General features: G+C 54.1%; 108 protein-coding genes, 3 tRNA genes and 4 pseudogenes (1 of these 115 cut by a window edge). 53 read left to right on the forward strand and 62 right to left on the reverse strand.

Translation table 11 applies throughout. The features are described from left to right. Positions 1–119: pseudogene (locus tag C8R21_RS16585) on the forward strand (methane monooxygenase/ammonia monooxygenase subunit C); the annotation flags it as partial. A 328-nt stretch (positions 120–447) separates the two neighbouring features. Here C8R21_RS16585 and C8R21_RS04550 read toward each other — a convergent pair. From C8R21_RS04550 to C8R21_RS04570, 5 genes are all read right to left on the reverse strand, one after another. After that, positions 448–2,775, reverse strand: a complete 2,328-nt coding sequence (locus tag C8R21_RS04550; protein ID WP_107761648.1) for a DNA translocase FtsK — start codon at positions 2,773–2,775, stop codon at positions 448–450. A gap of 294 nt (positions 2,776–3,069) precedes the next feature. Further along, positions 3,070–4,419: a glycolate oxidase subunit GlcF gene (gene glcF / locus C8R21_RS04555; RefSeq protein ID WP_107761649.1), complete on the reverse strand. Its 1,350-nt coding sequence runs from the start codon at positions 4,417–4,419 to the stop codon at positions 3,070–3,072. Further along, positions 4,420–5,514, reverse strand: coding sequence for a glycolate oxidase subunit GlcE (gene glcE, locus C8R21_RS04560; RefSeq protein ID WP_107761650.1), 1,095 nt, complete (start codon positions 5,512–5,514; stop codon positions 4,420–4,422). Between the two features lie 47 nt (positions 5,515–5,561). Beyond that, positions 5,562–7,019 (reverse strand): FAD-linked oxidase C-terminal domain-containing protein, encoded by a 1,458-nt coding sequence (locus C8R21_RS04565; RefSeq protein ID WP_107761651.1) that lies wholly within the window; start codon positions 7,017–7,019, stop codon positions 5,562–5,564. Between the two features lie 32 nt (positions 7,020–7,051). Beyond that, a complete protein-coding gene (locus C8R21_RS04570; RefSeq protein WP_107761652.1) occupies positions 7,052–7,981 on the reverse strand; it encodes a 2-hydroxy-3-oxopropionate reductase in 930 nt (309 codons plus the stop codon). Positions 7,982–8,119: 138 nt separating this feature from the next. Between C8R21_RS04570 and C8R21_RS04575 the strand changes: the two genes are divergently transcribed. Together C8R21_RS04575 and C8R21_RS04580 are read left to right on the forward strand one after the other, a co-directional pair. Next, positions 8,120–8,320, forward strand: coding sequence for a hypothetical protein (locus C8R21_RS04575; RefSeq protein WP_107761653.1), 201 nt, complete (start codon positions 8,120–8,122; stop codon positions 8,318–8,320). Between the two features lie 81 nt (positions 8,321–8,401). Beyond that, positions 8,402–9,556, forward strand: a complete 1,155-nt coding sequence (locus C8R21_RS04580) for an NAD(P)/FAD-dependent oxidoreductase (RefSeq protein ID WP_107761654.1) — start codon at positions 8,402–8,404, stop codon at positions 9,554–9,556. Positions 9,557–9,570: 14 nt separating this feature from the next. Here the strand turns inward: C8R21_RS04580 and C8R21_RS16635 are convergent, their stop codons facing one another. Both C8R21_RS16635 and C8R21_RS04590 read right to left on the reverse strand, forming a co-directional pair. Continuing rightward, entirely contained in the window at positions 9,571–10,038 is a 468-nt protein-coding gene (locus tag C8R21_RS16635; protein ID WP_107761655.1) for a glycosyltransferase, read from the reverse strand. Between the two features lie 308 nt (positions 10,039–10,346). Continuing rightward, complete coding sequence (locus C8R21_RS04590) at positions 10,347–10,661, reverse strand: hypothetical protein (protein ID WP_107761656.1); 315 nt, start codon at positions 10,659–10,661, stop codon at positions 10,347–10,349. 136 nt (positions 10,662–10,797) lie between these two features. On the opposite strand from C8R21_RS04590, the gene C8R21_RS04595 reads away from it, so the two are divergent. Next, on the forward strand, positions 10,798–11,004 hold the full coding sequence (locus tag C8R21_RS04595; protein WP_074975983.1) for a YqaE/Pmp3 family membrane protein: 207 nt from the start codon (positions 10,798–10,800) through the stop codon (positions 11,002–11,004). A 92-nt stretch (positions 11,005–11,096) separates the two neighbouring features. Here C8R21_RS04595 and C8R21_RS04600 read toward each other — a convergent pair. Then, positions 11,097–11,325 (reverse strand): annotated as a pseudogene (locus tag C8R21_RS04600) (transposase); the annotation flags it as partial. Positions 11,326–11,579: 254 nt separating this feature from the next. On the opposite strand from C8R21_RS04600, the gene C8R21_RS04605 reads away from it, so the two are divergent. After that, entirely contained in the window at positions 11,580–14,762 is a 3,183-nt protein-coding gene (locus tag C8R21_RS04605) for an efflux RND transporter permease subunit (RefSeq protein WP_107761658.1), read from the forward strand. Positions 14,763–14,817: 55 nt separating this feature from the next. Continuing rightward, on the forward strand, positions 14,818–15,915 hold the full coding sequence (locus tag C8R21_RS04610; protein ID WP_258192254.1) for an efflux RND transporter periplasmic adaptor subunit: 1,098 nt from the start codon (positions 14,818–14,820) through the stop codon (positions 15,913–15,915). A gap of 52 nt (positions 15,916–15,967) precedes the next feature. On the opposite strand, the gene C8R21_RS04615 is transcribed toward C8R21_RS04610, so the two are convergent. Both C8R21_RS04615 and C8R21_RS04620 read right to left on the reverse strand, forming a co-directional pair. Beyond that, a complete protein-coding gene (locus C8R21_RS04615; RefSeq protein WP_258192255.1) occupies positions 15,968–16,576 on the reverse strand; it encodes a thermonuclease family protein in 609 nt (202 codons plus the stop codon). Between the two features lie 117 nt (positions 16,577–16,693). Then, complete coding sequence (locus C8R21_RS04620) at positions 16,694–17,116, reverse strand: surface-adhesin E family protein (protein WP_112893035.1); 423 nt, start codon at positions 17,114–17,116, stop codon at positions 16,694–16,696. A 48-nt stretch (positions 17,117–17,164) separates the two neighbouring features. Here C8R21_RS04620 and C8R21_RS16370 point away from each other — a divergent pair. Continuing rightward, positions 17,165–17,497 (forward strand): annotated as a pseudogene (locus tag C8R21_RS16370) (IS481 family transposase); the annotation flags it as partial. Positions 17,498–17,542: 45 nt separating this feature from the next. Here the strand turns inward: C8R21_RS16370 and C8R21_RS04630 are convergent. Together C8R21_RS04630 and C8R21_RS04635 are read right to left on the reverse strand one after the other, a co-directional pair. Beyond that, positions 17,543–18,190 carry a hypothetical protein gene (locus tag C8R21_RS04630; protein ID WP_107761661.1) on the reverse strand — a complete coding sequence of 216 codons (648 nt, stop codon included), beginning with the start codon at positions 18,188–18,190 and terminating at the stop codon, positions 17,543–17,545. 108 nt (positions 18,191–18,298) lie between these two features. Beyond that, entirely contained in the window at positions 18,299–18,733 is a 435-nt protein-coding gene (locus tag C8R21_RS04635) for a hypothetical protein (RefSeq protein WP_107761662.1), read from the reverse strand. Between the two features lie 321 nt (positions 18,734–19,054). Between C8R21_RS04635 and C8R21_RS04640 the strand changes: the two genes are divergently transcribed. The 3 genes from C8R21_RS04640 to C8R21_RS04650 all read left to right on the forward strand — a co-directional run bounded on the left by C8R21_RS04640 (position 19,055) and on the right by C8R21_RS04650 (position 22,852). Further along, positions 19,055–19,516, forward strand: a complete 462-nt coding sequence (locus C8R21_RS04640; RefSeq protein ID WP_258192256.1) for a hypothetical protein — start codon at positions 19,055–19,057, stop codon at positions 19,514–19,516. Positions 19,517–19,694: 178 nt separating this feature from the next. Beyond that, positions 19,695–20,408: a protein-L-isoaspartate(D-aspartate) O-methyltransferase gene (locus C8R21_RS04645; RefSeq protein WP_107761664.1), complete on the forward strand. Its 714-nt coding sequence runs from the start codon at positions 19,695–19,697 to the stop codon at positions 20,406–20,408. Positions 20,409–20,413: 5 nt separating this feature from the next. Then, on the forward strand, positions 20,414–22,852 hold the full coding sequence (locus C8R21_RS04650; protein WP_107761665.1) for a spermine/spermidine synthase domain-containing protein: 2,439 nt from the start codon (positions 20,414–20,416) through the stop codon (positions 22,850–22,852). A gap of 166 nt (positions 22,853–23,018) precedes the next feature. On the opposite strand, the gene C8R21_RS04655 is transcribed toward C8R21_RS04650, so the two are convergent. Further along, on the reverse strand, positions 23,019–24,467 hold the full coding sequence (locus C8R21_RS04655) for an exonuclease domain-containing protein (protein WP_107761666.1): 1,449 nt from the start codon (positions 24,465–24,467) through the stop codon (positions 23,019–23,021). Positions 24,468–24,719: 252 nt separating this feature from the next. On the opposite strand from C8R21_RS04655, the gene C8R21_RS04660 reads away from it, so the two are divergent. From C8R21_RS04660 to C8R21_RS04675, 4 genes are all read left to right on the forward strand, one after another. After that, the gene (locus C8R21_RS04660) at positions 24,720–25,202 is read left to right on the forward strand and encodes a DUF2127 domain-containing protein (protein ID WP_107761667.1); all 483 of its coding nucleotides are present in this window, start codon (positions 24,720–24,722) and stop codon (positions 25,200–25,202) included. Positions 25,203–25,711: 509 nt separating this feature from the next. Next, complete coding sequence (locus tag C8R21_RS04665) at positions 25,712–26,131, forward strand: hypothetical protein (RefSeq protein WP_107761668.1); 420 nt, start codon at positions 25,712–25,714, stop codon at positions 26,129–26,131. Positions 26,132–26,186: 55 nt separating this feature from the next. Next, entirely contained in the window at positions 26,187–26,828 is a 642-nt protein-coding gene (locus tag C8R21_RS15820; protein WP_181258848.1) for a hypothetical protein, read from the forward strand. 238 nt (positions 26,829–27,066) lie between these two features. Continuing rightward, positions 27,067–27,393 (forward strand): hypothetical protein, encoded by a 327-nt coding sequence (locus C8R21_RS04675; RefSeq protein WP_181258849.1) that lies wholly within the window; start codon positions 27,067–27,069, stop codon positions 27,391–27,393. A gap of 64 nt (positions 27,394–27,457) precedes the next feature. Here the strand turns inward: C8R21_RS04675 and C8R21_RS04680 are convergent, their stop codons facing one another. Further along, positions 27,458–27,661, reverse strand: coding sequence for a cold-shock protein (locus tag C8R21_RS04680; RefSeq protein WP_107761670.1), 204 nt, complete (start codon positions 27,659–27,661; stop codon positions 27,458–27,460). A 701-nt stretch (positions 27,662–28,362) separates the two neighbouring features. Here C8R21_RS04680 and C8R21_RS04685 point away from each other — a divergent pair. Further along, positions 28,363–28,623 carry a hypothetical protein gene (locus C8R21_RS04685; RefSeq protein ID WP_074709349.1) on the forward strand — a complete coding sequence of 87 codons (261 nt, stop codon included), beginning with the start codon at positions 28,363–28,365 and terminating at the stop codon, positions 28,621–28,623. Between the two features lie 372 nt (positions 28,624–28,995). Here the strand turns inward: C8R21_RS04685 and C8R21_RS04690 are convergent, their stop codons facing one another. Together C8R21_RS04690 and C8R21_RS15825 are read right to left on the reverse strand one after the other, a co-directional pair. After that, a complete protein-coding gene (locus C8R21_RS04690) occupies positions 28,996–29,247 on the reverse strand; it encodes an HU family DNA-binding protein (RefSeq protein WP_107761671.1) in 252 nt (83 codons plus the stop codon). 48 nt (positions 29,248–29,295) lie between these two features. After that, positions 29,296–29,433 carry a hypothetical protein gene (locus C8R21_RS15825; RefSeq protein WP_181258860.1) on the reverse strand — a complete coding sequence of 46 codons (138 nt, stop codon included), beginning with the start codon at positions 29,431–29,433 and terminating at the stop codon, positions 29,296–29,298. A 521-nt stretch (positions 29,434–29,954) separates the two neighbouring features. On the opposite strand from C8R21_RS15825, the gene C8R21_RS04695 reads away from it, so the two are divergent. From C8R21_RS04695 to C8R21_RS04710, 4 genes and pseudogenes are all read left to right on the forward strand, one after another. Next, entirely contained in the window at positions 29,955–32,003 is a 2,049-nt protein-coding gene (locus tag C8R21_RS04695; protein ID WP_258192257.1) for a TonB-dependent siderophore receptor, read from the forward strand. 84 nt (positions 32,004–32,087) lie between these two features. Then, positions 32,088–33,200, forward strand: a complete 1,113-nt coding sequence (locus C8R21_RS04700; RefSeq protein ID WP_107761673.1) for a PepSY-associated TM helix domain-containing protein — start codon at positions 32,088–32,090, stop codon at positions 33,198–33,200. A 54-nt stretch (positions 33,201–33,254) separates the two neighbouring features. Then, positions 33,255–33,365 (forward strand): annotated as a pseudogene (locus C8R21_RS04705) (transposase); the annotation flags it as partial. 298 nt (positions 33,366–33,663) lie between these two features. Beyond that, positions 33,664–33,849 (forward strand): CsbD family protein, encoded by a 186-nt coding sequence (locus C8R21_RS04710; RefSeq protein ID WP_107761674.1) that lies wholly within the window; start codon positions 33,664–33,666, stop codon positions 33,847–33,849. Positions 33,850–34,339: 490 nt separating this feature from the next. On the opposite strand, the gene C8R21_RS04715 is transcribed toward C8R21_RS04710, so the two are convergent. Further along, positions 34,340–34,415: transfer RNA gene (locus C8R21_RS04715), tRNA-Lys, on the reverse strand. 7 nt (positions 34,416–34,422) lie between these two features. On the opposite strand from C8R21_RS04715, the gene C8R21_RS04720 reads away from it, so the two are divergent. Beyond that, a complete protein-coding gene (locus C8R21_RS04720) occupies positions 34,423–34,671 on the forward strand; it encodes a hypothetical protein (RefSeq protein WP_107761675.1) in 249 nt (82 codons plus the stop codon). On the opposite strand, the gene C8R21_RS04725 is transcribed toward C8R21_RS04720, so the two are convergent. After that, positions 34,656–35,411 (reverse strand): Mut7-C RNAse domain-containing protein, encoded by a 756-nt coding sequence (locus C8R21_RS04725; RefSeq protein ID WP_074975276.1) that lies wholly within the window; start codon positions 35,409–35,411, stop codon positions 34,656–34,658. The two genes, C8R21_RS04720 and C8R21_RS04725, sit on opposite strands and share 16 nt — an antisense overlap. Next, positions 35,383–35,550, reverse strand: a complete 168-nt coding sequence (locus C8R21_RS15830) for a hypothetical protein (RefSeq protein WP_181258850.1) — start codon at positions 35,548–35,550, stop codon at positions 35,383–35,385. Before C8R21_RS15830 ends, C8R21_RS04725 begins: the two co-directional genes overlap by 29 nt. 26 nt (positions 35,551–35,576) lie before the next feature. Here C8R21_RS15830 and C8R21_RS04730 point away from each other — a divergent pair, with 26 nt between their 5' ends. From C8R21_RS04730 to C8R21_RS04740, 3 genes are all read left to right on the forward strand, one after another. Then, positions 35,577–36,434 carry a GNAT family N-acetyltransferase gene (locus C8R21_RS04730; protein ID WP_107761676.1) on the forward strand — a complete coding sequence of 286 codons (858 nt, stop codon included), beginning with the start codon at positions 35,577–35,579 and terminating at the stop codon, positions 36,432–36,434. 95 nt (positions 36,435–36,529) lie between these two features. After that, entirely contained in the window at positions 36,530–36,973 is a 444-nt protein-coding gene (locus C8R21_RS04735; RefSeq protein WP_107761677.1) for a nucleoside deaminase, read from the forward strand. 376 nt (positions 36,974–37,349) lie between these two features. Further along, a complete protein-coding gene (locus tag C8R21_RS04740) occupies positions 37,350–39,365 on the forward strand; it encodes an AAA family ATPase (RefSeq protein ID WP_219906607.1) in 2,016 nt (671 codons plus the stop codon). Positions 39,366–39,442: 77 nt separating this feature from the next. Here C8R21_RS04740 and C8R21_RS04745 read toward each other — a convergent pair whose 3' ends face one another. The 11 genes from C8R21_RS04745 to C8R21_RS04795 all read right to left on the reverse strand — a co-directional run bounded on the left by C8R21_RS04745 (position 39,443) and on the right by C8R21_RS04795 (position 48,209). Continuing rightward, complete coding sequence (locus C8R21_RS04745) at positions 39,443–40,789, reverse strand: N,N-dimethylformamidase beta subunit family domain-containing protein (RefSeq protein WP_107761679.1); 1,347 nt, start codon at positions 40,787–40,789, stop codon at positions 39,443–39,445. A gap of 26 nt (positions 40,790–40,815) precedes the next feature. Then, positions 40,816–42,507, reverse strand: a complete 1,692-nt coding sequence (locus C8R21_RS04750) for a carbamoyltransferase family protein (RefSeq protein WP_107761680.1) — start codon at positions 42,505–42,507, stop codon at positions 40,816–40,818. Between the two features lie 484 nt (positions 42,508–42,991). Next, a complete protein-coding gene (locus tag C8R21_RS04755; protein ID WP_107761681.1) occupies positions 42,992–44,191 on the reverse strand; it encodes a cupin-like domain-containing protein in 1,200 nt (399 codons plus the stop codon). Positions 44,192–44,378: 187 nt separating this feature from the next. Continuing rightward, complete coding sequence (locus C8R21_RS04760; RefSeq protein WP_107761682.1) at positions 44,379–44,720, reverse strand: type II toxin-antitoxin system RelE/ParE family toxin; 342 nt, start codon at positions 44,718–44,720, stop codon at positions 44,379–44,381. Then, positions 44,720–44,995 (reverse strand): type II toxin-antitoxin system Phd/YefM family antitoxin, encoded by a 276-nt coding sequence (locus C8R21_RS04765; protein WP_107761683.1) that lies wholly within the window; start codon positions 44,993–44,995, stop codon positions 44,720–44,722. Before C8R21_RS04765 ends, C8R21_RS04760 begins: the two co-directional genes overlap by 1 nt. A gap of 460 nt (positions 44,996–45,455) precedes the next feature. Continuing rightward, positions 45,456–45,641 (reverse strand): hypothetical protein, encoded by a 186-nt coding sequence (locus tag C8R21_RS04770; RefSeq protein WP_107761684.1) that lies wholly within the window; start codon positions 45,639–45,641, stop codon positions 45,456–45,458. Beyond that, entirely contained in the window at positions 45,638–45,892 is a 255-nt protein-coding gene (locus C8R21_RS04775) for a hypothetical protein (RefSeq protein ID WP_107761685.1), read from the reverse strand. Before C8R21_RS04775 ends, C8R21_RS04770 begins: the two co-directional genes overlap by 4 nt. Before the next feature lie 220 nt (positions 45,893–46,112). After that, positions 46,113–46,631: a hypothetical protein gene (locus C8R21_RS04780; RefSeq protein ID WP_181258851.1), complete on the reverse strand. Its 519-nt coding sequence runs from the start codon at positions 46,629–46,631 to the stop codon at positions 46,113–46,115. Positions 46,632–46,634: 3 nt separating this feature from the next. Continuing rightward, the gene (locus C8R21_RS15835) at positions 46,635–46,778 is read right to left on the reverse strand and encodes a hypothetical protein (protein WP_181258852.1); all 144 of its coding nucleotides are present in this window, start codon (positions 46,776–46,778) and stop codon (positions 46,635–46,637) included. Positions 46,779–47,084: 306 nt separating this feature from the next. Continuing rightward, positions 47,085–47,318, reverse strand: a complete 234-nt coding sequence (locus C8R21_RS04790; protein WP_107761687.1) for a helix-turn-helix transcriptional regulator — start codon at positions 47,316–47,318, stop codon at positions 47,085–47,087. Positions 47,319–47,579: 261 nt separating this feature from the next. Next, on the reverse strand, positions 47,580–48,209 hold the full coding sequence (locus C8R21_RS04795) for a hypothetical protein (RefSeq protein ID WP_146162441.1): 630 nt from the start codon (positions 48,207–48,209) through the stop codon (positions 47,580–47,582). Positions 48,210–48,430: 221 nt separating this feature from the next. Between C8R21_RS04795 and C8R21_RS04800 the strand changes: the two genes are divergently transcribed. Next, positions 48,431–50,560 (forward strand): N-6 DNA methylase, encoded by a 2,130-nt coding sequence (locus tag C8R21_RS04800; protein ID WP_219906608.1) that lies wholly within the window; start codon positions 48,431–48,433, stop codon positions 50,558–50,560. Between the two features lie 23 nt (positions 50,561–50,583). Then, positions 50,584–52,026, forward strand: coding sequence for a restriction endonuclease subunit S (locus C8R21_RS04805; protein WP_107761689.1), 1,443 nt, complete (start codon positions 50,584–50,586; stop codon positions 52,024–52,026). 15 nt (positions 52,027–52,041) lie between these two features. On the opposite strand, the gene C8R21_RS04810 is transcribed toward C8R21_RS04805, so the two are convergent. The 12 genes from C8R21_RS04810 to C8R21_RS04865 form a co-directional block, all read right to left on the reverse strand. Continuing rightward, the gene (locus C8R21_RS04810; RefSeq protein WP_107761690.1) at positions 52,042–53,253 is read right to left on the reverse strand and encodes a tyrosine-type recombinase/integrase; all 1,212 of its coding nucleotides are present in this window, start codon (positions 53,251–53,253) and stop codon (positions 52,042–52,044) included. A gap of 187 nt (positions 53,254–53,440) precedes the next feature. After that, positions 53,441–53,516 (reverse strand) — tRNA-Ala (locus tag C8R21_RS04815). A 95-nt stretch (positions 53,517–53,611) separates the two neighbouring features. After that, positions 53,612–54,511, reverse strand: a complete 900-nt coding sequence (gene hemF / locus C8R21_RS04820; RefSeq protein WP_107761691.1) for an oxygen-dependent coproporphyrinogen oxidase — start codon at positions 54,509–54,511, stop codon at positions 53,612–53,614. A gap of 57 nt (positions 54,512–54,568) precedes the next feature. Then, positions 54,569–55,879, reverse strand: coding sequence for a phosphoribosylamine--glycine ligase (purD, locus tag C8R21_RS04825; protein WP_107761692.1), 1,311 nt, complete (start codon positions 55,877–55,879; stop codon positions 54,569–54,571). A 205-nt stretch (positions 55,880–56,084) separates the two neighbouring features. Continuing rightward, positions 56,085–57,659, reverse strand: coding sequence for a bifunctional phosphoribosylaminoimidazolecarboxamide formyltransferase/IMP cyclohydrolase (gene purH / locus C8R21_RS04830; RefSeq protein WP_107761693.1), 1,575 nt, complete (start codon positions 57,657–57,659; stop codon positions 56,085–56,087). Between the two features lie 111 nt (positions 57,660–57,770). After that, the gene (locus tag C8R21_RS04835; protein ID WP_074975286.1) at positions 57,771–58,013 is read right to left on the reverse strand and encodes a helix-turn-helix domain-containing protein; all 243 of its coding nucleotides are present in this window, start codon (positions 58,011–58,013) and stop codon (positions 57,771–57,773) included. After that, on the reverse strand, positions 58,010–59,023 hold the full coding sequence (dusB, locus tag C8R21_RS04840; protein ID WP_074975287.1) for a tRNA dihydrouridine synthase DusB: 1,014 nt from the start codon (positions 59,021–59,023) through the stop codon (positions 58,010–58,012). The genes C8R21_RS04835 and dusB overlap by 4 nt, the downstream gene beginning before the upstream one ends. A 320-nt stretch (positions 59,024–59,343) precedes the next feature. Continuing rightward, complete coding sequence (locus C8R21_RS04845; protein WP_107761694.1) at positions 59,344–60,651, reverse strand: FAD-dependent monooxygenase; 1,308 nt, start codon at positions 60,649–60,651, stop codon at positions 59,344–59,346. A gap of 71 nt (positions 60,652–60,722) precedes the next feature. Then, a complete protein-coding gene (locus C8R21_RS04850; protein ID WP_107761695.1) occupies positions 60,723–61,067 on the reverse strand; it encodes a hypothetical protein in 345 nt (114 codons plus the stop codon). Continuing rightward, positions 61,067–62,389, reverse strand: coding sequence for a Xaa-Pro aminopeptidase (gene pepP, locus C8R21_RS04855; RefSeq protein ID WP_107761696.1), 1,323 nt, complete (start codon positions 62,387–62,389; stop codon positions 61,067–61,069). The genes C8R21_RS04850 and pepP overlap by 1 nt, the downstream gene beginning before the upstream one ends. Positions 62,390–62,520: 131 nt before the next feature. Next, positions 62,521–63,228 (reverse strand): N-acetylmuramate alpha-1-phosphate uridylyltransferase MurU, encoded by a 708-nt coding sequence (murU, locus tag C8R21_RS04860; RefSeq protein ID WP_107761697.1) that lies wholly within the window; start codon positions 63,226–63,228, stop codon positions 62,521–62,523. Positions 63,229–63,253: 25 nt separating this feature from the next. Then, a complete protein-coding gene (locus C8R21_RS04865; RefSeq protein WP_107761698.1) occupies positions 63,254–64,282 on the reverse strand; it encodes an aminoglycoside phosphotransferase family protein in 1,029 nt (342 codons plus the stop codon). A gap of 96 nt (positions 64,283–64,378) precedes the next feature. Here C8R21_RS04865 and C8R21_RS04870 point away from each other — a divergent pair, with 96 nt between their 5' ends. Both C8R21_RS04870 and C8R21_RS04875 read left to right on the forward strand, forming a co-directional pair. Further along, entirely contained in the window at positions 64,379–64,681 is a 303-nt protein-coding gene (locus C8R21_RS04870) for an accessory factor UbiK family protein (protein WP_074975292.1), read from the forward strand. Positions 64,682–64,789: 108 nt separating this feature from the next. After that, the gene (locus tag C8R21_RS04875) at positions 64,790–66,322 is read left to right on the forward strand and encodes a YifB family Mg chelatase-like AAA ATPase (RefSeq protein WP_107761699.1); all 1,533 of its coding nucleotides are present in this window, start codon (positions 64,790–64,792) and stop codon (positions 66,320–66,322) included. A gap of 130 nt (positions 66,323–66,452) precedes the next feature. Here the strand turns inward: C8R21_RS04875 and C8R21_RS04880 are convergent, their stop codons facing one another. From C8R21_RS04880 to C8R21_RS04890, 3 genes are all read right to left on the reverse strand, one after another. Continuing rightward, positions 66,453–67,694: a DUF445 domain-containing protein gene (locus tag C8R21_RS04880; protein WP_146162442.1), complete on the reverse strand. Its 1,242-nt coding sequence runs from the start codon at positions 67,692–67,694 to the stop codon at positions 66,453–66,455. Between the two features lie 224 nt (positions 67,695–67,918). Beyond that, the gene (locus C8R21_RS04885; protein ID WP_258192263.1) at positions 67,919–69,391 is read right to left on the reverse strand and encodes an SEL1-like repeat protein; all 1,473 of its coding nucleotides are present in this window, start codon (positions 69,389–69,391) and stop codon (positions 67,919–67,921) included. A gap of 309 nt (positions 69,392–69,700) precedes the next feature. Beyond that, positions 69,701–70,084, reverse strand: coding sequence for a hypothetical protein (locus C8R21_RS04890; protein ID WP_107761702.1), 384 nt, complete (start codon positions 70,082–70,084; stop codon positions 69,701–69,703). A 162-nt stretch (positions 70,085–70,246) separates the two neighbouring features. Between C8R21_RS04890 and C8R21_RS04895 the strand changes: the two genes are divergently transcribed. Beyond that, positions 70,247–71,035: a polyamine aminopropyltransferase gene (locus C8R21_RS04895; RefSeq protein ID WP_107761703.1), complete on the forward strand. Its 789-nt coding sequence runs from the start codon at positions 70,247–70,249 to the stop codon at positions 71,033–71,035. Positions 71,036–71,257: 222 nt separating this feature from the next. After that, complete coding sequence (locus C8R21_RS04900) at positions 71,258–71,446, forward strand: DUF3460 family protein (RefSeq protein ID WP_074975297.1); 189 nt, start codon at positions 71,258–71,260, stop codon at positions 71,444–71,446. A 93-nt stretch (positions 71,447–71,539) separates the two neighbouring features. On the opposite strand, the gene C8R21_RS04905 is transcribed toward C8R21_RS04900, so the two are convergent. From C8R21_RS04905 to miaA, 7 genes are all read right to left on the reverse strand, one after another. Beyond that, complete coding sequence (locus C8R21_RS04905; protein ID WP_107761704.1) at positions 71,540–72,742, reverse strand: acetyl-CoA C-acyltransferase; 1,203 nt, start codon at positions 72,740–72,742, stop codon at positions 71,540–71,542. A 163-nt stretch (positions 72,743–72,905) separates the two neighbouring features. Next, the gene (locus C8R21_RS04910) at positions 72,906–75,458 is read right to left on the reverse strand and encodes a 3-hydroxyacyl-CoA dehydrogenase/enoyl-CoA hydratase family protein (protein WP_107761705.1); all 2,553 of its coding nucleotides are present in this window, start codon (positions 75,456–75,458) and stop codon (positions 72,906–72,908) included. Positions 75,459–75,485: 27 nt separating this feature from the next. Continuing rightward, positions 75,486–75,905, reverse strand: a complete 420-nt coding sequence (locus C8R21_RS04915) for an acyl-CoA thioesterase (RefSeq protein ID WP_107761706.1) — start codon at positions 75,903–75,905, stop codon at positions 75,486–75,488. Between the two features lie 98 nt (positions 75,906–76,003). Further along, complete coding sequence (locus C8R21_RS04920; protein WP_107761707.1) at positions 76,004–78,007, reverse strand: AMP-dependent synthetase/ligase; 2,004 nt, start codon at positions 78,005–78,007, stop codon at positions 76,004–76,006. Positions 78,008–78,014: 7 nt separating this feature from the next. Further along, a complete protein-coding gene (locus tag C8R21_RS04925; protein WP_107761708.1) occupies positions 78,015–80,351 on the reverse strand; it encodes an acyl-CoA dehydrogenase in 2,337 nt (778 codons plus the stop codon). A 65-nt stretch (positions 80,352–80,416) separates the two neighbouring features. Then, positions 80,417–80,779, reverse strand: a complete 363-nt coding sequence (locus C8R21_RS04930) for a BON domain-containing protein (RefSeq protein WP_074975302.1) — start codon at positions 80,777–80,779, stop codon at positions 80,417–80,419. Between the two features lie 59 nt (positions 80,780–80,838). After that, positions 80,839–81,762, reverse strand: coding sequence for a tRNA (adenosine(37)-N6)-dimethylallyltransferase MiaA (miaA, locus tag C8R21_RS04935; protein WP_219906609.1), 924 nt, complete (start codon positions 81,760–81,762; stop codon positions 80,839–80,841). A gap of 319 nt (positions 81,763–82,081) precedes the next feature. Here miaA and C8R21_RS04940 point away from each other — a divergent pair, with 319 nt between their 5' ends. From C8R21_RS04940 to C8R21_RS04995, 12 genes are all read left to right on the forward strand, one after another. Next, positions 82,082–83,236 (forward strand): 3-deoxy-7-phosphoheptulonate synthase, encoded by a 1,155-nt coding sequence (locus C8R21_RS04940; RefSeq protein WP_107761709.1) that lies wholly within the window; start codon positions 82,082–82,084, stop codon positions 83,234–83,236. Between the two features lie 128 nt (positions 83,237–83,364). Continuing rightward, positions 83,365–84,381: a cobalamin-binding protein gene (locus C8R21_RS04945; protein ID WP_107761710.1), complete on the forward strand. Its 1,017-nt coding sequence runs from the start codon at positions 83,365–83,367 to the stop codon at positions 84,379–84,381. A 270-nt stretch (positions 84,382–84,651) separates the two neighbouring features. Then, positions 84,652–85,596 carry a 4-hydroxy-3-methylbut-2-enyl diphosphate reductase gene (gene ispH, locus C8R21_RS04950; protein WP_074975364.1) on the forward strand — a complete coding sequence of 315 codons (945 nt, stop codon included), beginning with the start codon at positions 84,652–84,654 and terminating at the stop codon, positions 85,594–85,596. A gap of 224 nt (positions 85,597–85,820) precedes the next feature. Beyond that, positions 85,821–86,345, forward strand: a complete 525-nt coding sequence (locus tag C8R21_RS04955; protein WP_074975304.1) for a KdsC family phosphatase — start codon at positions 85,821–85,823, stop codon at positions 86,343–86,345. Then, positions 86,342–86,914, forward strand: a complete 573-nt coding sequence (lptC, locus tag C8R21_RS04960) for an LPS export ABC transporter periplasmic protein LptC (protein WP_107761711.1) — start codon at positions 86,342–86,344, stop codon at positions 86,912–86,914. Before C8R21_RS04955 ends, lptC begins: the two co-directional genes overlap by 4 nt. 19 nt (positions 86,915–86,933) lie before the next feature. Beyond that, positions 86,934–87,470: a lipopolysaccharide transport periplasmic protein LptA gene (gene lptA / locus C8R21_RS04965; RefSeq protein ID WP_074975306.1), complete on the forward strand. Its 537-nt coding sequence runs from the start codon at positions 86,934–86,936 to the stop codon at positions 87,468–87,470. Between the two features lie 12 nt (positions 87,471–87,482). Next, positions 87,483–88,289 carry an LPS export ABC transporter ATP-binding protein gene (gene lptB / locus C8R21_RS04970; protein ID WP_258192258.1) on the forward strand — a complete coding sequence of 269 codons (807 nt, stop codon included), beginning with the start codon at positions 87,483–87,485 and terminating at the stop codon, positions 88,287–88,289. Positions 88,290–88,339: 50 nt separating this feature from the next. Beyond that, positions 88,340–89,806, forward strand: coding sequence for an RNA polymerase factor sigma-54 (locus C8R21_RS04975; protein WP_107761712.1), 1,467 nt, complete (start codon positions 88,340–88,342; stop codon positions 89,804–89,806). A gap of 28 nt (positions 89,807–89,834) precedes the next feature. Next, complete coding sequence (hpf, locus tag C8R21_RS04980) at positions 89,835–90,170, forward strand: ribosome hibernation-promoting factor, HPF/YfiA family (protein WP_107761713.1); 336 nt, start codon at positions 89,835–89,837, stop codon at positions 90,168–90,170. Between the two features lie 147 nt (positions 90,171–90,317). Continuing rightward, the gene (gene hprK / locus C8R21_RS04985) at positions 90,318–91,262 is read left to right on the forward strand and encodes an HPr(Ser) kinase/phosphatase (RefSeq protein WP_107761750.1); all 945 of its coding nucleotides are present in this window, start codon (positions 90,318–90,320) and stop codon (positions 91,260–91,262) included. Between the two features lie 86 nt (positions 91,263–91,348). Then, positions 91,349–92,188: an RNase adapter RapZ gene (gene rapZ, locus C8R21_RS04990; protein ID WP_074975309.1), complete on the forward strand. Its 840-nt coding sequence runs from the start codon at positions 91,349–91,351 to the stop codon at positions 92,186–92,188. Positions 92,189–92,293: 105 nt separating this feature from the next. After that, the gene (locus tag C8R21_RS04995; protein WP_258192259.1) at positions 92,294–92,908 is read left to right on the forward strand and encodes a flavin prenyltransferase UbiX; all 615 of its coding nucleotides are present in this window, start codon (positions 92,294–92,296) and stop codon (positions 92,906–92,908) included. 30 nt (positions 92,909–92,938) lie between these two features. Here C8R21_RS04995 and C8R21_RS05000 read toward each other — a convergent pair whose 3' ends face one another. The 4 genes from C8R21_RS05000 to C8R21_RS05015 all read right to left on the reverse strand — a co-directional run bounded on the left by C8R21_RS05000 (position 92,939) and on the right by C8R21_RS05015 (position 96,379). After that, positions 92,939–93,592 carry a 5-formyltetrahydrofolate cyclo-ligase gene (locus tag C8R21_RS05000; protein ID WP_107761751.1) on the reverse strand — a complete coding sequence of 218 codons (654 nt, stop codon included), beginning with the start codon at positions 93,590–93,592 and terminating at the stop codon, positions 92,939–92,941. A gap of 25 nt (positions 93,593–93,617) precedes the next feature. Then, positions 93,618–94,769: an A/G-specific adenine glycosylase gene (mutY, locus tag C8R21_RS05005; RefSeq protein WP_107761715.1), complete on the reverse strand. Its 1,152-nt coding sequence runs from the start codon at positions 94,767–94,769 to the stop codon at positions 93,618–93,620. Then, positions 94,769–96,292 (reverse strand): AsmA family protein, encoded by a 1,524-nt coding sequence (locus C8R21_RS05010; protein ID WP_107761716.1) that lies wholly within the window; start codon positions 96,290–96,292, stop codon positions 94,769–94,771. The genes mutY and C8R21_RS05010 overlap by 1 nt, the downstream gene beginning before the upstream one ends. Positions 96,293–96,305: 13 nt before the next feature. Then, positions 96,306–96,379 (reverse strand) — tRNA-Gly (locus C8R21_RS05015). A 349-nt stretch (positions 96,380–96,728) separates the two neighbouring features. On the opposite strand from C8R21_RS05015, the gene thiS reads away from it, so the two are divergent. The 3 genes from thiS to trmB are packed head-to-tail and all read left to right on the forward strand — an operon-like array spanning position 96,729 to position 98,510. Next, positions 96,729–96,971, forward strand: a complete 243-nt coding sequence (gene thiS / locus C8R21_RS05020; protein WP_107761717.1) for a sulfur carrier protein ThiS — start codon at positions 96,729–96,731, stop codon at positions 96,969–96,971. A gap of 4 nt (positions 96,972–96,975) precedes the next feature. Next, a complete protein-coding gene (locus C8R21_RS05025; protein WP_107761718.1) occupies positions 96,976–97,770 on the forward strand; it encodes a thiazole synthase in 795 nt (264 codons plus the stop codon). A 50-nt stretch (positions 97,771–97,820) separates the two neighbouring features. Then, a complete protein-coding gene (trmB, locus tag C8R21_RS05030) occupies positions 97,821–98,510 on the forward strand; it encodes a tRNA (guanosine(46)-N7)-methyltransferase TrmB (protein WP_107761719.1) in 690 nt (229 codons plus the stop codon). A gap of 6 nt (positions 98,511–98,516) precedes the next feature. On the opposite strand, the gene hemW is transcribed toward trmB, so the two are convergent. The 3 genes from hemW to rph form a co-directional block, all read right to left on the reverse strand. Continuing rightward, on the reverse strand, positions 98,517–99,743 hold the full coding sequence (hemW, locus tag C8R21_RS05035; RefSeq protein WP_107761720.1) for a radical SAM family heme chaperone HemW: 1,227 nt from the start codon (positions 99,741–99,743) through the stop codon (positions 98,517–98,519). Positions 99,744–99,857: 114 nt separating this feature from the next. Continuing rightward, positions 99,858–100,451, reverse strand: coding sequence for an RdgB/HAM1 family non-canonical purine NTP pyrophosphatase (gene rdgB, locus C8R21_RS05040; protein WP_107761721.1), 594 nt, complete (start codon positions 100,449–100,451; stop codon positions 99,858–99,860). Positions 100,452–100,457: 6 nt separating this feature from the next. Continuing rightward, positions 100,458–101,174, reverse strand: coding sequence for a ribonuclease PH (rph, locus tag C8R21_RS05045; RefSeq protein WP_107761722.1), 717 nt, complete (start codon positions 101,172–101,174; stop codon positions 100,458–100,460). Positions 101,175–101,384: 210 nt separating this feature from the next. On the opposite strand from rph, the gene C8R21_RS05050 reads away from it, so the two are divergent. The 5 genes from C8R21_RS05050 to C8R21_RS05070 all read left to right on the forward strand — a co-directional run bounded on the left by C8R21_RS05050 (position 101,385) and on the right by C8R21_RS05070 (position 106,332). Then, positions 101,385–102,239 (forward strand): YicC/YloC family endoribonuclease, encoded by an 855-nt coding sequence (locus tag C8R21_RS05050; RefSeq protein ID WP_181258854.1) that lies wholly within the window; start codon positions 101,385–101,387, stop codon positions 102,237–102,239. Between the two features lie 155 nt (positions 102,240–102,394). Continuing rightward, positions 102,395–102,835, forward strand: a complete 441-nt coding sequence (gene trxC, locus C8R21_RS05055) for a thioredoxin TrxC (protein WP_107761724.1) — start codon at positions 102,395–102,397, stop codon at positions 102,833–102,835. Between the two features lie 180 nt (positions 102,836–103,015). After that, positions 103,016–103,648 carry a guanylate kinase gene (gene gmk, locus C8R21_RS05060; protein ID WP_074975322.1) on the forward strand — a complete coding sequence of 211 codons (633 nt, stop codon included), beginning with the start codon at positions 103,016–103,018 and terminating at the stop codon, positions 103,646–103,648. A 195-nt stretch (positions 103,649–103,843) separates the two neighbouring features. Next, entirely contained in the window at positions 103,844–104,050 is a 207-nt protein-coding gene (gene rpoZ / locus C8R21_RS05065) for a DNA-directed RNA polymerase subunit omega (RefSeq protein ID WP_074709157.1), read from the forward strand. Between the two features lie 119 nt (positions 104,051–104,169). Beyond that, positions 104,170–106,332, forward strand: coding sequence for a RelA/SpoT family protein (locus tag C8R21_RS05070; RefSeq protein ID WP_371265884.1), 2,163 nt, complete (start codon positions 104,170–104,172; stop codon positions 106,330–106,332). Positions 106,333–106,453: 121 nt separating this feature from the next. On the opposite strand, the gene metH is transcribed toward C8R21_RS05070, so the two are convergent. Beyond that, complete coding sequence (gene metH / locus C8R21_RS05075) at positions 106,454–110,185, reverse strand: methionine synthase (protein WP_107761752.1); 3,732 nt, start codon at positions 110,183–110,185, stop codon at positions 106,454–106,456. Between the two features lie 470 nt (positions 110,186–110,655). Here metH and C8R21_RS05080 point away from each other — a divergent pair, with 470 nt between their 5' ends. Next, a complete protein-coding gene (locus C8R21_RS05080; RefSeq protein ID WP_107761725.1) occupies positions 110,656–110,976 on the forward strand; it encodes a helix-turn-helix domain-containing protein in 321 nt (106 codons plus the stop codon). Then, positions 110,976–111,659, forward strand: coding sequence for a thermonuclease family protein (locus C8R21_RS05085; protein WP_107761726.1), 684 nt, complete (start codon positions 110,976–110,978; stop codon positions 111,657–111,659). The genes C8R21_RS05080 and C8R21_RS05085 overlap by 1 nt, the downstream gene beginning before the upstream one ends. A 112-nt stretch (positions 111,660–111,771) precedes the next feature. On the opposite strand, the gene C8R21_RS05090 is transcribed toward C8R21_RS05085, so the two are convergent. Beyond that, complete coding sequence (locus C8R21_RS05090) at positions 111,772–112,218, reverse strand: hypothetical protein (RefSeq protein WP_107761727.1); 447 nt, start codon at positions 112,216–112,218, stop codon at positions 111,772–111,774. Between the two features lie 606 nt (positions 112,219–112,824). On the opposite strand from C8R21_RS05090, the gene C8R21_RS15605 reads away from it, so the two are divergent. Beyond that, the gene (locus C8R21_RS15605) at positions 112,825–113,097 is read left to right on the forward strand and encodes a hypothetical protein (RefSeq protein ID WP_146162443.1); all 273 of its coding nucleotides are present in this window, start codon (positions 112,825–112,827) and stop codon (positions 113,095–113,097) included. 44 nt (positions 113,098–113,141) lie between these two features. Here the strand turns inward: C8R21_RS15605 and C8R21_RS15840 are convergent, their stop codons facing one another. Continuing rightward, positions 113,142–113,300, reverse strand: coding sequence for a hypothetical protein (locus tag C8R21_RS15840; protein ID WP_181258855.1), 159 nt, complete (start codon positions 113,298–113,300; stop codon positions 113,142–113,144). A gap of 783 nt (positions 113,301–114,083) precedes the next feature. On the opposite strand from C8R21_RS15840, the gene C8R21_RS05095 reads away from it, so the two are divergent. Further along, positions 114,084–114,472, forward strand: the beginning of a protein-coding gene (locus tag C8R21_RS05095; RefSeq protein ID WP_107761728.1) for a DNA topoisomerase IB. Its footprint extends 697 nt past the window's final position; 389 of the gene's 1,086 nt are visible here — the first part of the coding sequence; the start codon lies at positions 114,084–114,086; the stop codon falls past the right edge of the window.

The raw sequence follows: 114,472 nt of genomic DNA on the forward strand, positions 1-114,472 counted from the left end.
CAGGCGGGATTGCAGCACAGATCATCACCCGCTACTCCAACCTGACGGACGTGGTCTGGAACGGCCAGAGCAAAGTCATCCTCAACAACCGCATCATGCCGTACGACAAGAAGTTCTAGGATTGACTCCTGCCCTTGATCGCTCAAGATGAGCTCGGAGGTTAAGATTGAGGCCGATACACTGAAAGGCTGAAATAACCGAAACCCACCGCCCGCTTCCCGAATCAGGGAGAGCGGGCGGTATCATTTGAGCATCCAGCGCACTTTACTGCCTGACGGTGTAACGGCGGACAAAGCCCGCCCTACTTCTTGTTACGCCTCCTGGTTTTGTCCCGCGCTCGGTCCAGCAAGCTCAGCTTTAGCCGAGATGTAGAGCTGTAGGATGGGGGAGCGCAGCGCAACCCATCAATAACGATAGGTTACAAACGCCGTCTTCGACAGCACCCTTCTATTCGGTGCGCGCGGGAACCAGGACCTCCCGGTTGCCGTTGCTTTGCATGGCCGAGACGAGGCCTGCCCGCTCCATTTCTTCAATCAACCGCGCAGCGCGGTTGTAACCAATGCGCAGGTGCCGCTGCACCAGGGAGATGGAAGCGCGTCGAGATCTGAGCACGATGGCGACAGCTTCATCATAAAGCGGGTCACTCTCGGCACCTTCCTGCCCCGCCACCCCATTTTCGCCCCCTCCGCCTTCCTCATCCGATGCGTCAAGCACCCCGTCCACGTACCGCGGCTCACCGTGCTCCTTGAGATATTCCACGACCCGATGCACTTCCTGATCGGCGACGAAAGCGCCGTGAACCCGCTGTGGATACCCGCTTCCAGGAGGCAGATAAAGCATGTCGCCCTGCCCCAGCAGCGCTTCCGCTCCCATCTGGTCCAGGATTGTGCGTGAGTCCACCTTGCTCGATACCTGAAAAGCTACGCGTGTCGGAATATTGGCTTTGATAAGTCCGGTGATCACATCCACGGAAGGCCGCTGAGTGGCGAGAAGCAGATGAACCCCTGCCGCACGCGCCTTCTGTGCAAGCCGGGCAATCAACTCCTCGACTTTCTTGCCCACGACCATCATCAGATCCGCCAGCTCGTCTATCACCACGACAATTACCGGCATCTCCTCCAGCGGTTCCCGTGCTTCCGGAGTGAGGCTCAGCGGATTGAGGATGGGTTTCTCATTCTTGATCGCCTCACGAATTTTCTGGTTATAGCCTTCCAGGTTGCGGACACCAAGCGCGGACATCAGCTTGTAGCGGCGTTCCATTTCAGCGACGCCCCAGCGCAGGGCGCTTGCTGCCTGACGCATGTCGGTAACCACCGGAGCCAGCAGGTGTGGGATGCCTTCATATACCGACAATTCAAGCATCTTCGGGTCCACCAATATCAGCCGTACCTGCTCCGGGGTGGATTTATAGAGGAGGCTCAGTATCATGGCATTGATGGCGACCGACTTACCCGATCCCGTCGTTCCCGCGACAAGTACATGCGGCATTTTCGCCAGGTCTGCCACTATCGGATGTCCACCGATATCCTTGCCAAGGGCAATGGTCAGGGGCGATCCCATATCGGCATAAGCCTGTGAACTGAGAATTTCAGACAAGCGCACGACCTGCCGCTTGGGATTGGGAATTTCCAGACCCATCCAAGTCTTCCCTGGAATGGTCTCGACGACACGAATGCTTACCACTGATAAAGATCGCGCCAGGTCTTTGACCAGATTGAGAATCTGGTTACCTTTCACGCCGACGGCAGGCTCGATCTCATAGCGCGTAATGACAGGACCGGGATATGCCGCCACTACCTTGACCTCTACTCCGAAATCCATCAGTTTCCGCTCGATCAGGCGAGAAGTGAATTCCAGTGTTTCCGTCGACAGAGTTTCCACTTCTTTCTTTGGCGGCTCATCGAGCAGGCGTAATGGCGGCAAAGTGGAATCAGGCAGATCAGGAAAAAGCGGAGTCTGCTTTTGCCTGATCACCTTGCGCGGTTTGGGGAGTGCTGCGACCGGTTGTTCAATGTGTAAAGGCGGGTGTTCCTGCAAGCGCTTTTTTTCCACTTCCACCAGCTCTTCTCGCCTAATGGCGGAAACGGCTCCTACATGACGTTCCCGCCTGCTCCGCCAGCCACGGCCGATAAACAGGAAGACGCTTTCTATACTGCGCCAGATAAACAGGAAAAAACCTTCTATCGAGGCGCCTATCTGCTCTACCAGGCGCAGCCAGGATAGCCCCGTAAATAAACTGAAACCAATTGCAATCAATATCAGGAGTGCCAGCGTTGCGCCAGTAAAGCCCAGTGTCTGGGATAGACTCTTACTGAGCAGGAAACCCAGCACACCTCCCGGCATCTGCGGTAAAACCACCTTGAGGGAGTAGAAACGCAGGGCTTCCATTCCGCTGCTCGCCACGAGTAACAGCAGAAAGCCGACCATCGAAACAAACCACGGGCGGCGGTCGAATATGCTCCCATCGATGCGGCGATACATCCACCATACCAGGAAAAGTAAAAACAGCACTGACCACCAGGCGGAAACACCCAGCAAGTACAGCATCAGGTCGGACAGCCAGGCCCCTACCATGCCGCCGGGATTCTGCGCGGGCCCATCGCCACTGTGCGACCACCCAGGGTCGGCGCGCTCATATCCATAAAATATCAGCACCAGATAGAGTGCAACACCCAGCAGGGCAAGACTCGCCGACTCCCGCAGGAGCCGAGCGACTCTGGGCGGCAAAGGGTCGGGACTGATTTTTTTTGCCATTGGCTTGTTGACGAAGCTCATGGATATAGCAGCAGGAACAGTAACAACATGGATTATATAAGAGTTGGATGGGGGGTTAAAAATAAAACCACTACAGCGGAATAAGCAGCAGGAGGGCTTCCACCTTGCTTCTTATTCCATTGGAATAAATCTTCCTTCCTCCTTCCTTGAGGCCGTTCACTTCGCCAGACATGTCCGAGCCGTTCGAAAAGCTTAGGACATGCTTGCCGCAGGGCTGGTCTGCCCCCCCTCTATCCTTCGAAGCTCAGGGTGAACGGGAATGAGGGATGAAGAGAAGAAGGAGCATTGAAAATGCTAATCTTCAATCGTGCCAGGTTGAGCAACTTCAAGCTTCTCGTCCAGTATCTCGATCCAGTGCTCGACCGGCAGCGCGGCGCCGCTGCGTATATGCATGAGGCAACCTATGTTGGCAGTGGCGATCCGGTCCGGATGGCCGGATTCGAGCGCCGTTACTTTGTTTTTCAGCAACTGCTGCGATAACTCCGGTTGCAGGATCGAGTAGGTCCCTGCGGAGCCACAGCAAAGATGCGCATCCGGCACATAGGTCAAATCAAAGCCGACGGCAGTCAGAATCTTCTCCGCGACACCCCGGATACGCATTCCATGCTGTAAAGTGCAGGGAGAATGGAAAGCAAGCTTCTGCTTCGAGTTTTCCATCCCGGCAGCCGATTTACTGAGAAGAGAAACGAGCGCTGGCATCTCCGCTTCCACGATCTCGCTGATGTCCCTGGTCAACTCTGAAATGCGCGCTGCTTTTTCCGCGTATGCGGGATCATGCCGCAACAGATGACCGTATTCCTTCACTGTCACGCCGCAGCCGCTCGCAGTCATGACAATTGCTTCGATGCCCCTTGTTTCCTCGTTTGCTCCTCCTGTTGCCCGCTCCTTTGTTCCCGGCTTCGCTCCCGGCCCTTTTTCCGTTTCGGGTGCGACATAGGGCCACCATGCATCCACATTGCGGCGCATGTAATCCAGCCCTTCCTGTTGGGCATTGAGATGGTAAGACACCGCGCCACAGCACCCCGCATCCGGAGCGCTGATGAGTGATATGCCGAGCTTATCCAGCACGCGCATGGCAGCAGCATTGATATTGGGTGCCAGCCCCGGTTGAACGCAGCCCTGGAGCACCAGCATCCTGCGCTCATACCGGGCAGCGCGAAGCGACCGGCTTTCTTTCACGAGTGCAGCAGGGATCGAATCCTTCAGACCCTCTGGCAGCAACGGACGGGCAGCCCGGCCTATCTTCAACAAAGATGCAAACAGGCCCGGGTTCGGCAACGCCTGTCGCAACACATATCGCATGCTTCCAGCAACAAGTCCTCGTCCCACCTTCTTTTCGACAATGCCGCGGCCGATATCTAACAAATGGCCGTAACGCACGCCCGACGGGCAAGCTGTCTCGCAAGCGCGGCAGGTGAGGCAACGGTCGAGATGCAATTGCGTCTTTTCCGTCACCGGCTCGCCTTCCAGCATCTGCTTCATCAGATAGATGCGCCCGCGCGGGCTGTCGAGTTCGTCTCCCAGTAATTGATAAGTCGGGCAGGTGGCGAGGCAGAAGCCGCAATGAACGCAGCTTCGCAGTATTGCCTCAGCTTCCTTTCCCTCGGGAGTATCCTTGATGAAATCAGCGAGATTGGTTTGCATTTATAGTTCGGGATATAGACGGCCCGGGTTGAAAATGCGCATCGGGTCAAATTTCTCCTTGAGGCGGCGGTGAATATTCATCATAGCCGGCGGAAGCGGATGAAACACAGCAGCAGCGGGCGTCCGGCTACGGAACAGGGTGGCGTGTCCCCCCACATCCCTTGCGGTCTTGCGGACAAGCGCCTGTACAGCTTCGTTATCCATCCCTGCATCGACTGAGAGCCATCGCAACGCGCCGCCCCACTCGATCAATTGTTTTCCAGGCAAGGACAGGGGAGCAGTAGTCGATTTAATGGACAAGCGCCAGAGCTGCTTTCCTGATCGAAAAAAAGGATGTGCCTGCTCCCGTATCGATTCCCAGAAAGATGTTTCCTCGGTAATTTCTTCTCCTCCCAATACCGCACGCGCCGCACGCACGGCGGAGGTTGCGCCGGACAGCCTTACCGTGAGTTCGCCGTCGCAGAAGCAGGTGGCCGAAACCGGCAGCGGCTTGCCTGCCCAGCGATTCATCATCTCGACAGCTTCGGCTTCACTCATCGATAAACGCAGCGTGCGCTCTTCCGCAGGCAGGGGAAGGACTTTCAGGGAAACTTCCAGCAATAATCCCAATGTACCCAGGGAACCCGCCATTAAACGTGAGATGTCATAGCCGGCCACGTTCTTCATTACCTGGCCGCCAAAGCTCAGATCGTCTCCTCTGCCATCGAGCATGCGCACGCCCAACACGAAATCCCGCACGGCCCCTGCCGAGGCGCGGCGTGGGCCGGATAACCCCGTCGCGATACAGCCGCCCAAGGTGGCAGCAGCCCCGAAATGCGGTGGCTCAAACGCAAGCATCTGACCACGCCCATTCAATTCGGTTTCCAGTTGCCCCAGGCGGGTGCCCGCCCGAGCCGTGACGACCAGTTCGGTAGGTTCGTAATCCACTATACCTGCATAAGCCGAGGGATCGAGAATGCTCCCCCCCGCCCCGTCTCGCCCTTTGTCCTGCTGGCCATAAAAATCCTTGGTGCCGCCGCTGCGGATACATAGCGGCGCATTAGCCGCCGCAGCGGCGCGAATGCTCGCCGCAAGCTGATCAATGATTTCCTGCATGCGACGTCAGCCTCAGGCAGTGGGGAGTATATGAAATGGGCATGACTTCAAAACCTCGGCAACTGGGGGAATTTCTCTTTGCCCCGATGCACGTGCATCGCTCCCTGCTCCGCGCAGCGCCGCAGGGTAGGTATGGCTTTTCCGGGATTCAATAAGCTCTCAGGATCAAAAGCCGCTTTTACCGCATGGAACATTTCCAGCTCACCTGTCTTGAATTGGGAACACATCTGGTTGATCTTTTCAATGCCGACGCCGTGCTCACCGGTAATGGTTCCTCCAGCCTCTATGCACATCCTGAGTATTTTTGCCCCGAATTCCTCGGTCAATTCCAGCTCTCCCGGATGACTGGCATCGTAAAGAATCAGCGGATGCAGGTTACCGTCACCCGCATGAAAGACATTCATGCAACGCAGCCCGTATTCAGCAGAAAGCGCTTCGATTCCGGCCAGCACGCTTGCGAGATTCTTGCGCGGGATGGTGCCGTCCATGCAATAGTAATCAGGGGAAACCCGGCCTGCGGCAGGAAAAGCCGCCTTCCGTCCCGCCCAGAACCTGACGCGCTCGGCTTCGTCGCGGGAGATCCTGACTTCCGTTGCGCCGCTTTGCCGCATAATCTCGTCGATGCGTTCGATCTCCTCCGCCACCTCTTCTTCCGCGCCGTCGGATTCGCATAACAGGATCGCAGCCGCTTCGGTGTTATAGCCAGCGTGGACATACTCTTCCACTGCCCCGGTCGTGATCCTGTCCATCATTTCCATTCCGGCCGGGATGATGCCGGCGCCGATCACATTCGCTACCGCATTCCCCGCATCGCGGATGTCCTCAAATGCAGCCAGGACAACTTGGGCTTTCTCCGGGCGGGGAGTCAGTTTCACCGTCACCTCGGTCACGATACCCAGCATGCCTTCACTGCCCGTCATGAGCGCCAGCAGGTCGTAGCCGGGAGCATCCAGACCGTCACTACCAATTTCGAGAAGTTCGCCTTCAATGGTCAAGACACGCAGTTTGAGAATGTTGTGAACGGTCAGTCCGTATTTCAGGCAGTGCACGCCTCCGGAGTTTTCCGCTACGTTACCCCCGATGGAACAGGCGATCTGGGAGGAAGGATCAGGCGCGTAATACAGTCCATAAGGGGCCGCAGCTTCGCTGATCGCAAGGTTGCGCACGCCTGGCTGCACCCTTGCCGTACGCGCTGCCGCATCGATCCCCAGTATGCTTTTCAGCTTCGCCAGCGACAACAGCATCCCCTGCGGGTGCGGCAAGGCACCACCGGAGAGGCCAGTGCCCGCCCCGCGAGCGACCGCAGGAATCTTCAATGCATGACAGACCTTCAGAATTTCCGCTACTTCATCTTCAGTCCGCGGCAGCGCCACGATCATGGGCGTTTGCCGATAAGCGGACAGGCCATCGCACTCGTACGGCCTCACGTCTTCGGTCTCATGCAGCACCGATTCCACAGGCAGAAAGGTCCGAAGCTTTTTTACAAGTTCGAGGGCGTCGTTCATAAGGTCATTGCCGCCAATTCAACTCATTCAACTCATGGTTCATCATGCGAGTCTTCCGGGGGCTTGATCTCATGATTCGCCAGTTTTTCCAGCATCCGTACCATGGCAGAACTATCCCATCCGGCACCGCCATGCGCGATGCACCCATTCAGCAGTTCCTGAGCCGTCGCCGTACCGGGCAGGCTCACGCCCAATGCTCGCGCATTGGACAAAGCAAGACCCAGATCCTTCCGGTGCAGTTCGACGCGAAACCCGGGTTCAAACGCGCGCTCGATCATGCGCTCGCCGTGTACTTCCAGCACGCGGGAGTATGCGAAACCGCCCATTAACGCCTGGCGTACTTTCCGCACATCGGCACCCGCTTTCGAGGCAAACAACAGACCTTCGCCCACCGCCTCGATAGTAAGCGCGGCGATGATCTGATTGGCAAGCTTGCAAACCTGGCCCGTGCCATTGGGACCGATCAGGGTTATCGTTTTACCCATTAGCTCAAGAACCGGCTTCACTTGCTCAAATGCCGGGGGAGTGGCGCCGACCATGATGGTGAGAGTGGCATTCCGTGCGCCGATATCTCCGCCCGAAACGGGCGCATCCACGTACTCGCACCCAAGCTCATTGATTGCATGGGCAAATTTCCGCGTCTCAGCTGGCGAGATAGTGCTCATGTCTATCACAATCCTGCCTTTACTTCGCGCGGTATTCAATCCCTCCGCGACCCCGTCATCACCAAACAGCACCCGCTCCACATCATCTGTGTCCGGAAGCATGGTAATGATAATGTCAGCATTCTGCGCGACTTCAGCCGGTGAAGAGCAGGCTTGCCCGCCCTGCGTGAGCAATTCTGCTGGCACACCGCTGCGGGAATGCAGAAATAAGGTATGGCCGCCCCTCATCAGATGGCTCGCCATCGGCTTACCCATGATACCAAGACCGATGAAACCAATTTTCGTTCTGCCCGTCATACCCGTACCTATGTGCTGACCGCGTCAGTGATTATTCACTTTCGCTACTCTCCCACTCGTTCCCTGCCTTCCGATTTTCGCATGAGTCTGAGCTCGTCTGGTGTAAACTTTAGATGTCTGACGGAAATGGCGGGAAACATGAGCATATTCGTCTCAATTTTTTTCTCAGGCTCTGGAGCAAAAACATTACTGGCAGGCTGGAATTTTCCGGCACATCAAAAATCAAATCGACATTTTGGAGAAATCTACTCTGGAGCAGAAATGACTGCATTTCAAAAATATCGCAGTAATCCTTACCGTATCGTCCATGGCGATACGGTCCCCAACACGGAACATTGAACGCAGCGCGAATCGAAACCGGAGCAGCTTCAGCAACCATTGCAGTACGAGCAGCAACGTCAACAGGGCAAAAACTCAAGCATGAGCACACAACCAATCGTCATTATTGGCAGCGGCCTTGGCGGCTACACCGTCGCACGGGAATTCCGCAAACTGGATACTACAACCCCCGTTCTGATCATTTCCGCGGATCACGGCGGCTTCTATTCCAAGCCGATGCTTTCGAATGCCCTGGCGACAGGCAAAACACCTGCCTCCATAGTCACCGCGAGCGCGGAGAAAATGGCCGAGCAGCTTAAGCTGACAATTCGGCCTTATAGCCGCGTAAGCGCTATTGATCCATCCAGCAAAACAATAACTCTACAGGATGGAGAGAAAGTTTCATACAGCAAGCTCGTTCTGGCCATGGGAGCCAATCCAATCCGCTTGCCGCTGGAAGGAGAAGGTGCGAAAGACATTCTTTCAGTCAACGATCTGGAGGATTACCAGCGGCTGTGCGACGCCCTGGGAGGAAAAAAGGACGTCACCATCCTTGGGGCCGGCCTGATCGGCTGTGAGTTTGCGAATGATCTGACGGCAGCAGGTTATCGGGTAAGGGTAATCGATATCAGTGTCCACCCGCTGGGTCGGCTTCTGCCCCAGACTGGAGGTGCTTTCATGCAACGCAGGCTCGAAGCTGCCGGTGTCGTTTTTCACCTGGGCGCCGCAACCGAATACGTGGAACGGATCCATGAAAGTTTTCACCTGACTCTTGCCAACGGGGAAACGCTGCAGACCGATATCGTGCTTTCCGCCGTCGGGTTGCGCCCACGCACCACCCTCGCCCAGGCTGCGGGCCTGGGGGTGAACCGGGGAATAGTGGTAAATCGCTCCTTGCAGACGCACAATGAGGACATTTACGCGTTGGGCGATTGCGCAGAGGTGGAAGGCAGAATTTTACCCTTCGTCATGCCGATCATGCATGCCGCCCGCGGGCTGGCGTCGACTCTCGCTGAAACGCCCACTCCGATACGCTATCCGGCGATGCCTGTCCTGGTTAAAACGCCAGCCTGCCCGGCCGTCGTATCGCCGCCCGCAGCGGGTGCGCAGGGCGAATGGCTAGTGGAGGAAGATGAAAGCGGCGTGAAGGCCCTGTACAAAACCGCCGAGGGCAAACTGCTCGGCTACGCCCTGCTAGGAGCGGCAACCAAGGAAAAGAATGCACTGGCTGCCGAGCTGCCGGCGGTAATGGAGTAGCCGGAGATCATACTTTAGGTTGAATCTCGGGAGCATGCATCTCCCCTCTCTGCATCACTGGCTCTAGCTCTGGCCCTGGCCCTGACACACCGGAGTCTATCCACAACTGTTCCAGTTGCGGTTGCAAGAACCTTTATAGAGAACCTGGACTCGATCTTGTGCCTTCCTCTTTCTCCGAATGCCCGGCGAAGGGATGGCGCAGCAAGCAGACGCGCTAACGCATGTGCGAGTCCTACGATATCACCAGAGTTTACCAGTAGGCCCTCTTGTCCTTCCGTTACCACCTCGGGCATGCCTCCAACAGGGGTAGTCACAATGGGAATCCCCCAGGACATCGCTTCCAGGATCGCCATAGGTACCCCTTCGTGGTATGAAGGAAGTACAAAGATAGCTGCTCGAGCGAGCAAATGATCTTTTTCTGCTTTACCAAGCCACCCCGCAAACAGAATCTTGTCACTGACACCCAGTTCTTCCGACAACATCTGGGCCCGCTGCAGTTAGCCATCGCCCCCGATAACTAACCTGAAATTTTCGCTCAGTAACGCCACCGCTCGAATCAGGTCAAATGTACCCTTACGCTTACCAACCTGACCAAGAAATAATATAAGAGGGGGATCACATAAATCGCTGCTACTTTCGTCTATCTCTTTCTCGCGTAACACCGGAGCAGGTAGCGGTACGGAGTTAAAAAGAATTACTGTACGTGTAGCAGGAGAAATCTTCTTGATATCTTTAGCCCAACCAGGGGATAAGGCAATAACATATAGCGCTCGCGATAGCAGAAATCTGATTAACTTTTTTCTACATTCTCCGCACTCCTGCTCAAAAAAATCAACGAAATCTGGACTGTTGAAGACATGTGCACATGAAGCAATCCAATCTGACCAGTAACCAGCATGTAGAGTAACTGCAGCATCGCTACTCCTGCCGCATATGCTTTGGCAAATCTGGAACCCTGCACATGCGTCATCACTACATACTTGACCTTCCATTTCTTCAGCACCCCGCAATCTTCGTAGTTGCCGACCACGGTCGCGATTCCACCATGTGCTTCAGGCGATGTTCCGAGCATTACGATTGTCTTGTACTTTCCTTTTTTTATCATAATCGATTCAACTAAACCGCGAGTGAATAAGCAGATTTATTAGTCCCGCGCCATGGCCGGGGACTATCGTGTTTATTTATCTTTTTTGTGGGATGGGCAATAATAGCCATTAACGCCCCCCTGAAAGGCTCTGCGTATGCGTTTGATTATTGCTTTGTTCCTCCCTTGGCTAACCTTCTTCACAATCGGCCGGCCCATTACGGGCGTTATCTGTTTGCTTCTGCAAATAACGCTTATCGGCTGGATTCCTGCGACGATTTGGGCAGTGTACGCATTGAGCCAGTATAAGACGGACCAAAAAATTGAAAAAGCTCTCGGTCAAAAACGTGCAGATCCTCCGTAAGAGGTGATAACACGATCAGTTCTTTACCAATCGTCATGCGCCGAGGTCAGGAGTTAGAGGGATAGCCTGCTTCTATTTCCCACTTTGATGCAATCAAGCTTGATCTGGCGAGACGCTGTCTTCTTTAAGCGTTCGTTCTCTTCCTGCAATTGTTTGAGCTGTCTTGCCTGCGCTGTCCAGCCCCGCTTACTGCTTCTTCCAGCGGTAAAACGTCTGTTCGGAAATACCAATGCGGCAAATCAACTCGGCAACCGGCATCCCAGCTTCCGTTTCCTTCAATACCGCAACAACCTGCTCCACGCTGAACTGTTTCGTCTTCATGCAAAATCCCTTCCCAAAGGTAAGTTTTGCCGAAAACTAACATTGCCGCTGGCTACATTTTTGTGGGACCCATCAAATCTGAACTACTACATTTTTAATACCGCCGCCGCATTGAGCTTTACCCCCTATTCCGTGCTTAGCGGACCTGGAAAAATTCCTGATACCCGTAACTCGTTTCTCAAGGAAATTATCTACTCGTCTATGATTCCTGACACTCTTCCTTTTGGGAAGCTTGCTTCGATAGAAAGAATCTCGTGATTGAGATTGTCCGGGTTGCCTTACGGCGCCCATATACATTCATCGTACTGGCACTTCTCCTCCTGATTCTGGGACCCCTTACAGTTTTTCGGACTCCAACCGATATCTTCCCGGATATTCGTATTCCAGTAATTGCGGTTGTATGGCAATACACTGGCTTGCCCCCGGACGAGATGGCGGGACGTATTACTACGCTGTTTCAGCGTTCATTGACGACGACAGTCAATGACATTGAGCATATCGAAGCGAATTCTTATGTGGGTTCTGGAATTGTCAAAATCTTTTTTCAGCCTGGCGTAGACATAGCAGTCGCCAATGCTCAAGTTACAGCGATCTCGCAAACCGTGGTGCGGCAGATGCCCCAGGGAACAACGCCGCCACTGATTCTCAACTATAACGCCGCAACAGTCCCCATCCTTCAGCTCGCGCTATCCGGCAAGGGTATGTCCGAGCAGGCTCTCGCTGACCTTGCCATGAACACCATCCGCCTGCGGCTGGTGACGGTACCCGGCGCTGCGATTCCGTTTCCATATGGCGGAAAAACCCGGCAGATACAGATTGATCTCGATCAGGAAGCACTGCAAGCACGCGGGTTAAGCGCACAGGATGTGGGAAACGCCCTTGCCGCACAAAACCTGGTTACACCAATAGGTACACAGAAAATAGAGGCATTTGAGTACACGCTTCAACTGAACAATGTGGCCACCGCAATCGAGGATCTCGGTGATCTCCCCATCAAGGTTGTCAACGGCGCAACAATCTATATCCGTGATGTGGCGCATATTCGTGACGGCAATGCGCCGCAGACCAATATCGTGCACGTCGATGGCACGCGCTCTGTGGTAATGACCATATTGAAAAACGGCATGACATCCACACTTGCCATCGTTGCTGGTATTCGCGCCAAGCTGGATGAAATAAAGCCTGCTCTGCCGGAGAATCTCGAGATCAAGCCCATCAATGACCAATCGTTTTTCGTGCGGGCGGCAATCAATGGGGTGGTGCTGGAAGGGGCTATCGCGGCTGTATTGACAAGCATCATGATACTGTTGTTTCTCGGCAGCTGGCGTTCAACGGTAATCGTGGCGGTATCGATCCCCTTATCGATTCTCGGAGCCATCATCTGCCTTGCAGCCTTGGGGGAAACAATCAACATCATGACACTCGGCGGACTTGCTCTTGCTGTTGGCATACTTATCGATGATGCAACCGTGACGATCGAGAGTATCAATCTACATCTGGAACAGGGGAAAGAAGTTGAGGAAGCGATCATGGATGGAGCTGCGCAGATCGCGACACCGGCTTTTGTGTCCTTATTGTGTATCTGTATCGTTTTTGTGCCGATGTTCTTTCTGGAAGGAGTTGCGCGCTTTCTATTCATACCACTGGCAATGTCAGTCATGTTTTCAGTTGCGTGGTCTTTCATTCTCTCTCGCACTCTTGTCCCAACCATGTCCAAGTATTTATTGCATCCGCATTCATCCTGGGACGAGAGCCAATCATCACGCAATCCGCTAGTACATTTTCAGCGCCGCTTCGAAGCACGCTTTGAACATTTTCGAGCCCGTTACCGTGAATATCTTGAATTTACGCTGGCACACCGGTACCCGTTCATATGTGGATTTCTCGTATTCGTGCTTGCTTCTTTTTTATTGTTACCCTTTTTAGGGGAAAATTTCTTTCCTGCAGTGGACAGCGGCCAGATTCTGATGCATGTGCGTACCCCGGTTGGCACTCGTGTGGAGGAGAGTGCCAATCAACTTGCTCAGATCCAGAAATCCATCCGGGAAATCATTCCACCCGATGAAATCGACGTAATGGTGGACAATATCGGTCTTCCCCCGAGTAGCATCAACTTGACCTACAACAACACGGGGGTAATGGGTACTCAGGACGGGGATATCCAGATTGCGCTGAATCCCGGGCATCAACGTACCGAAGATTATGTGCGCAAGCTGCGCGAAGAGTTGCCGCGCCGGTTTCCAGGGGTGGCATTTTCATTTCCCCCGGCTGATATCGTAAGCCAAATCCTGAATTTCGGTTCGCCTGCGCCGGTCGAACTGCAGATACGCGGCACCGACCTGGAGGCAAATTTTGACTATGCCGGATCGTTGCTGCCTAAAATCAGAGCAATTCCTGGCGTTGTGGATGTTCGTATCCAGCAATCCCGCAGGAGACCTGTTTTTAACGTAGATGTTGACCGAACTCGTGCACAGGAAATGGGAATTACCATGCGTGATGTCACGAATAGTTTGGTGGCCAATCTCGCTGGCAGCAGTCAAGTGGCGCCCACTTTCTGGCTAAATCCCCAGAACGGCGTGCAATATCCGATAGTGATGCAAACACCGCAGTATCGCCTCGATACACTCGGCGCCCTTGCAGGCATTCCGATCGGGGGTATTGACGGCAATTCACAAGTGCTTGGCGGGCTTGCCAGTCTCACGCGCACCAGCGGTAATGCATTGGTCAGCCAATATGATATTCAACCGATGGTGCAAATCCATGCGACGACGCAAGGAAGAGATCTCGGTGCGGTGGCAAGTGACCTTCGTCGCATCCTTGCCGATACTGCAGGTGAGGTGCCAAAAGGGTCAAGAATCTTACTGCTTGGCCAGGTAAAAACCATGGAAAGTGCTTTCTCCGGATTGTTGTTTGGTTTGCTTGGCGCAATCGTATTTATCTATCTGCTGATTGTAGTGAACTTCCAGTCCTGGACTGATCCATTCGTTATCATCACCGCATTGCCTGCTGCGCTCGCTGGAATCGTATGGATGCTGTTCATTACACACACTCCAATCTCGGTGCCAGTCTTAACCGGCGCAATCATGTGTATGGGTGTAGCAACCTCGAATAGCGTGCTGATGATCAGTTTCGCGCGGGAACGGTTAAATGCGATTGGAGACGCTACTGCAGCTGCGCTGGAAGCCGGCTTCGTGCGTTGTCGACCAGTCCTGATGACCGCTCTTGCGATGGTCATAGGGATGCTACCTATGGCGTTAGGTCTTGGCGAGGGCGGTGAGCAGAATGCCCCGCTTGGCCGGGCTGTGATTGGAGGCCTGATTTTTGCCACAGTTGCAACGCTGATCTTCATTCCTGTCGTTTTTAGCGTTATACATGAACGGCATTCCAGGAAACGCATATCTGCCACCTTCGACGCCCTAGAAGCCGATGCTACCTGACTCTTCCGGGTCCCGAATCTCAACTCGGAGACTCCTTGTTCTTGGTACAGCTGCGATGATCATCATCGTTGCTATAGTTACAATTGGTCTTATCAGTCGTGTCTCTGCAAGCAAGCAGCTTCGCAGCTGGACCAGTGAACAGGCAATTCCCGTTGTCGCAGTCATCACACCCGGCATGCAGGAAAACACTACATCCCTTGATCTACCTGGTCGCCTGCAGCCATATTCCCGCGCAATCCTATATGCACGCGTGAATGGCTATCTGAAAAGCTGGAAAGCGGATATCGGGACTCAGGTGAAGGCCGGCCAATTACTTGCCGAGATCGAGACGCCAGACCTCGATCAGCAGTTGTTACAGGCAAAGGCTGATCTTGCCAGTTCAGAGGCGACCGCATCGCTGGCAAAGACTACCGCGGAACGCTGGGAAGCATTATTGAATTCCGGCTATGTTTCAAAGCAGGCGGCCGCGGAAAAAACAGGTGATTTCATGACCAAGCAAGCATTGGTTAATGCTGCTCGTGCAAATGTAAATGGCCTGCAAGTATTGAAATCTTTTGCGCGTATCGTTGCACCGTTTGACGGGCTCATCACTGCCCGACTAACAGACATCGGTGCACTCATAAACAGCGGCAGTGGAACAGGGCAAGAGCTTTTCGAGGTGTCGAGTACAACAATATTGCGTGTATATGTCAATGTGCCGCAGGTTTACGTACCCGACATTTCCCCCGGCACCAAGGTAACTATCGCTGTGCCGGAGCATCCGGACAAGACTTATACTGCTGCTGTTGTTGCATCGGCACAAGCTGTCAATAATGTGTCCGGTGCGACCCAGATACAAATCCAGATCGATAATGCGAGGAGAGAGTTACTTCCAGGTGGATTTGCAAATGTGAATTTCAGGTTACCTAATAATAGGCCTACGATGAGCGTACCGGCAAGTGCTCTGATATTCAACAAAGCAGGTTTAAGTGTGGCAACGATTGGCCTTGATGACAGAGTTGTACTGAAACCTGTCATGATCATGCGTGATTTGGGCAAACTCGTTGAACTCAGCGCAGGTTTGAAGCCCGATGATCGTATTATCGAAAATCCACCGGATGGAATTTCAAACGGAGACAGAGTTCGTATCAACAGTATTTCTTCACGAAACTGATAATGAAAGTGTGGGGCAGTGGAGGATACGTTTCCTAGGCTTTCTTATATCCTCATTTTTTCATTGAGGGGCCAGACCAGCTCCGCTGAGAATGCCACCCCCGCGAATGCCATTCCCAAGGTGGTACGGGTGATTCATATGACCCCAATCCTCGCTTTGCAGCGCGCGCTTCTTCCTGAAGCTGAACGAGTTCCCCGTCCTTCACCGATTGGTCTGCTACCCATGCCATTCCTCGCCGTACCTGCTCGGCGTTAACGTTCACTGCATTGCACTTAACCTTTGCCAACATGCGCCCATAGTAATCTTTGCTTATCGAACTGAGTTCTGCTTCTACCCAGAAGCATAAGTCATGGAGGGATTGCCTGGAATCAATAGCAAATGGCTGATTTCCTTCCGGGGCGTCTACCTCTGCCAGGCGTACCCTTACCAGCTCCTGATTTATAACAGCGCTGATCGAGTCACCATCAACAATACTGACTGCTTTTGCTCGTATTATTTCATCGGCAGAGGCAGCAGCTGAAAGAGGCAAGGCAACAAGGCTTGAGAGCGCAATGATCGCCGAGACCATCATTACTTTGAAGGGAAGTTGCTCGGGCCGCAGATACATTCTTTCAGTAGAGAGGAGTATTGCCGCAAGAATGGGAACAAGTTTTTTCTTCATGGCGGCGTGTCCTTTCAAGCGCAACTCACTTATAAAAAAGCTGCACTTCCTATAAGTTCACTTTGGAGCAGGTTTATCGAATTCCCCTGATACTCCTTATAGCCTCGCAGGAGGACACTACTTCCTACACACCAGCTCCAGCACTGTCTCCCCTATAGTGCCTGCTATCACCTTTGTTACTGGCCCCTCCTCTATTGAGGAGGACATGATATCTCCTCTACCTCCATACTGTGAATAGTGCGTGCTTTGCCTGGCGTAATATGACCTGTTTTTGCAATTGTACCTGTATAGAAACTTGGTCGACTTGGAGGGAGTCCTGGTATTTGGGAAGTCGGACATTTCCCAAACATCCACAGTATTGCCGTGCCTCCTGATGCTCGGCATATGGACAAAAAAGACTTCCTTGTCAGTTGTCGCCACAACTTTCCATCCTGTCCCGGGGTGAGGATTGTTCAACGTATTATCCTGGCTTCGTGCAACCATGGGGAAAGAAACAGAAATAACCAACAAAACCAGTCCAAATAAATACATCGTCATCATCTGAGTGTAGCGCACGCTACTTCGTACGTCTTGTTATTCTGGTTTAATTCGGCTCACCCTGGCTATCTTGGCAGTCAGGACAATTTCTATGCGGGCACGATCAAGGGCGTTGGCAGATTCTATCAGCAGACCTTCATCGATACCTACTCCAAGTGACCCAAGCCAAACTCGACCAAACTCGACCACGCTGGCCAAGCTCCATGCCAGCAAGACGCCCATTACCGATCTGCTCGATGATCGATGCTACCTTTCTTTGCTGAGCAAGGCATGGGCCTGATCCGCATCTTGACCAGAAGGCACTCAGAGCCCGTGATCAACGACATCGAACACTCAAAAACCAAGGCAAATCATCCGGCGACTAACGGCATTCTTGAGGCATTCTTGAGGCATTCTTGAGGCATTCTTTTAACGATTGCAATTCAAGCCTTAATACCCCTTGGCGCGCATACAGGAAGAATAAGCAGCCTGATACTGCCCATCATGTGATTTAGTCTCATTGAGGCCATAAAGCGTTCCTCCGGCAACGCCTGTTATACTGCCAATCGCAGCGCCCTTGCCGGCACCTTTTCCACCCCCGGCGATCGCTCCACCTGCAGCGCCTACAGCCGCCCCTAGCGCTGCGCCGAGGGCTGCATTCTTGAACACTTCTTCGGCTTTGCTGTTCACCTGCTCGCTTGCATAGCGGTTGCATTCATTCATGACGGACTGAGACGGGTAGGACGAACGTACCGGCTGTGGGGGATACGCCGCCGGGGGAGCATAGGAAGGGGGAGGCGGAACCGCAGCTGCGGTATTCTGGTTCGATTGCGTTACTCTGGCGCGTTTTGGAGGCTCAGGTGCAGCTTGCGCGGCTTGCGTCGATTCGGGAACTGAAGCAACAGGCTTTTTCTCTGCCTCGGAAACCGGAGTTTCGCCGGGAGAGGAAACCGCCTCAGCCTGGGCCACAGGAACCGCGGGCTCAGGCCTGGAATCGGAATCGCGTCCCGTGATGAACAGAGTTGATGCAACGCTTGCGCCCACCAGCAATATTCCAATTGTTGCAAACTTCCAATAGTTAACTGCTTCGTTCGACATCACATTTCCTTCCAAAAAGTCTTTTTCTGCTGCTGCTCCTGGTCTTTCCTGCCGCCTTTCGTCGCTTAAGGGCGTCTAAAGGCGTCAAAGGATGCCTAAGGGCGATTCCTAGTAATCCGTGCCCTTGCCATGGCCTTTGTGCCCGCTGTGGTTGTCATGGTTGCTGTGGTTGCTATGGCCCTTGTGTCCCTTACTGGATTTATCCTTCTTGCCCTTGTCGCTGCTCTCATGATCATGAGGACTTTTATGCTTGCCTTTTCCGGCGTGATCTCCATCGTCCGCTTCATGCCCATTTCCCTGACCATCCTGGAGTCTCCGGTCGGCACGATCCTGTCCGCGTGCTGCTCCTGTCGACCACTGCGCGTTCGAGTTCTCCATGCCGTGCTGGCCCATGTGCTCGGGGGCCATTCCTCCGGAGTTTGCATGTTCAGTTCCCCCTCCCGTTTGATGCCCTTCGTGCTTTCCGCCGCCGTTCCGTGCCAGTACCGGGTTTGCGTACGCAATTGCCGCCGCCAGCAATATTGCCAAAATCCGCATCTTCATTCCCTCTTGTTGAAATTGTTTGAACTGAATTTACATCTCACTCGTGGCGATTATCTTCGTGTGTTGCCGTGATAGCTATTGGACTTAAGTACAGTGTTACAAGACAGGCTATCTGATAAATAACCCTGATTGCTCCTCCTGCACTCTCCAATAACGTGATACTACCTCGTCCGTTTACCGCCAGAGAGAATATTGTGAAATTTTTGTGAATTTTCTGTAATCACAAGACAACCGATTTGAAAGTGACGCGTTATACCTTCTGCAGGTTGAAATAGTGGGGCTCGGCTCTTCGTTAATTACTACTTTGGAATGGAGATCTTCATGACAAAAATAAAATTGGGATGCTTTGCACTCATGCTGTTCATCGCAGTTCCCTTGAGTCCTGCATGGGCCGGCAGAGGGCACGGACATGGTCATGGGCACCACCATCATGGGCATCATCACCATCGCCACGGCGGAGGTGGGGGTTGGGGCTATGGAGTCGGGATCGGTCTGGGGCTGGGCCTGCTGGGTTACGGCCTGAGTTCCTATGCTCGCAGCCCCTCGTATCCACCTGCCTACAGTTATCCTCCGGCGGGGTATGGATCCGGTTACGGGTATGCGCCTGTCGTCTCAGTTCCCGCTGCTCCGCCTGTCTATATCCAGCAAGGGGTCGTGCAGGCACCACCACAGGCTCAGGCCTCAAACTACTGGCATTATTGCCGGAACCCGGAAGGCTACTATCCTTACGTGAAAAACTGCCCCGGTGGATGGCTGCAAGTCGCACCCCAGCCTGTGCAATAGCAAATTGCCATGATTACTCCCCCTGCGTCTCCACCGCGGCAGGGTAAGGTTTTTAGTTTTGATGGGCCTTATCATCGAACCGTCTGCCAGTCCTGATATACCCTGAGTCAAGCAATGCGCCGCAGCGAGTAAGGCGGCGTATTTCAGCAGGTTGCCGCAAATTTGCTTTAATGAATTGATGAATCGGCAGTTTGCGGCAGCCACTTTCGGCGCATTGATTTATTTCGGTTGTGTTATTCCGCTGTCAGCTGCGGAATATGAGGCCTTGCGCCAGAAAATGGTGAGGGAAGTGATTGCCGCATCCGGTAATTCTCCTCCCGGAGCAAGTATTGTAGCGGCAATGGAAAAAGTAGAGCGTCATCGCTTCGTACCTGCCTGGCTCTCCATATTTGCGTATCGCAATCATCCACTCCCGATCGGCCACGGACAGACAATCTCACAACCCCTCATCGTCGCGCGGATGACCGAACTGCTGAAGCTCAAGAAAGACGACAAGGTTCTTGAGATCGGCACAGGCTCGGGTTATCAGGCTGCTGTCCTGGCGGAGATCGCAAAATCGGTTTATACCATTGAAATCATCGAGCCGCTGGCAAACGAAGCTGCGCGAAGATTTCAATCGCTGGGCTACGACAATGTGAAGACCCGCATAGGGGATGGTTATTACGGCTGGCCGGAAGCGGCGCCGTTTGATGCCATCCTGGTAACGGCTGCCGCCAGTCATGTGCCTCCTCCTCTGCTCAAGCAACTGAAGCCCGGCGGACGCATGGTAGTGCCATTGGGCGCACCTTTCATGACCCAGTACCTGATGCTGGTGGAGAAACAGCCGGACGGTTCAGTTACCACCCGTCAAATTGTCCCGGTTCGTTTCGTTCCGCTCAGGGGCGGGCATTGATCATCATGTCCTTGCCGCGTCCGCCCTTTATTGCCATCGGACTGCTCTCCGCCTGCGTACTGGCATATGAGGTATTGCTCACGCGCTTGTTCAGCATCGTGCTGTGGCACCATTTTGCCTACATGATCATCAGCGCGGCGATGCTGGGCTACGGAGCGAGTGGCACGGCTCTCACACTGTCACGAGAAAAAATTGCCGGGTACATAGGCCCTATCTATCTCGCAGCCGCCATCGGCCTCGCTTTTCTCATGCCCGCGGCGTTTCTGCTGGCACAGGAAGTCCCATTCAACCCCCTCGAACTGCTATGGGATCCATTCCAGTTGACGCGCCTGCTCTCCATTTATCTGCTCATGATGCTGCCCTTCTTCTGCGCGGGAACAGGTATCGGCCTCATCCTGTCGCACTTTGGACAGCAGGCCGGGCGCATCTACGCCTTCGATATTGTGGGGGGGGGAATAGGCAGTGTGTGTGTTATCGGCGTGCTGTTTCTTATACCACCACACAACCTGCTTATCGTCCTCGCCGCGCTGGCCCTGTTTGCCGCCGCTATCGCTACAGTCGAGATGAGGATACGACCCGAGTGGCTGGGGATTGCCCTTCTCGGGCTGGCTTTCCTGGTATTGCTGGCAATTCCCCCCGGCTGGTTCCGTGTGCATCCTTCCCCTTACAAGGATTTGAGTCAAGCCCTGAATATTACGGGCGCGCAGGTGATCGGGGAACGTTCCAGTCCACTGGGACAGATTGCGGTCGTGGAAAGCCCGCGCGTTCCTTTCCGTTATGCGCCTGGCATGAGTCTTAATGCGCTGGAAGAACCGCCGGATCAGTTGGGCATATTCGTGGATGGAGACGGTCCCTCCGTGCTGACGCGCTTTGATGGCCGACGTGAGCCACTATCCTATCTCGACCAGCTTACCTCGGCGCTACCTTACCATGTGCTGCAACGGCCTCACGCCGGCCCGCATGTGCTGGTGTTGGGAGCAGGAGCGGGCAGCGACGTTCTGCAGGCCCTCTACCATGGCGCGATCAGGATCGATGCGATAGAACTCGACCGCAACATCATCAATCTCGTCGAGGAGCGCTTCCATTACTTTGGGGGAGATATTTACACATTGCCCCAGGTGCATATACACGCGGCGGAAGCGCGCGGCTTTGTTAATGCAACCCGCAGCCGCTACGATCTGGTTCAGGTCGCCCTGCTGGATTCGTTTGGTGTTGCCGCCGCGGGTGTTTACGGCCTGAGTGAAAACTACCTTTATACCGTGGAAGCGTTTCAAACCTATCTGAGAAGGCTGACGCCGGACGGAGTGCTGACCATTACGCGCTGGCTGACCTTACCACCGCGAGACGCCCTGAAATTATTCGCGACAGCGATAACCGCACTGGAGCGAAGCGGTGTAGACGATCCAGGAGCGCGCCTTGTAATGATAAGGGGCTGGAAAACGGTCACGCTGCTTGTGAAGCACAGCAATTTCACGGTGGCGGAGATCGAAGCGATCAGGAAATTCTGCCGCGAGCACTCATTCGACATAGCCTATTACCCGGAAATGCGACCTGAGGAAGCAAATCGCTACAACGTGCTGGCGCAGCCCTACTTCTTCGAGGGAGCAACCGCATTGCTGGGCGAGGATCGCCAAGCCTTTATCGACCGGTATAAATTCTTTATTGAGCCTGCCACCGACGATCAGCCTTTTTTTTTCCGTTTCTTCAAGTGGGATTCACTGCGCGAACTGCTCGCCCTGCGGGAACAGGGAGGCATGCCGCTTCTGGATTGGAGCTATCCACTGCTGGTGGCAACACTGATCCAGGCGTTCGTTGCGAGCGCTGTTCTCATTCTGGCGCCACTTCTGGCCTCAAAGGCACGTCGAGCACTGCCTCCCGCAAAAGTTGCTTTGTACTTCCTTGCCATCGGCCTGGCTTTCATGTTCATGGAAATTGCATTCATCCAGAAATTTATACTGTTTCTCGCTCACCCGTTATATGCGATCGCCGTCGTATTGTGCGCATTTCTGGTATTTGCCGGCGTGGGAAGCTGGCTTGCCGGGCGGTTGCAAAAGCGGTTTCGAAGGAGTGGACATATGACTGTTGCAGTAATGGCAATAGGAGTCCTTGCACTGCTCTATCTCGCTATCCTGCCCAGCCTGTTTGATACGCTGATCCATTTATCCGATCCGGCAAAAATTGCTATTTCGGTAGCGTTGATCGCGCCGCTTGCGTTTTGCATGGGCATGCCCTTTCCAACCGGAACGATGAGGTTAGCTTTCACTGCACACGAGGCGATCCCCTGGGCGTGGGCAATCAACGGCTTCGCCTCCGTCGTGGGAGCAGTACTTGCCACTTTACTGGCTATTCACCTGGGGTTCGCCTTCGTGATCCTGTTGGCGGTAGCGATCTATAGCTTGGCTGCGTTTGTGTTGAGAGGGTTTCCGCAGGGAGTCGCGGAGTAGGCTGGAACTCCTTTGTCACCTCAGCAACCTGCGCTGGCCAAGCATTGTTCGCCCTTCCCAAGCAATGCTGGATGCATTCGCCCTCTACGAGCCTATCCCGAATACCGGTCCACCCCCTTCAACAGATCCTCCTGAGACCTTTCTTCTTTTAATTAACCAAGCAAGATTAAAACGAGTGATAAACAGAGCGAGACGGAGATTCCAGCGAAATTATTGCCAGACTCTTTCTCAAGCTCTTCTGTAAGAGATTATATACATCCAGGTCAAAGCTCAGGGATGAGCGCGCCTGTAAAAGATCCTCAAGCTCTTCGCCGTTCTGCACAGTGCCGAGGTGACACCACTTCTCAAACACATGAAGTTGGCTGCGACCGGAAACTTCATTAAATTCACGAAAGCCAATTCTGCCGGGATAGGGCCAGGGTTTCAGGCGAAGCGGGATCAGCGCCTGTTTGAGACGCAGATAGTGGAGATCTGCCGATTCCTTGCCGGCGCAGACCCCATCACAACGTTTGATCTGATGGGCAAAACAGGCGCTCCCAGCACGAGCCCCCTGGGCACTTGCACCTTCGACTCCAATCACACGCGGGCACAATCTGTTGTCGAGGGTGATCTTGCGAAGCGCATCCATGGCTGCCTTTTTCGAGCGAAAGAAGCCGAAGAGATGGTCGAATCTCGCCGGATCAATGGCATCTTCCGTTACGATGTTTATCAAGGGAACTTGATCGGGTCCACCTGCCAGGCTCAGTGAGAACAAGGTGCGGATCGAACGTAAACGCCGGTTATGGATCGGCTGGCGTTCCTTGATCAGGCTCGATTCCAGCAGCAGGGCGCCCAGCTCGCCTGCCGTTTCTATCCATTCCACGCGGTTTACCTGCTGACCGATACGCATTGCCTTGCTGGATGAATGATCGCCGCTGAAGTGCGATATGACACGCGAGCGGAGTGTAACGCTTTTGCCGATATAGAGCGGCAAATTGTTTTCGCCGTAGAAGAGATATACGCCTGCACTATCCGGAATCTCGTCCAAAAAGGCTGCGTCCAGACCGGCTGGCAGACTCGGCCCTTTCAGCAAGGCGGCAACTTCGTCCAGAACCCGTTTCTCCCCTAATTCGCGTTTAGCCAACTCAAGATAGGCCATCAGCAGACTCACATCCCCCATGGCACGATGACGGTTGTGGGTTACAAGCGAATGACGCTGCATGATTGCATCAAGACCGTGACTTCTATGCTCCGGATAGAGCCGCCGGGAAAGCTTCACCGTACACATCACCTTTTGCCGGAGTACAGCGCCCAGCCGCCTGAATTCACTCTTGAGGAAACCATGGTCGAATCGCACGTTATGCGCTGCCAGCACCGCCCCCTCAATATAGCCGTACAATTTGTGGGCGATTTCATCGAACGCAGGTGCGTCTTTCACCATTTCATTGGTAATGCCGGTCAGACGGGAAATGAACGGTGGAATACTGACTCCTGGATTAACCAGTGTTTCCCAGCGATCAGTTTCAATTCCGTTTTCGAAGCGTACGAGAGCGACCTCCGTGATACGGTCGTGCAAAGGCGAATCTCCGGTCGTTTCGAGATCCAGGACTACGAAATGAGGCAGGTTGGAAAACATTGGGTTGTCGATCGGTGTCAGAACTGAACGCTCAGCGAAACCAGGAAGAGAAAGCTGCTGAAACCGGCATTGGATTACGTTGCGCTAGCATGAAAACCACTGGCGGTCGCTCAAACTCTGAAGCCTGGGTCGCTGGCCAGATATTTTACCGCGATTCGGAAATTGAAGGCTTGGCTCGTCGAGCAGGTTGCGCTGCTGTAAATTGAAGGTGAGATAGTACCGCTTTGGCTCGATACGACATTCCTATCACTTATGAAATTATCCGGTGCATTACGCACAGTCGCAGTTTTTGAAGCCGCCAAAGGTGCTCTGGTATTGCTGGTTGGATTTGATTTGCTCTCTCTGGTACATCACGACATTCAGCAAGCCGCCGAGCACCTGCTGGCGCGCACTCACCTGAATCCAGCCTCCCGTTACCCCCACATCTTTATTGATATTGCTAACCAGCTCACAAACGCCCGCTTATTGCTGATCGCGGCTGGAGCTGGCGTCTACTCGCTGGCACGATTCATCGAAGCATATGGACTCTGGCGTGCAAAGCGCTGGGCCCAATGGTTTGCGGCTGCAAGTGGCGCGATTTACGTGCCTTTTGAGCTTTTCGAATTGTATGAGCGTGTTACCTGGCTTAGCCTTGGCGCCTTGACGCTGAATCTGGCAATTGTTGCCTTCATGCTCTACCGCCTGCTCCATGCAGAGGGCAAGAAGATAGCCAATGCGTACTTATCGAGCCGCTAGCCGCTTCGATCCGATGCCGCAGGGCGGGACGGGGTCAGGTGCCTCAATCTGGGCGTATCCGTGTTACCGCTTTAAGGGTTCGGAACAGTCATCAGTGTACCGCTCTGCTATGTCTATGACTTTTCCATTGAAATCTTTCCATTGCACGTTGCAATCTGTGCCGCCCATGAGACACGTGCCATTGCTCCGCGGTAACTTCAAAAGTCGGTACGAACGTTAGAAAAGTTCACTGAGTGGGATTCCGCACAGATTATCGGGCTTCCCGAATTTAACCTGTTTTTGAAAATTGCACGCTACCTTCCAAGTGCTGATGAGGACACTCCTCATGGCAACAATACCTGGAACGAACACGTGGAAATGAGCAAAGTGAAACTGCCCTCCTCCTCGATCTCTGCACCGCCGGGAATCGGCAGGGAAAATACGTCCAGCGGCTACTCGAAACTGGCTACAAGAAGCTGCGCCTGTCACGCCCTCTCTATGCCCCTCTATTTTTCTCGATGGAGAATCTTATGCATCTGCCGCTTTTGACGTCCTCTGTAAACCGCCTGGTCATTTCTGCCATATTTTTTCTGGCATTCACCTCCCCCGCCGTGCTTGCGCAGGCGCCGCAACCGGCGCAGGCGCCACAGCCCATTGAAGCAACCATGAAAAACATGGTTTCAGCTATTCTGACTAACTCATTGGCCGATTTTGTATCGCCAGGAGATGAAGCATTTCAAGCCGGGATGACAAAGGAGATGCTCAGCAGCATCAACCAATCCCTCGCTTCGCGCCTCAAGCAAGGCTACACCACGACATTCCTGACCACACTGCATCAGCAGGGATTCGACGTATATCTCTGGAAATTGGTATTCAAGGACGGAAATGACGATGTCCTTATTTTCATGGCCCTGAAGGACCAGAAAGTCGGCGGATTCTGGTTGCGTTAGTTTGCCCTATAAAAAAATGGATCAAGTCAAGCCTGCGATAGAGACCGAGGCCTGTATGAAGAAGATTAAATTGATGTGGGTTGTCCTTCTCATGCTTGGGCTGGCTCCTGGCGTTTCCGTATGGGCGCGCGGAGGTGGCGGGGGAGGACATGGAGGTGGAGGATTTGGTGGCGGCGGACATATGGGAGGCGGAGGAATGCATTCTGGAGGCGGCGGGCACATCGGAGGCGGGGGATGGGCGCACGGCGGAGGAATGCATTATGGGGGTGGGGAGCATTTTGGCGGAGGAGTCGGTTATTATCGAGGCGGTGGAGTCGGCCGCTATCGCGGGGGCGGATTCGGTTACTACCGGGGGTCGCGCGGTTTCTATCGTGGCTACGGTTACGGCCTGGGATTTGGATTTGGAGGATATGGACTAGGGCTAGGATTAGGATATGGCCTGGGTTATGGTGCCCTAGCTTATGGGCCTTATTATCCATATCCGCCCATGTATCCATATCCAGTCGCGGTGCCTGTGCCCGCAGCCCCGCCGGTATACATTCAACAAAACCTTCCGGAACAAAACGACACGCAAAATATGGCTCAGCCCCAATCCGGCTATTGGTATTATTGCCGGGAATCGGAAGGTTATTACCCCTATGTCAAGGATTGTCCCAGTGACTGGGTACAAGTTGCTCCACAACCGCCGCCCCAATAATGTCGTTTGCCCCAAATGACCGGGAGCACATCAGGTGGAGTCAGGGCAATAAAAGGCCCGGCGTGAGCCGAGCCAGAGGGTTTACTGCAATCGCTTCCCTGTTTAGGGAGGAGAGAATCTATAAGGTTCTCAGCGTCGAGCGTTCGACCCTTTATTTCAGCCTTTAATGGCCGGGAATACATTCTCGGCCATTTCTATTATCAATTTCGATATCAACGGATAGCAAGACTTTCTGGAATTGCTGGCGGTCTGCACGGCAGCCTCGATCAATACCGTATCAAGCCGGGAAAATGCACCATCGAAAGAGGTTGCAGCACTGATGTCCGCCTTGAATCTCGACATGGCCGACTGGTGGGAAGCAACAGTGGAGAATTACCTCTCGCATGTCCTGAAAGACCGGATTTTTGCGCTTGTGGCTGAAGCTGTTTCGCCCAACCACGCGCAAAGCATGAACGGGCTCAAGAAAGTCGATCTGGCGCGGCAAGCGGAACAGGTTTTATCCAGTTTGGGATGGGTGCCGGATAACTTCAAGGCAGTTAAACCGCAGGAAGAGCAGCAGTTCTGATCGTCGCGCCCCCCTTTGAAGGGGGGCGACAACCGAAGATTTTTGCGGCCGTAAAAATGAAACCTTACGCAGCTTGAATGTTTGATGCCTGCTTGCCCTTAGGACCTTGTGTAACCTCAAACATTACTTTTTGGCCTTCTTTCAGCGTCTTGAATCCGCCCATGGTGATTGCCGAGAAGTGGGCAAATAAATCCTCACTGCCGTCATCAGGGGTAATGAAGCCAAAGCCTTTTGCATCGTTGAACCACTTTACTGTGCCAATTGCCATTTTTATTTCCTATACATATCAATCAAAAAAATACCCTCGTTGTCAGGGCTGACCACATTTTGTCAATCTGTAGGAGAGGAATATGTTCGCTACCGTACCTAAGAAATCGATGCGTTCAAGATCATCCCTTACTTAAAATCATTTTTGCATATAACTGCACTCTATCCCCATGTTTGGCACATCCTTGGAAAGCTAAAAGAAGCCGTGATACAGGATCACGGAAATACCGAATATGATAGCCGCAGTACCAAGTATGACAATTACATTACCCAATATAGCGGCAACAGTAAGGATCATTTTTCGCTTCATTACGTTACTTTTCCTCGGAAAAAGGGGCGTGCAGGGAGTCGCGATGCCCTTTAAACAGAAGGCCCTTGGGCTACCCCCATTACAGAATGGTTATTACGGTTGTACTAGGATGGTATGGCGCGGAAAAGGCTGAAAACGGACGATAGGCGGAAAGGCTCGAAATTTCCTTGATCTCCTGCATGGTTTGCGCATGTGTCCTTCGCATTAGGGCGCGCATTATTCCCTAATCCTTGGAATTTGTCGATATAACTTTTATCGGTAAGCCTCAAGCTCCCGAAAAATTAGTTCAGGTTTTGGAAGAAGAGCTACCCTTACAAAAGGGAAGGGGAAATTTCCCGAAATATTTGGATTGAACAAAGAGAATAACCAACCGCAGTTACAGGAGAACGACAATGAGCAACAACGGTGGACCTGCTTTTCCTGCTGAATGGACTAACACGGGCGACCAGAACAGGACAGCGCCAAATGGCGTTGTCGTCGCCCCTGGCGAAACTGTACAACTCCATGGCATGTCGCTCAGGGATTGGTTCGCGGGACAAGCCATGCAAGGGTTGATTGCGGACACGGAGTTTCCCCTTGACCACGATGGCCTGGCAAAAGCGGCATACGACATTGCAGATGCCATGCTCGAAGCAAGGAAGCAGTCCCGTTAAACCTACCTACGGTATCCCGATCAACGCGAGCCCCTCAACCGCGGCGATCCCTTAGACCGCTGCGGGAAATCCGGCGTACAACCCATGCAGCGAGAGCAGTAAAGACAAGTTTTCGTATCAATTCATCCTCCTATTATTGGTCGGGCTATTGTGCCTTCAGCGGGAAATGGGTGGCGGAATAGCCCCTAATACGATGAAGGCTGCTCTTTAAGGATAGAGCAGAGGAGACCTGAATTCTCTTCACAAAACACTGTTACATATCTCCATAAAACAGTCGTTTTATGGAGATATGGCATTGTGCGCGATAAGCGATTCAACTGGCGGACCAGGAGTGGTCGGATCCTGAGTCAGTGTAGCCCGTAGCCCAGCGCATTACAATGATGCGTATGCCTGCGCACCTTGGGAGGCGGCGATCTTCAATTGCTCGCCTGTCTTAGGGTTGCGACCGCTGCGCTCGCTCCGTTCGCGCACTTCGAAGGTGCCAAATCCTGGCAGCGAAATGGAATCGCCTTTCTGCAGGACTTCGATGATAGTTTCGGCCAATGCCGTCACGGTCCGGCCGGCTTGAGCTTTGCTGAAGTTGGTTTTCGCGGCTACGGCTTCGATAAGTTCATTTTTGTTCATCAGTTTTTTCCCCTTCTTCAGTTTTCAAATTCCCGCCAGCTTACACAGTTAATCGGCCTGGGCAAAGAATCGATGAAATGGGAATACGCCAAGCATATGCTCCGTTTGCGTCATGCAAACCAGATCAACGGCGCGGAAGAAAACGAGATTATCCTGCTCAACAGCACAAGCTGAAGTACGTTTCATGCCTGCTGCTTGATTATGATCACGTGAAAGTCCATACAATCCGTGACAGCTACCTCGTTAACCCTGGGGAAATCATACGTCGCGCTAGAACGGGCGAGTTATATCCGCCGAAAACGACTCGTCACCTGTTTCCATCGCCTTTTCCTCTTTGCAATATTTCATTGCCATTGCTGCAAGGTCAAGCCGAATTACGGCTTTCGATGACACCGCAATGCTCTCTGGCTAGCTGAGCCGTATATTCTTATTTAACAGAATCAATGGGAAAACGGGTTTAAGTAGAAGCTGGATAGCGTATAGAAAAATTACGTAATGAGACGTATAATCATTTGTTTTCTGAATTGCTATCCGCCTCACTTCACATGCTTTATGACCCATGACTAAGCAGGCTCATGAGTGTAGAAGAGTAGGCGAGCTGGAATTCATGTCTGCTGGCTGGAGCCGGACTAATAACTAGAAACTAGAAAAATAAAATTATGAAAAATAATTGCTTCCCAGCAATCGTTGCAGCTTCCCTAATATCTTTGATTCAGCCCGCAAACGCTCAGCTTTCCGCTCAGGCCGAGCCAGGAAAACAGCTCCCGGCTGTAACAGTTACCGGCGAGCGTGTAGGGAGCTTCAAATCGGACACGGTGCAGGTCGGGACATTCCGCGACATGGCACCTCTTGATGTGCCCCAGACCAGCAATGTCGTGACGCGGGAGGTCCTGGATGCGCAAGCAACCACCAGTTTGTTCGGTGCCTTGCGCAATACAGCCGGCGTGACTCGCTCGCAACTGAACGGCTCCACTTACGACAATCTCTCGATCCGCGGGATTCTCGTGGAAAATCGCAGCAATTATCGGCTCAATGGATTCATGCCGATCATCAACCTGATCGATATTCCGATGGAGAACAAGGAGCGCGTCGAAGTACTCAAAGGCGCCTCCTCTCTATACTATGGCTTCCTGCCCCCATCGGGCATTATCAACATGGTCACCAAGCGTGCGGGCCGCGATCCCATCGCTAATGTTTCGTTGATGGCGAATATCTATGGTGGCGTCAACACCCACATTGATCTTGGCCGGCGCTTCGGGGATGCGCAGCAATTCGGGGCGCGTATCAATCTTCTCGCCGGGAGGGAAGATATCGGTATTCATAATTTTTCCGGTCACCGCGCCCTGATGTCGGGCGCCTTCGACTGGCGGGTCACCGATCAACTGTCCATCAAGTTCGATGTGGAACATTATCGTAAGGAGGTTTCTGAGCAGGCGGCAATCCAGGCGCCTGCAGCGGTGAATGGTGTGATAACGCTGCCGCCTGTGCCAAATGCCCGCCGCAACCTTGCGGGAGAGTGGCAGAAATATGATGCCGAAGCGACCAACCTGCTGCTTCGCGCCGACTACGCACTGAGCGACAACTGGGCACTCCTGTTTGAAGCCGGCAAGGCGCGTACCATGCGCGACCGTAATTTTTCCCAGTTCCAGAATTACAATCTTGCCACGGGCCAGGGTACGCTGCGCATCTTCTTTAATCGGAATCAGTTTTGGGATAACGAAAATCTCCGTGCGGAAGTTTTCGGTCGCTTGCCGGGCCAGTTCATCACGCATGAAGTATCCCTGGGTTTTGTCGGTAACGAACGGAGCCAGGATCCGCGCACTTCATCTACTGCCGATGTGGCGCAGAATCTGTTCCATCCGAATGACATCGCGCGGTTATCCCCCACCGCCCCATTCCGCTCTAACTTCTCGAAAATAACGGATCTGGGCGTGTATCTATCCGATCGCATTTTGATTGCGGACAGACTGCAGGTAATGTTGGGAGTGCGCGGCAGCTTCTATGAGAGTGTCGGAACCAACACTCACTTTAAGGCAACCAACGTCAACCCATCGCTGTCACTGCTGTACAAGATCATTCCCAATGTATCTCTCTATGCAAGTTACATTGAGGGAGTCGAAGAGAGCGGGCAGGCGCCGGCTAACCGTGCCAACAGTGGGGAGATTCTGGCCCCGGCGGTATCAAAGCAAAAGGAAGCAGGTGTAAAGGCGATGGTTGCGGAAGGGGTACTGCTACAAGTAGCCTATTTCGATATCAAGCGCGCCTCGACTACTATTGATGCAGCCAACCGCTTTGTTTTGAACGGGATGGCTCAGTATAGCGGATTTGAGCTGGCAGCTTCCGGGGAGATAACAAAACAGCTGTCCGTCATTGCCTCTGCACTGTTCATGGAGGCCAAGCAGTTAAATAGGGACAATCCTGCGACGTTTGGCCGGATACCGGATAACACGCCGGAGCGTACGGCGAGCCTCTTTGCGGAGTATCGTTTGCAGAGCGTGCCCGGCCTGGCCCTCGGCGCCGGTGTGTACTATGTGGGCAGACGTCCAGTCAACACTGCAAATCAGGCTTTCGTGGATGACTACGCTATATTGTCTCTTAATGCACGTTATGCCACCCGCATAGCAGGTAAGCGCGCCACGATCCAGGCGGTGGTAGATAACGTAACCAACAGCAATTACTGGAGCACCGCAGGTAATGGCCTGCTCGGTGTAGGAGCTCCTATCATGGCCAAAACCGTGGCTCGGGTCGAATTCTGACTGATCCCATTCCGATGGGGGAAGACAACCTTATGGAGGGCTCAGTTCCTCCCCCGTTAGTAAGGGCTATTCAAGATCTCTCTCATGAGAACACGTAGAGTTGTCTTCAATATTCACCTTTATATTGGTCTTGCTGCCGGCCTGTTTCTGATTCTGAGTGGACTGACCGGGAGCATGGTTGTTTTTCGGGATGAAATTGAAGCGCTTACTCATCCCGAACTCATGGAAACAGCGGTAGGCGAAGAACACGTTCCTGTGCAGGCTGTGCTGGATGCAGTCAAACGCGCATACCCTGAGGACAAGCTTCTTTATCTACGCATGCCGCGGACTCCGCAGGAAACCTATCTGTTCAAGATGAATAGCGCTCACGACTTGTTCGTGTATGCGGATCCTTACAGTGGGGAAGTGCTCGGCGCGCATCGCCAGAAAGAGACCTTCATGGGATGGATCGCTTTGGTGCATACGGAACTGCTGGTTGGCGAGCTCGGGAAAAACATTCTCGGCGTCAGCGCCTTGCTATTGATCTGCCTGTGCGGGACGGGACTCTTCCTGTGGTGGCCGCCCAATGGAATAAGAAATATTTCCAGAGGCTTTAAAATCGGTTGGACAGGACCCTGGAAAAAATTTATTTTCGATGTCCATCGCGCTTTTGGCGCCTATACCATAATCTTTTTGATCATTGTTGCATTCACTGGCGTTTCCCTGGTTTTCAACAAAGCTGTAGCTGAACTCATCAATTCCCTGACAGCCAGCGCCCCAAGACCTTCCCCGCCCAATTCCAGGGTAAACGAAGCGGTGGACTCAATGTCTTCCCTTGACGCACTGCTGTATCATGCCGACCGCATTCTTCCTGCTCCAACTACCTGGATAACTTTCCCTCAAACACCTCAGGCTCCACTTGTCGTGCGCAAGAGAACGACTGGTGAGTTTCATCCTAATGGCCGCAGCTTCGTCTATTTCGACCAATATTCAGGAGACGTATTACTCGTCGAAAATGCATCAAATGCTCCTTTGGGAGCCCGCATTTTTAACACTTTTTATCCCATTCATACCGGAGTAATCGGTGGACTGGCCACGCGCATGTTGCAAGTGGTGATGGGCTTCGTTCCCCTTTTTTTATTTGCAACGGGCTATATGATGTGGAGAAACCGAAGGAAGGCAAGGTTGCATAAAAACAACTCTAAAGTTGCCTATTAATCCTGTACGGCAGGGCATAATTTTGAATTTTCTTATACCAGAACCTGTTCTGGCGTAGCCGATCTGCGGGTGATCAGCGGAATCATCTACGTCATCCGCAATGGCCTGCAATGGAAGGATGCACCCAGGGAATACGGGCCGCACAAGACGCTGTATAACCGTTTCAATAGCCAAGTAAATACAAGTATTACAGAGGTAAACGCGAACTTAACCGCTGAACTGGGAAAAATTAATAATGCGATTCACGCCATTAATCACGATTATGAAAACCTGAAGAAATAAAATTGTTCAATATTTAAAACCCATCTAAGACGTGGGCTTTTTATTGCCCACCAAACCCGCTTCGGCGGGTTTTTTATTGCTGTGTTTGCTACCGAACATTACTCAGCAATATCATCTGATATTGTAATCTCCATGTTTCTCGTCCACGGTGGATAAAGAAACATCTTTAAGGAGATTACAGATGAACAAAGATCAAGTTAAAGGTGTGGCTAAAGATATTGCCGGTAAAGTACAGCAGGAGGCAGGAGTATTGACCGGTGACAAGGAGCAACAAGCCAAAGGACTTGCCAAGCAGGCTGAAGGCAAAATACAAAAAGGGGTTGGCGATGCGAAAGAGGCAATCAAGGACGCCGCTGACAAGCTCTAACGAAATGCCGGGAAGCTAAAAGATCACTCGATAATAACAAAACATTCTCCTCTCCTCACTTCTTAAACCCGCCTAGAGCGGGTTTTTTGTTATCTGCTATATTGAAATCGCAGGGTAGCCCCCTGCATCCTTACACTCCTTTTTGAAACCCGCTTCGGCGGGTTTATTTTTGCAGAGATGAAGGCTCCACCAGAAGCTCTACAATCGATTTAAATTGAGAGGTGGTTACCCTTCTTTCCTGCACGCGAAAACGCTCCCTAAGCCTTTAGTAAAGCAGGCAGCCCCTAAACGTAAAGCCTGCCTGGGGGCTACGGCGTACGGGCCATTCGCTCATACTAAACTGGCAGTTTTCTGTGAAGATTTTTCATTTTTCCCCATATTCCCTTCTTGAGTTTTTATTTCATTGTTAAAAGATGGGTTACAGAATAGTTACATTCACAGAAAAATAAAAAATGAGTTGGATGATTGGATAATTAAGTTATTGTTTTATTGGTGGGTCGTGAGCGATTCGAACGCTCGACCTACGGATTAAGAGTCCGCTGCTCTACCAGCTGAGCTAACGACCCGGATTGAATGAACCGGATTTATTCAGTTGCAGGTTCGACGCATGACAGAGGCAAAACCTGTCATGCCTTTATTGCTTCTTTGCCGCTTGAATCTGAGGGTGCTAATCCTACCACATCCGGAAAGAAATTCGAATGGGACAATTACCTGATCGGATCATTCCTGATGCAGAAGCTTGATCTGCACATACAGGAGAACCGGTTCCCCGACTGCGAATCATCCAACTGCACCCACGTGAACAGCTATTCGGCAAATTGATTTAGCTGAATGCACTCCTTCAGCATCGCCCGCATGCGCTCCCAGTGCGAACCCTCCCAGAAAACGCGTTGACAGATATCGCACGTGCTGAAATGGTCGAAGCGTTCGCGTACGGACGGTGGCAGGCGCTCAAGCACTGCGGCCTTCTCGATAGGCCGTAGAGGTGCGTTGCAGTTCAGGCATAAGGTAAAAGGCTTGATGCTGTGTGCGAGGTCCAGCCGATCGAAAATCTCGCAGAGCTGGTCAGGCGGCTTCAAGGTTCGCACATAACATCCATGTGTAATCGAACGTCGCTTGAGCAATTCTCGGTCGCGGGTGAGGACGATGCGCTTTTCCTGGGCAGCGAGCAATTCGATCTGCCGGTCGTGATAATTATTGTCGTACAGCGTGTCGAAACCCGTCATGCGCAACAGGTGCGCCAAACCCCCCAGATGGGCGTCCGCAATGAAGCGCGTTACTCGCAGGGGATGCTCACGCACACGCAGCAGGGGTGTAACATCGACCATCTCGAATTTGGGAAAGACTGCGACCCGATCGCCATGCTCCAGTATCCGGTCGAACCCCACCGATTCTCCGTTTACCAGCACCAGTTCCACTTCGGTGTGCGGCACACCCAGTGCTTCGATCATATGCTTGGTGGTCGCTGCACGGGCGCAGGAACAGGAGAATTCCCGCTTTCGCCGCTCGCGAGCGAGAAAGTCATTCAGTTCCTCATAAAAACGGAATGTAGCGGTAACCATGAATCAGTATTGCACTTTTCAGGCTTAGGCGCATGATTACCCGATTTTCCGGGAGTATCAACGGCAGTTGCGCAAAAGTGTTCTCTTTTTCTGGAGTAACATCATAATACTGCGCGCACGTCTGCTGTTCATCGCCCATCAGGCGATTCCATTAGCGGGGAAAACATGCAATTCAAAATACGGGAAGGTCGCCTGGCGGATGCTGAGGCAGTCGGGATGATCTGCTACGAAGCATTCAAGATGATTTCTCAGCAACACGGTTTTGAACCCGATTTTCCCTCGTTCGAAGTGGCGCGTGATCTCCTGCTGACTTTGCTTTCGAGACCCGATGTATATTCAGCCGTGGCTGAGAGCGAAGGAAGAGTCGTGGGCAGCAATTTCCTGTGGCAGGATTCCACCATTGCCGGCATTGGGCCACTTACGATAACGCCGGAAGCCCAGAGCGGCAGGGTGGGCCGAGGCCTGATGGAGGATGTGCTGGAGCATGCCCGGAATAAACATTTCGCGGGAGTGCGGCTGGTGCAAGCTGCATACAATAACCGCTCCCTCTCCCTCTATACCAAGCTTGGTTTTGAGGTACGGGAATTATTGGCAACTCTGCAGGGAGCACCCCTGCGAATTGATATCCCCGGCTACAATGTCCGTGTGGCAGTGGTGGAGGATGCAAACGCATGCGACTCCTTGTGCCGGAAGATACACGGCCACGATAGAGGGCAGGAATTGCGCCATGCGATTGCTCAGCAGACCGCAATGGTGGTGGAACACGAAGGCCGCATCACCGGTTACGCAACTTTAATTGGCTTTATGGGGCATGCAGTGGGAGAAAGCAATGAAGACCTCAAAGCCCTGATCGGTGCCGCAGACTCGTTTGCAGGTCCGGGTTTTCTTCTACCTGCGCGTAATAGCGAGTTGTTCCGCTGGTGCCTGAAGCAGGGACTTCGGGTAGTTCAACCGATGAATCTGATGAGCCTTGGCCTCTACAACCAGCCCTCGGGGGTCTTTCTGCCCTCCATTCTTTTTTAAGGGGAAGGGATTCCAGAAGCTTGCCGAAATCATGCCTGTACAGCTTGGCGATAGTCGATAGGCGATAAGGACGGATAAGTCAGACAGGAGACCAGATGTCTCAACATGAAACATTCCTGTGGGAAGCGGTGCGTCTCGCCAAGAACAACCGTGAACGCGGTGGCCGACCCTTTGCCGCAGTCCTCGCTATTGATGGGCAGGTCGTCTCCACCGCCGTCAACGATGTCGTGCAGAGCAATGATCCCACCATGCATGCAGAAATGGAGGCAGTGCGCGCTGCCAGCCGGAACCTCGGTCGTGCTGACCTGAGAGGCAGCATCGTTTATACCAGCGGCCACCCCTGCCCCATGTGCCTGGCGGCCATGGTGATTGCAGGAGTGGACGCCGTATATTACGCTTTCGACAACGATGATGCGGAACCCTATGGTTTTTCGAGCAAGGCGACCTATCAGAAGCTGCGCCTGTCACTGGAGCCTCCACCCCTGCCGCTCACTCGACTCGATCTCGGCCTGTCTCCTGCAGAACTGTATAGTGCATAGCTTTGCAACCTGAGAAGGACGGCAGGAAGAGAATATTGAGTCAGCGAGCAAATAGCATGTCGTCATATCGGCTGAAGCCGGTATCAAGTGACGTTCAAGGCGCGCCATTGTTGGGCGTGGGCTGAATTCCGGTTTGCTGGATTCCGGGTCAGGCCCGGAATGACGGGATTCATAATATTTTCTGGCCGGTTCAATAAGAAGTAAGGAGGCAAGACGCGGCCGTGCATCCCGCAGCTTTTTTGGCGGATTGACAACGTTGTCTAAAAGTATTAAAGATTCCAGCTCAACAAACGCTCTTTAAGTACCCGTCCCGCGCACTCAGAGGATTATAATGACAGCACATATATTGCCTGCCACAGAAGAAGACACAAACTCTATGAATAAGCAATCATTGCAAGACATGCTGCTCCTTCCCCGCATACCGGACGTACCAGACGCACCAGACATAACAGACCACTGGGATCATGCGGAAGCCACAAGCAATAGCGAAAGCCCCATCGACGCGCCGGTCGTGAGTGAAGCGGTCGTGAGTGAAGCGGTCGTGAGCGAAGCAATAGACGACAGAATAATACACCCTATGCACCTTACTCGATTTCTGGTCACCAATTTTCGCTCGGTAGAGAACAGTGGCTGGGTTGAGGTTGATAGCGTTACTGCGCTCGTGGGCGTGAACGAATCCGGCAAGACAAACCTGCTGATTCCGCTCTGGAAGCTGAACCCGGCAGTCGGAGGAGAGATCGTGCCGGCTTCCGACTACCCGAAAAAGCAATTCGGTACCCTGCGGCAGGCGCCGGAAAACTTCTGCTTCATAACGGCGGAATTTGAGGCAGGAGAGCTTGGAGAAGAGCTTTGCGGCAAGCTGGAGATCTCCAGCGAAGAGGCCTCCCTCATCGCTGTAAAACGGTACTTCAATGGGGATTATTCGATCTCCTTCCCCCGGCGGGAAGAGCTTGGCGAGATTAGGAGATCCTCAGGGGAAGGTGCAGAGGATGTTGTGAATACGGTAATCCACTCCCTTCCGAAATTTGTCTATTACTCTGAATTCGGAAATCTGGATTCTGAAATCTATCTTCCCCACGTAGTACAGAATCTTCAACGCACTGACCTTGGGCCCAGAGAAGCAGCCAAGTCGCGTACATTGCGAGTTCTTTTTAAATTCGTAGGCCTCGAGCCGGGAGAAATTCTTGAACTCGGGCGGGACTTCCCAAGGCGCAAGGGTCGTCGTCGTGAACCCACAACGGAAGAAATCCGGGAAATCGCGATGAAGAAAAGGGAGCGTTCCATCTTGCTGCAATCGGCAGGTGGGCTTCTGACGGATAAGTTCAGAAACTGGTGGAAGCAGGGAGATTACAAATTCCGCTTCGAAGCGGATGGAAGTCATTTCCGTATATGGGTTTCCGATGACCGCCGCCCGGAGGAAGTTGAGCTCGAAAGCAGAAGCACGGGGCTTCAGTGGTTTCTGAGTTTTTATCTGGTCTTCCTCGTGGAAAGTGGGGGTGAGCACCAGAACGCTGTCTTGTTGCTGGACGAGCCCGGATTGTCGCTGCACCCCCTGGCGCAGCGCAACCTTTTTGCCTTCTTTGACAGTCTTGCAAAAGTCAACAAAATCCTCTACACGACCCATTCACCATTCCTGCTGGATGCAGAGCACCTGGGACGCGCGCGCAAGGTGTACGTTTCCCCTAACGGAACGACGCAAGTGACGTCTGACCTTCGTAGCGTGGAAAAGGATATCCGGCAGGCAGGAGCCGCCTATGTGGTTCACTCGGCGTTGAACCTAAATATTGCCGAGAGCATGGTAACGGGCTGTCAGCCGGTCGTCGTGCAGCGCGTCTCGGATCAATACTATCTCTCAGCCATCAAGACACTGCTCATCGGGGCAAACAAAATAGCCCCCAAGCGCGAACTGCTCTTTCCTCCGGCCGGCGGCAGCAAAACGGTAGGCGTGATCGCAAGCATTATCAGTGGACGCGACGAGCCGCTGCCCAAGGTAGTCCTGCGGGATGATGAAGCAGGAAAACAGGTCAACGCGGAGTTGAAGTCGGATTTGTACAGCGGCGCGCAAGAGCGCATCTTTTCGACGGATAATTACGTTCTCTTCAGCAATTCCACGACAGAAGATATGATACCTGCGCCATTTTTTGCACAAGTGATAGACCGCTGGGAGAGGAATACGGACATCGCCTTTGCGGACGTCCTGGTCAACGGCAGGCCGGTGGTGGAGCAGGTGGAGGCCTGGGCCGACGCACAGGGCGTCGTACTACGCGACGAGTGGAGAGTTGAAGTTGCAAAGCGCGTCAAGGAACAGGCATTGAAAAAGGGCATCAGCGCGTTTGATGCTGGCACCATTGCCCGCTGGGCAAAGCTCTTCCAGGAGTTGATCCGGAACTGATCGCCTCAAGCGAATTGCCATCATCGCTATTGATCCCACCGCAAGACGATCTGCAGCACCCGGCAGAAGTCCCCTGATTACTCGCGAAGCAAGCGGTCGATGACATTGCGTGTGATGATATGGACGTGTTCATTTTCGAGCACCTGGGCCCAGTCGGTGGTTCCCGCGGTAAACACTGTGCCGTTGCGCGAAAAGATTCCCATTGTTGCTGCGTGAATGCCTTCGTGGGCGGGATACGCTTCCCGAGGAGGAAGTTCCTGCCAATTGCCATCCAGCACGCTTGCTGCCAGAACACGGAACCCGCTCGGGGTACCGGTACTTCCGGCATTTGAGGAAAGCACTGCAAGGCCGGTAGCTTTGTCGAATTCATCCAGCGGCGCGCCGTCGCACTCGTACCCGACCAGCGGTGGCGAGGTTTTATCGCCGAATACCTCGCCGCGGCGCAATCCTGTTCCCGCGAATACCCAGTGCTCCGGGTCCTGCACGATATACCCTCTCGTGTTCCGCGGCCCATCCCACCAGCCACCTCCATTGCGGTAACTCACGCCCGTCAGGGAATCCTCGGGACGAGCAACGCCTGTGGACAGCCACCAATGGTCGAAGGCGCCGTGAGGCCCCCCTTGATGGCATAGCATCGCCGCTCCGCCATCGATGATATGAATGCGCCACCAGCAGAGGTTGGCGCCGAAGAAGGCAACGTTGCCTCCCTTGGACACGAAATCTTCCGTCCGGTCGCGTATCGTCTCGCTCCAGTATTCGTCGTGTCCCACGCTCAGCATAAGCCGGTAGCGATTGCACACATCCGGATCGGCATGGATATCGAGATCGGTGCAGAATTCCGGCTCATAGCCGTTGCGCAGAAGCCAGCGAATGAAGCGCGCATCCCAGTGGGCGAAAGTCTGGCGCGGCGAACTCAAATCGTAGTAGTCGAGCGCGCCCCAGGTCTCGCCGCCGATGCCGCCACCCGGACGAAGCAGCGAGAGCCTGGCCCCTGGCGGGTCCTGTGAACGTGGAGGATTGACGTAGAAGCAGCCACCGCCGGTACAGTTATAGGCATGGTAAGTGGCAAGCGGAATCTTGTAGAGCAGCTTGCTGTGTCCACTGCCGCGGACGACGAACAGGACAGCGGCACTTTCCATTGCCAGCGCTACCGGATTGCCATCTGGTTCTTCCAGGTGAGCAATATAGACCGCGGACAGCCAGTCGTGCGGGACAGGAAATTCGTATGACGGCCATTTCCAGTCTTCCGCTGCGCCTCGTAGGGCCGCATATTTCCCCGGCAGCCAATCCGTTTCGGATAGCCGCAGCAGGCCATCTCCCCAGCGATAGAACACCACGCGAAAGCGCGGCGCATCGGTGGCAATGTGCAGCACCAGCGTATCTCCGGGTTCGACGCCCACCGAAGCGGGATAACCACGAATCACGTTATTTCTCCTGCTGTTTTCTTCTGCTACCCGACAGGACCGACCGGCTCGGGTTCGATACGCTTACGCACGAGATAGGGCGGCATGGCGAGCGCGTGCATCGGTGTGCGGCGAAACGACTCAAGCGCCTGATCAGGCGTTTCAACGATCGGCTCTTCCTTTCGATTGAAGGACGTATTGAGCACTACGGGAACACCGGTGCGGACTTCGAATGCTTTCAGCAGTGCGCGCAGGAAGGGATCATCCTGCTCACCGACGGTTTGCAACCGCGCCGTACAGTCAACATGCGTGACAGCGGGAATGATATCGGCGGCCTTGGGCCAGACCGGAGCAGCGAACTGCATGAAGGGGGATGGACGGCGGATATCGAAGAATTCCTCCGCCCGCTCGAGCAGCACTACCGGCGCCAACGGACGAAACCATTCCCGCTCCTTGACTCTGGCGTTGATCCAGTCACGCACGTAGCCATGGCGCGGATCCCCCAGAATACTGCGATGACCGAGTGCGCGCGGACCGAATTCGCTGCGCCCGTGGTAGAGAGCGACCACTTTGGTGGCAGACAGCAGGTCGGCTATACGTCCGTACAGATCGGCGGGTTGTCCAAGATGCTCCACGACAAGGTCATCCGCGCGGCTTAACGCGGACTCGATGTCCGCCAGGCGCGGCTCGGGCCCGAGATAATCGTTCTCCCACCGATAGTCGCAACGCATGCCGCCCAACTCGGTAAGGCCGTACACGGCGCAGCCAAGCGAAGTGCCTGCATCGCTGGGTGCCGGAGGAATAAAGACGCGCTGGAAGGGAGTTTCACGCAGGAGGCGATCATTGGTGGAACAGTTAAGACCGGTGCCTCCGGCAAAGCACAGGTTCTCCGCACCGGTTTGGGCGTGCAGCCAGCGTGCAACTTCGAGCACCGCCTCCTCAAAGGCACGCTGCCCGGCAGCGGACAAATCGGCGCTATCGGCAAAACGGGAAGCATCGCCAGCAGCATAGCGAAAACGATTGCGATCGCGCAGAATTTCCATCCACCGGTCGGGAATCGTCACCTGCGGACCGTCCACCTCCAAGGGCGGCAGGCCAAGCGCGTTCGGGTTGCCATACGGGGCGAGTCCCATCACCTTGCCTTCGTTGCCCTCACCTGAAAAAACCGCTTGTGTCAGCAGGAAGTAGAACATTCCGAGCCCGACCAGGCGCCGCTCGTTACGGTCCCACAATTGCTTGCCGATGCATTCGATCCGCTCTCTATCTGCCTGATAGAACGAAGAGACCTCACGCCAATCCGGAGGCACGCTGTCCGCTCCGCTCCATTTCTCGGTGAATTCGGAAACCGGACTGCCCTGACCATCGATGATCATCACTGCGGCCTTGTCAAATGGGGATGGATGAAACACGCTGTAGACATGCGCGAGATGGTGCGAGATGCGCTTGCGCCGGCAGGCGGGCGAGAATTTCAATATTTCGGCCATCTCCTGCTCATACGCAGAAAGATTTTTTATCTCGCTGTCGGATGAATAGCATTCGACGAGAACATCGATCGGCTTGCCAAGCTCGGGAAGATGCGGTGCGTACGCGTTGCGGAAATCGTCGAGCCTTCCCCAGTGGTGCTTCCGCCTTGTGAGCCGTTCTTTTTGTATTGCGTATACCACCTGTGATCCATGCATCAGGCAGATGCTTGCATCCTGCGTGCGGTTCACCCCAAGCACTACCGGTCCATCGCTCATCGAATTCTCCTTTGTTGTTTAGCGGGCCAGCTCAACCTTGGAATGAATACGTCAGGCTGGTTTTTTCCAGGTGCTCCAGTGCGTGGAACGAGTATGTTTGCGATACCCGGGGATCACCTAGCGGGTCAACTGGTGAAGTCTGTCCAGGAATCGCTGCTGGCGTATAGTTACCTTTTCCTGCGAACTGAGGGAATTTCGTTGGGCAGTCTATTATGACTATAGTAGAGACTGGGTATTTGTAAAGGTTAGATGCAGAGGGGGAAAGAGTTGGCAGGGCATTTCATAGAGGAAGGAGAAGCGCAAAAAGAGAAGCCAAAGGAGAAGAAAATTGGCCTGCTGCCTGTTCGCAACTGCGCGCATTTCTTTCCGGTTCTACGCAGGTAGAGCCAGTCTCTTGGCAGATGCAGGCATTTTCACAGCAGCGCAAGCATAAGCCGCCTGCGCGGAAAGGCAATACCTGTGTGGCTGACGGATGGGGTTTCGTTCAATACAACACTGTTTCCTGTTCGTTATGGTCAGTATCACTGGCGAGCGAGGCGATATTACCTCTTATGCTGCAACTGATGACTTCCACGCAGCTTTTCCAGAAACCCCCGGAGAGCAGTTGCAGGGCCCGGAAATACCTGTTGGAGATTTCGGTGGGCGCGGTGTAGCGGCAGGTGATCCCCAAGCCTTCTTCATCGAGATTGATTGTCTTGTGCCACATCCAGGCGGGGAAAAACAGAACGTCACCGGGATTGAGATCGAACTCATAACGCGGCGCATATTCCACCAGGGGGTACGCATCCGGATCGCCCGGTTCTCCTTCCTCATTCGCGCTGAACTCCGCAAACCGGCGCATGCCATTGCCAAGAGCGGCCGGATATAGCAACCAGGAATATTCGGATTCGATCAAGGTCCAGCGCTTGGAGCCGGAAACGGCAAGATACCAGTTAGGCCCTTCCTCACAGTGGTAGTTCGCGTTCAATCCCGCTCCCAAACCCAAGATCAGAAAGCTCAGTACCGGCTTCGAGGGCCGCCCCATGACAGGAAAATAGGCATGCGAGCGCGGAATGCGGAAGTATTCGTAGAAAGCTGGATTTTGATCGAGCAACAATTGCTGCGGAATGTAATTGCAGCGGCGATCCTCCGCGATCTCGCGCAGAGAGACATTCACCATCTTCTTACTCCGCTTGTCCAGAGCCTGGACGATGGTATCCGGAAAACGTTCCGCAAGTTTGTCGAGCGTCCAGTCGATCGGCGCGTTACCCACGAACCCCCGCATAATGCACGGAACGCCGCGCTTCACGTGCTCCCGGTAAAACCAATTCGGTTCTATCTGGCCGGGTTGATACTCCGTGATGGGGAGAACCTGCCTGCGCGCCACCCCCCTGTCCTGCAAGCGTTGCAGGATACGCGATTCGGTACGCTTGCGCGCCTCCCGGAACAGGCTCGGATTGTGGGACAGATGCTGGCACAACATGATGCTCTTGAGCGCCAGCACATTCCAATATCCCAGCGGCAGTTTCTTCACATCATGCTTGCCCATACGCTCCACAAGAAAGGTGCGCAGAAAAAGCTGCTGCTCCACCACCAATTGCCATAGAACATAAAAAAATGTGGCAATTCCAGCGAGAGGTATTGCTAACGTGTCTCGCGCACGTGTCAATGCAGTGATTTTTTTTGGCTGGCCTGCAATCTCCATGGAAGCCTCCCTCTAAGGTTGATTCACCATGAGAATCAGTTCATTTAACTCCTCATCTTATGAGCTCATTTTATGGATTAAGTCTAGCCCGTATTACGACATAATGGAAATAATGGACAAACGCAAATTGACGTGCAGCTTCCCAGATTACCTATGATGATTCTAAAATCAGAAACCTTTCTGCAAACTACCCGTTCAGCAGTCGGCGTTCCAGAACCGACTGCATGTCCCGTCGACCATCGATAATCAGATAAATCATGACCTGATTCCCGATGACTCGATAGATCATACGGTAAGGTTTGAAAAACGTCTGCCGATACTCCTTGATACCCAGAGCGGCCAACTCTTTCGGGTAGCTGCCTCGCTCAGGGAACTGCGATAAGCTCTCCACGACCTCCATTAGCTGGTCCAGTACATAGTTTGCACTGACTACGCTATCAGACCCGGCGATATAGTCGTAAATCGACTCCAAATCCTGCTCTGCACCTTGGGTAAGCAGCACCTCGAACTTCGTGTTGGAACCTGGCATCAGGGGGTTGAGTGCTTGCGACTTAGACGGGCAGCGACATCAGCCACAGGCTTGATCTTTCCTCCCGTCACTTCCTGGTTACCCAGCGCAAGAATCTTTAATAACGCCAGTGTTTCCTGGGTTTCCTCGAATGAAGTCACGTCCTGTAGAACCGCCTTCGCCTCCCCGTTCTGAGTGATGACCAAAGGCTCCCGCTGTTCCGCGAGTTGTGCCAAGACCTCAGCCGCATTGGCTTTGAGGTAACTGATCGGTTTGACTTGAGATGAGTAGCGCATTCATGTTCTCGTAATATCCTGGAAAAACTTAATATAGTCTTTTTAAGGACCGGTCACAAGAGAACTCTCTTGACACTGCTCCAAACTGGATTGGTATGTCAATGATATTAGAGGTATCAGTGGGACGAGGACAATCACATTATCCTCTCAAAGCAGCGTCTTTCCTTACTATACGATTTTTATGTTTTCCATATACCCCCAAAAATACCCCCAATTGTTAGCCGCTAGGGGCCTGGCTACTCAAGAATCTCGTGCGGCGCAATGGCCAACTGCCCGGTGTGGCGTTTATAGAATCGAGGTATACAGTATCAGACATGTACGTTTCAACATGAAGCTTTACATGCCGTCGGATTTGGCTGAGCACGTGTTCAGTCGATGGGAATTTGCGGAGCGCTGCCATTGGAGTTCCGGCTGGAGGATTGGAGCGGATTAGCTCATCCGTAAATTCTATAGGATTGCCTTAATGATTTTCCGCCTTGGGTGCAACGAAGCAAATCTTTATTTCAGCTTCAGGCTCTCGACCATGTTCCGCAAGATAACGCGATAACGATTCATTCCGCCTTCCTTCATGCCAAACCATGACTGGCAAATGCGCCCTGTTCTCCAGTTCCTTCTCCAATCGCGCCACTCTCTGTTCCAGACTCATCGTTTTTCCTCCAGTGCGTGGATGCGCCGTTCCAGTTCAATTATCTCAAACAGCTTGCGCATTTCGCCCAACACGTACACAAGCCGCGTTCCGTCTTGGGTATCTATTGCGCCTCCTCGCATGTCCCGATATACCCTCGCCATTTCTCGGCGTACGGCTTCCAGGTCGTGCAGATTGAGCTTGGGGGAGGGTAGAACTGTGACAGCAGAATTTTCGATGGCTAGCGCGCTTTTTTCTTTGCTTTTCGACATTATGAAACCTTCTAATGAAGCACCATTATCGTTGAACGAAGGAAAGGTGATACGTCCCTATCCAAGCTACCACCGGAAAGAGATGGCAATAGATAGATTGGTAGTTCTAGAAAGGTGTACGCCCGGCGGGTCAATTGGTTTTCGATAAGTGGCCTGATTGGTACGCCAGGCGGGTCAATTCCGGGAATGCTAAAAATAATTGGTACGCCCAGCGGGTCAATCATCGCGCAATTGATACGCTCGGCGTACCACCATTTATGGCGTTTGCATCGGCAACTTGCAACGCCGTCCCAGTACCTGAAAGAAGGGGCACCACTTTTAGTTTTGGCATGGCGGGCAATGGCTCGTTTTTCTTCCAAGTGCCCCTTGGGCTACTGGTAGACCGTACGTCCAATTTTCCCTTGCAATCGTCTATGGCATAAAAGGTCAATCCGTAGAGGCTTGCCTTGTGTCTGCCGCCCTGTCGAGTGACTTCCACCCAATCGCCTTCCTTCAGCTCTTTAAGGGCCTTGTTGAGCGTTTCCTTTGACTTCCATCCTCTGCCTCGCATTATTGTCCATGCAGCGCACAAATCGCCGTTGTTATCCCCTTTGTATTGGGCCAACAGATCAATTAACAATTTGACCGCATGGGCTGAAAGGTGGGTAAATCCCCGGCTCCTTATGACTGCAAAAGGCAGGGGCGCGAAGCCGCCACCCTCTCGTTTTATTTGGGAACTTTTAAATCGGTTTTTTCCCATCGCCTACTCATCCGCCAAGCGCGAAAGGAAGCAGTACACTCCCCATAGCTCCGTTAAAGACAGCCCGGCCACATCGTCACTTATGCCTAGATCAGAGAATCGCACCAGGAGGACTTGCAAGCGTTCCAGCCAGTTTTCATCACTCATGGTCCGCCTCCTGGCACCTTTTAACCAGTCGAGCCATTCGGGAGCCTGTTTGCTTTGCTCTTTCCAAGGCTCTTTGGATACGCGAGTGCCGCGTTGCAATGGCAGGGCTTATTCGATGTATAACCTCACCGAGTTCCTCCAGCCCCGCCCCCTCAAATAATGCCTGAGACCCACGCTTCACGCTTTCAGAGAGGTAAAAGCAGGTGGAATCTTCTTTATGGTTGAAACGTCGAGCCCAAACAGGGTCGAGGGGACATACCGGCGCATTGCAAGATTGGAACTTGGGGCAATCTGACAAGGAGATCATCAGGCAGCCTCCTGGCCGGAAGCCAGCCTTTCAATTAATGCTCGAATGCCGTCTACATGCCAAGCGGTCACTCGAGGCCCGAGTTTCACGGGTTGAGGAAAGCGTCCAGATTTGACCCCCGCCCACCAGGTAGATTTGCTTACAGGGATTACAGCGGGAATAGGAGGTTTTGCTTTCGGATTGCCAATAATTTGCGGCAAGCGCAAATAACCGGCTTCAGGTAATTGATGCATTGTGGATTACTCCCGTCTAAATAAGGTCAGTACCGGCCGACGGGGAAAAAAGATAGCTAATCCAGCAATCAATCAATCAAACGATCAATGCGAACCGGCTTCAGGTAATTGATGCATTGTGGATTACTCCCGTCTAAAGAAGGTTAATGCCGGCCCACGGGAAAAAAGATAGCTTATCCAGCAAGCAATCAAAACGGAAAGGGGTTTCCGTTTAACGGTGTCACACTTCGGAAACCAGCATCAACACTGGTGTTTAGGGGATCATTGTTCTTCCGGCTTGCGCCCGGTTGGCGCCCACTCAGGACGAATGAGGGTTGCGGCTTTTTTGGCAAGAGTTGGTGAAAATCCGTGTTGCTCAAACCATACCGCGACTTTCGCATTGTCGGGATGTGTGTCCCGGTCGTTTCGGTCGGCGTTTGCCCAGAATTTCTCCGCACCCTGATTCATTCTTATCAGTTTGTCAGAAACATAGTCCCGGTCAGTTGATCTTCTATTTTTCCACGCGCCGGTTTCCCCCGGCATCGCGAATCCCTCGATGATGGTCACGCGCAACTCCGACGGGATCATAGGCGAATAACTCAGCTCCCGGTCACCCTCGCGTTCTTCTAGTCGAATGTGACTCTCTGAACCGTAGAAGCGGGTGAAAACTTGCTCGAATTCATCTTTCCAGACGAATACACCAGCCGGGAGAAGCGGTATGGAATCGCGCCGCCAAACAAGGTTATTCTCATCTTTAATCTTTTCATCCGATTGGAGCTTGTCGGACAAGGCTTGCAAACCCCACGCAATACCATCCCATTCTTTTGGCAGCATCTTCGCCGCCTTGCCATTGGGAAGCAGATGATAAGCGTTAAGACCTTTGAATTTTTTCGGTAAATCGATATTCGCCAAGGATGCAGCCACATTAATTGGGGACATTAGCCAGCCCGTAATGAAAGGTATTGCGCGAACTGGAATTGCTTCTCGACCCTCGGTAAATAGGATGACATTCATAATGCATTTGGTTATTGGGAAGCGACTAATCCGACAATAGCCGAACCATGTGCTGATTTTACCGTAGGTGCGGCATGCTATACACTTACGCCCATTTTTGAATGTACCAAGAGAAAAGCATGCCAACGGAAATTAAGCTGTCTGATCTTCTGCGCGACACTGAATACAAGCTTACACAATTCACGCCGACACAAATTAAAGCCCTAGAGACGAGTATCACTGTCAAGGATAAAGGCAAAAAGCCCACGCCTTTTATCACTTGCCTAGTTCGGGGCAAGCCAATAAAACTCACGCCTGAAGAGGCCATCCGCCAATTATTTGTGATGGTGTTCAAAAATGACTTAGGCTACCCCGTGGAGCGCATGGAGCTTGAATACGGCGTTGTCTTTGGTAGAGAGAAAAAGAGGGCAGATATTTGCATTTTTGACGCCTCCAAAACCACCCCCTACATTTTGGCGGAGTTTAAAAAACCGAAACTGAAAGATGGAAAGGAGCAGCTTAAAAGCTACTGTAATGCCACAGGCGCGCCCATGGGCGTATGGAGCAATGGCGACAGCATCTCGTATTACCATCGAAAAGACCCGAATTATTTCGAAGATATTCCGGCCATTCCCTCCGTGCATGAAAAACTCACGGATATTTTGACCGCGCGATGGACGATTGATGACCTTATTAAATTCGACAAGCTAGTTAATGAGAGAAAGTCCCTCAAAGACCTGATCTTGGAAATGGAAGACGAGGTTTTAGCCAATGCAGGCGTGGACGTTTTCGAGGAACTCTTCAAGCTCATATTCACAAAGCTATACGATGAGATGGAAAGCGGGCGGGATAGAAAACGCCACCTCGTTTTTAGAAATTATGGTGAAACAGATACCGAGCTAAAGACCAAAATCCAGCAACTATTCGATAAAGCTCGTAACAGATGGGAAGGTGTATTTCCAGATGGTGCAAAAATTGATCTGACACCAAGTCACCTTGCGGTGTGCATATCGTCACTGGAAGGAGTGAAACTGTTCAACTCCAATCTGGACGTAGTGGACGAAGCGTTCGAATATCTGATTAACAAGAGCAGCAAGGGTGAAAAGGGACAATACTTTACCCCGCGCTATGTAATTGATATGTGCGTCAAAATGCTCAATCCGCAGGAGCATGAAACCTTCCTCGATTCGGCCGCAGGCAGTTGTGGCTTTCCCGTTCACAGCATATTTCATGTCTGGGAAAAGATCATGCAAGATGAAGGGCTCGACAAAAGCCACCTGTTTACCACTGAAGTCAAACTGCCGCGCTGTATTGACTATGTGCAAGACAAGGTTTTTGCCATGGATTTTGACGAGAAGGCGGTACGCGTAGGGCGCACCCTCAACCTCATCGCTGGCGATGGTCAAACGAACGTCCTGCATCTCAACGCGCTCGACTATGAGCGCTGGGATGAGAAGACCAAAGATGAGGGATGGACGGACATCTACGGGGAAGGCTGGAAGAAGTTGCGCAAGCTTCGCCGCACCAAGGGCGAAAACAGAGACTTTAATTTTGATGTGCTCATGGCGAATCCCCCCTTCGCAGGGGATATAAAGGAAGCGCGCATTCTGGCAAAGTACGAACTCGCGCGAACAGTTAGTCTCGACAAAATTAATAATGTGGACGAAAACGCCGCAAACGTCGAGGACGCAACTGAGCGTAACCCCACTTTCCCCGAGTTTCTGCGCGTCAGCCACGAGACCATCTACAAAATGGCTGATGGTACATACCGCAAGGTAAAAGTGAAGCACCAAAACACCGTCGGGCGCGACATTCTTTTTATCGAGCGCAACCTGAACCTCATTAAGCCCGGCGGGCGTATGGCCATTGTGTTGCCGCAAGGCCGTTTCAACAATTCCAGCGATAAAAATATTCGTGAATATCTGGCAGATCATTGCCGGATTTTGGCCGTAGTGGGCTTGCATGGCAACGTCTTCAAGCCGCACACAGGCACCAAGACCAGCGTACTATTTGTGCAAAAGTGGCACGATGAACTGTGCCCTCAAGTGGATGACTATCCAGTCTTTTTTGCCACCATGCGCGAGCCGAGCAAAGATAGTTCAGGCGACAAAATCTATGTGAAGAATGCGGACAGCACAGCACTGCTGGATACTCATGGGCACTTGATCGTGAAGCACGACCTATTTAACCACGACAGTAAAACACAAGACGGCATTGCCGAAGCATTTATCGAGTTTGCCAAAAAGGAACAGCTCAGTTTTTTTCGCTAAGCCCTTTCAATGAAGCCAAACACATGGCGTTGTTGGAAGGGCAAACTGAATTTTCGATAATTAAGTTTTCGCAACTTGATCATATCAAGCGACGAATTGACGCTGAATTTTACCAGCGACGACATCTGCGACTTCATGCGCGACTCGCCAAAATTGATAGCATTTCCCTGAAAGAAATCGGCGGAAAACTCGACTGTAGCGCGTTCTATCCTTCAATCGTTGACCAATACAACTTTGAGGGTGAGGGAATACCATTTTTGCGGGTCAACGAGATTCAAAATGGTCTGGTAAAGATAACTGGCAGTACTGCATTTCTGCCCTCATCTGTACTAGAAAGCAATCCATCGACAATTTGTACAGCGTCTCCATTCGACATCATAATCGCCAAAGGCGGTAACTCTTTAGCGAAGCTTGGACTGTTATCTACCGAATTTCCGAAGTACGCTCTCAGCCGCGACTTGATAGTGATGCGTACCTCAGCCCTGAAAGGAAACAAGTATTTTATTTGGCTATTTCTGCACTCCGATTTTGGGCAGGATTTACTCTGGAGAACTGCCAGCCAAACTGGACAGCCGCATTTGACGTTACCGTCAATTGAGCAATTGGCTATTCCCCAGTATTCGGAACAATTCGAAGCATCTGCCGAAACGCTTTACGAGCAGTCAGTTCGATTGAAAAACGACGCAGTGGCCGCGTACAAGCAAGCTGAGATCCTGCTACTCGACACGCTAGGCATGACGAGTTTTTCGCCGACTACAGAAAGCATCAACGTCAAATCATTCAAGGATTCCTTTACCGCCACGGGACGACTGGATGCGGAGTATTACCAGCCAAAGTATGAAGATTTCGAGAAAGCAGTAACCCGTCGTTATCCTGCCGGCTTCACAACAATTAATGCTGAGTTTGATTTGATCAAGAAAACTTCGCAGCGCGGAAAATCTGCATACAATTATATTGAAATCGGTGACGTGAACGTTAGCGACGGAACGGCAAACTTTAATCGCCTAGATGTTGAGGAATTGCCTGCTAATGCTAAGCAGGAAGTGCGGCGGGGGGACTTATTAATTTCCAAAGTACGGCCCAATCGAGGCGCAGTTGCCATTATCGATTTTGACGACCCTGATTTAATCGTGAGTGGCGCATTTACGGTGTTGCGAGAGAAAAGCAATTCAGTATTCTCGAACAAGACACTGAAAGTTTTATTGCGTACCAAGGTGTACCGCGAATGGATGTTGAAATTCAACATTGGTACACAGTACCCAGTTATTCGAGATGAAGATATTTTAAACCTGCCAATTCCAATCATTGATGAGCAAACTCAAGCAAAAATCGCCGCGTTTGTTGAAGAGAGCGCCCTCCTTAAGACCAAAAGCGAACGCCTATTAGATATTGCTAAACGAGCCGTGGAGATCGCCATTGAGCTCAATGAAAACGAGGGTATAGCTTACATAGAGGCAAATTCATGAGCGAAGGTTTTGATGTCATGCCGTCTTATGCAAAGGTATCACGTCAGCCCCAGCCTCCAGCTTGTCCAGATAGTCCGCCCAGTGCTGCATCATGCGCTTGCGCTCAGGTAGGTATTCCGCGTAGTTGTATGCCGCCCGCACGCCATCCCGCTCAGCATGCGCCAGTTGCCGCTCAATAGCGTCCCGGTTCCAGCCTTGCTCGTTTAAGAGGGTAGATGCCATGTGTCGGAAACCATGCCCTACAAACTCACCTTTATAACCTAGCCGATGTAACGCAGCATTTATCGTGTTGTCGCTCATTGGTTTCGTTGTGGTGCGCGCACTCGGGAAAACATATTTTCCAGCACCGGAAATACAGTACAACTCACGCAGTATTGCTACGGCTTGAGTGGAGAGTGGGACTATATGCAATGCATTCATTTTCATGCGCTTAGCAGGTATGCGCCATTCTGCTTTATCCAAGTTGAACTCGCACCATTCCGCTTTGCGTAGCTCGCTGGGTCTCACAAACAACATGGGAGCTAAGCGTAGGGCATAACGGGTGGAATATGTCCCGCTGTACCCATCAATAGCGCGTAGCAATTCGCCTATGGCCTTCGGATCGGTAATAGTGGGGTAGTGTTGCCTGTTCGGCGGTGGAAGAGCACCGCGCAGATCAGTAGACGGATCACGCTGTGCCCGTCCGGTGGCTATGGCATAGCGGAAAACTTGCCCACAATTCTGGTGAACACGGTGCGCGGTATCCAGGGCACCTCGGCTTTCAACACGACGTAGCATAGCAAGCAACTCTGGTGCGGTTATCTCCCCAATAGGACGCGCACCGATCCACGGGAATGCGTCAACCTCCAGCCTTCGAATCACCTTGCATGAGTGTGTGTCAGCCCAATTGGGAGCATGTTTCATAAACCATTCACGGGCGACAATCTCAAAACTGTTTTCAATCACTGCCACACTCGCCTCCTTTTGTGCCTTCTTTACCGCGCCAGGGTCTGCCTCATTCGCCAACAGTTTGCGCGCCTTTTCGCGTCGCTCCCGTGCGTCTAAGAGACTTACGTCTGGATATACCCCCAAAGCCAGTAGCTTTTCTACCCCCGCAAAGCGATATTTGAGCCGCCAATACTTCGCGCCGTTCGGTTGCACCAGTAGATACAAACCGCCACCGTCCGATAGCTTCTGCGGTTTATCGCTCGCTTTCGCCTTTTTTACTTGCAGGTCAGTCAGTGCCATTTTTACAACCCTTTCTAGTCGTTTGGGGGTATCGCTTCCGCATTCTTTGCTGCATACCCCCAAAGATACCCCCTTTTGAGGGTAGATTTCAATAGATTTCTTAGGACTGTATTGGACAAGAAAAAACCCACAAGCGTTTATTCATGTGGGTTTCATGGACTCTACTGGACTACTTTGGACTGGTTAGTGGTGGAGACGAGGAGGATCGAACTCCCGACCTTCGCATTGCGAACGCGACGCTCTCCCAGCTGAGCTACGTCCCCATTAATTGCATATTTTATAACAAACCGTTGCGCCGTAGTATGACGTCACAGAGCAACAGGAGCTTCAGCCCTAAACTATCTATATCTATAACCGCTTACACCCAATCCTTCCCAATCAGAAAATCCGTATAGAGCTTATCTTCCACGCTGTCCGGCTCCGGCTTCCAGTCGTAACGCCATTTCACGATCGGGGGCAGGGACATGAGGATGGATTCAGTACGACCGCCCGATTGCAGGCCAAAGAGGGTTCCCCGATCCCACACGAGATTGAATTCGACGTAGCGGCCACGGCGGTAAGCCTGAAAGTCGCGTTCGCGCTCGCCGTAGGGCGTGCTCTTCCGCCGCTCCAGGATCGGGACGTACGCATCCAGGAAGTGATTGCCCACACTCTTCGCCAGATTGAAGCAGCTATCAAAGTCGGGTTTACTCAGGTCATCATAGAATATGCCGCCAATACCGCGCGGCTCCCTGCGATGCTTGAGGTAGAAATATTCGTCGCACCATTTCTTGAAGCGCGGATGGAAATCGTCGCCGAATGGTTGCAGCGCGTTCTTGCAGGTCTGGTGAAAATGCACTGCGTCTTCTTCAAAGCCGTAATAGGGGGTCAGGTCCATGCCCCCGCCGAACCACCATACCGGCTCGGCCCCTTCCTTGCGCGCTTCCAGATAGCGCACATTGAGATGCACGGTAGGGGCATAGGGGTTGCGAGGGTGCAGCACGAGCGACACTCCCATTGCCTCGAAACTCCTTCCCGCCAGTTCCGGTCTGGCAGCGGTAGCGGAGGCAGGCAGCCCTCCCCCGAACACGTGCGAGTAGTTCACTCCGCCGCGCTCCAGGACATTACCCTCTTCCAGCACGCAACTCAGACCCCCGCCCCCTTCCGGCCGCTCCCATTCATCACGACGGAAGTGCTTGCCATCGACTTTTTCCATTCCCTCCACGATGCGTTGCTGAAGTCCCGTGAAGAACTCCCGGGCTTGTTGCGCGGTGCTCATGCGATCTCCCATAGACTTGTCTGCTGCTGATTCTTTTTTTCTTTCACCTGTCCACTGCTATTTTCGGTGGTTAATGGCCCGATACCCGATATCAGGGCGCATCTGGCAACCCTCGAAATGGATCTGCCCGGCAATCTGGTAAGCGCGGCGCTGTGCCATCCTGACGCTGTCGCCCAAGGCAGCTACACAGAGAACGCGTCCACCGGCCGTCACGATCTCTTCCCCGTTTTCGCCGCCCCCGGTGGTACCCGCATGGAAAACATGATAGTCCTTTTCCGCTGGCAACATTGCAGGCAAGGCGGTCAGCCCCTGGATGGCATCGCCCTTGCGGGGAGAATCGGGATATCCGCTCGCCGCCATGACCACCCCCAGCGCGGTGCGCCGGTCCCACTCGGCCTCTATCTTGTCCAGGTTCCCCGCCAGGGCATGCTCGATGAGGGTGATAAAATTGCTCTTGAGGCGCAGCAGGATGACCTCGGCTTCCGGATCGCCCATGCGGCAGTTGAACTCCAGCACCTTGATGCCGCCGCCAGGCGTAATCATGAGCCCGGCATAAAGAAAACCGGTGTAGCGCTCACCTTCCTTTTCCATTCCGTTTATCGCGGGCTGGATGACTTCCCGCATTATTTTCCCGTGGAGCGTCGGCGTAATCGACGTTGCTGGCGAATAGGCGCCCATGCCCCCGGTATTGGGGCCCTGGTCGCCTTCCTCCAGGCGCTTGTGATCCTGGCTCGTGGCCAGTGGCAAGGTATGGCGGCCATCGCTCATGACGATGAAACTGATTTCCTCACCTTCCACAAATTCTTCGATCACAATCTTCGGTCCTGCCTTGCGTGGCTGCTTTTCGCCCAGCATCCTGTCCACGGCGGCATGCGCTTCTTCCAGCGTCATCGCCACGACCACGCCTTTACCTGCGGCCAACCCGTCCGCTTTTATCACGATGGGAACGCCCTTCTTGTCGACATACCGGTGCGCCCTGGCAGCAGAACTGAAGGTGGCGTAGTCTGCGGTAGGAATACCATGGCGCCCCATGAAAGCCTTGGCGAAATCCTTGGAAGTTTCCAGTTGCGCCGCCTTTTGGGTAGGACCGAAGATTTTCAGGCCAGCGGAACGGAAGGCATCGACGATACCTTCCGCCAGGGGCGCTTCCGGCCCGACGACGGTAAACGCGACCGATTCCTTTCTGGCGAATTCGATCAAGTCCGGAATCGCGGTGATGGGCAGGTTCTTCAGGTCTTTTTCGAGCTCGGTGCCCGCATTGCCCGGAGCGACAAATACTGTCGCAGGAAACCTTTTGTGCGAGGACTCGAGCAGCTTCCACGCCAAGGCGTGTTCTCGGGCTCCACTGCCGATTACAAGTAGTTTCATATCCCTTAATTCAGAACTGAAGGTAGCCTTGCAAGTTGACCTGTGCTAACCGCGCCTATCGGTATTGGTTGCGTTGATCGAGGTATTCATGAGAAAAGCAAAAATCGATAACCTGGAGGAAACAAAGAAATTCATATCACCAAGCATTCAACGCGCTATAGACGCACTTAGCGGCGCTTGCATCGGGCAACCCCTTTTCCGTGCTTCAATGCCTGAAATGACGCACGCCGGTAAATACCATCGCCACCCCTTGTTCATCTGCCGCAGCGATCACTTCTTCGTCGCGTACGCTGCCACCCGGCTGGATGACCGCCACTGCGCCTGCCTGGACGACGACATCCAGCCCGTCGCGGAAAGGGAAGAAGGCATCGGAAGCCACCACTGAGCCTGCCAGGGTGAGCCCAGCATTCCCGGCCTTGATCGAAGCAATGCGGGCACTGTCCACCCGGCTCATCTGCCCGGCGCCCACGCCGAGCGTCTGTCCATTGGCACAAAAGACGATTGCATTCGATTTGACGAATTTCGCCACCCGCCAGGCAAACAGCAAGTCCTGCAATTGCTGTGCCGTTGGCTGGACTTTGGTCACCACCTTCAATTGGTCCACGGTAACGTTGAGGCTGTCCGGAGTCTGCACTAGCAATCCTCCCCCCACTCGCTTGAAGTCGCAGGCGTTGCTCCCCGTTTCAGAGGGTACGTCAAGCGACACGGTCAGCACGCGCACATTGGTTTTAAGCGCGAGCATCTGTCTTGCCTCGTCGGTCACTTGCGGCGCGATGATCACTTCGACAAACTGGCTCATCACCGCTTCGGCAACGGAGACGTCCAAGATGCGATTGAAAGCGATAATGCCGCCGAATGCGGAAGTGGGATCGGTTGAAAATGCAAGCTTGTAAGCCGCGAGCGGCGAATCGGCGACTGCCACCCCGCAAGGATTGGCATGCTTGATGATGACACAGGCTGGAGAATCAAACGTCTTTACGCATTCCCAGGCGGCATCCGCATCTGCGATGTTGTTGTAAGAGAGCTCCTTGCCCTGCAACTGCCTGTAGCTTGCAAGACTGCCGGGAACGAGTTGCGGGTCGCGGTAAAAGGCGGCCTCCTGATGTGGGTTTTCCCCGTAGCGCAGAGGCTGCGCCAGGCTGAAATTGAGATTCAGACGTTCCGGAAAGGTACGGCACCGTGCATTTTCCCCTTCGATGGAGGTGAGATAATTGCTGATCGCCCCATCATAGGCGGCGGTATGCGAAAACGCCTTGCACGCCAGCCGGAACCGGAACTCAGGCGTGACGGCGCCTCCGGCGGCCTTCATCTCGTCAAGTAACGCGGGATAATCCGCCGGGTCGGTGACTACGGCCACGCTCTGGTAGTTCTTGGCAGCAGCGCGCACCATGGTCGGGCCGCCGATATCGATATTTTCAATGGCCTCTTCCAGGCTGCAATCCGGCCGCGCCACTGTCTGGCTGAAAGGATATAGATTCACCACTACCAGATCGATGGCGGGAATTTCCGCCTTTTCCAGTGCAGACACATGCTCGGGCAAATCCCGTCTTGCCAGAATTCCCCCATGTATTTTGGGATGCAGGGTTTTGACCCGCCCATCCAGCATCTCCGGAAATCCGGTGTAATCCCCGACCTCAGTCACCTCAATGCCGGCATCCCTCAGCAGCTTGGCAGTGCCGCCGGTAGACAGGATGGCTATTCCGAGTTCGCGCAGTTCTTGTGCGAGTCCGACAATACCGCTTTTATCTGAAACACTAATCAGGGCTTGTTTAATCGACATTCGTATTTTTACTGAATCAGGATCGGGTCTGTGGCGTGATGCATTACAATCATTAACTGGCCCGCTTGGGACTGACCATTCAGGCGTGTAACGGCAGCTTTGCCTGATCGTCTATTTGATCTGATACTGCTTCATTTTATTGCGCAGCGTATTGCGGTTGATGCCGAGCAATTCGGCCGCACGGGTTTGATTACCCTCGGCTCGTTCCATGACCAGTTCGATCAAAGGCTTTTCCACGCTGCGTATCACCATTTCGTGGATGGCATGCGGCTTTTCGCCGTCGAGATCGTTAAAGTAATCTTCGACTGTTTTGCGTACGCACCGCGCGATATCGTTTTCGTTGATTATGCTCATGCCACCAACTCCTCAGCCTCGACGTAGGTCAGCCGCCGCCCGTAGCCGGCAAGCTCACTGAAAAAGTCGTTAACTGCAGACAACTGCTGATCAGTAGACTGCAGCTGGTTCATGGCATGACGGAAACCCGCAGACCCGACCAGTCCCTTGGTGTACCAGGAAATATGCTTGCGGGCGATGCGCACCCCCGAATACTCGCCATAGAAGCTATACAGATCGTGCAAATGTGCGACGAGTACACGGTGAATCTCAGCCACTTCGGGCAGCGGAAGGTGTGAGCCGGTAGCGAGATAGTGACTAATCTCGCGAAAGATCCAGGGGCGGCCTTGTGCTGCGCGGCCGATCATGACGGCATCCGCTCCCGTATAGTCAAGAACATGTTTTGCTTTTTCCGGTGTCGTAATGTCCCCATTGGCGACAACGGGAATCCCCACCTCAGCCTTTACTGCCGCAATGGTATCGTATTCGGCATGGCCGGTATAAGCACAGGCGCGAGTCCGTCCATGGATGGCAAGCGCCTGGATGCCGGCATTCTCGGCAATGCGGGCAATGGAGAGCGCATTCTTGTGCTGGGTATCCCACCCGGTGCGAATCTTGAGGGTGACAGGCACACTCACCGCACCTACGACGGCATCCAGGATACGTCCCACCAGCGGCGGGTCCTGCAGCAATGCAGAGCCTGCCATGACATTACAAATCTTCTTGGCGGGACACCCCATGTTGATGTCGATGATCTGGGCTCCTTGTGTGACATTGTAGCGCGCAGCTTCTGCCATCATCGCCGGATCGGCGCCGGCAATCTGCACCGAGATCGGATCCACCTCGCCTTCATGATTGGCGCGGCGCCGCGTCTTCTCCGAGCCCCAGAGGAGCGAATTGCTCGACACCATTTCGGACACAGCCATTCCGGCGCCCATGCTTTTGCACAATTGCCTGAAGGGGCGATCAGTCACCCCCGCCATAGGGGCCACGATAAGGTTATTTTTGAGAATATGAGAACCGATTTTCATGATTCTGAACTGGCCCGCCAAGTGCGGTGACGAGCAAGGGATGAGAATGGACGTAATTCTAACAGCTATTGCAGATTAGAGTAGCGGCCCTGCCCTTTCGATAAGGCCTCCGGAGAAGAGCCGCCGCGGCAACGAGAGAGTACCAGACGATTTATGGCGAGGCAAATCCATTGCTGGAAAGCAGATTTCGCCATGCATGCGAAGCCTTTTCCGGCGCGTTATCTTGTTTCAAACCGCTCTGGCCCTTATCCGTTTTTGCGATTCACGAATGGGGGGAGACAGTGGAGCGGGCTTGCGCGATCTCAACTTCATCCTCAGGATCAACCTCTCGCGCCGAACATCATGCGCCGCGCAACGAGCTTTTTGAGTTGCGGCAGGCAGTCGAGCGCGCTTAACCCCATGCCGCGCACGGTGCCTAAGAAGGGATTGTCGTTGGAAAAGAGTTTCACCAGTGAGTCCGTGAAGGTACGCCCCATGCTGCTGTCCAAGCGGCGCTTGCTGCTGTAGCGGCCAAGCATGGCAGGTGTACCGGTTTCAGCGGGAAACGCGATGATTTCCTCAGCCAGCTCCCAGGCGTCGCGCAGCCCCAGGTTGAAGCCCTGCCCGGCAACCGGATGCAGCGTCTGGGCGGCATTGCCAATCAACACGGTACGAGAGGCGGTGACAGGAGTCGCATACTTGAGTGCAAGGGGGAAACCGGACCGCTTGCCGGCTTCAATGAATTTGCCGAGGCGATCGCCGAAATGGCCGTGCAACCGCTCAAGAAAGGCGGTGTCATCCAGGCCAAGAATTTCCTGCACCTTGTCGGGAGAAACAGTCCATACCAGCGCAAAGCCATCACCCGCAGGCAGTAGTGCAACGGGACCTTCCGGGGTGAAGCGTTCATAAGCCACACCCGGTTGACGACCTCGGGGAACGCTCTCCGCAGCCCTTACTTGCGAAGACTGCATTCCCGGTCTCGTTCGAATTCGGGCAAATGTTTGTTTCGTACCTGATAATTGCATTCCGGAAGCCTGCTCCGCCAAATGCTCCTCAAAATGCTCGGTCTTTACACGCGCAACAATCGCCCATTGCTCGTAGTCATGCACCTGCTGCGTGATGCCTTCGATCTGGGCAGTGAGACGGCCCCCGTCTGCCACCACCAGCAGCCTGGCTGTTGCCTTTTTTGTTATCTCCCCATGCTCAAATTCCACCCGCCCAAACCCGTCGCCTGTTTCCATATGGACTACCCGGGCTCCTGTCAGGCAATCCATCTCGCACTTTTGAAGAGCCATATGCATCGCACGGAACACGTCATCGTAATTCACTACATATCCCAGGGCGGGCACGCCTATTTCGCGGGCCATCATGACGGTCCGGCCGAGCCCGCCCTGGTGGGAAACATGGATGGTGAAGATAGGAGTAACGTCGGATAGGGTCTTCCAGACACCCAGGCGCTGCAGGACAAGCCGGCTGCCCTGGGATAATGCCAGAGGCCGCGGGTCTTCCGCTTTTTCCGGCAGTCCGCGCGCCTCCAGCAACAGCATCGACAACCCGCTGTTCCGCAGCGCGAGAGCCAATGCCATGCCCACCGGACCGCCGCCGATGATGATCAGATCGTAGTCATATTGATATTGAGCGTCGACCATGGAAAAGCTGACTGGTGAAGCGGATTTCTGTTATTGCCCCTAGTTACTACTGCTACTGCTGCTGCCAAGCACTACGGCCCCTGGCGGCCTTTTGTCTTGTCGACTCGTTCTTCGACAATTTCCGCATCTTCGATGACAACATAATCTCCTTCCGCAGCCTGCCCGGATTTCTGCAACTTGCGTCGCAACCACCATATCCGCAATGCGAGACCACCAGCGGCGACTGCAAATAATGCAAGAAAAGCGGTAAAAAAGAAAATGCCAAGAACCGCCATGACGATAAACGCGGGAACCAGAAACAGATAGGTGAGCAAACGGCCACCGCCTCCACCCGCTTTGAAGACGGACTCTTCCGGCGCCCCAGTGCGTCCGTCGCGGGTTATGCGTCTGATAACTATTCGGGGGTTTTCATCCATTATTTAGATTTCCTCCGTCGCATCAGTTCTTCAATCTCATCCACCATCTTTGGAGCAGCTGATGTCAATACCTCACATCCCTCCTCCGTTACGGTCACATCGTCTTCGATACGGATGCCGATATTATGAAAATGGGCAGGTACATCATCCGCAGGGCGGATGTAACACCCTGGCTCCACTGTCAGGGTCATTCCCGGAAGTAAAGCGCGCCATCTTCCATTCTGCTTGTATTCACCGGCGTCATGCACGTCCAATCCCAGCCAATGACCGGTGCGGTGCATATAGAAACGCTTGTAGCCTTCCTTTTCCACTACCTCCTCCAAGCTGCCGCGGCACAGGCCATATTCAATGAAGCCCTGCGAGAGTACGGCAATGGCTGCATTGTGCGGTGCATCCCAGGAATTACCAGGCCTTACCTCGGCTATCGCCGCCGCCTGCGCATATAACACCAGTTCGTACAAATCCTTTTGTGCCGCGCTGAATTTTCCGTTGACTGGAAAGGTACGGGTGATATCGGCCGCATAGCCGTCCAGTTCGCAGCCTGCATCGATCAGCAGTAATTCGCCCTCATTCAGCCTGTCCTTGTTTTCGACATAATGAAGCACGCATGCGTTCGCTCCCCCGGCAACAATCGGCGTGTAAGCCGGCGCCTGAGCTCCATGTCGACGGAATTCACGCAACAGCTCCGCCTCCACCTCATATTCCCTCATGCCCGCCCGAGTTTTCCGCATGGCTTGCCGATGCGCATCCGCCGAAATCCGTGCCGCCTGCTCCATGACTTGCAGCTCTTCAGGGCTTTTGAACAAACGCATCTCATCCAGCAGCCGGCGAATATCGCGAATGTCCTCAGGAGGGGTAAGGCCGTTGCGCACCTGTTGCCGCACTTCATTGATCCATCCCACTACACGCTTGTCCCAGGCTGCGTCGTGACCCAGCGAGTAATAGATTGCCGGTTGTCCCGCAATCAGCTTGGGCAGCCGTTCATCCAGCGTAGAGATGGGATAAGCCTCGTCGAACCCGAACGCTTCCCGGGCCGCTTCGGGGCCATAACGATACCCATCCCATATCTCTCGCTCGGCGTTTTTCTCGCGGCAAAACAGGATGTGTTTCGATACGCCGTCCACCGGTCCCGCTACGATCACCAGCACCGCCTCCGGTTCGCCAAAACCCGTCAGATAATAGAAATAACTGTCGAAGCGGTAAGGATAATGCGCATCCCGGTTCCGCACGCGCTCAGCGGCAGTGGGGATGATGGCAACACCTTCCTGCATTTGCCATGCCAGGGAGTGGCGACGATCGGCGAAGGATTTAACAGGGGTCATTTAGCAATGATTTTTACAGTATCTGAATGTATAAAGCAAATTGGCTCATTCTTTCCCCTCCGACCCCGATTCCGCCTGATTCCCCCTGATTCCGGAGTGCCGGAAGGTAGCAGGAGGTGGCTGGAGACAGTTCAGGACACTGGCCGTATCAGGTCGATGTCGAGCAGGCGAAGACGTTCCGGGGTACCCACATCCACCCATGATCCGGAGTAGCGCTGGCCGCTCACTCTTTCTCTCGCCATGGCCTCCTTCAGCAACGGAGCGAGCCTGGCAACGGTACCGGGAACAACATCCTGAAAAAGCTCGGGCTGATATATGCCAATGCCGCTGAACGTAAACATCTCTTTTCCGGTTGCTGTAACCCTGCCGGATTCGAGAGCAAAATCGCCATCCATGTGATGTGCAGGATTGTCAACCAGCACCAGGTGCGCAAGCGCACTATCCGGATGATCCCGCATGCGGTGCAAGACCGGCAGCAGAGTTGAGAAGTCCATGCTGCAATAGATATCGGCATTCACTGCAAGAAAGGGTTGACGCTGCCCTTTGCCAGCACCCGCTCTTAGAACAGGCAGGGCTTGCGCAATTCCCCCCGCAGTTTCCAGCGCGGCGGGTTCAGGCGAGTAATGAATGCGGACCCCGAAGCGCTCGCCATTGCCCAGCGCGGCTTCGATCATCTGTCCAAGATGCGCGTGGTTGATGACAATATCGCGAAAGCCGGCTTGTGCGAGATTTTGCAGGTGATATTCGATCAGCGCCCTGCCTCCCACGCGCAGCAAGGGTTTGGGCAAAGTATCGGTCAGGGGACGCATGCGTTCTCCGCGTCCAGCCGCAAGGATCATGGCCGCGAACCCGGTCCCGGCCTTCTCAGAAAGTGTAGCCAACTTTCAGTTCCGGCTTGTTGATCTCCCACTGGTCAAGCAGCGTTAGCAAGGGATTGAGCTCGCGGTAGCGTTCGCACGCCTTGCGCAGGTAATCCGCCACCAGCGGTATGTCCTTGAGATAACCGCTCTTGCCATCACGATAATTCAGGCGGGAAAATATTCCCAGCACCTTGAGGTGGCGCTGCACGCCCATCCACTCGAAATCGCGGTAAAAATCCGCAAAGCTTGCTGCAACCGGCAACTGGAGCTTGCGCGCCTGCTCCCAATAGCGGATCAGCCAGTCCAGTATGCGTTCTTCGTCCCAGCGGATGTATGCATCCTTGAACAGGGATACAAGATCGTAAGTAATGGGGCCATACACGGCATCCTGAAAATCGAGAATTCCCGGGCTGGGCGACGTTACCATCAGGTTGCGCGAGTGGTAGTCACGGTGAACAAAAACTCTGGGTTGCGCCAGGTTATTTTCCAGGATAAGCCGGAAAATGGCATCGAGCTGCGCCTTCTGGCTGGTGACAAGCGTCACCTGCAAATGATACGCGAGATACCAGTCTGGAAAAAGATTCAGTTCCCTCAGCAGCAACGCTTCGTCGTAATCCGGCAACAAGCCCGGCCGGCTCACAGGCTGGATCTTGAGGAGCGCATTCGTGGCGTCGCTGTATAAACGGCTTGCGTCAGCATCCCTGGCCACGCTGTCGATGCTGTTTGAATTCAACGCCTGCAGAAAGGTCGTGTTCCCGAGATCGGACAGCAACAAAAAACCCCGTGGTAAATTCTGCGCCAGAATCTCCGGCACATGGACACCTGCTGCCGAAAACAGGCTGGCCACCTGCAAAAAGGAACTGCAATCTTCCTGCTGCGGTGGCGCGTCCATCACAATCAGGGTTCTGCCGTCGTCGAACTTGATGCGGAAATAGCGTCGAAAACTTGCATCCGCCGAAGCAGGCGACAAGGTAAACTGCCTGTCAGGAAACTGTGCAACGAGCCAGTTTTCCAGAAGACGGTAGCGTTCCATATAATCTGCTGATTGCCTATTTGATCGAAGTGTGAGATTTTAACATCAAGTATCGCTTCTCACCGGCCCGGTGGCGAAGCAGAAACAGGAGGAATTATGGTTAACCAGAAGGTACTGGACGAAATTGTAACCAAAGTCAATGAATTGGTGGCGCAAAGCCCGGTGAGGGATGTCGAGAAGAACCTTCGCGTCATGCTCGGGGCAGTGTTCACTCGCCTGGACCTGGTAACGCGCGAGGAATTCGAAGTACAACAGGAGGTGCTCAAGCGCACGCGTGAAAAGCTGATCGCGCTGGAAACACGGGTGGCAGCATTGGAAAGCGCTGCGAAGAGCGGCCCCCTGCCCAACACTCTGGATGTCCCCCCGGAGACGCTGGACGATCTGTCGGAGACGGAGTAAGACGACATCCAGATTTTGGCTTATCAGTTTTTTAACACGCAAGAAATGCTCAACTCTGCCGTTTATTATCTGTATCAGACGATTCATTCGGGTTGAGAATTTTTTTGCATGCCGCTCGCTGTTCTCTATAGCCGCGCTATCGCTGGCATGGAGGCACCACTGGTAACAGTGGAAGTTCACATTGCCAACGGACTGCCGGGCTTTACCATCGTTGGCCTGCCGGAAGCGGAGGTAAAGGAAAGCAAGGACCGCGTGCGGGCCGCGCTGCAGAATACACGCTTCGAGTTTCCGCCCCGGCGCATCACAGTCAATCTTGCCCCGGCTGACCTGCCCAAGGAAAGCGGCCGCTTCGATCTGCCGATTGCATTGGGCATATTGGCCGCAACCGGCCAGATTCCATCGGACAAGCTCGGTCTTTATGAATGGGCGGGAGAACTGGCGCTGACCGGAGAACTGCGCGCCATCCGCGGCGCGCTTGCCATGACTTATGGCGCCACCCGCTCGGGCCGCAGCTTCGTACTGCCTGAACAAAATGCGGCGGAGGCGGCGCTGGTCAAGGAAACCGCGGTTTACCCCGCAACTTCCCTGCTCCAGATTTGCGCCCATCTTGCCGGGCGTGAACCTCTGCAGCTTTATTCGCTTCATTCGCTTTATTCCGAAAAGGGGGCACGCGCGAGCGAGAGTGCGGAAAGCGCGCTTCGCTATCCCGGCATGGAAGAGGTCAAAGGGCAGGCACAGGCCAAGCGTGCGCTTGAAATTGCGGCGGCAGGCAGTCATAGTCTCCTGATGATCGGTCCTCCCGGCACAGGCAAGTCGATGCTGGCAGCACGCCTTCCCGGCATCCTGCCCGCCATGACCGAAGAGGAAGCTCTCGAATCGGCAGCCATGCAATCCCTCGGAAGCGGCGGTTTCAGCGTTGCCAACTGGAAGCGGCGTCCCTATCGTTCCCCGCATCACACCGCTTCGGCCGTTGCTCTTGTCGGAGGCGGCAGCAATCCCCGCCCTGGGGAAATTTCGCTGGCTGTGAACGGGGTATTGTTTCTGGATGAATTGCCCGAGTTCGATCGCAAGGTATTGGAAGTATTGCGCGAACCGCTGGAATCGGGACGCATCACGATTTCACGGGCGGCACGGCAGGCCGAATTTCCTGCACGCTTCCAGCTGGTCGCAGCCATGAATCCCTGTCTTTGCGGCTACCTCGGACATTTCAGCGGAAAATGCCGCTGCACGCCTGACCAGGTGGCGCGCTACCGTGGAAAGATCTCCGGCCCCCTGCTGGACCGGATCGATATACAGATCGAAGTGCCCCCTCCACCCGAAGAGGACCTGATGCGGCAGGCGCAGGGAGAATCCAGCGAAACCATCCGTCAGCGCGTCGAAACCGCTTATCAAAGGCAACTGGAGCGTCAGGGGAAGGCGAATGCCCATCTGGCAGTAAAGGATATCGACAAATACTGTATTCCGGACAAAGCCGGGGAAAATCTGCTCAGGCAGGCTATCAGCCGCCTGAATCTTTCCGCCCGGGCTTATCACCGCATCCTGAAAGTCGCGCGCACGATTGCAGACCTGGCCGCAAGCTCGGGGATCAGCAGCGCCCACATTGCGGAAGCGGTGCAGTACCGGAAGATGGATCGAAGCTAGAATTTCCATGACTGCCCTATGCCTGCTCGTTGCACTTTGTTCTGCACGCCCATGACAGACCAGGATGGCAATATGGCCGGGGAGGTTTGCTGAGGAAGTTTTCTGAGGAAGCTTGTTTGGAGGCTGAAGGTTAAGCGAACGCGTGGGCGAGGGTGTAGATCGTCAGGCCTATCAGGCCGCCTATCAGCGTGCCATTGATGCGAATGTACTGAAGGTCTTCGCCCACCTGTCGCTCGATGCGACGAGTGACTGTCTCCGTATCCCACTCACCCACGGTGTCAGCAATCAGTCGCCCCACATCACGCTGATGAGACTGCACCGCCTCCACCAGCACATCCCGTATCCAGTTATTGAGCCGCTCTCGCAGGTCAGGGTCCTGAATTACCGTATTGGTGCCGGACTCCATGACACTCCGCACCCACGCCCTGATTACCGATTCCTCGCTGTCGATGTCCTCGCGCATCCCGTTGCGGATGTCGCGCCAGACTCCGTCTGCATAGTCCCGCAAGGCCGGATGCTCCAGCAGTTTGCGAGCTTGGGCGGCAATCTGCTCGCGATACTCGGGCGAAGTAGCCAGGTCAGAGGCAAGCTTGCCGATGGCAGCATCCAGTCGCAAACGCAGGGGATGTTCAGGATCTCGCGCAATCTCCGCCACAACCTCCCGCAGCGCCGCCACCACGCTTTCCCCCACCTTTTCATCCATCGAAAGCCGCTGCCAGAACCAGGCTGTATTTTCGCGCACGCGCTGGCGAATACGTGATTCGTTCGCAGTTACATATTCATCAGCCTCACGCAACAGCTTGTCCAGCAGTCGCTGGTGCCGCTTTTCCGCAGTGAGCATCACCACCGCCTCGCCGAGCAAAGGGCCAAGATCGACGCGGGCCGCTTTTTCCAGCATGCCGACCGAAACGAAACGCTGCACGTAGCGTTCGTCCACTGAATCCAGCAATTCCGGAATCAGGCGCGTCACATAATCCGAAAACAGGTCGGTCCGCCCCTGCTGGGACAGCCACGTAGCCAGTTTTCCGGACAAATCCACACGCGCGAGTTTGGCAGCAACCACTTCGGGAGAAGCAAAGTTGCTCTCCACGAAGCGTCCCAGCGATTCACCGATTCGATTCTTGTTACGTGGAATAATTGCAGTGTGGGGAATCGGCAGGCCGAGGGGCTGACGAAATAACGCTGTTATGGCAAACCAGTCCGCCAGCGCGCCCACTACTGCAGCTTCGGCAAAAGCGCGAACGTACCCAACCGACGGATGAACTGAAAGAAATACATTGGCCAGAACGAGAACCGCAAGCATCACGATCAGCAGCGCGGTCGCCAGGCGCCGCGTCCGGTTGCTGGCCACGGCTGGCTCTACAGGCCGCATTTCCTGATTCCCGGCTCGCGATTCCAAGGGATGCACCCGATCGAATGGCTGGAGATTATAAAAGTCGTATTTTCAAAGCGCTTTCTGAATCAACCTGAATCCAAAGTACACTTTACCGATTGCAACGGTCAAGGCGTTGATTGTTCAATACGAACAGAGAACAGTTCGTCCCACGGGGATCCGCCTGATGGAAGCGGAAAGGGGCAATGGTAACGGTAACAGAATTACTTTTGGTTTGCTCTTGCCCATTCATCCGCCTCGCGTCGCGCATCCCCGATTTGCATGGGTGTCATCAGCTTTTCCATCAGTTCGCGATTCTCTTTGGCATCCTCGTAGCCGCCGGCGCTGGCGATACTGAACCACTTGTCGGCTTCCACATAGTCCTGTTTCACGCCATTGCCATTGTAATACAGCACCCCGAGATTGGTCTGGGCACCCGCATGCCCTTGCTCCGCTGCCTTCAGGTACCAGGCCAACGCCTGTGCGTAATCGTGCGGCACTCCCTGCCCGCTGTCATACTTCACGCCCAGGCTGTATTGCGCCCGCGCATATCCTTGATCGGCCGCCTTGCGATACCAGGCTACTGCCTGTTGTGTATCCTTTTCGATGCCTCGCGCCGTGTCATACCTTACCCCCAGGTTATATTGCGCATCCGGATCTCCTTGCTCGGCCGCCTTGCGATACCATGACACCGCCTGGCGATCATCCTGGATGACGCCTTTACCCGTCGCATACATCACGCCGAGATTGAACTGCGCAGGAGCATAGCCCTGCTCGGCCGCCTTACGATACCATGCCGCCGCCTCGTAAGCGTCCTCACGCACGCCCCACCCTTTGGCATTTGCCACCCCCAGCTTGAACTGGGCACGCGCATATCCTTGATTGGCCGCCTGGCGATACAAGGATGCCGCCTGCCGATAATCCTGCCCGACTCCTTCTCCCGCAGCGAACATCATGCCGAGATTGAACTGTGCATCCGCATTCCCCTGCTCAGCAGCTTTGCGGTACCAGGAGGCGGATTCCTGATTGCTCTGCGCTACTCCACGGCCCTTGGCATAGAGCACGCCAAGGGCATATTGCGCCTCTGCGTACCCTTGCTCGGCTGCCTTGCGATACCAGGATACGGCCTGATGGTCATCCTGCTCGACCCCCTGCCCCTTGAGATACATGAATCCCATGATTGCCTGTGCAGGTGCATGTCCCTGCTCCGCGGCTTTCAGGTACCATGAGAGGGCGTGCCGATAATCCTTTTCCACGCCCTGGCCTTTCGCATACATCACTCCGAGATTGTATTGCGCCACCGCATATCCGCTGTCGGCTGCCCGGAAATACCAGAACATTGCCTGTTGATAATCCTGCGGGACGCCTTGGCCTTTCAGATACATGTACCCCAGCATGGATTGTGCCGGTGCGTCCCCCTGCTCCGCCGCCTTGCGGTACCACTTGGCGGCTTGTTCATGATCCTGCGGCACGCCGTGACCCCGTGAATACAGCACGCCCAGATTGAACTGCGCGTCGGGGTTGCCTTCATTGGCCGCTTTCCGGAAAGATTGCACTGCTCTGGCGTAATCCTTGCTGAGAACGAACTTCATTCCATCCTCGAAGTCCCCTGCGATAGCCAGAGAGGCGAACAACATCAACACCGGGCCGACTGTTGCGAACCTGGGTGTTGCCACTGGTTTGGATAGGCGCATCATTTTCACCTTCAATTCCCGATTCTATATTGCCCGCGCATTCTACCCGGCGCGCCCCTGAAGTTACAGGTGTTACAGGTGTTGCGGCATCCGCAATTTTTTATTCGCGAGGTTGTTTTTTTCTTATGCGCGTTTCGAGGAAAAAATCAAGAAAGCCGGCTTTATGTTTTTTACGTTTTATACAGCCATTCCCCAGCTTTTTCAGCAGGAGTTATTCGGGAGCCGAGCAGTCTTCCAGCGCGTCCCACGCAATCCGGCTTTCATATTTCCTTCCACTGACGGTGGCAAATGCCGTAGCATTATCCGTTCGTTTCAAGGTAAGAACGAAAGAATAATCGCGATCCACTTCTTTGTCAGCATTGCTGCCGGAGGCAGGCCGTATCTGATCACTGCATCGGGATTGGAAGGCGAGTTGCGCGCATAGGTGCCTGCGAGTGCACCTTCAGGATAGGCATAGATTTCCATTGCCGCAATATCCGGGTAGCTGAAAACCTGATATTGCAGGCTGCGGATCATCCATCGACTATCGGATTGAAGCTTGTCGACAGTGCAGCGGGCAAGTGCAGGGAGATTTCCGCTGACCTTTCCTCCGTGAGTAAACGAGGAATCCTCCCAGCCGATCCCTGCGCATGCTGCGAGCAGGCCCCCGCACAAAGAGAAGACCAGAACCGTGATCAATTTGATGCCTGCCTGCAAAACTCTGCCTCCCCTTCGACACGAACGCGGACCGGATTACATCGTGCCGGTATCCGCTCAATCTAAACCTAGGCCAAAAAGAACGGCTTGTAAAGCTTGTCCGCGGCAATGGCAACGGCAGGAACAGGGGCAACAGCAACGGGATAAGGAAAGACTCTTTTCATGAAACGATTTCTGAAACGCCGCGAACGGCAGGCAAACGTCAGCCGAAATCCGCCTCTCGCAGACTCCGATCTCGTTCACCTGAGCGAAGAGTACGGTATCCGCTCGCTTCACCTGGGAAGCAGCATGGTACAGAGCGCAATGCGCATCGCTGCCCCGAATGAGTTGCAGCTCGCCTATACCCAGTGCATGATGTGTTTCCTGCTGTTTCGCCCACGACCCAAAAATGTTCTCATGATCGGTCTGGGAGGAGGCTCGCTGACTAAATTTGTTTACTGGCAACTGCCAACGGTCAACACGACCGTGATCGAAATCAACCCCCAGGTGGTTTCGGTTGCGCGCAGCCAATTCCATGTACCGGCTGACGACGAGCGCCTGGCGGTGCTGATCGCGGAAGGCAGTGAGTATATTGCTGCCCATCCAGGCAGCACAGATATTCTGATGGTCGATGGTTTCGACGATGGCAGGCAAGTGGCTTCTCTATGCACCCAGGCTTTTTATGATCAGGCAAGTGAAGCATTGACGAGAAATGGCGTGCTGGTTGTCAATCTGCTCAGCCGGGACGGAAGAGTTCACGAATATCTCGCGCGTCTTGAAAACAGCTTCGCGGGGCGCATTGCCACCATACTGGCGGAGCCTTATGGCAATCTGATCGTGTTTGCCTTCAAGCATGCGCCGGCAAAAGCCGTCTGGGAAGAACTGCAAGCAACGGCAAAGGTGCTGGAGAAAGAATTTGCCCTGCCATTCTCAAAGTTCGCCCAAAAACTTCCCCCTCGCAGACCTTTTTAAACCTGGGTGGCATTTCCTCATTCCAATAGAGGCGTGGTGAAAGGACGAGCGCCCCGGATATTGCCGAAAGGCAGGCGTAGCCGTAATATCAATCCCTCTACCATTTATCATTGCGTTTTATCCGTCTCACACAGGTCTTCCCTGATGCGAAGCGGGGGGATTTGTGGTAAAGTTTTCAAGCGGCTGTAAATGGAGAATGGAAGGAAAAAGTAAGGAAGGATCATGGCGAAATTTTACGAATCCGATCACACCCGGTTCATGCGTGAACTGTTCGAGAAAAATCCGAAATTGCCAGAGGACCAGAGGGAAGCGCGCGCAATCTGGTGGGACAAAAAGCTGGACCCGGAAGAGCGCCGGCGTTTCAAGGAATCCGCGGTGCAGCAAAAGGCTTACGTCTATTTCGGAAAATAGACATACCGCCTGGGAGCCTAAGCTTTTCCGGGCACTACACCCAGTCCGGGAATTCTCCAGTGCGGCGGAGTGACCGAAAGCGGCTGAAACACCTTACATGGCTTCAAACACCCCTGCTGCACCCATTCCGGTGCCCACGCACATGGTCACCATGCCATACTTCTGATGGTGTCGGCGCAAGCCATGCAGCAGCGTCGCAACGCGAATAGCGCCGGTCGCCCCCAACGGATGGCCGAGCGCAATGGCTCCGCCGAGAGGGTTAACCTTCTTCCGGTCCAATCCGAGATCATTGATGACTGCAAGGCTTTGCGCGGCAAAAGCCTCGTTCAGCTCGATCCAGTCGAGATCGTCCTGTTTCAGGCCCACCTGCTTTAGCACCCTCGGTATTGCCTTCACCGGACCAATGCCCATGATTTCCGGCGGCACGCCCGCTACGGAATAGCCGAGAAAGCGTCCCATCGGCGTCAGGTTGAACCGCTTCAAAGCGTCTTCGCTTGCCAGCACCACCGCACCTGCGCCGTCGGACATCTGCGAACTGTTGCCCGCTGTCACCGTACCATGGGCTGCAAAAACCGGCTTGAGCCTGGAAAGAACTTCCGGGTTCGTGCCCGGACGCGGTCCTTCATCGGTATCCCGAACTACTGCCACATCGCGTATTTCATGGGAAGCAAGATCGGGTCGCTTTTCCACTACAGTATAGGGCGCAATTTCCTGCTCGAATTCCCCCGTCTCGATTGCTTTCAGCGCCCTTGTGTGGCTCGTCGTCGCAAACTCGTCCTGAGCCTCACGGCTGACCTGCCACCGCTGCGCGACTTTTTCCCCGGTAATACCCATGCCATAGGCGATCGCCACGTTTTCATCGCGCAGGAATATGGCCGGGTCCAAAGCCGGCTTGTTGCCTGACATCGGTACCATGCTCATGCTCTCGGTGCCGGCCGCTATGATCACATCGGCCTCTCCCAGCCGGATACGGTCGGCGGCAAGCGCCACGGTCTGCAATCCCGATGCGCAGAAACGGTTCACTGTCATGCCAGGCACGCTGTTCGGCAACCCCGCCAGCAGAAGCGAGATGCGTGCGACGTTCAATCCCTGCTCCGCCTCCGGCATGGCGCAACCTGCTATCACATCATCGATGGCAGCAGGATCGAGACCTTCACACTGATTGACGGCAGCCTTCAATACGTGGGCGAGCATGTCGTCGGGTCGCACGGTCTTGAACATTCCGCGCGGCGCCTTCCCTACCGGTGTGCGGACGGCAGATACGATGTAAGCTTCCCCGGTTTGCTTCGTTGTCATGATGAATTTCCTTTACGCTGATTCACAATAAAAACGGTGATGGCTTTGACCGTCTTCGGTTTCCCTGTCGCACTCATTGAAAACTGGTTTCGTTGCCTTTTTCGTTCTTATCTGCGTTTGTTCTTCCTGATCAGCGGTAAGTCGTTAAATTGCCGAGCTTTTCTCAATTCCTGAGAGGTTTTCCCGTTTTCAAGGTATGCTCGATGCGTGCCTGGGTCTTTTCGGTTGCCAGCAGCTCGATAAACGCATCCCGTTCGAGTTCCAGGAACCATTCCTCATCGACCAGGCTTCCAGGCGTGAGTTCTCCGCCGCACATCACAGAGGCAATCCTTGTGCCGATCAGAAAGTCATGATCCGAGATAAAGTTGCCTTCGTGCATGTTGACCAGCATGCCTTTGATGTTCGCGATGCCGGTGGCGCCGGCAACGGGGATACGGCGCGCTCTCAGCGGAGGGCGATAGCCCGCGTCCGCCATTGCCATCGCTAGCGCCTTGGCAATATAAAGCAGTTCAAACCGGTTCATCACGATTTCGTCAGCACGTCGCAGATACCCCAGCTCTTTGGCTTCCTCCGCACTTTTCGACACTTGCGCCGTTGCCACGCTTTGAAAGTAATTTTTCAGTACGGGAAAAGGATCACCGTCTGTCGCCTCCTGCGCTGCGCGCAACGCCAGCTCCTTGCAGCCTCCTCCCGCTGGCAGCAATCCCACGCCCGCTTCCACCAGTCCGATATAACTCTCCAAGGTAGCGACCGCACGATCACAATGCATGACGAATTCGCAACCGCCTCCCAGCGCAAGTCCATCCACTGCCGCTACCGTGGGAATCGTCGAATAGCGCAACGCCTGTGAAGTCTGCTGGAATTGCGCAATCATGGCTTCCACTTCCGCCAGCTTTCCCGCCATCAAGGCATCCGCAAGATTGAGCTTGCGGGCGGCTTTGAGTACGGCGGATTGTGCCGTTTTCTTGAATTTCTTCGCCAGTACGTTGAGGGCTGAAGGAGGTTCTTCATTCTTAAAGCGCTCGGTTGCCTTCTTCAGGTTGGCGCCGACAGAAAAGGGAGGCTCGGTCTGCCAGATTATCAGGGCGCGCCAGTTACGCTCAGCTTCGTCTAGGGCCTGCTGAATTCCATCCAGCACGTCACTGCCGATGGTGTGCATCTTGCTCTTGAAGCTGAGTATGGCAATGCCGTCATCGCCCTTTTCCGTGCGGCCACCTGCTTCAGGCTTTTCCGGCATGCACCACATCCGCACCGCCTGGGTTTCAAATACGGTCTGGCCATACTGCGGCTCTTCGCTCAGCAGCCGGTCGGGGAACAGTTGCCGCCGGTATACCGGTAGCGAGGAGCGTGGCCGAAAGCTCTTGCTGGAAGGCGCATAAGAGCCTGGCTTCCTGTGTACTCCCTGTATGTCCGCGTTGACTGCCTGCGCCGGACTTTGCCCCAATTTGTGCACCCACTCCGGCAATGAAGCATTGCTCATACTTTTTCCAGCGGCGATATCTTCGCTGATCCATCCGCTGATCTCGCCCCATCCGGCGGCCTGCCAGGTTTCAAACGGTCCCTGCGTCCAGCCGAAGCCCCAGCGCATGGCAAAATCGAGGTCACGGGCATTGTCCGCTATTTCCTCGAGATGCACCGCGCAGTAATGAAACAGGTCGCGGAACACCGCCCACAGGAACTGGGCTTGTGGATGAGGACTCGCGCGCAGTGCACCCAGTTTGCCGGCAGGACTTTTGTCTTTGAGCAGTTCCGCTATGTCATCCTCCGCCTTGCCCGCCGAGAGCACATATTCGTTTCGCGCAATATCCAGTACGTGAATGTCCTTGCCTGTTTTCTGATATACACCGCGCTTTGCCTTCTGACCTAGCGCGCCTTTATCTATCAGGGCTTGCAACCAGGGTGGCACTGCATAGTATTCGTGCCAGGGGTCGTCTGGCAGCATTTCGCGCATGGTATTGATCACATGGGCAAGAATATCCAGTCCTACCAGATCGGCCGTACGGAAAGTCGCGCTTTTCGGGCGCCCAATGAGGGAACCGGTCAAAGCATCCACCACGTCGAATCCAAGTCTGAACTCGCTTGCGTGATGCATGGTGGCGAGCATGGAAAATACACCAATCCGGTTGGCAATAAAATTGGGCGTATCTTTCGCGCGGACGACACCCTTGCCCAGGTAAGTAACCAGGAAGGCTTCCAGGTCGTCGAGCATGGCGCTATCACTGGTTGTACAGGGTATCAATTCCACCAGGTGCATGTAGCGCGGCGGATTGAAAAAATGGATACCGCAGAAACGGTGGCGCAGGGTTTCCGGGAACACCTGCGCCAGTTGATTGATGGACAGTCCCGATGTGTTGCTGGCAAAAACTGTGCGTTCCCCCAGATACGGCGCTATTTTTGCGTACAGCCCCGTTTTCAGATCCATGCGCTCCGCAATTGCTTCGATTACGAGATCGCACTCCCCGAGCAGCTCAAGGTTCTGGTCGTAGTTCGCAGGCTGTATGAATGTTGCTCTGGCTGTGCTCGACAGAGGTTGGGGGTCCTGCTTTTTAAGATTTTCGATGGCCTTGACTACATTCGCATTGGGATCCTCTCCGGCGGAAAGCTCGAACAAAAGGGTTTCGACATTCGCATTGATCAGATGTGCCGCAATCTGCGCTCCCATGACTCCTGCGCCGAGAACCGCTGCCTTGCGCACGGTGAATCCAGAATTATTCACTTTTGCCTCCAATACGATATGTCCACATCACCCGGGAGGAACCACGCGCGGCTTGCGATGCTCATCGACCGCAACATAGGTTAGCACTGCTTCCGTCACCCGATAGCATATTTCCTTGTCGCCCTGCCGTAATCCGCGCTGCGCATACACGACCACATCCACTGTAATGGAAGTCCGCCCAATCCGGACGATATTGGCATAGAAGCTTACGACATCGCCGACGAATACCGGTTGCTTGAATACGAAGGAATTCACGGCCACGGTTACGACGCGACCGCGAGCCCGGCGGATGGCGGGAAGGCTGCCGGCAATATCCACTTGCGCCATGATCCAGCCCCCGAATACGTCTCCCGCATAATTCGTATCCGTAGGCATCGGCACCAACCGCAACACCGGGTCGGAATCCTCAGGCAGCGATACCTGAGATTCAGCGTCACTGTCTGTCATTTTTCATGATTTCACAGGATAAGGTATACGCTGGAGGGAAGCAGATTCAACTACTCACTCTACCGCGAATTTCGACATGACAGGCAATGATCTGCTCATTACTTCATGTAGAGCCTGTCCACCTCGCTTTTGTAGTGGTTCTGCACATAAACGCGCCGCAGTTTCAACGTCGGGGTCAACATCTGGTTCTCGACTGTCCACGGCTCGGTCACCACGGCAACGCGATATATCCTGGCATAACCCGGAAATCCTTTGATCTGATAAGCGATTCGTTCCAGCAGGATTTCTTCGAACTTCGGATCGCCCGCCAGACGGCGCCAGTTCCGATCGAGATGGTATTCGTCTGCCATGCTTTCCCAATTTCCGGAATTGAGAACTGCCAGCACCGCTAAATGAGGACGTCCCTCGCCAACCACTATGACCTGTTCAAATAACGGATCGCGCAGAATCGCTGCTTCCATGTTGGCAGGCGGGATTTTTTCTCCGGTGGACATGACAATGATTTCCTTCACCCGACCGGTAATGGTGATATGCCCGGACCCGTCGATTTCCGCGATATCGCCCGAATTGAGCCAGCCGTCCGGAGTCATTACCGCTCGCGTGGCCTCCTCATCGTTCCAGTAACCGAGCATGACGTTGGGTCCGCGAATAAGCAGGGCATTCTGCTCGCCGAGCTTCACCTCCACCCCTGGAATAGGCCGTCCGACACTTGCCGGAGCATTGTCCTCAATCGTATTGCAGCAAACGACCGGGCTGCTTTCCGTCATGCCGTAGCCCTGGAGGATGGGCAGGCCCAGGCCGATAAATATGCGGGAAACATCGCTTGACAATGCAGCACCGCCACTCATCGCTGCGCGCAGCCGCCCTCCCAGTTTGCTCATCACCTTCTTTGCCACCAGTATTTCCAGCAATGGCCACAACGCATGGGAAAAATGCTTCTCGGCGCGCCCCTGCTGATACTCGAACCGGTTGTACCCGATCTCGACTGCAAGGTCGAACAGCCTGCGGCTCAGCAGGGAGCCCTCCGCCAGCCTGGCGCGAATGCCGGCATATACGCGCTCATAGATTCGGGGCACCGAAACGAGGATGGTCGGCCGGATGATCAGCAGGTCCTCCTGCAACTGGGGAATCGAGCGCGCATACGCCACTGTCGAACCCCGCATCATCGGCACATAATAACCGGCAGTTCGCTCAAACGTGTGGGACAACGGCAAAAAGGAGAGCAGCACATCGCTTTCTTGGATCGGCACGACCTGCAGGCAGCTATACGCATTGGTCAGTATATTATGATGACTGAGCATCACCCCCTTGGGGGGCCCGGATGTGCCCGATGTATAAATGATGGTAGCCAACTGATGCGGGTCACGAGCGAGGACACGGCTTAGCGCGACTTCTTCCGAAGCTTGATGGTCCGGCTCCGCGGGAAGCTGATAGACGGGTTCCACGCTTGGGAATGCTTGCGGCGACTCGGCCGGCCTCTCGCCGGGGAACCACTCTGGCAGCCAGTCATGCAGTGCAAGTACGAGCTCGTTCCCTGCTCTATGACCCTGCCTGACACTGCCCTGGATAATAATGACGCGCACAAGCCCAGCGATCTGATCCCGCCCTTCGGAGAAAGCGAGCCACTGCCCCAGTTCTTCCAGCAGAAGTATCTTGACGCCTGCATCCTGAAGGATATAGGCCGCATTATCCGGGCGATCAGTGGGATAGAGCGGCACTACCACCAGCCCGAGCCTCAGCGCAGCCTGTTCGAACATTACCCATTCCGGGCAGTTTCTTAACATTATCCCAACGCGGTCACCCGGTCTGAGCTTTTCCTTCGATAGCGCAATCACCCAGTGTGCAATGCGCTCATCCATTCGCGACCAGGTAAGGTCACGCCATTTGCCGCTCGAGCGGTCATAATCCCGATAGGCTATCGCTTCGGGCGTGCGGCGTACCCGCTCTCGGAACAATCCATCGAGAGTTCCCGCGATTTCCACCGAAATGAGGCCCGCCATGTTCTGCCTTCCAGATGTTGTAGGGATTTCCGCTTCGCTTGGCGTTGCTGCCGGAGATAACGCCGCTCGAACCTGCTGCCGGCTGGCGGAGGCATTGTTCATATATTGCTCATGCGTTGATTGGCGAAGCAGCTTCAGTTGTCTTCGAGCTGGAGCCAAAGTCAGAAGGAAAATCATCTACCATGATCACGCGGCGGCGCAAGTCTCCCATTTTTTTCAATATCTCCAGTTCCGTAGACGTAATGATTCTTTGCTTGAGGGCAACCTCGATACTCTCTTCTTCCTGCGCGGGAATCTGCCCGCTCTTTATCGCCGTACGCAACTTGGCTTCTGTTGCTTCACAGGACACTGCGCGCTCCAGTGCCTGTTCCAGAATATTCAGCGGCTCGTCTTTGGCTGGGGGTATGTAAATACCGGCAGTGAGGCGATCACGTGCTTCGCCAGGCGCCAGCATCAATTTTGCAATTTTGTGCTCCAGTTCGTCCGGGGGCGGAGAGAACGGTTTGCCCAGCGGAAACACCATGAATCGCAGTACGCGCCGTGTAAATCCGGTAGCGGGAAAATTATCCAGTACCCCATCGAATGCCTGTTGCACGTGATACAACGCATCCTGCATGCACCAATGCAGCAGCGGCAGGTCAGAAGGGGGTTGGTGATCGTCCTTGAAGCGTTTCAGCACAGCGGAGCATAAATAGAGAAGGCTTAGAATATCGCCCAGGCGCGCAGACAAACGCTCCCTGCGTTTGAGCGCCCCGCCCAGAACCAGAAGGGAGATATCGGCGAGAAAGGCGAAGGAGGCCGAGCAACGCGTCAGCTGGCTGTAGTAGCCGTGTACTTCCGGATCTGTGTTGAGCGGCGCCTTCGCCAGCTTGCCGCTGGTAAGCCCGTGCATGAGCGACCGTAAGCCATTGCCGACCGTAAAGACAAAATGCCTGGCCAGAGCCTTGTCGAATTCCACCAGCCCCCGCTTCGTGTCGGAATCCCCCGCGGCACGGATTTCCTTCAACAGATACGGATGGCAACGTATCGCGCCCTGACCGAAAATGATCAGGTTTCGAGTGAGGATGTTGGCGCCTTCCACAGTGATGCTGACGGGAATCTGCTGATAGCTGCGTCCCAGGTGATTGCCGGGTCCCAGACAGATGCCTTTGCCTCCATGCACATCCATTGCATCGTTGATCACCTCGCGTCCCCGCTCAGTGAGATGGTATTTGACAATGGCAGAGATCACGGAAGGCTTTTCCCCGAGATCCACTGCCCCCGCAGTCATCATTCGCGCCGCATCCATCATGTAGGTATGGCCCCCGATGCGTGCAAGCGCTTCTTCAACACCCTCAAAAAATCCGATAGGCTGCTTGAACTGCACGCGCACTCTGCTGTAAGCGCCCGTTGCGCGTGCGGCCAGCTTGGCTCCTCCGGTGCTCGTGGCGGGCAGAGAGATGGAGCGGCCCACCGCAAGGCAGTTCATCAGCATGCGCCAGCCCCGGCCTACTCCTTCGATTCCTCCTATCACATACTCCATGGGTATGAAAACGTCTTTTCCCGAATTGGGCCCGTTCTGAAAGGCGGCATCGAGTGGAAAATGGCGGCGACCGATTTCAACACCCGGCGTGTCAGTGGGAATCAGCGCCAGAGTGATGCCAAGATCCTTCTGGCCACCCAGAAGTCCATCCGGATCATGGAGCTTGAATGCAAGTCCGAGGAGGGTCGCGACCGGACCGAGCGTGATGTAGCGCTTCTCCCAGGTCACGCGCATGCCCAGCACCTTCTCATTACCCTTGAATGTGCCATAACATATGATGGCCGAATCGGGAATGGCGCTTGCATCCGAACCTGCTTCAGGTCCGGTGAGCGCGAAACATGGCACCTCCAATCCTTTCGCGAGCCGTGGAAGATAGTAATTCTTCTGCTCTTCCGTGCCATATTGCAGCAGCAGTTCAGCAGGGCCCAGCGAATTTGGCACCATTACGGTCACTGCCGCGGTGCCGCTGCGTGAACTGATTTTCATGACCACCTCGGAGTGCGCCAACGCGGAAAAGCCGAGCCCCCCGTACTCCCTGGGAATAATCATGCCAAAAAACCCCTGGTCCTTGATGAACTGCCATACATGGGGCGGCAGATCATGCAGTTCCCATGTGATCTGCCATTCGTCCAGCATCGCGCACAGTTCTTCCACAGGGCCATCCAGAAAGGCTTTTTCTTCCGCCTCCAGCTTGGGCTTGGGGAATGCCAGCAGCTTGTTCCAGTCCGGCCTGCCGCCGAACAGCTCTGCCTCCCACCATACCGTGCCCGCATCCAGCGCTTCCTGCTCGGTTTGCGAGATAGGGGGCAGAATCTTACGGAAGATTTTCAGCAGGCGGCTGGAAATGAGGATGCGACGCACCTGCGGTACGAAAATGATAACGCTGGCAACTAAAATCAGCGTCAGAAGCAGAAATGAGATCAAGGTAATTTTCCTTGGTAGGTTTGTGACACCTGTAAAAAGCCGACTCTATATACTGGTACGGCTTCTCAGCCGTCAGCCGGAGGGGGAGTGCCGCGGACATTCATCTTGTTATCCACTTTCTTCACTCCTTCAACCATCCATGCGAGCATGTTGACACGATCCAGTTGAGCCTGATTATCCACAAAACCGCTCAGCATTATCGTTCCGTTGTGCGCTTCCACCCGGACGTCGAGATGCCGGACCTCCGGATCCGCCTTCAAGGCGCCCTGTATCGAACTATTGAGCGTGCTATCATCCACAACCGCCTGGGGGTCCGGGATCTTCCATGATTCATGCACCTTCTCTTCTTTTCCGCAACTCGTCAGGGAGAGGGCGCCTGCGAGGGCAACGGCTAAAACTACGACTACGGGTTTATATCTATCGATCATTTTATTTTTCCTGGTCAGAATAAAAAATCCCAATCTCGCGCTGATCAAATAATTACCGATTATGAAACCTCTGTAAACTTCAATCCAGTGTTGAGGAGGTATGTTTTCACCTGCTCAGGCAGATTTTCTTCCAGGCAGTCGAATTCTCTGCTTTCTTTCATGGAACGAAGCCAGGTGAGTTGGCGTTTCGCCAATTGCCGGGTTGCGGCTAATGCCATTTCCCGCATTCGCGCTGCGTCGATTGCCTTTTCCAGATGCATCCATACCTGCCGGTAACCCACGCACCGCATCGAAGGGTTTTCGTCGCTCAGATAGAATTTATCACGGATCGCGCGCACCTCATCAATTAATCCATGCTTCAGCATCTGCTCGAAGCGGCGTGCGATGCGCTGGTGCAGCACCTGACGGTTGCCGGGAACGAGCGCTATCTTGACCACCTCGTAGGGTAGTGAAACATTTTTTGGCTTGCCCAGTGTTTCCGACATGGGTTTACCGGTCAGATAAAACACTTCCAGGGCACGCTGTATGCGTTGACTGTCGGTTGGTTTGATGCGTTCCGCGCTGACGGGATCAAGCCGGAACAATTCCTGGTGCATCGCAGGCCAGCTGCTTTTCCGGGCTTTAGCTTCAATCGCAGCACGCATGCCCCTGTCCGCGGAAGGAAGTTCCGAAAGCCCCTCAAGGAGCGTCTTGAAATAGAGCATCGTGCCGCCTGCCAGAAGCGGAATATTGCCCCGGTCCGCGATCTGCCGCATCGTGCACAGTGCATCAGTGCGGAACCGGGCAGCAGAATAATGCTCATGCGGATCGATCAGATCGATGAGATGATGAGGCGTGGCCGTCAGCGCTTCTGCGCCTGGTTTCGCGGTGCCGATATTCATGTGGCGATAGACCTGGGCCGAATCCACGCTGATAATCTCCACCGGAAGATAACGTGCGATATGCAGCGCGAGTCCGCTTTTCCCGCTTGCCGTCGGTCCCATCAGAAAAATCGCAGGCGGATAGGGGGAATAGGTTGCTTTCTTTTCATTCCGGATTCTTCTGCCCTGTTCTGTCACGGTAGCCGGAAAGAGTCTATGCCTATGGTAGTTGCGTGCGTCGCGGATTAACTTCTGTATTTTCGCCCAAGCGCTTCGAACGGTTCCCAGTTTGCGTCGCGAGTGGGCCGGCATTGAAATCTGTTTTATTCAAGGGATTAAACGCGATATTCGATTGAATGACAAGCATTGGTTTTTTCGGTTAGAATCCGTTCCTTGACCGGCGCGTCCAAGCTCGCGCGTTTGCCCAAACCAATTCTATTTTATGATTCTTGTACTTAGCCCGGATACCGGACCTGAAAGTCCCGACTACAAACAGTTATTGGCGTATCTTGCCAATATGCCGGGAATATCCACTCGAGTACGCACCGAGGTCGGCAGTGAGCAGACGCTCACCGAAGTGTATCTGATCGGGAACACGAAGGCGCTGCTGGTCGAAGATATGCAAAACCTGCCCTGTGTGGAGCAGGTTGTCCGGATTTCGGAGGAGTATCGTGTTCTTGGCCGGCATAAGGATGATCACAGGCCTACTTATTTCGATTATAACGGAGTGCGCTTCGGTCAGGATACGCTGAACGTTTTTGCCGGCCTGTGCGCAGTGGATACGCTCGAACACGTCGAACTGATGATGCAGGCGCTGCGAGACAATGGACAAGTGTGCACCCGCATGGGAGCCTACAAACCCCGCACCAGCCCCTACTCGTTTCAGGGCCACGGCAAGGCCTGTCTGCCCTACGTATTCGAACTGGCCGGAAAATACGGCATCAGGGTGATAGCTATGGAAATCACCCATGAATCCCATCTCGAGGAAATCTGTGATGCGCTTTATCGCACGGGCAATGCCACCGGTGTCATACTCCAGATCGGCACGCGCAACACACAGAATTTCGAGCTGCTGAAAATAGTGGGACGCCAGCAGGATTTTCCGGTGCTGCTCAAGCGTGGTTTTGGTATTACCCTGGATGAATCCCTCAATGCTGCGGAATATCTGGCATCCGAGGGTAACCGCAAAGTCGTTTTCGGTCTGCGCGGCATGAAAACCAACATGGGAGATCCGCATCGCAATTTCGTCGATTTTTCCCATGTGCCGGTGGTCAAACGACTGACACGCATGCCGGTCTGCATTGATCCGTCGCATTCTGTCGGAATGAGAGCTGCGTCCCCGGATGGCGTACTCGATATCATGCATGCAACTGCGCAAGGCGTCATTGCCGGCGCCAATATGATACTGGTGGATTTTCACCCCGCGCCGGGCAAAGCGCTGGTGGATGGACCCCAGGCGCTGTTGATGAGGGAATTGCCGCTTTTCCTGGAAGATGTGGCCATTGCGCGGAAAGCCTACGAGCAGCGTGTTGCCCTTGCCCAGCGTTATCAGGAGGATGCCGAGCCGGCGCAGCCCTCCTCGGTGCAAAGCGCCTGAATTCCCTGTCTGAATTTCTTTTCGGATAGACACCCCAGGCACGCCGCGCTGCCGGATGCCCTCAGCTTCCCCTTTCTCATTCTTCCAGTCCTTCTCCATAGACATGCCGGGAGGAGAGCAGCGCGACCGTGATACGCCAGGTCCTGATGCTGCTGTTCGCGTTGTTTATATCGGCTCTCATGGATTCCGGCGATGCGGGCGGCGAAAATCGACCGGCGTCCTCCTCGGGTTTTGCTACTCCCGCAACCGGAACTTCTTTGCCGGTTTTTCCGGAGACGATGACGGACGATGACGGTCGCAGTGTTCTTATGACTCACACTGCAATGCGCATCATTTCACTTTCACCCAATATCACTGAACTGATTTTTGCTGCTGGAGCTGGGAAAAAACTGGTTGGAGTCAGCAGGCACAGCAATTATCCGGATGCTGCAAAATCCATTCCCGACATAGGGGATTCGTTCAGTCTGGATCTTGAAAGAATTGTCGCGCTACAGCCCGATCTGCTGCTGGCCTGGCGCAGTGGCAAGGCCAGAGCCGATATCGAGAAGCTGGAAAGACTTGGCCTGACCGTTTTTACGACAGAGGCGGTCACGCTGGCTGATGTGCCGCGCCTGCTGCGAACAATCGGCAGACTGGCCGGAACCTCAGGATCGGCGGAACGGACGGCGAAGACCTATGAAGAGGCGTTGCAGCAGATCGAGAACAGCTACAGCAACCGCCCGAAGGTCAGCGTATTCCAGTTGATCTGGCATCAGCCGCTGATGACGGTAAACAACAAGCACCTCATCAGCGATGTCATCCGCGTATGCGGCGGCACGAACGTGTTTGCGCTGTCATCTTCCCTGACGCCAGTGGTATCCGGGGAAAACCTGCTTGCGGCGGATCCTGATGCCATCATCAGCAGCGTCTTATTGGAGCAGGAAGAAAGCGCGCCGGCTGAAGTCAAAGCTTTCCTCCGGCAGTTTTCGCAGCTCAGCGCGGTGAGGAATAACAATATATTTTTCGTGCACCCCGATCTGATCCAACGCCAGACGACGCGCGTGTTACAGGGGACTCGCCTGGTTTGCGAACAGCTGGAACGTGTTCGTTCCCGTCGAAAAATCGACCGCTTGACTGATCCTGATTTTCGTACTCCCCCGCCATGAACATGCGCGCCCGGCAGGCGCTCGGAAACGGATTTGTCAATCAGGAGGATAAGAATTTCTCTTGAGAAAACATATGAATGGTAAAATAGGCGTTTGTGCCTTTGCCTTCCCCGGACTGCATTGATGCGGCCACGATTTGTAGAATGGTTCCACACTTGCAGGCATACAGAGGTTATCCAGGGGATTAATCTGAGGGTATATGTCGAATGCTAACCGTACCGCCAGCGGTATTTGTGCTTGAATGAGGTGTACTTAATGGAAAACGGCGAAATGATCAAGGTATTGCTTGCAAACCCTCGCGGTTTCTGTGCAGGCGTGGACCGGGCAATCGAAATTGTCGAGCGTGCACTCAGCGTGCATGGCGCGCCGATCTACGTGCGCCACGAAGTCGTGCACAACCGTTTCGTGGTGGAGGATCTGGAAAAAAAGGGGGCAGTATTTGTCGAGAACCTTGATGAAGTTCCGCCCGGCAGCATTCTGATCTTCAGTGCTCACGGGGTTTCCCATGCCGTGCGGCGCGAAGCCGAGGCGGGACAATTCAAGGTATTCGATGCCACGTGTCCGCTCGTGACCAAAGTCCATATTGAAGTGGCAAGGATGCGGGACCAGGGAAGAGAAATCATCATGATCGGCCATGCGGGTCACCCGGAGGTGGAAGGCACCATGGGCCAGGCCGAAGGGGAGGGTCCTTCCATGTATCTGGTGGAAACAGAAGAGGATGTCGAGAAACTGCAGGTGCGGGATCCGGCTCACCTGGCTTACGTGACCCAGACCACCTTATCCGTGGATGATGCCAACCGTGTGATCCAGGCCCTGAAAGGGCGTTTTCCCAAAATCCTCGGTCCAAAAAAGGATGATATCTGCTACGCCACCCAGAACCGGCAGGATGCGGTAAAAACGATGGTCAAGCAATGCGATCTCGTGATCGTGGTGGGCTCGCCCAATAGCTCCAACTCAAACCGCTTGTGCGAAGTCGCGAGAAATGCCGGCGTGGATGCATACATGCTGGACCGGGCGGAACAATTGCAGGAAGCCTGGCTGAAAGGCAAAATGCGGATCGGTATTACCGCGGGGGCATCGGCGCCGGAAGTGCTTGTACAGGAAGTCATCTCGCGACTCAGACAAATCGTGTCAGAGCAAGCGGAACGGGAAGTGGTGGTGGAAGAGTTGAGCGGAGTGGTTGAGTCAGTGGTGTTTCCATTGCCAAGAAACTGATCCCGCCTTTTCATCCGGCAGTTTTACTCCCTTAGCTCGAAAACTCCTTGCTTCCGTCCATCAGTGCCCGCTCGGGCTGACGCGCGACCTCAGCGACATAGCGGGTAGCTGCGGCATTCATTCATATCCTACGTTTTCACCGAGCTTCGGCATTCATACGCAATGCAGGTTGTTCCAGAGTTTTTACAAGTTCATTTGTTCTGACTGTTTCAGCCAATAGCAAAATGCAACACATATACGAAAAGGCAAGAAAGATCACGATGGTTATCTTCGATGTGGATGGAGTGCTCACGGACGGAAGCCTCTATCTCACGGATGGAGGTGAGGAGATCAAGGCGTTCAACAGCCAGGATGGCCATGGCCTGAAAATGCTCAAGGCAACGGGAATCAAGGTGGCACTTATCACTGGCCGTCAGTCCCGTTGCGTGGATTTGAAGGCAAAGGACTGGGGCGTTACCCTCGTTTATCAAGGCGCAAAAAACAAGCTTCCCGCGTTCGAGGCCTTGCTCGAGGACCAGCACCTGGATGCATCATCGTGTGCATATGTGGGAGATGATCTGATCGATCTGCCGATCCTGCTGCGCTGCGGTCTTGCCATCTCCGTGCCTGCCGCGCCTGCCCTGGTGAAAAAGCACGCGCACTATATAACCCGTCTGGAAGGAGGGCGGGGTGCGGCACGCGAGATCTGCGAAATGATCATGCAGGCACAGGACACGCTGGACGCACATCTTGCGACTTATCTCACATGATTGGCCACCTTCGCCTCGGGTTCCTTTTCGTTATAATAGCCCTGTTTGCATCATTGCTATTCCTGCTGAATCAGGACGGGCACGCGCCTTTGCTTGCGCCGGAGAGTGCATCGGTACGGGCTCCCGATTATGTTTTGGAAGATTTTTCTGCCATTCGCACGGATGAGAATGACGCGGGATACAGAATGCTTCTCGGAAAAAAAATGGTGCATTATCCCGACGATGATTCGGCTGAGCTGGAACAACCCCGTTTAATTACTATCGAACCCGGTAAACCTCCGGTACAACTGAAGGCGGATCATGCCAGGATGTCTGCCGAGGGCGAAGACATTTATTTGAGCGGCAATGTGGTGATTGTCCGAAATGCGGGTAAAGGCCGCGGTGAGACAATCTTGACGACCAGCCTGTTGCATCTTATTCCCGACCAGGATATTGCGCGAACCGACAAGCCCGTGGAGATAATTGAAACGAATGCCACTATCAGAGCGATTGGAATGGAAATGAACAATCGTACCGGCACCACGCAGTTGCTGTCGCAAGTAAAGGTCGTGCATGACAAGCAACGCTAGGTTCTCTTTCACGATTTCCATGAAACCCCTGTCTGCTGCTTTTCTCGCCGTGATGCTCTTCAGCGCACCGGCTCTGGCCGAGCGGGCCGACAGCGACAAGCCCGTGCACCTGGAGGCGGACCGCGCTACCGTGCAGGATGCCAACAAGCTGGCGACCTTTATCGGCAATGTCGTACTGACACAGGGAACACTGATTATTCGCGCAGATAAGATGACAGTGAAAGAAGACGCTAACGGTTTTCAATACGCCACTGCTTTCGGCAATCTCGCCAGTTTTCGCCAGAAGCGCGATGGCAAGGATGAATACGTGGAGGGCTGGAGCGAGCGTATGGAATACGATGGCAAGGCCGACAAGGTTCAGCTTTTCAAGAAAGCAAGGCTGAGACGCGGGAAGGATGAAGTTCATGGAGACTATATTTCCTACGATGCGATCAACGAATTCTTTCAGGTAAATGGCGAGGGCGGAACAAGCACCCAAACCCATTCCGAGGGCAGGGTGAGGGCTGTGATACAGCCCAAGAAGAAGGAACCCAAGCCCGAGGCAGACAATTCATAAACGAACATCGTTATGGAACTTCCCCTCTCTCCAGTCCGCGATCACGCCGGCCATGCTTCCCAGGCTCCTGAAGCTTCCCTGGTTTCCTCAGGGAAGAGGAGTGAATTCAGGGCGGAGAATCTGAAAAAAAGCTACAAGTCGCGCACAGTGGTGCATGATGTTTCCCTTTCGGTTAAAAGCGGAGAAGTTGTCGGCTTGCTGGGCCCCAATGGCGCAGGCAAGACCACCTGTTTTTACATGATGGTGGGCCTTGTGCCGCTGGATGGAGGCAACATCGTGCTTGATGAGCTTGACCTCAGCGAGATGCCCATGCACGAGCGAGCGCGCCTCGGCTTGAGCTATCTGCCGCAGGAGGCTTCGATTTTCAGGCGACTCTCGGTAGCCGACAATATTCGCGCTGTACTGGAATTGAAAAACTATGGGGCTGACGAGATGCAGCAGCATCTCGACAATTTGCTGCATGATCTGCATATCAGTCATATACGCAACAGTCCCGCCATCAGTTTGTCCGGCGGGGAACGGCGACGCGTTGAAATTGCTCGTGCGCTGGCGACAAGTCCGCATTTCATCTTGCTGGACGAGCCGTTTGCCGGGGTGGATCCCATTGCCGTGCTGGACATCCAGAAAATTATCCGCTTTCTGAAGGAGCGGGGCATCGGTGTGCTGATCACAGACCATAATGTCCGGGAGACACTAGGAATCTGTAATCATGCCTACATCATAAGCGATGGCAGGGTGCTTGCGAGCGGCAGTCCAGACGAAATCATTTATAATGAAAACGTAAGAAAAGTCTATCTGGGAGAACATTTCCGCCTTTGAAAATAAAGCTTAGCTTTACCTGAGACCGGCTTTATCGCTGTTTTTCCAATATGAAACCAACCCTTCAAGTCAAGCTGGCTCCGCATCTGGCGCTTACGCCGCAATTGCAGCAGTCCATCCGGTTATTACAACTCTCCACGATAGAGTTGAACCAGGAGATAGAGCGCATCGTGCAGGAGAATCCCCTGCTGGAACTTGATGACAGCATCGGCAAAGGCAGCATGGATTATCATAATGTCATGCCCGAGGAGTTGGCCGCACCATTGCCGAATGAGCTGGAGATTGCCGAGGAAGGCCTTCCTATTCTCTCCGTCGAAGCAGAAACCGATGTGAAACAGCCGCTTAACGAGCGGGAGTGGCTTCCGGATGACAATGTTTTTCGCCACAACCGGGACGATGAGGACGAACACGATATTCCGCAACAAGCGGCAGAACCCCCAAGTCTGCGCGACCACCTCAACTCACAGCTCAGCCTGAGCCAGATCTCCCAGCGCGATAGAAAGATCATCGGATTACTGATCGACAGTCTGGATGATGATGGCTATCTCGTCCAGGACCTGGAAGAATTGGTTGATCTGTTGCCCGCCGAGCTGGCAATAGATATCGACGACCTGCACATTGCCCTCGAACATTTGCAGCATCTGGATCCCCCCGGCATCGGTGCGCGCAACTTAAGGGAATGCCTCGTCATGCAACTGCATGCGCTGCCACCAGATACCCCCTACATGGAGCAGGCGCTGGCGCTAGTGAACAATCATCTTGAAAGTCTGGCCTGCCGGGACTTTAGCGCCATCAAGCGGGTTCTGCACTGCAATGACGACTGTCTTCGTTCCATCCAGCAGATGATAATGCGATTGAATCCGAAACCGGCCACGGCCTTCAGCTCGGCAGTTGCCGGCTACATCGTACCCGACGTCATCGTGACCAGAATCGGTGGTTCGTGGGTAGCCAGCCTTAACCCGGAAGCAATGCCGCGTCTCAGGGTCAACCGGCTCTATGCCGAGATTCTGAAAGGATGCCATGATGACTCTACCCGTCGGCTGACCAGTCAATTGCACGAAGCAAAATGGCTGGTAAAGAACGTACAACAGCGTTTCAACACCATCCTCAAGGCATCGGCAGCCATTGTGGAACGCCAGCAGCAGTTTTTCGAGCATGGAGCAGTTGCGATGCGTCCGATGATACTGCGTGAAATCGCCGACGTGCTGAATCTGCACGAATCCACCATTTCGCGGGTTACCACTCAGAAATTCATGCGTACGCCGCGCGGTATTTTCGAATTGAAGTATTTTTTTGGCAGCCACGTATCAACGGATAATGGCGGCGCCTGTTCCGCCACCGCCATTCGCGCGCTGATCAAGCAAATGATCAATGCAGAAAATTCGAGGAAGCCGCTCAGCGACAGTCAGATCTCGGGGGTTCTGGGGCAGCAGGGTATCATGGTTGCTCGCCGCACCGTCGCAAAATATCGGGAGTCCTTGCAAATTCCCTCCGTCAATCTTCGGAAATCGTTTTAACCCCAGTTCATTTTCATAGGAGCCACAAATGAATATCCATGTCACAGGCCGGCAGGTCGAAATCACACCTGCACTGCGCGATTATGTCGTTTCCAAATTGAACCGGATCACTCAACGTTTCGACCAGATTGTGGATATCACTGTGACCCTTTCCGTGGAAAAACTGGAGCACAAGGCGGAGGCGCTGGCACGGGTGCCTGGCAATGATATTTTTGTCGAGGCAGACAGCACCGACATGTATGTTTCCATAGATAACCTCGTTGATAAACTCGATCGTCAGTTGGTCCGCCGTAAGGAGAAAAATGAAAACCAGCGCACGAATACCGTTCAAGGAACTCCGGATCAAGGCAATCTGAATCAATGATCAGGGGTAGCAACGGTCAAGAACCCGTTTTTATCAAATATGGGCTCGACACCGCTTTTCGCTCCGAAACCGTGAACTTGTTCCGGAACTCCCGGGAAGAAGCTCGTGATTTTTCCCAATCCTGATAATCAGGAGGTATTCAATCAGATGGCCGAAATCGATGCCAGACAGCTTTTCGAGGAAAAACGCGAGAAACTGGATCTCACCTGGGAAGCGGGACGGGACGGAGGGGACAGGCGTCTCGATAATGAAGCGATCGCGCATTCGACGCAGGGAATGATCGGACATCTCAATTTCATCCATCCCAACTGGATTCAGGTACTGAGCGAAACCGAGGCCGAATATCTCAACGCGCTCGATCCCGCTTCCCTCGAACAGCATATGCAGAGGCTTGCTGAAAGCGACATGCTATGCATCATTGTTACGGCGGGCGCATGTGTTCCCGATTCCATCAGGTCCCTGGCGGATTCGACGCGTATCCCTCTCTTCTGTACCCCCTACTCCAGTCTTGAGATTCTCTGGGTATTACGTCCCTATCTCGGACGGGTCCTTGCTCCTTCCTGCAGCAGGCATGGCGTATTGCTCGACGTTCTTGGTCTCGGCGTAATGATTACCGGGGAGAGCAGTGTCGGCAAGAGCGAATTGGCGCTGGAACTGGTGAGCCGCGGACATGGATTGGTGGCGGATGATGTGGTGGAGCTCTATCGCATTGCGCCGGAAACGCTCGAAGGGCGCTGCCCGGCCATGCTGCGCGATTTTCTCGAAGTTCGGGGACTTGGAATGCTGAACATTCGAACGATTTTTGGCGAAACGGCGGTACGACGCAAAAAAAACATGAAACTCATCGTTCACTTGCAGAAACCCAGCAGCACTGATCTCAATGCAATGGAACGGTTGCCGATCAATGATGTCACTGAGAGTATCCTGGATGTCAACGTCCGGAAAGTCATCATTCCAGTTGCCGCCGGCCGAAACCTCGCTGTGCTGGTAGAGGCGGCGGTGCGGAACTACGTTTTGCAGTTGCGCGGCATAGACAGCGGTCAGGAGTTTTTCGCGCGCCATCAACAGGAACTCGAGAACGGGCAAACATAAACACGTGGGCGAAAACAGAGTTAAAACCTTCTCGTCCCTCCCTCCTTTCTGCTCACGGATGTTCTCATCCGGTACGATTTGAACCTATGCAGTTGATCGTCATCAGCGGCCTGTCAGGCTCCGGCAAGAGCATCGCGCTTACCGTTCTGGAAGATAACGGCTATTATTGCGTTGACAATCTTCCGGCCAACCTGCTGCCGGAGGTGACGGTTTATCTGAAGCAATCCGGTCACGAGCGCGTCGCCGTCAGCATTGACGCCAGAAGCTTCGAAACCTTGCATCTCCTGCCACAGCGGTTGGCTGACTTGAGGCAGCAGAAAATGGATATCCATCTGTTGTTTCTCGACACCAAGACGGATACGCTGTTGAAGCGTTTTTCCGAAACTCGCCGCCGCCATCCACTCAGTGACAATCAATCGACCCTGCCGGAATGCATAGAGATGGAACGCGAGATGTTGCGTGAAATTCATGATCTGGCGAACCGCATTGATACTAGTGACCTGAGCGCGAGTTCGCTGCGAGCCTGGATAAGGGATTTCATCGGGCTGGAACCCGGGCGTCTGACGCTGCTGTTCCAATCTTTTGGCTTTAAGCACGGCATCCCGCTGGATTCCGACATGGTGTTCGATGTTCGCTGCCTTCCCAATCCTCACTACGAGGCCCTTCTGCGACCTTTGACGGGAAAGGACCGCGCCGTGATCGAGTACATGGATGCAAACAGCAGCGTGAATCGCATGTTCGAGGATATCCGGCGATTCGTCGATGACTGGCTGCCCTGTTTCATCCGCGATAACCGCAATTACCTGACGGTAGCGATCGGCTGCACAGGAGGACGGCACCGTTCCGTCTATTTCGTGGAGCGGTTGGCGCGTTATTTTACGGAGAACAACCAGGTTCTGGTACGGCATCGGGAATTGAATGCATAAGCGGCTATTCGCCACCAGCAACATTGCACCCATGTTGGCGAACACTGCATTCTCCGGTCACCAGCTGTTACCTGTTTCTAGACATTGAATTCTCACGCCAGTACATTGAAAACTGTCACGCTTGCTTTTACCGGCGCATCCGGCATGCCCTATGGCATGCGCTTGCTGGAGCTGTTGCTCGCGGCCGGCGCCCGCGTGTACCTGATGTATTCGCAGGCAGCGCAGATCGTGGCACATCAGGAAATGCAGCTGGTATTGCCATCACGTGCCAGGGAAGCCGAGGAGCTGTTCAGTCGGCGTTTCAAGGTAGAACAGGGCCAGTTACGCGTGTTCGGCCGGGAGGATTGGCTGGCTCCGGTTGCCTCCGGCTCCAATCCGGCTGATGCAATGGTGGTTTGCCCCTGCACCATGGGTACGCTTGCTGCAATTGCCGCGGGAATGAGCCAAAAGCTGATCGAGCGTTCAGCGGATGTAATGCTGAAGGAAAACCGCAAGCTCATCCTCGTACCCAGGGAGACGCCGTTTTCCGCCATTCACCTCGAAAATATGCTGAAGCTTGCGCGCAGCGGCGCCATAATCCTTCCGCCCAATCCCGGCTTCTATCATCATCCCCAAGACATCCACGACATGGTGGACTTTGTAGTGGCGCGTATCCTTGATCATGTGGGAGTCACCCATACGCTCATGCCGCGCTGGGGCGAAGAAAATACAGCGGAGTGATCCCGGTTTGCGAGTTCCCGTGCCGATGAACTATTCAACTATCCGTAAGTCTCCCGAATTTTCCCTGGTGAGAATATCGGCGCACTGGCCAACAGAAACGGGTTTCAATCCCGTGTGTGTTGCATGATAAATTCCCGCCTCGGTGACAACGAAGTCCATTGGAATATCATGTGTATGGGGATGCAAATTTTCCAGGCGGAGAATTTCGAACGCAACACCGATAGCGAGTGGACGCGGGTTCATGGCGGCTAGCGTACGATCGAAATAACCGCTGCCGTACCCCAGGCGAAAACCAAGTTTGTCGAAGCCGATCATGGGGATGATCAAGGCATCCACTGTTACCAGATCGGTATTGTCAGGTACCGGAATATCATAAGCGCCAATTTTCATGGGCGCTCCCCCCCACCACTTGCGGAAACGGAGTGGCTCATGTTTATTCACTACCTCGGGGAGCGCCAGCGTGGCGCCATGTGCCTGTAAAAAATCCATCAACGGGCGTGGATCGTATTCGCCTCGGTGAGGCCAGCAAAACCCGACAGTACCTGTCCGTAGCGTGAGAAAGCCTTGTTCCAGGAGTGCGGTGATGGCGGCGCTCCAGCGACGATGGTCGGCTTCCTCTATGCATTCCCTGGCCACCATCAGTTCCGCGCGCTGGTGCCTTCTCCAGTCCTTCCAGTTATTCATCATTGTTTCGAATATATGCTCGCTGTCAGTTATCTGCCATAGCCAGAATTTCAAGCGGCTCGATCTGAGATGTATATTGTAGAAGCACTTTCCTCACCGGGGAGGGAATGGCGGCTTTCAGCGCGTCCTCAGGCATCATCCATACCCACTGATTCCCGGGCTGCGATAAGGCCTCGGGTGACAAATGGCCCGGCGAGCGGGAAATGACCTGCAGGATGAGCGGGTAAATCCACAATCTGAAGTGGGTAAAGGTGTGAGCGAACACTTCCATCCGTGATATTAGCCGCACATTTATCCCCAGCTGCATGCAGTATTCAATCACATTCTCATTCACCTGCATCTCCGGCAAGCTCCACAGCGCACCCCAGATCCCCGCGCTCGGCCGTTTTTCCAACAGGATTTTGCCCTGTGCCACCACCAGCAGCAGCGCCGCTTCCCTTTCCGGCAATATCTTCCTCGGCCGAGGGGTGGGCAGGCTGCCGACGCAGTTATCCCTGAACGCAATACACTCCGGGCGAAGCGGGCATGAGCCGCACCTGGGGTGAGCGCGGGTACAGATGGTCGCACCCAGATCCATCAGCGCCTGAGTATAGTCTTCGATATCGCGTTCGATCGGGCTCTCATCTCTCTTTGGCAGCAATGCTTCCGCTATTTGCCACAACTGCGTTTCCACGTGCTTTTCGCCCGGATAACCCTCGATTCCGAAGCAGCGTGAAAAAATGCGTTTCACGTTACCGTCGAGGATGGCCGCCCGCTTTCCGAACGCGAATACCCCAATTGCCGCAGCGGTGGAGCGTCCGACCCCCGGAAGCTGACGAATGACCTCAACCTGCTCGGGAAAAGTGCCGCCGTGCTCACTCATAATCCGCTGCGCCGCTTTATGCAGATTCCTCGCACGCGAGTAGTAGCCCAACCCGCTCCACTGTGCCATTACCTCATCCAGCGATGCCGAGGCAAGACTTTGCATGTCGGGGAAGCATTGCAGAAATCGCCGGTAATAGGGAATGACTGTTCCCACCTGCGTTTGCTGCAGCATGATTTCCGAGAGCCAGACGCGATAGGCGTCACGCGTGTTCTGCCAGGGCAGATGATGACGGCCATGCTGGCGTTGCCAGTGGATGAGCCTGATGGCGAAAAAATTCGAAATAGAATCCGAAATATCTCCTCCCGCGCTCATCAGGGCCGTATGTCCACTCTGACCCTCGATGCCGTGAAGTCACCCGCCTTCAATACGCCTACCCGAATCGACCCTTCCATGTTCAAGCCCTCCAGATTATCCAGCACGTTTAATTCGAATGAGCGCTCCGCGCGACCGGCTTTTTGCTGCTGCCCATCTTGTTGTCGCGGCGAAAAGCGATCCAGATTCAGTTCATCGATATTCACTTCAAAGGCGAGGTACGGTGGAATGAGGCTGCTTGCCGAAAATTTCGCCGCGATATTACTGTCTGCCATGGTTCCGTTCAGCTTTGCCCACGCATTGCCGGTCAAGCCGTCGAGGGAGGCGCTGCCGGAAAGGTTTCCTTGAATGCCATGCGCGGGGAGATTTGCACCCTTCGCCTCAATTCCTGCTTTCAACTCCGCCAGACTCAGCCAAAGCGCCGCGATATTGCCGCCAAGTGGCGAGGAAAAATGGGCCTTTACAACCCGACCTTCGTTTTCTGATTCCAGGTCAGCCCTGAACACTTCACTCCGAAAATCCGTCAGGGTGCCCTGTATCGACGAAAGAGAAAACTTTCCGCTGATCAGGCTATGGGACCCGTTAATTTTTGCCACTCCCAAAATTTTGTCTGTGGTCAGTTTCTGTCCCTTCAAGCCCAAATGGGCGGCATTCACCCCAATATTAAAACTGCTGTCAACGCTCCTTATCCCGGTATCGAAGGTGAATTCATCGGCGCTAAATTCCCCTCCTTCCTCCAAAAGGCTGGCAGAAAAATTTCCGCTGGATTGGATGAACAACCGGCCTGTGTCCGGAAGCTGAGCCTCGGCAACAAGCTTCATCCCACTGAGCGCGAAATACTGCCTTTGTGCGTTCAAAGTCAGGTGAAAACGCACACGGGTTGCCATATCGACTTCGGGACGCTCAGGATGAGCTATGTTAAAAGTCAATTCCACCTTGCTGCGAATTGCATCACCTACCGCATCTGCTCGTTCGTCCGCCCGGTCGGCTTCCAGTTCAATGTTCCTGAATACGAAATGCGTGTCGCTGCCTTCATCACGAAGGGCAAGCATGGTTTTTTCCATACGTACCCGCCCAATATCGAATCGGAAGCGTTCCTGTTGCTCCTCGCTCCTGATCAGATCATCGATGTTCGTGCTGCCATCGGAAAAACGGATCAGATTGGCTGCCAGCCCTGTGATGTTGATTTCATCCAGCACCAGTTCCTTTCGAAGCAATGGCAGGATTTCGAAAGAAACGTGAACCTTCTCTATGTTCGCGAATTCGTCGTCATTGTTATGTTCACTGAGGGAAAGCCTGGCGAATTCCACGCCAGGACTGGGAAAGAACGCAAGCGTGATGGGACCATCCAGCCTGAGCCGCCGCTCCTTTTTCTCTTTCACCAGCCGGATGATCTCCGGCTTATATGCATTGGGATCAAAAATGACGACAATATAAATGATGCTGCCCAGCAGCAGAATCGTTAAGCCGGCAAACAGGAAAAGGAAAAAAGCACCTTTGGTACAGCGGGGGTAGCGGTTCATAGGCGGGGAAAGATGGAGCGGGTGAAGGGAATCGAACCCTCGTCGTAAGCTTGGGAAGCTTCTGCTCTGCCATTGAGCTACACCCGCCGCATAGCTGCGGATTATACGGAAACTAAGCCATAAATGGCAGTGGCGGTTCCCTTATTCGCAACCAGGTTCTTCATCCAGGTGCGCCAAGCTCTTCCTTGCCGTTCGCCCTGAGCGACTCGAAGGTCGAACGGTATTCAGGTATGCTCCTCAAGGGGGCGGAGGACTAACGGGATAACAGGGCGTCGAGACCCGTTTTCTGAATCCCTGTCTGCAATCCTGATGAATATCGGGTTTCAGCCGGAGTCGACTAGGAGGTAGCTGCGCCGTATAATTCAAATTATAAAATACGCATATTGTGGAAAGCCAATTTTTGGGCCAGCATTTTTGCTGAACGACTCCTTGGAAAATGATACAACTTATAGTCAATGGCGAACCCCAGGTTGTTCCCTCCCCGGATTCGGGGGCTGATTCAGGGACAACGAATGACGCAAGACTGAACATCAGGCAATTACTGGAGCACATGGGGTTGCAGGGCAAGCGGATCGCGATCGAGCGCAACGGTGAAATCGTACCGCGCAGCCAATTCGACCAGCCGATGCTTGCAAATGGCGACAAGCTTGAAATTGTCGTTGCCGTAGGTGGAGGATAAGCACATGGACAATCTTGTCATTGCAGGTAAAGCTTATTCTTCACGCCTCCTGGTGGGCACCGGAAAATATAAGGATTTTGACGAGACGCGCACCGCTGTGGACGCCAGTGGCGCAGAAATCATTACCGTGGCGATCCGCAGAACCAACCTCGGCCAGAACCCGGAAGAGCCCAGCCTGCTCGATGTGCTGCCGCCATCGCAATATACGCTGCTACCCAATACAGCCGGATGCTATACGGTGGAGGATGCAGTAAGAACCTTGCGCCTTGCGCGCGAATTGCTGGACGGTCATACCCTGGTGAAGCTGGAGGTCCTGGGTGATCCAAAAACACTCTATCCCAACATCGTTGAAACCCTCAAGGCAGCCGAGATTCTGATCAAGGAGGGTTTCCAGGTCATGGTCTATACGTCGGATGACCCTATTGCCGCCAGGCAACTGGAAGAGATCGGCTGCATCGCGATCATGCCGTTGGCATCCCTGATCGGTTCCGGCATGGGTATCCTCAATCCGTGGAACCTGCAGATCATCATCGAAAACGCCAAAGTCCCGGTCATTGTGGATGCCGGTGTGGGTACGGCGTCGGACGCGGCGATTGCAATGGAACTGGGCTGCGACGGCGTGCTCATGAATACGGCCATTGCTGCCGCGCAAAATCCGGTGCTGATGGCGTCAGCGATGAAAAAAGCGGTTGAAGCGGGGCGCGAAGCATATCTCGCCGGCCGGATGCCGAAAAAGCTGTACAGTGCAAGTCCCAGTTCTCCGGTGGAGGGGGTTATCGGAAACATGTCAGGGAAATAAGGACCGGAAAGGATTTTTCACCCCCCACCTGTCCTTTCCAGACATATCAAATGGTTGAACATTCCCCCCATCGTTCCATCCGCAGCTTCGTTCTTCGCCAAGGACGCCTTTCAAACGCGCAGCGACGCGCCCATGAAACATTGATGCCGAAATACGGCATTCCTTATTCCGGGAAACTGCTTGAACTGGACCCTGTCTTCGGCAGAAGTGTGCCTAAATTCCTGGAGATCGGCTTCGGCATGGGCGAAACCACAGCGCTGATCGCGCAGACGCATCCGCAGAACGATTATTTAGCTGTTGAAGTCCACACGCCCGGCGTGGGCAGCCTGCTCAAGCAAGTGGAAGAACTGGGACTCACGAATATACGCATTATCCAGCACGATGTGGTTGAGGTCCTGCAACACGCTTTGCGTCCTGAGTGCCTGGATGGAGTGCACATTTTCTTTCCCGACCCGTGGCCCAAGGCGCGCCATCACAAGCGCCGGCTGATACAAGCGGAATTCGTTGCCCTGCTTTGCAGCCACCTGAAGCCCGGCGGGTATATCCACGTAGCGACCGACTGGGAGGATTATGCGGAGCAGATACTGAAGGTATTGAGCGGTGAACCGCATTTGACCAATACCGCGGTTGGTTATGCGCCGCGCCCGGAATATCGTCCAATGACCAAATTCGAGCAGCGGGGCTTGCGGCTGGGACACGGGGTCTGGGATGTGATATTTCGGAAAAAGCAGACCGGCTGAAGATGCTTATACCCGGCTTTGCCTGGGGAGGAAAATCTGCAGCAAATCGTTCAAAAACCGCCTGCCAGTCAGAGTAGGTGCGATGCGCTGAAAATCCCGTGTTATCAGTTGTCTCCGTTCCGCCACATCGAGCTGACGCTGGATGTGAGTGAGAGCCAGTCCTGTACGTTCAATGAACATTTGCGGGGCAAACCCATCGGTCAAGCGTAGTGCGTTCATCATGAATTCAAACGCGCGATCATTCCGTCCTACTTCGTGCTGCTCCATGATAGGGGGGTCAGATGATATTTCGGGTGCAGATTTGGCCAGATACTCCTTCGGCTGCCTGTAGCGCATCTGGCGCACTATCCTGTCCCGGAAGCTTATTTTGCTGTGCGCGCCGGCACCAATCCCCAGATAATCTCCGAATAGCCAGTAGTTCATGTTATGACGGGATTCGCGTCCAGGCCGGGCAAAGGCCGACGTTTCATAATTTGCATAACCTTCCCGCGCAAGCGTCTGTTCGATCATTGCCTGCATGTCCGCCGTCAGCTCATCGTCGGGCAAGGAGGGCGGGTAACGATGAAACAATGTATTGGGTTCCAGGGTCAGATGATAAGCAGAAATATGCTGTAGGCCATAAGCAACGGCTGTCTCGATATCGTCCCGTGCTTCTTCCAGCGTCTGGCTTGGCAAGCCATACATCAGGTCGAGATTCACGTTGTCGAAGTTCTTTTGTGCGATTTCGACAGCGCGGCGGGCATCCTTGTCGTCGTGTATGCGGCCGAGTGATGTAAGGTGCCTGGCGTTGAAACTCTGAATGCCGATGGAGAGGCGATTGATCCCTGCGACTCGGAAATCCGCAAATTTTTGCGCCTCGAACGTTCCGGGATTGGCCTCCAGCGTTATTTCAGCCAGGTGCTCAAGCGGCAGCAAAGCCCTGACGGCGCCAAGAATCGCATCTATGGAGCGGGGACTGAACAAACTCGGCGTTCCACCCCCGAAAAAAATACTGATGACCTTTCGCCCCCATATCTGTGGCAGCGAAGCTTCCAGGTCGCGAATGAGGGCTGCTACATACTCGGCCTCCGGCATGCCGTCACTCCGGTCGCGAACTTCATAGGAGTTGAAGTCGCAATAGGGGCATTTTTTCATGCACCACGGAAGGTGGATGTAAAGACTCAGCGGGGGCAAAGACTTCAGCTGGAGGGCCTGAGAACCAAGAATCGCTGCGGGAGAAATAATTGCTGTCATGATGAATCGAAGAGACAAGCAAAAGGAGCCATTGTTTCAGCAATGGTTGAAATTGTCTTTCTCTTCTGTGTCTATAACGGTTGAATCCAAGTAGCAAGCAGGCAAGCAGGCAAATCAGGGTTGTTCCTGCCTGATCCTCTCGACGAGTTGGGCAAGGACTTTTCCCCGATGGCTGATCCGGTTTTTTTGCTCCATCGGCAGGTCCGCCGCCGTTTTGCCGAGGTCTGCCAGAAAAAAATAGGGATCGTAGCCGAAGCCCCCGCTACCCCGGGGATTCAACAGGATTTCTCCATGCCAGCTTCCATCGGCAATAATGGGTTGCGGATCTTCAGGATGCCGCAGCAGCACCATAACGCAGTAATAGTAGGCCCGACGGTCACTCTGGTTTCGCAGCGCCTCGACCAGCTTTTGATTGTTGCGTTCATCCGATTTAGGTTCCCCTGCATAACGCGCAGATAAGATACCCGGCTTACCGCCAAGGATATTGACACAAATGCCGGAATCATCGGCGAGTGCTGGCAACCCGGTATTTTTACTGGCGTGACGTGCCTTAGCGAGCGCGTTTTCAACGAAAGTGCAATAAGGTTCCTCAGCTTCGGGAAAATCGAATGCCGACTGAGGCAGCACCTCGATTCCCAGAGGTTCCAGCAAGTGGCGAATTTCTCGCAGTTTGCCAGAATTATTGCTGGCAATGACCAGTCTTTGCATATCTGTCTATCTGTTCAATGCGTTTTTCTGAACCACGATCAATTCTCGTATTCCCTGCTGCGCCAGATCCAGCATCATATCCAGATCATCCCGGCTGAAAGGCATGCCTTCGGCCGTCCCCTGCATTTCCACCAGGCCAAAGTCATCCGTCATGACGATATTCATGTCCGTATCGCAGCGCGAATCTTCCAGATAATCGAGGTCCAGCACTGGCACGCCCTCGTAGACACCCACTGAAACCGCTGCAACATGACCGGTGATTGGCGTGACTTCTATCGCCTGCTTGCGCAGCAGCGTTTCTACCGCATCATGCACTGCTACAAATGCGCCTGTGATGCTCGCCGTGCGAGTACCACCATCAGCCTGGATCACATCGCAATCCACCTGAATCGTGCGCTCCCCCAGTTTTGTCAAATCCATTACCGAGCGCAAGGCGCGCCCGATCAGCCGCTGAATTTCCATCGTCCTGCCGGACTGCTTGCCTTTGGCGGCTTCCCGCTGCATGCGCTCATTGGTAGAACGCGGCAACATCCCGTATTCTGCTGTGAGCCAACCCTGTCCCTTGCCCCGTAGAAAAGGAGGCACTTTTTCATCCACGCTCGCCGTACAGATTATCCGGGTATCTCCACATTCGATCAGCACCGAACCTTCCGCATGTCGAGTGTAATGCCGGGTAATCCCAACGGGGCGAAGTTGATCCGTGCGACGTTTACTGGGACGCATAAGTTGTAATATATCCTTCACTGTTAGTTGAGCGGTGATACATCACCGGATAAGTCGAACGCGCATGCCGCCTTTCGATTGCACGGAAACGCTGATTCGTTTCCTTTGGATGCAGCGACGATATGCGATAATGCCGTAAGCCCGCAATTTTAACGCATCAAGGACCTTCGAGTGGATGATCGAGTGGAAGAGTTAGCCAGGATCTGCAGCATGACGGGCTATGCCGTGGTCGCAAAGGAACTTCCACAAGGATCGCTGAATCTGGAGATTCGTTCGGTCAACAGCCGTTATCTCGATATCCAGTTTCGCCTTCCCGATGAATTCCGGCAGCTGGAAGCCGCAATGCGCGAATTTCTGACTGCCCGCCTCAAGCGTGGAAAAATCGAGTGCCGCGTCAGTTTTTCCCGGATTACAGCCGCGGAAAATTTGCAGCATATTAATGCGGATTTGTTGCAAAAATTGCTGGAACTGGACCGTACCGTCAGAGCGGTACTGCCCGAGGCTCGGGGCCTGGCGGTGGCAGATGTCCTTCGTTGGCCCGGAATATTGGGTACGGAATCCTCCTCCGCGGAGAACCTTTTCGGACCGTACATGGAGTTGCTGGGTGCGGCACTGGACGAACTGACCGCTGCCCGTGGTCGTGAAGGTGCAAAACTCAAAGCGATATTGCTGGAACGCCTGGGCAATATGCGTCGACTCGCCTCCGAAGTCAGTCCACGCATTCCTGCTTTACTGGCGACATTTCAGGAAAAGCTCAAAGCCCGGCTGTGTGAAGCCATGATAAATTGTGATGACGAGCGCATCCGTCAGGAACTGACATTGTTCGCCAGCAAGATCGATGTGGATGAGGAATTGTCGCGCCTTCAGGCGCACTTCGACGAAGTAGAGCGCGTTCTGGAGAAAGGCGGAGCGATCGGCAAGCGGCTGGATTTCCTGATGCAGGAACTCAACCGGGAGGCCAATACCATTGGCGCGAAGTCTGTGGATGCGGAAGTATCGAAAATTTCAGTGGAACTCAAGGTATTGATCGAGCAAATGCGGGAACAGGCGCAGAATATCGAATAGCTGCAGGAAAATCGGCAGGTGAATGTATAAATAATTTTGGCGTTTATGTTTTTTGCCGCTTCAGCACGCAAATAGCCATCGTCTTGAATTGAAAACGGGAGTACCCGATTTACCGGTTATTATTGGAATTATTGGATGATAATGTGTAAATTCTCATGAGTGATTCCCTGCATCTCGTCTGTCCTCATTGTCACTCGATTAACCGTGTCCCCACTGCGCGCTTCGGCGAGCAGCCTAATTGCGGACAATGTCACCAGCCGATATTCGCCGGCCAGCCGTTGGAATTAACCGATTCAACCTTCGCGCGCTACATTAATAAAAACGATGTTCCGGTTCTGGTCGATTTCTGGGCGCCTTGGTGTGGGCCCTGCAAAATGATGGCGCCGGCCTTCAAAGAAGCGGCGACTCTGCTTGAGCCTCATGTTCGCCTCGCGAAGGTAAATACCGATATTGAGCAAACGGTCGGCGCACAGTATCTCATTCGCAGTATTCCCACCCTGATCCTGTTCAAGGGCGGTCGAGAGCTGGCGCGACAGGCGGGCGCAATGACCACACGGGATATCGTGCGCTGGACGCGATCCCAGGCTTTGGACTAGTTGAAGGGTAGAAAGAGTAGAGGTGAAATCCTGAAACTCGTTGAGTTGTGGAAGCTGTTACACTCTAGCTTTGACTCTTTGACCGGTGGGAAGTCACCGGAAAGAGCGCGAGCTCAATCGTAAAAACAAAAAAGCTGTAACACACCTATTGCTGAAGAGGAATTTCAGCAGGTCGAATCAATGACTACAACGCCAGGTACTCTATATATCATCAGCGCGCCGTCAGGAGCTGGCAAGACCAGCCTGGTCAAGGCCCTGCTGCAAGCGAATATCGATCTCAGCCTGTCCATTTCATATACCTCACGGCAGCCCCGTCCCGAAGAAATCGAAGGACGCGATTATCATTTCGTCACGCGTCAAGTATTCGAGCAGAAACTGCAAGAGGACGAGTTCCTGGAAAGCGCGGAACTCTATGGGAATTTCTACGGCACCTCGAAAAAGTGGATTAATGAAACCATGATGTCGGGACGGGACATTCTGCTGGAGATAGACAGCCAGGGCGCGCGTCAGGTGCGTGCGGTTTTCCCCGCAGCGGTGGGCATTTTTGTTCTGCCGCCATCACTCGAAGTGCTGGAAATGCGCTTGCGCCATCGAGCCCAGGACAGCCTCGAAGCGATCAGCCGCCGTCTGGCGGCGGCGCGCGAGGAGTTGAGTCATGCGGGGGAGTATAATTACATCATCATCAACGACAAGCTGGACAGGGCGTTGCAGGACCTGAAATGTATTGTACAGGTGGAGCGCCTGAAAACGGCGAAGCAGCTTGTCCGTCACCATGGCCTGCTGGCACAACTCACCCGCACGTCCGTTTTATAAACCGGACAAGCACGCGGACATCTCCGCTTCCTCATCCTCTCCCAGAGTTTTATAGAACCATCATTGGGAGCAACGGCATGCGCCTTTGCCGCAAAAGTGACGTGCAAAATGAAGTGCTTGGAATGTCCTCCGGGTTGCCTTTCCACAACCAGACACTCTATACTGTAATTTCCTTATATCCTGGTAAAGGAAATCATGGCGCGCATCACTGTTGACGATTGTCTGAAAAGAATTCCCAATCGCTTCGATATGACCCTCGTTGCAACCATTCGGGCGCGACAACTTTCAGTTGGCGGAAGCCCGATGGTGGAACCGTCGCGGGATAAACCGACCGTGATTGCGCTGCGGGAAATTTCACAAGGCCTGGTTGGAACGGATATCCTCACGACTGGCACCCTTTAGAGCGCTCGGGCGCTACCGGTGATGTAAAAAACAGGTTTTATTGCGTGACAAGCAAACTGACAATCAATCATCAAGTGAGGATACCGCTGCTATTCCGAAACGTATGTTGATGGGATGAAATGAAGGAAATGACGATGCAGGCGCGAGGTCTGTCCAGTTCTTCTGCTACTTTGCCCGAGGCGAGTTTCCTTTTTCACGAACTCTCCAGCTATCTCACGCGTGAGGATGTATCTGAGCTTCAGAACGCCTATCTCTTCAGTCAGAGTGCCCACTCGGGCCAATTCCGCCAATCCGGCGAGCCTTATATCTCTCATCCCCTCGCAGTAGCCAGCATTCTGGGCAAACTGCGCCTCGACAGTCAGACGCTGGCAGCAGCGCTGCTGCACGACGTGATGGAAGATACGCACGTTTCCAAAGCCGAGATCGGGGATCGCTTTGGCAAGTCGGTCGCGGAGCTGGTGGACGGTGTTTCCAAGCTGGACAAGATCGAATTCCAGAGCCACGCGGATGCGCAGGCGGAGAATTTCCGCAAAATGCTGCTGGCGATGGCGCGGGATGTACGCGTCATACTCATCAAACTGGCCGATCGGCTGCACAATATGCGCACGCTGGAGGCCATGCGGCCTGAGAAAAAGCGGCGCATCGCGCGTGAAACCATGGAAATCTACGCGCCTATTGCCAACCGGCTGGGACTCAACAATATCTACCACGAATTACAGGAATTAAGCTTCCGTTACCTGTATCCCAGGCGCTATCGGGTCCTGACCAACGCCACCAAAGCGGCACGCGGAAACCGCCGCGAGATGGTGTCGAAAATCCTCGATACCATGAAGCAGCGCCTGAAGACCTCAGGGTTGGATGCGGAAGTAACCGGACGCGAGAAACAGCTCTACAGCATCTACAAGAAGATGGTGGAGAAACATCTCTCGTTTTCGGAAATCCTGGACATCTATGGCTTTCGCGTCATCGTGAAGGACGTGCCTTCGTGCTACATCGCGCTGGGCGCACTGCACAGCCTCTACAACCCTATCCCCGGAAAATTCAAGGACTACATCGCCATCCCCAAGGCCAACGGCTATCAGTCGCTGCACAGCACTCTGTGGGGACCTTACGGCACGCCGATCGAAATCCAGATCCGGACACCGGAAATGCACCGGATTGCGGAGGCGGGCGTTGCTTCGCACTGGCTCTACAAGAGTTCCGACGCAGATCTGAACGATTTGAACATGAAAACCCATCAGTGGTTGCAGAGCCTGCTCGAAACCATGAGCGATTCCACCGATTCGCTGGAATTTCTGGAGCATATCAAGGTGGACCTGTTTCCGGGCGAGGTCTATGTCTTTACGCCCCAGGGCGAGATACTGGCGCTGCCCAAGGGGTCGACCGCAGTGGATTTCGCCTACGCGGTGCATACGGATATCGGCGACTGTTGCGTGGCAGCGAGAATTAACGGCGAGAATGCGCCGTTGCGCACCGTGCTCAGAAGCGGGGACCGGGTGGAAATCGTGACCGCATCCCATGCCAAGCCTAATCCGGCCTGGCTGAATTACGTGGTTACCGGCAAGGCGCGCTCGCATATCCGGCGTTTTCTCAAGACCATGCAATACGACGAATCGGCGAAACTCGGGGAGCGCCTGTTGAATCAGGCATTCGCCACGCTCAAGGTCGATCCGCAGACGATCAGCGAGGCGCAGTGGGAAAAACTGACGCGTGAAAGCGGCGCCAAATCCAGAACCGATTTGCTGGCAGACATGGGCTTGGGCAAGCATTTGCCGGGAGTGATTGCACGGCGGCTTGCGGCTTCACCCGGCGAATCCGCTCTCGGCGCGAGCGGGACTACGGATATCATTACGATACTCGGCACTGAGGGAATGGCCGTCCAATTTGCCAGGTGCTGCCGGCCCATTCCCGGTGACCCGGTTATAGCGTTTATCAAGAAAGATCAGGGACTCGTGATCCATGCCGATGACTGTCCGGCAGTGACCAAAAACAAGGGCAGTTCGGACAACTGGCTGGATGTGGCTTGGGGTAAGGATATCGACCGGCAGTTCGAAGTGGGTATCAAGCTGATGGTGGCCAATCAGCGGGGAGCACTAGCCAGGGTGGCGGCGGCCATCGCTGATGCGGATTCCAATATCGATAATGTCGCCATGGAGGGCGATGGCACATATACCACCATGAATTTCGTCTTACAGGTACGCAACCGCCATCATCTGGCACAGGTGATTCGCAGCCTGAGGCGTATTCCCGAAGTGGCAAAGATCAGCCGCGTGAAGGAGTGACAGGAACGGCAGAGCAAGCTCGCTTTCTCTCGCTTCTCTCGCCAGACGCACGTAGCTGCTCGCATCTCCTGTATGTCGCAGGCCTGGGAGCAATCTTTCCGATCAAGTACCTTTCATTCAGCTATCTTTCATACGCCAGGACAGGCGCCAGCCACGTCTCCGTTTCTTCCAGTGTCCAGTCCTTGCGCCTGGCGTAATCCTCCACCTGATCCTTGCCGATCTTGCCGACTGCGAAATACCTGGCTTCCGGGTGGGAAAAGTAAAAGCCTGATACTGCGGCCGTGGGTACCATGGCAAAGGATTCAGTCACGATGATGCCTGCATTTTCAGGCGCGTTCAGCATTTCAAACAAGGGGCCCTTCTCGGTATGATCCGGACAGGCCGGGTAGCCCGGCGCGGGGCGAATTCCCTGGTATTCTTCCGCGACCAGTTGCTCATTGCTCAGGTTTTCATCCTGGACAAAGCCCCAGAATTCACGCCGTATCCGCCAGTGCATGTGCTCCGCAAAAGCTTCCGCCAGACGATCCGCCAGCGCTTTCAGGATAATTGCGCTGTAATCGTCATGCGCCTCCTCGAACACCTTTAACTTTGCCTCGATGCCCATTCCCGCGGTCACCGCGAATGCGCCAATGGTGTCGGCAATGCCGCTTTCCCTGGGAGCAATGAAATCGGCCAGGCACAGGTTGGGCTTGCCGTCCGGTTTCATGGTTTGCTGGCGCAGGTTGTGGAAGGTCATCGCTACCCGCTGGCGGGTTTTGTCCGCATAGATTTCGATATCATCGCTGTTGACCGTATTAGCGGAAAACAGGCCGAATACGGCATTTGCTGCAAGCCACTTCTGCTCCACGATCTTTTTCAGCATCATCTGCGCATCACGGTAGAGATTGCTGGCTGCCTCACCAACCACTTCATCTTCCAGGATGGCGGGGAAACGCCCCGACAGTTCCCATGCCTGGAAGAACGGTGTCCAGTCTATGAAGGGCACGATTTTTTCCAGGGGATAATTTCGCAAGGATCTGACACCGGTAAACCCTGGTGAAGGTGGAGTGTATGTTTCCCAATCGGTCTTGAACGCATTCTTCCGCGCGTCCGCGATCGACAGCAACGGCGCCGGTCCTTTCTTGTTCTTATGCTGCGCCCGCACTCTCTCGTACTCGACCTGGATTTTTTGAATATAGTCTGTCCGTAAATCCTCCGACAGCAGATTACTGCACACGCCGACCGCGCGGCTTGCATCCGGCACCCATACCGTAACCCCGCTGTATTTGGGCGCCACCTTCACAGCGGTATGTACCCGTGAAGTCGTCGCGCCGCCGATCAACAAGGGGATGGTAAAGCCTTCCCGCTCCATCTCCTTGGCTACGTGCGCCATTTCTTCCAGGGAGGGCGTAATCAGGCCGGACAAGCCGATCATGTCGGCATTTTCGCGTCTGGCAGTCTCCAGAATCTTGGCACTGGGGACCATCACCCCCATGTTCACCACTTCATAATTGTTGCACTGAAGCACCACGGTGACGATATTTTTGCCAATGTCATGCACATCGCCCTTGACGGTGGCAATGACGATCTTGCCCTTGGGTTTGGAATCGCCCAGCAGCTTCTTTTCCGCCTCGATGAACGGCAGCAGGTGCGCTACCGCCTGTTTCATCACGCGCGCAGATTTCACCACCTGGGGCAGGAACATCTTGCCTGATCCGAACAGATCACCGACGACGCTCATGCCGTTCATCAGGGGACCCTCGATCACCTGGATTGGACGTCCGCCCTGCGCGGCTATTTCCTGCCGGACTGCCTCGGTGTCTTCCACGATATAGGTGGTAATCCCCCTGACCAGGGCATGCGTCAGCCGCTCCTGTAGCGTACCGTTCCGCCACGCAAGGTCTTCGGTGCTTTCCTTGCTTTGCCCCTTGAAGCTCTCGGCAAATTCCACCAGGCGCTCGGTGGGGGTAGCCTCTCCATCTTCCGGGAGGGCACGGTTGAGCAGCACATCCTCGACCCGTTCCAGCAGGTCCTTGGGAATATCGGAATAAACACCGAGCTGCCCGGCGTTCACGATGCCCATCGTCATCCCGGCACGAACGGCATGGTAGAGGAAGGCAGTGTGGATCGCTTCCCGCACGGGCTCATTACCGCGGAAGGAGAAGGAAACATTCGAAACGCCGCCGCTCACCTTCGCATACGGCAGCTTTTCCTTGATGGCGCGGGTCGCTTCGATAAAATCCACGCCGTAATTATTGTGTTCTTCTATCCCGGTAGCGATTGCAAAGATATTCGGATCAAAGATGATGTCCTCAGGGGGGAAACCAACCTGATCAACGAGAATGCGGTAGCAGCGCGCGCAAATCTCCACCTTGCGCGCCAGGGTGTCCGCCTGCCCGGTCTCGTCGAACGCCATCACGATAACCGCAGCGCCATAACGCCGCGCGAGTTTCGCATGTTCGATGAATTCGGCTTCACCTTCCTTGAGGCTGATGGAGTTGATGATAGGCTTGCCTTGCACGCACTTCAGCCCGGCTTCAATGACCGACCACTTGCTGGAATCGATCATGATCGGCACACGGCTGATATCCGGCTCCGCAGCGACGAGATTCAGGAAAGTAACCATCGCCTTCTGCGAATCGAGCATCGCCTCGTCCATGTTGATGTCGATGATCTGCGCCCCATTCTCGACCTGGCTGCGTCCGACGCTAAGTGCTTCCGCATAGTTGTTGCCGAGTATCAGGCGGGCAAAGGCTTTCGAACCGGTGACGTTGGTCCGCTCCCCGACGTTTACAAACAGGGAGTCATCACCGATGTTGAGCGGTTCAAGACCGGAAAGACGAAGTTTCTTTGGAACATCCGGCACGGCCCGAGGCGGGATACTCCCTACGGCGTCTGCGATCGCCTTGATATGGGCAGGCGTGGTGCCGCAGCACCCGCCGACGATATTCACAAAACCGGATTGCGCATACCCCTTGATCAACCCTGCAGTATATTCCGGGGATTCGTCATAGCCCGTCTCCGCCAGCGGATTGGGCAAGCCCGCGTTGGGGTGAGCACTCACATACACGCCTGCGACCCTGGAAAGCTCCTCGACGTAGGGGCGCATCAGCTCCGCCCCCAGGGCGCAGTTGAGCCCTACGGACAACGGACGGGCATGAGATACGGAGTTCCAGAATGCTTCCGGCGTCTGGCCGGAAAGCGTGCGTCCCGAAGCATCCGTTATCGTGGCCGAAATCATGATGGGAACACGCACCTGATGCGTTTCGAAATACCGGTCTATGGCAAACAGTGCCGCTTTCGCATTGAGGGTATCGAATATGGTTTCCACCAGCAGAATATCAGCTCCGCCGTCGAGCAGGCCGCGAATGGATTCGGAATAATCCTCCACCAGCTGGTCGAATGTGATGCCGCGGAAGCCGGGGTCGTTCACGTCGGGAGAAATCGAAGCGGTTTTGGTGGTCGGCCCCAGCACGCCCGCGACAAAGCGCGGCTTCTCGGGCGTCTTTGCTTCCATCGCTTGGGCTGCTTCCTTTGCCAGCCTGGCCCCGACAAAGTTGAGCTCATACACCAAGTCCTGCATGTGGTAGTCGCTCATCGAGGCCGCGGTGGAATTGAAAGTGTTGGTTTCGACGATGTCTGCGCCCGCCTGCAGATAGGATTCATGAATGGAACGGATCACCTGCGGCTGAGTGAGCGTCAGGAGATCGTTGTTACCTCGGAGATCATGCGGAAAATCGGCAAAGCGCTCCCCGCGATAGTCCTTTTCGCCAAGCTTGTGGCTCTGGATCATGGTGCCCATCGCACCGTCGAGCAGCAGGATGCGGCGGGCCAGCAGGTCTTCCAGTAATTTGATTCGAGGGTGTTCGTTCATGGCAATACCAGGATTCAGGTGGAGCCTGGATTCTACCATGCCCTTATCCACAGATTCCCTCCGGTTGGCTCACAAGCGACCCGCTGAGAAGCTTCTCTTGATAGCGTCAATGGCAGTTTCTGTCTGGATGAGGCGGGGCAAGATTGATTCGGATATCCAAAATCAGCAAGGGTAAGCCAAAAAATTTTGGCATAACAATTGCTCTGCTCATTTTACTTCTCCTTTCTCTCATGTTAGAAAGGCTAACTCTTAATCAAGAGACCCTGTCCTACATCATGTTTTTTAGCGAGAGGTATACCATCTGCTAAGAATTTTTGTAGCAACAGTGGAACAGACTGGAGGAAGATTTTCAGCTGAAAAATGGCGACAAAAAAACGGATGTGCAAGATGACCCATTGCTGTCATATTTAACTCATCTCTACATTGTGTATGGATGATCGTAAGCCGGCAAAACTACTTCATACTGGTTAATGACACACAAAGAGTATTCTCAAGGCACCGACAATGTGCTGGCCGATCCAGGCTTTGACGATGCGGAAGAGCTGCCTGCGAAGACGCTCCTCGCGGTCAAACTGAACGAACTGATCGACAAGCGGGGCTTAAGTCAGACTGAGTCGGCTCGCCTCACCGACATGACGCAACCGAAAGTGCCCCAGATTCGGCGCTACAAACTACGGAACATCTCGCTCGAACGCTTGATGCAGGCGTTGATGTCGCTCGACCAGCATGTTGAGGCCGTTGTTCGCCCTGCACGCCGTCCGCATGGGGCTGCCATTAAGGTGACCGCATAATGCGACGAGACAGAATAGCTGAGCTGAGCCGGTTAGCAACTGGTCTGGCTGTCTATATCTTATGCAGCTGTTTCGCTCAAGCTGAAATATTAAGCGGTCGGGTCGTCAAGATCGCCGATGGCGATACCCTGACAGTTCTCGATAAATCAAACCGGCAGCACAAGATAAGACTCATAGGCATCGATGCGCCTGAACGCAAGCAGCCCTTTGGCACCGTATCCCGGCAAAACCTGGCTGATCTGGTATTTGGCAAGGAAGTTGCCGTGGAGTGGCACAAGCAAGACCGCTATCAGCGTGTTTTGGGAAAAGTGCTGCTGAATGGACAGGACGTCAACCTTAAGCAGATCAAGGCGGGGCTGGCATGGCATTACACACAGTATGACAAAGATCTGCGGCTGGCTGATAAGCGGCTTTATGCCGAGGCTCAAAAAGCAGCCGATCTCAAGGGCATTGGACTGTGGAGTGATCCGTCGCCTGTCGCACCGTGGGATTTCAGGCATAACAAGCCTGCACCGGCAGTCGCAGACGAAGGATGCGAGATCAGGCTTCCTGGATTCCGGTACAAGATCGACCCAGTCATTTGCGGGATTTGTCGGAATGCCCTCAAGTCTGTCTCCACCCTGCCCGGATTCATGGAGCTTGTGCGTCTTGCAACTCGTCCCGGTTCCGATGAGGCCAATTGAATCGAATATCGGGAGACTGAACATTAATCTATGCGCGGACGTTTTGAGCAATCCGGAACGCGGCGGTATTTAGTCTCCCCACTCCTATTCTCACCCGCTTGCCTTGGCCATTTCAATGGCCTCGGCCCACGTGTTGCCTCAGGCAATCAATTATCCGTTGTTTGTTATTGGCATTCGCCACACGTACTGCAAGCAGCAGGCCAGCCTGCGCATGTGGCACTTTGTTCGCACCTTTGTCTTCCCCCGGCAAGCTACCTGCTGCGGCTGAGCCGGTATAACCGCCCAGGGCAGCTACTGCGCCTGCCGGTCCTTCAACCACCGTGCTGGCAATACCTGCCGCAATGCCTCGGGAGCCTGCGCCAGTAGCCGTCCCTTTTGCCGCCCCTTTTGCACCACCTTGGCCGTTGGTTCTAGCCGCATCACGATCCGAATCGAGAGCACCTGGCTGATTGTCAAATAAAATGAAAATATCATTCTCATTTACAGAATCAACCAGTGACGCTGCTGCTGCCCTGGCCTCATCGCCTGTTTCAAATCTTCCTGTGATAATGTCTTCCATAAATCTCTCCTGAAAATGATGGATTAACGATCCCAGTCTTCGTCAAGTACTTCATTCCTGAGCCAGTCTTGCCGATTGCCTGGCTTGGATTACAGAAGTTATTCTAAGAACGACAGTTATCCCGATCTGTTCGGTAACTCACCCCGGAGAGAATATATTTTTCCTAACTTGATCAGGCCTGGGCAGAATCTTTAGGATAATCTCCTTAAATTAAGCTCCAGCCCTAGTGTGAACTTCAAGTAATAAGTCCAATCAAGAGGGGTCACTGCAGTTTGTGATGAATTTTGTCCATGAGCTACGCAGTTGCAAGCATACGACCCATCATTTAATCCGCGCGGGGGGAATAACAATTGGAAAAGGACCAAAGCACGATGACTTCCCTTCAGAACCCCTTCCCGAAGGTAGAGGCCTTCTTATCTGCGCTTCACGAGCAGACTTTCTTTAAGGACGAGTCAACGCGCTTAACCACATGAAGCAGGTCCAACGGAGATAACCATTCCCCTGATAAGGCAGGAAAAAACAGGATTTTTTCACACATAAGAAAAATGCTATTTGCTCTAAATTGGCCGTACGAACGATGCGCAACGGCTAAAAGGAGCGGATAGCATGGACAGAGATGACGAGGCATGGCGTTCACTTTGGACGCTTGAAATGATTTCCCGAACGGCAATGCATCAATCTAGTGTCACAGCCCGATTGACACGCTCGCCAAATAATCCAAAGATAGATCGTACCTCGCTTGAAAATAAGGACAGCCTGGATCCGTCACGCTGGGATCTGGGTGACATTTCCAAGCAACTAATGACGCTGTGGTTGGAAGGAAGTTTCGAGCGCATGAAGGACCCATCTATCCAAACGTCTCGTGACTCCACTATCTAGGGATGGGGATGTGGCCCCGGAGGCCCACATCCCAACCAAGTCCCCTACTGCAGTTCAGTACCCGCCTGACCCCCCTCCAGAGCCGCCAGACCCTGATGTTCCACCGCCACCTGTCCCTCCTCCCGAGCCTCCTGTTCCTGATGTTCCACCGACGCTGCCCGCCCCCGATGTTCCACCAGACCCGCCCATCCCAGCTGTTCCACCGGACCCGCCTGTCCCAGCTGTTCCGCCCGAGCCGCGTATCCCCGACGTTCCGGAACTTCCAGACCCCGACATTCCCGAGCTACCTGATCCCATTGATGAGTCCGCTCCCGCCCCGGTGCCTTGGCCGGACATTACCCCACTAGCTCCTGTGCCTTGACCGGACATGGCCCCGCCACCTCCTGTGCCACTGGTCTGGGCGTAAGCCAAGCTAGCTACTCCAGATATCAGGCCGGCAAGCAGGATGGAACGGGTAGTGTTTTTTAAAAGGAAGATATATTTCATGATTGCTCCTTCATCTCAAATCGGCGAAATTGCTGGATTGAAATAATAGACTTATGCCCAACTCGTTCCGTACGGTGGCACGCATAGCTTTATGGCTTGCCCAGGCAAGCTTTAGGAAAATACGGGAGCACGCCTCAGGGGGGAAATGCAGGAAGAACTTTGAAGTGCGTGCCTTGATCGGTACACGGATCTTAAGACCCAATGCTCGAACGCCTGACCATCACGCCCGCTGAGCTGCGCAGATGATCAAGGCGGCCGTTGCTGAGGGTCACTATGCCTCGGCGAGGGGATCGTCGAGCGCGCGAAGAAATTATTGGCTGCACGCAAGCGCCCTCGCGGGAGCCCTCCACTCCCTCGCACAGCAAGCAGTACGAGATTCAGTGCAGGGGGTAAGACATAAAATCCCATAAAATCCGGGGTAGCATCCTAAAAGGATGGAACTGGAGAGCTATCATTGCTGTCGATAGAAGCGCGACCAGTCTGCGATAGCGAGTAACCATATGTCTTTCTTTCCGGATAAAGAGGAGTTGCGACCGCAGGCAATGGAAATTCTGGCGGCGCAAGCGGCGGCCGCGGGGCTGATCTATGTCTCCGGCGATGAGCCCGGGATCAGAAGGTTAGCCTCCGGCGAGGGATTTCGTTATATCGGTCCGGATGAAAAGCCCTTGAGTGATAAGGACGAGCTTGAGCGCATTGCCCGGCTCGCCATTCCTCCCGCTTATACCGACGTCTGGATTTGTCCTCATCCCCTGGGCCACTTGCAGGCCACGGGACTGGATGCGCGCAGCCGCAAGCAGTACCGCTACCATTCCGATTGGCGCGCGGTACGAGACAGCATCAAATTTGACCGGATGGTGGAATTCGGTGAAGCTCTGCCCCAACTGCGCGA

The organism is Nitrosospira multiformis, from assembly GCF_003050865.1.
In the GTDB taxonomy this organism is placed as follows: domain Bacteria; phylum Pseudomonadota; class Gammaproteobacteria; order Burkholderiales; family Nitrosomonadaceae; genus Nitrosospira; species Nitrosospira multiformis_E.

What these genes read in the sequence shown, in the direction of transcription:
- C8R21_RS04550 (WP_107761648.1), bottom strand. Translation starts at nt 2,775, where the DNA reads ATGAGCTTCGTCAACAAGCCAATGGCAAAAAAAATCAGTCCCGACCCT.
- glcF (WP_107761649.1), bottom strand. Translation starts at nt 4,419, where the DNA reads ATGCAAACCAATCTCGCTGATTTCATCAAGGATACTCCCGAGGGAAAG.
- glcE (WP_107761650.1), bottom strand. Translation starts at nt 5,514, where the DNA reads ATGCAGGAAATCATTGATCAGCTTGCGGCGAGCATTCGCGCCGCTGCG.
- C8R21_RS04565 (WP_107761651.1), bottom strand. Translation starts at nt 7,019, where the DNA reads ATGAACGACGCCCTCGAACTTGTAAAAAAGCTTCGGACCTTTCTGCCT.
- C8R21_RS04570 (WP_107761652.1), bottom strand. Translation starts at nt 7,981, where the DNA reads ATGACGGGCAGAACGAAAATTGGTTTCATCGGTCTTGGTATCATGGGT.
- C8R21_RS04575 (WP_107761653.1), top strand. Translation starts at nt 8,120, where the DNA reads ATGAGCATATTCGTCTCAATTTTTTTCTCAGGCTCTGGAGCAAAAACA.
- C8R21_RS04580 (WP_107761654.1), top strand. Translation starts at nt 8,402, where the DNA reads ATGAGCACACAACCAATCGTCATTATTGGCAGCGGCCTTGGCGGCTAC.
- C8R21_RS16635 (WP_107761655.1), bottom strand. Translation starts at nt 10,038, where the DNA reads ATGTTGTCGGAAGAACTGGGTGTCAGTGACAAGATTCTGTTTGCGGGG.
- C8R21_RS04590 (WP_107761656.1), bottom strand. Translation starts at nt 10,661, where the DNA reads ATGATAAAAAAAGGAAAGTACAAGACAATCGTAATGCTCGGAACATCG.
- C8R21_RS04595 (WP_074975983.1), top strand. Translation starts at nt 10,798, where the DNA reads ATGCGTTTGATTATTGCTTTGTTCCTCCCTTGGCTAACCTTCTTCACA.
- C8R21_RS04610 (WP_258192254.1), top strand. Translation starts at nt 14,818, where the DNA reads ATGATCATCATCGTTGCTATAGTTACAATTGGTCTTATCAGTCGTGTC.
- C8R21_RS04615 (WP_258192255.1), bottom strand. Translation starts at nt 16,576, where the DNA reads ATGAAGAAAAAACTTGTTCCCATTCTTGCGGCAATACTCCTCTCTACT.
- C8R21_RS04620 (WP_112893035.1), bottom strand. Translation starts at nt 17,116, where the DNA reads ATGATGACGATGTATTTATTTGGACTGGTTTTGTTGGTTATTTCTGTT.
- C8R21_RS04630 (WP_107761661.1), bottom strand. Translation starts at nt 18,190, where the DNA reads ATGTCGAACGAAGCAGTTAACTATTGGAAGTTTGCAACAATTGGAATA.
- C8R21_RS04635 (WP_107761662.1), bottom strand. Translation starts at nt 18,733, where the DNA reads ATGAAGATGCGGATTTTGGCAATATTGCTGGCGGCGGCAATTGCGTAC.
- C8R21_RS04640 (WP_258192256.1), top strand. Translation starts at nt 19,055, where the DNA reads ATGACAAAAATAAAATTGGGATGCTTTGCACTCATGCTGTTCATCGCA.
- C8R21_RS04645 (WP_107761664.1), top strand. Translation starts at nt 19,695, where the DNA reads ATGAATCGGCAGTTTGCGGCAGCCACTTTCGGCGCATTGATTTATTTC.
- C8R21_RS04650 (WP_107761665.1), top strand. Translation starts at nt 20,414, where the DNA reads ATGTCCTTGCCGCGTCCGCCCTTTATTGCCATCGGACTGCTCTCCGCC.
- C8R21_RS04655 (WP_107761666.1), bottom strand. Translation starts at nt 24,467, where the DNA reads ATGTTTTCCAACCTGCCTCATTTCGTAGTCCTGGATCTCGAAACGACC.
- C8R21_RS04660 (WP_107761667.1), top strand. Translation starts at nt 24,720, where the DNA reads ATGAAATTATCCGGTGCATTACGCACAGTCGCAGTTTTTGAAGCCGCC.
- C8R21_RS04665 (WP_107761668.1), top strand. Translation starts at nt 25,712, where the DNA reads ATGCATCTGCCGCTTTTGACGTCCTCTGTAAACCGCCTGGTCATTTCT.
- C8R21_RS15820 (WP_181258848.1), top strand. Translation starts at nt 26,187, where the DNA reads ATGAAGAAGATTAAATTGATGTGGGTTGTCCTTCTCATGCTTGGGCTG.
- C8R21_RS04680 (WP_107761670.1), bottom strand. Translation starts at nt 27,661, where the DNA reads ATGGCAATTGGCACAGTAAAGTGGTTCAACGATGCAAAAGGCTTTGGC.
- C8R21_RS04685 (WP_074709349.1), top strand. Translation starts at nt 28,363, where the DNA reads ATGAGCAACAACGGTGGACCTGCTTTTCCTGCTGAATGGACTAACACG.
- C8R21_RS04690 (WP_107761671.1), bottom strand. Translation starts at nt 29,247, where the DNA reads ATGAACAAAAATGAACTTATCGAAGCCGTAGCCGCGAAAACCAACTTC.
- C8R21_RS15825 (WP_181258860.1), bottom strand. Translation starts at nt 29,433, where the DNA reads ATGAAACGTACTTCAGCTTGTGCTGTTGAGCAGGATAATCTCGTTTTC.
- C8R21_RS04700 (WP_107761673.1), top strand. Translation starts at nt 32,088, where the DNA reads ATGAGAACACGTAGAGTTGTCTTCAATATTCACCTTTATATTGGTCTT.
- C8R21_RS04710 (WP_107761674.1), top strand. Translation starts at nt 33,664, where the DNA reads ATGAACAAAGATCAAGTTAAAGGTGTGGCTAAAGATATTGCCGGTAAA.
- C8R21_RS04720 (WP_107761675.1), top strand. Translation starts at nt 34,423, where the DNA reads ATGAACCGGATTTATTCAGTTGCAGGTTCGACGCATGACAGAGGCAAA.
- C8R21_RS04725 (WP_074975276.1), bottom strand. Translation starts at nt 35,411, where the DNA reads ATGGTTACCGCTACATTCCGTTTTTATGAGGAACTGAATGACTTTCTC.
- C8R21_RS15830 (WP_181258850.1), bottom strand. Translation starts at nt 35,550, where the DNA reads ATGGGCGATGAACAGCAGACGTGCGCGCAGTATTATGATGTTACTCCA.
- C8R21_RS04730 (WP_107761676.1), top strand. Translation starts at nt 35,577, where the DNA reads ATGCAATTCAAAATACGGGAAGGTCGCCTGGCGGATGCTGAGGCAGTC.
- C8R21_RS04735 (WP_107761677.1), top strand. Translation starts at nt 36,530, where the DNA reads ATGTCTCAACATGAAACATTCCTGTGGGAAGCGGTGCGTCTCGCCAAG.
- C8R21_RS04740 (WP_219906607.1), top strand. Translation starts at nt 37,350, where the DNA reads ATGAATAAGCAATCATTGCAAGACATGCTGCTCCTTCCCCGCATACCG.
- C8R21_RS04750 (WP_107761680.1), bottom strand. Translation starts at nt 42,507, where the DNA reads ATGAGCGATGGACCGGTAGTGCTTGGGGTGAACCGCACGCAGGATGCA.
- C8R21_RS04755 (WP_107761681.1), bottom strand. Translation starts at nt 44,191, where the DNA reads ATGGAGATTGCAGGCCAGCCAAAAAAAATCACTGCATTGACACGTGCG.
- C8R21_RS04760 (WP_107761682.1), bottom strand. Translation starts at nt 44,720, where the DNA reads ATGCCAGGTTCCAACACGAAGTTCGAGGTGCTGCTTACCCAAGGTGCA.
- C8R21_RS04765 (WP_107761683.1), bottom strand. Translation starts at nt 44,995, where the DNA reads ATGCGCTACTCATCTCAAGTCAAACCGATCAGTTACCTCAAAGCCAAT.
- C8R21_RS04770 (WP_107761684.1), bottom strand. Translation starts at nt 45,641, where the DNA reads ATGAGTCTGGAACAGAGAGTGGCGCGATTGGAGAAGGAACTGGAGAAC.
- C8R21_RS04775 (WP_107761685.1), bottom strand. Translation starts at nt 45,892, where the DNA reads ATGTCGAAAAGCAAAGAAAAAAGCGCGCTAGCCATCGAAAATTCTGCT.
- C8R21_RS04780 (WP_181258851.1), bottom strand. Translation starts at nt 46,631, where the DNA reads ATGGGAAAAAACCGATTTAAAAGTTCCCAAATAAAACGAGAGGGTGGC.
- C8R21_RS15835 (WP_181258852.1), bottom strand. Translation starts at nt 46,778, where the DNA reads ATGAGTGATGAAAACTGGCTGGAACGCTTGCAAGTCCTCCTGGTGCGA.
- C8R21_RS04790 (WP_107761687.1), bottom strand. Translation starts at nt 47,318, where the DNA reads ATGCATCAATTACCTGAAGCCGGTTATTTGCGCTTGCCGCAAATTATT.
- C8R21_RS04800 (WP_219906608.1), top strand. Translation starts at nt 48,431, where the DNA reads ATGCCAACGGAAATTAAGCTGTCTGATCTTCTGCGCGACACTGAATAC.
- C8R21_RS04805 (WP_107761689.1), top strand. Translation starts at nt 50,584, where the DNA reads ATGGCGTTGTTGGAAGGGCAAACTGAATTTTCGATAATTAAGTTTTCG.
- C8R21_RS04810 (WP_107761690.1), bottom strand. Translation starts at nt 53,253, where the DNA reads ATGGCACTGACTGACCTGCAAGTAAAAAAGGCGAAAGCGAGCGATAAA.
- hemF (WP_107761691.1), bottom strand. Translation starts at nt 54,511, where the DNA reads ATGAGCACCGCGCAACAAGCCCGGGAGTTCTTCACGGGACTTCAGCAA.
- purD (WP_107761692.1), bottom strand. Translation starts at nt 55,879, where the DNA reads ATGAAACTACTTGTAATCGGCAGTGGAGCCCGAGAACACGCCTTGGCG.
- purH (WP_107761693.1), bottom strand. Translation starts at nt 57,659, where the DNA reads ATGTCGATTAAACAAGCCCTGATTAGTGTTTCAGATAAAAGCGGTATT.
- C8R21_RS04835 (WP_074975286.1), bottom strand. Translation starts at nt 58,013, where the DNA reads ATGAGCATAATCAACGAAAACGATATCGCGCGGTGCGTACGCAAAACA.
- dusB (WP_074975287.1), bottom strand. Translation starts at nt 59,023, where the DNA reads ATGAAAATCGGTTCTCATATTCTCAAAAATAACCTTATCGTGGCCCCT.
- C8R21_RS04845 (WP_107761694.1), bottom strand. Translation starts at nt 60,651, where the DNA reads ATGGTCGACGCTCAATATCAATATGACTACGATCTGATCATCATCGGC.
- C8R21_RS04850 (WP_107761695.1), bottom strand. Translation starts at nt 61,067, where the DNA reads ATGGATGAAAACCCCCGAATAGTTATCAGACGCATAACCCGCGACGGA.
- pepP (WP_107761696.1), bottom strand. Translation starts at nt 62,389, where the DNA reads ATGACCCCTGTTAAATCCTTCGCCGATCGTCGCCACTCCCTGGCATGG.
- murU (WP_107761697.1), bottom strand. Translation starts at nt 63,228, where the DNA reads ATGATCCTTGCGGCTGGACGCGGAGAACGCATGCGTCCCCTGACCGAT.
- C8R21_RS04865 (WP_107761698.1), bottom strand. Translation starts at nt 64,282, where the DNA reads ATGGAACGCTACCGTCTTCTGGAAAACTGGCTCGTTGCACAGTTTCCT.
- C8R21_RS04870 (WP_074975292.1), top strand. Translation starts at nt 64,379, where the DNA reads ATGGTTAACCAGAAGGTACTGGACGAAATTGTAACCAAAGTCAATGAA.
- C8R21_RS04875 (WP_107761699.1), top strand. Translation starts at nt 64,790, where the DNA reads ATGCCGCTCGCTGTTCTCTATAGCCGCGCTATCGCTGGCATGGAGGCA.
- C8R21_RS04880 (WP_146162442.1), bottom strand. Translation starts at nt 67,694, where the DNA reads ATGCGGCCTGTAGAGCCAGCCGTGGCCAGCAACCGGACGCGGCGCCTG.
- C8R21_RS04885 (WP_258192263.1), bottom strand. Translation starts at nt 69,391, where the DNA reads ATGATGCGCCTATCCAAACCAGTGGCAACACCCAGGTTCGCAACAGTC.
- C8R21_RS04895 (WP_107761703.1), top strand. Translation starts at nt 70,247, where the DNA reads ATGAAACGATTTCTGAAACGCCGCGAACGGCAGGCAAACGTCAGCCGA.
- C8R21_RS04900 (WP_074975297.1), top strand. Translation starts at nt 71,258, where the DNA reads ATGGCGAAATTTTACGAATCCGATCACACCCGGTTCATGCGTGAACTG.
- C8R21_RS04905 (WP_107761704.1), bottom strand. Translation starts at nt 72,742, where the DNA reads ATGACAACGAAGCAAACCGGGGAAGCTTACATCGTATCTGCCGTCCGC.
- C8R21_RS04915 (WP_107761706.1), bottom strand. Translation starts at nt 75,905, where the DNA reads ATGACAGACAGTGACGCTGAATCTCAGGTATCGCTGCCTGAGGATTCC.
- C8R21_RS04920 (WP_107761707.1), bottom strand. Translation starts at nt 78,007, where the DNA reads ATGAACAATGCCTCCGCCAGCCGGCAGCAGGTTCGAGCGGCGTTATCT.
- C8R21_RS04930 (WP_074975302.1), bottom strand. Translation starts at nt 80,779, where the DNA reads ATGATCGATAGATATAAACCCGTAGTCGTAGTTTTAGCCGTTGCCCTC.
- miaA (WP_219906609.1), bottom strand. Translation starts at nt 81,762, where the DNA reads ATGGGACCGACGGCAAGCGGGAAAAGCGGACTCGCGCTGCATATCGCA.
- C8R21_RS04940 (WP_107761709.1), top strand. Translation starts at nt 82,082, where the DNA reads ATGATTCTTGTACTTAGCCCGGATACCGGACCTGAAAGTCCCGACTAC.
- ispH (WP_074975364.1), top strand. Translation starts at nt 84,652, where the DNA reads ATGATCAAGGTATTGCTTGCAAACCCTCGCGGTTTCTGTGCAGGCGTG.
- C8R21_RS04955 (WP_074975304.1), top strand. Translation starts at nt 85,821, where the DNA reads ATGCAACACATATACGAAAAGGCAAGAAAGATCACGATGGTTATCTTC.
- lptC (WP_107761711.1), top strand. Translation starts at nt 86,342, where the DNA reads ATGATTGGCCACCTTCGCCTCGGGTTCCTTTTCGTTATAATAGCCCTG.
- lptA (WP_074975306.1), top strand. Translation starts at nt 86,934, where the DNA reads ATGAAACCCCTGTCTGCTGCTTTTCTCGCCGTGATGCTCTTCAGCGCA.
- lptB (WP_258192258.1), top strand. Translation starts at nt 87,483, where the DNA reads ATGGAACTTCCCCTCTCTCCAGTCCGCGATCACGCCGGCCATGCTTCC.
- C8R21_RS04975 (WP_107761712.1), top strand. Translation starts at nt 88,340, where the DNA reads ATGAAACCAACCCTTCAAGTCAAGCTGGCTCCGCATCTGGCGCTTACG.
- hpf (WP_107761713.1), top strand. Translation starts at nt 89,835, where the DNA reads ATGAATATCCATGTCACAGGCCGGCAGGTCGAAATCACACCTGCACTG.
- hprK (WP_107761750.1), top strand. Translation starts at nt 90,318, where the DNA reads ATGGCCGAAATCGATGCCAGACAGCTTTTCGAGGAAAAACGCGAGAAA.
- rapZ (WP_074975309.1), top strand. Translation starts at nt 91,349, where the DNA reads ATGCAGTTGATCGTCATCAGCGGCCTGTCAGGCTCCGGCAAGAGCATC.
- C8R21_RS05000 (WP_107761751.1), bottom strand. Translation starts at nt 93,592, where the DNA reads ATGAATAACTGGAAGGACTGGAGAAGGCACCAGCGCGCGGAACTGATG.
- mutY (WP_107761715.1), bottom strand. Translation starts at nt 94,769, where the DNA reads ATGAGCGCGGGAGGAGATATTTCGGATTCTATTTCGAATTTTTTCGCC.
- C8R21_RS05010 (WP_107761716.1), bottom strand. Translation starts at nt 96,292, where the DNA reads ATGAACCGCTACCCCCGCTGTACCAAAGGTGCTTTTTTCCTTTTCCTG.
- thiS (WP_107761717.1), top strand. Translation starts at nt 96,729, where the DNA reads ATGATACAACTTATAGTCAATGGCGAACCCCAGGTTGTTCCCTCCCCG.
- C8R21_RS05025 (WP_107761718.1), top strand. Translation starts at nt 96,976, where the DNA reads ATGGACAATCTTGTCATTGCAGGTAAAGCTTATTCTTCACGCCTCCTG.
- trmB (WP_107761719.1), top strand. Translation starts at nt 97,821, where the DNA reads ATGGTTGAACATTCCCCCCATCGTTCCATCCGCAGCTTCGTTCTTCGC.
- hemW (WP_107761720.1), bottom strand. Translation starts at nt 99,743, where the DNA reads ATGACAGCAATTATTTCTCCCGCAGCGATTCTTGGTTCTCAGGCCCTC.
- rdgB (WP_107761721.1), bottom strand. Translation starts at nt 100,451, where the DNA reads ATGCAAAGACTGGTCATTGCCAGCAATAATTCTGGCAAACTGCGAGAA.
- rph (WP_107761722.1), bottom strand. Translation starts at nt 101,174, where the DNA reads ATGCGTCCCAGTAAACGTCGCACGGATCAACTTCGCCCCGTTGGGATT.
- C8R21_RS05050 (WP_181258854.1), top strand. Translation starts at nt 101,385, where the DNA reads ATGACGGGCTATGCCGTGGTCGCAAAGGAACTTCCACAAGGATCGCTG.
- trxC (WP_107761724.1), top strand. Translation starts at nt 102,395, where the DNA reads ATGAGTGATTCCCTGCATCTCGTCTGTCCTCATTGTCACTCGATTAAC.
- gmk (WP_074975322.1), top strand. Translation starts at nt 103,016, where the DNA reads ATGACTACAACGCCAGGTACTCTATATATCATCAGCGCGCCGTCAGGA.
- rpoZ (WP_074709157.1), top strand. Translation starts at nt 103,844, where the DNA reads ATGGCGCGCATCACTGTTGACGATTGTCTGAAAAGAATTCCCAATCGC.
- C8R21_RS05070 (WP_371265884.1), top strand. Translation starts at nt 104,170, where the DNA reads ATGAAGGAAATGACGATGCAGGCGCGAGGTCTGTCCAGTTCTTCTGCT.
- metH (WP_107761752.1), bottom strand. Translation starts at nt 110,185, where the DNA reads ATGAACGAACACCCTCGAATCAAATTACTGGAAGACCTGCTGGCCCGC.
- C8R21_RS05080 (WP_107761725.1), top strand. Translation starts at nt 110,656, where the DNA reads ATGACACACAAAGAGTATTCTCAAGGCACCGACAATGTGCTGGCCGAT.
- C8R21_RS05085 (WP_107761726.1), top strand. Translation starts at nt 110,976, where the DNA reads ATGCGACGAGACAGAATAGCTGAGCTGAGCCGGTTAGCAACTGGTCTG.
- C8R21_RS05090 (WP_107761727.1), bottom strand. Translation starts at nt 112,218, where the DNA reads ATGGAAGACATTATCACAGGAAGATTTGAAACAGGCGATGAGGCCAGG.
- C8R21_RS15605 (WP_146162443.1), top strand. Translation starts at nt 112,825, where the DNA reads ATGGACAGAGATGACGAGGCATGGCGTTCACTTTGGACGCTTGAAATG.